The following is a 115,343-nucleotide window of genomic DNA, read 5'->3' on the forward strand; positions in this document are numbered from 1 at the left end:
ACAAAAATGCAAACATCATACATTGTGAACCACAACTAAAATATTTAAGTGGTTATAGAGCTTATATCGTATAGTTTCCTGTCTTTGCAGGTTCTATATTAACTCAAGATATGTCCGCTAGCCTCCAGTTTATACTTATTAGAGATGTTGATTTTGAAGGAATGCCTGCTGTACAGCAACTTTACGAAGAAGCATTTCCTATAGAAGAGCGGCGGCAGTTCCATAAGCTGCTACAGCTCATTGGCAAGCCTAATATGTTTTTGCATGCTATCGCAGCTCATGATAATATTGTTAGCGTATGTGTGCATTGGCAGCTAAAGGAATTGCTTTACCTCGAGCACCTGGCTATTTCTCCTCAACACCAAGGCAAAGGTTATGGAAGCCAAACAATACAATGGCTACAAAAGCAGACAAAAGAGCGCATCGTGCTAGAGGTTGAGCGGCCTACAGATGCTATAACTCGTAAGCGAATCAAGTTTTATCATAAGTTAGGTTTTACCTTGCACCAGGAATATCCTTACCTACAGCCTCCTTACGAGAAAACGGTGGCTCCTGTACCAATGTACCTCATGGCTCGGCCAGCTGCCACAGATGTAGCAGCATTAGCAAGCATAGCCGAACTTTTAAAACAAGAGGTGTACGAGCCGTTTTATAGTTAATTCAAGAGATAAATAGTTAGCAGATTATTCTTTCTCAGAAGCCATTTCTTTTCAAGTTCCCCCTCAATTTCCTAACTACCCACTCTATAAGCTATCTTGTATAGCCAGTTTTGCAATACTCAAGCTTGCCAGAAAATTACACTTTTTTAGGACATTTCTAAAAAAGCTAGAGCTCTGGCTTTTGACCTGCAGCAACAAAAGCTTATCTTCGGGGTTGAAAGCATGCAATCGCCTAGGTAGGCCATTTTGCATTCATTATAGCTTTTCGCCATGGCCCATTTACATATAAGTCAATCTAGCATTCGGGAAGATTACAACACGCCCCTCTCCCTGTATGAGCTGCATCAGCAGATAAAGGAAGAGCTGGAAATTGCTTTTCCTGAAAGCTACTGGGTAGTGGCTGAAATATCGCAGGTTAATTCAGATAAGCGCAAAGGCCACTGCTACCTCAACTTAGTCGACAAAGGCGAAGACCCAAGGGGCCAGTTACAAGCACAGGCAAGAGCTACTATCTGGAGTGCCCGATTTCAGATGCTGGGTCGTTATTTTCAGGAGAAAACGGGGCAGCAACTAAAAGCTGGGTTAAAGATTCTGTTTCAGGCAAATGTGCGGTTTCATGAGCTCTACGGCATGAGTCTGGACATTGTAAACATTGACCCGAACTATACCATTGGCGACCTGGCAAGGCAACGGCAGGAAACGTTGAAAAGACTAGAAGCCGAGGGCCTGATGACTGCAAACAAAGCCCATGAACTGGCTTTGGTGCCACAGAAATTGGCCGTTATCTCTTCTGCTACGGCTGCAGGTTACCAGGATTTTATACATCAGTTGCATAACAATGTGCACGGCTACAGCTTTTCTACCACTCTTTTCCCTGCCACTGTGCAAGGCAACGAAGCACCTGCATCTGTAAAACGAGCCTTCAACCTTATAGCCAAATACAAAGATCGTTTTGATGCCTGTGTCGTCATTCGTGGAGGAGGTTCCCAGACAGACCTGAGCTGCTTCGACGATTATGCCATTGCCGCCGCCATAGGCCATTCGCCGCTGCCAGTGCTAACAGGTATCGGCCACGAGCGAGACGAGAGCATTGCAGACCTTGTAGCCCATACGCGTTTAAAAACGCCTACAGCTGTCGCTAATTTTTTGGTTGAGCGGTTTAGAGCAGCCGAGGAGCAAGCCAAAGGTCTGATGGACAGCATCAGGATTTTCTCAGCGCAGTTAATGAAGCTGACAGGTGATAGCTTAGAACGCCAGAGCCTACGCCTTTCGCACCTCACCAACGACTACCTGAGAACTGGAAAAGATAAGCTGGAGCAACTCTCCAAAGGTCTGCTCCTGAAGCCAAAGTTTTTCCTGGATAACCAGAAGCAACAGCTAAATACACTGGAGCAATGCGTTAAAGGAGAAACCAAAGATTTGCTGCACCAACGCGAGCGGTACCTAAGCGAATTGGCTGTTTGTGTAGAGGGCAAGAGCCAGCGTTACCTGCACATGAAAGAACATGAGCTGAACAACTTGGTGCATTGCCTGGAAACAGAGGCCAACGATGACCTGAAACGAACGCAGCTTACTTTTGCAAAGTATAGCGAACAGCTAAAGTTTAGCACTCGCCAAAAACTGCAGACAGAGAACCATAAGCAAAACCTGCTGGAGCTGAGCATTAAGGCTAATGACCCAGAAAAGCTACTGCTAAGAGGTTATACCTTAACCTTGATAAACGGCAAAATAATTAAAAGTATCAACGAAGTAAGAGCAGACGATGTAGTTGAAACACGGATGCAAGACGGCACCATACATAGTATAGTTGTAAACAAAGACGCAAATGACAAATAAAGACATAAACAGCATGACTTACCGTGAGGCAACGCAGGAGTTGGAGGAAATACTTCGTGCCATCGAAAATGATACCGTAGATGTAGATGAGCTGACACAGAAAGTGCAGCGTTCCTCGCAGCTCATCAAATTGTGTAAAGACAAGCTCCGTAGCGCTGAGAACGCCATAAACCAAGTGTTTAACGAAGAGAACTGTGAAGAACCTGCTACAAAGGTAACCGAGGCAAAGTCTGGTCCTGAAAACGGAAAGCTTTTCTAAAACTTTGCATTTCTGCAAAAACAACGAGGCCATCCTGCTAAAGGATGGCCTCGTTGTTTTTTATGCTTTTCTAAAATTTATAATGTTGATTTTTGTGGCTTTTTGGTCGTCTTTTTTTCTACTAAGCGCTCCAGCATACGTCTGGTTTCTGCGCAGTTGTCGAGGTGGAATTTGGCAACGGAGTAAGCAGTACCTACTTTCACAGTATAGGCATCGCGTGGCATTGCTTTAAAGATGTCTTCATCTCCCCAATCATCGCCAACAGCCAGTACAAAGTCGTGAGGCAACAGGTTGAGCCAACGTGAAGTTGCTTTTCCTTTATTTACCTCGTTTACTTTCACCTCTACCGCCATCTGGCCATCCAGCACTTGCAGGTTGCTGTCGCTAGCCAAGAAGTTCAGGTGGCTTACCAATTCCCGTGCTCGCAGTTCACCAAGGCCTGTCTCCACTCTACGGTAGTGCCAAACCAGCGAATAGTCTTTTTCTTCTATAAATGAACTTGGCGTACGATCTACATACAGGTCTAGAATCGGACGTACATCGCGTTTCCAATCATCAATCAAACTCAGGAGTGTCTGCCAACCCGTATTACGCTGCTTCACCCACACACCATGCTCTGCAATAAGGTCGATGTTCAGGTGGCCCAGCCAGGCTTGCATAATATCCTTATCGCGGCTACTCATAACCACCACCCTGTTTTTAGGGTTGCTGCTAAGGTCATCCAGCAGTTGTAGCAGATCTTCGTCTGGCCTAGACATCATTGGCTTGGTCTGGTAATCTACCAACGCACCGTCATACTCCAGGAAGAATAGCCTTGTGCTTGAATTTGCATAAGAATCGCTCAGTTCCTGGAAGCTAGCCTCATCTAGGTAATTGGTAGCCATAGACATTTGCTTCAGCTTCACATAAGACAGCCTGTCCATAAACAAGCTAACCCAATGGTGAATGTTATAACGCTTCAGCGACTCTTGCATGTTTGAAATATGCTGCTTCTGCTCCTCCTCTGGCATAGTTAGCGCCTGGTAAATAGTATCTACCATCTGGCGCACATCGTTCGGATTTATAAGTAAGGCATCAGAAAGCTCTTTAGAAGCACCCGCCATCTCACTTAGTATCAGTACGCCGTTTTGGTCTAGCTTACTGGCTATGTACTCCTTACATACTAAGTTCATACCATCGCGCATAGGAGTAACCAAAGCCACATCAGCCATTCTATAGAAGGCAGAAAGTGTTTCTAGCGGATAAGAGCGATAGAAATATTGTATTGGGTTCCAGTTGATGTGACTATACCTACCGTTTATACGGCCAACCAATTCATCAACTTCTTCTTTCAATTCTTTGTATTTCTCTACCGCATCTCTCGATGGCACCACGAGCATCACCAGTGTTACTTTTTCATGAAACTCAGGATGCTGCTCCAGGAATAACTCAAATGCTAGTAGTCGCTGCGGTATACCTTTCGAATAATCCAGGCGGTCTATAGAAAGGATAATCTTTTGTGCATTAAGATTCTTTCGGAATATTTCTTCTCTTTTCAGTACCTCTGTAGAGGCAGCTGTAGAAGCATATTTTTCATAGTCTATTCCCATCGGGAAAGAGTCTACAAGCAGCGAACGGTTACCTGTGTTTATCCAGCCGTGCATACCGCCGTAGCCAATCAACCTGTTCACCGAGCTCAGAAAGTGGCGCATATCATCGTAGGTATGGAAACCGATCAGGTCGGAGCCCAACATGCCTTCCAAAATTTCTTTACGCCACGGCAGTAGTCGGAATACTTCGTAAGACGGGAAAGGAATATGCTGGAAGAAGCCGATGGTAACATCTGGCAACTGTTCGCGAAGCATAGAGGGCAACAGAAGCAACTGGTAATCGTGCACCCAAATGGTATCACCAGGCGATGCCATTTTCATTACCTCTTCGCAATATTTCTGGTTTACCTCAACATACGTCTCCCATAGTTTCTGCTCGTAAATAGCATACTGACTAAAGTAGTGAAAAGTAGGCCAAAGTGTTTCGTTGCTAAACCCTTCGTAAAACTCCTTTATTTCAGTTTCAGTCAGAAAAACAGGGTACATGTTCTCACCTTCCAGATCGGAAACGATTTGCTGCTGCTTTTCTTTCTGCTCAATAACCATACCTGGCCAACCTATCCAAAGATTGTCTTTTTGCTTATAGATCGACCCCAAGCCTGTTGCCAAGCCCCCTTCACTTGTCTGATAGTTCAGTTTCCCATCTTTCTCCTGGAGCTTTACAGGAAGTCTATTCGATACAATAATCAGTTTAGCCATGTATTTGCTATTTGTTCTTTTTATAGCCAGCAATAGCTCTCATTTTTAAAGCTACTGCTTTCAAGAGTCAGTTTATATTTATTTTAGACGTTTAGCAGGTTAAAAACCCAACTTATCTATAGTTTATACGGATAATGTGTAGCATTCGTTCTATATATATAGTTTACCAACTATAAAACAGTAATTTTCAAGCTTCTAATTTCCTGGGACGGCAACCATCTGGTTAAAACCTATAACCCGTTTAAGAAGTATTTCTGCTGATAGACCTTAATTTACACCCTTTTTCCCGCTAAAACAAATTATTCACATTGCATGGAAAGATTAAATGCGCTCTTCAATAACCTTGACTATTTAGCCATTGGCACATTGATTATATCTTTGGCGGCAGTAATTGGCTGGCTGGTAAAGCTTATTATTTTTAAGTTACTCAACCTATACAACAGGCATTCCAACCCTCACTTTCTGAAGTCTGTTGTAAAGCATCTGAACGGCCCTTTCACCGCCTTTCTGCCAATGCTCTTCGCTACCATTTCATTGCAACTCACTCCCTTTACTGAGCACCAATTAGAATCCTTTAGAAGAATTTTTGAACTGGTAAATATTGCAGTTTTCGGCTGGATACTCATCAAGATTATCTATGTAGCCCAGGACATGGTGCAGCAAAAATTCGAAATTACGAAAGAAGACAACTTTCGGGAAAGGAAGGTAATCACACAGCTTTCCTTTATCAGAAAGTTGGCTATCACCATCATTACTTTTGTTACTGTCGCACTTATTCTGTTAACATTTGAGCCTGTCCGTAAACTGGGAACAGGTCTGCTTACCTCAGCAGGTATTGCAGGTATAGTGGTGGGTTTAGCCGCCCAGCAGTCCATAGCAAACTTACTGGCAGGTTTGCAACTCGCCTTTACCCAGCCCCTGCGCATAGACGATGTATTGGTAGTGGAAGGTGAGTGGGGACGTGTTGAAGAAGTAACATTGACGTATGTAGTCTTGCGCATCTGGGACAACCGTCGCCTGATTTTGCCCCTGAAATATTTTATAGAGAAGCCCTTTCAGAACTGGACCAGAACAGCCGCTGATTTGCTAGGCACCGTGTTTCTTTACACCGATTATACTGTACCCATAGAGGAACTCCGTAAAGAACTAGACAGAATACTGGCTGGCACAAAGCTCTGGGATGGCCGTGTCTCTCTTATTCAAGTTACAGATTCTCTAGAGCAAACCTTGCAGCTAAGAATTCTGCTAAGCGCTCAAAACTCCGCCATCGCTTTTGATCTGCGCTGCCTTGTGCGGGAAAAGATGATCACCTTTATTCAGCAAAACTATCCATCAGCTTTGCCTAGAACCAGAACAGAATTAGTGGGAGAAAGCTTTTCAAAGTTCATGAAATAGTTTAAACTTACCTCCTGCCTTTCGCCTGCTTTAAACTGGGGCGCAAGCAAAGGCAGGCACAGGTATCCAAACAACTATAACTATTTACATCTAACCATTAAGTGTGCTTCAGCATACTTTCGGAACAACCTCACTATGAACATTTTTGAAGACATAGATCCTAGCATTGTGGAGTGGGTAATTATACCTGCTCTTATTTTTATGGCCCGTATCATAGATGTAACGCTGGGCACGCTGCGCATTGTGTTTATTTCTAAGGGAGATAAAATGTTAGCACCTTTACTAGGCTTTGTTGAAGTGCTGATTTGGTTGATAGCTATTACGCAGGTAATGCAAAACCTGAACAATGTCGCATCTTACCTAGCTTGGGCGGGTGGCTTTGCAACGGGTAACTTTCTAGGTTTGCGCATAGAACAGAAACTGGCACTGGGGCAGGTGGTAGTGCGAGTTATAACTGCTGAGCCCGCCGACGGGCTTATCGAAAGGCTGATCAGTAAAGGTTACCGCCTCACTTGCCTCGATGCACACGGCACGCGCGGCAAAGTACATTTGCTGTTCATGATTGTGAAGCGGAAAAAGCTGCAAAAAGTACTCGATATTATCCGTGGTTTCAACCCACAGGCTTTTTATACAATAGAGGATGTTCGTTCTGTTTCAGAAGTAGATTTACCCCAGGAAGAAAGCCAGCGCAAAACATCTTTCCGAAAGTTCTTTCCGCTAAAAAAAGGAAAATAAGCTTTGCCTTTTTAAGATTGGATAGGCAGTTCAATACGCCCTTTCGTAACGGTACGGTATTACGAACTGTCCTTTCTGCTTTCTCCTGAACCTAATATCCTGTTATAGTAGTATTATAACAATAAAATATTGCCTTTGAAATCAGGGCAAAAGCCGTTAGCCTTAAACAGACCTTCTCATGAAAGCTACTGCCACCTTACCAAAACAAGTGCTGAAAGCATTCGAGTCGGTGCCAGACTTATACCTCATCCTTTCACCAGACCTTGTTATATTCACTGCCTCAGATGCTTACCTGCAGGCTACCCGTACCGAACGCAACACGATAGAGGGAAAATACATCTTCGACGTTTTTCCAGAGAACCCAGCCGCCAAGGAAGCAAATGCTGTCAATAACCTTAAAGCTTCCTTTCAACAAGTGCTCTCCTCAAAAAAACCTCACCGCATGGCTGTGCAGCAATATGATTTGCAGTTGACAGACGATAAGTTTGAAACCAGGTATTGGGAGCCAACTAATACCCCAGTGCTGGATAAAAAGGGAGAAGTCCATTATATCATACACAAGGTAGAAGACTGCACCGAACGGGAAGTAAACAAGCAGCGGGTGGAGGTTTTAGAGCAGGAAGTACACAAAAAGCAATTGCAGGAAAGAGAAGAGTTTCTGAAAAGCGCAGAAATTATTGGCCACACTGGTAGCTACGAAGGCGACTTTACTACCATGCAATTCCTCTTCTCCGAGAACATGTATCGTTTACTTGGTCGCGAACCTTATTCGTTTACTCCTACCATAGATTATATAGATTCGATTTCTGTTCCAGAGGATGCGCTAGAGATACATAAGATTTTAGATGAAGCCGTCAAAAACAAAGCCTCTTACAAGTACTTCCGCAGGGTATACTGGCCAAACGGAGAAATACACCACATCGTTAGCCGAGGCAAAGTCATTTATGATGAGCAAGGCAAACCAAGTAAACTGTACGGCACAGCACATGATATAACAGAGGCTATCAATTTCCAGAACGAACTAAAAGCTGGCAAAGAGCTGCTGCAATCGGTTTTCGAAACATCGTTTAGCGGCATTGTGGTGGTAAACAGCATCCGCAACAAAGCAAATGAAATAATTGATTTTGAATACAGGCTATCAAATAGAATAGCCTCAGAATTGCTAAAACCCGAGCTTATAGGTAAAAGAGCCAGCGAAGTTTTACCTGGTCTGAAAGCAGAAGGCTTCTTCAGCACTTTTAGGAATGTTGTTGATACTGGGCAGCCAGTTGATTTTGAAAATTACTACAATGCTGATGGTTATAAGAACTGGTTTCGCATTACTGCTCAGAAGTTAGAAGACGGGCTTTTAATCAGTTTTGAAGACATCTCAGAGCGTAAACTCACCGAACAAAATCTTAAGGAAGAGCAGCGTCGTCTGAAAGATGCACAGGCCCTGGGGCGTATTGGCTACTTCGAAAGAAAGATTTCCGATGACACATTCTTTTGGTCTGATGAATTGTTTCGGATACATGGCCTGGAACCGCAGAGTGAGGAAATTACATTGGAGCGTGTACTCTCTTTTATGCATCCACACGACCGCCCCGAAATGGAAAACGCGATTATGAACCTCCGTAATACAGGCGATCCATTAGACAAAACCCTTAGGATTGTAAGAGCAGATGGTGACATCAGGTATGTACATAGAAGAGTTCAGATTTTAGAAGATAAAAATGGCCAACCCTATAAACACTATGGCACAGTACAGGATATTACAGAGCAGAAAAAGGCAGAGGAAAAAATTGCCAAGCGGGAGGCCCAGTACCGTACACTAGTAAATAATACGCCCGACAGCATTTCGCGCTGGAATAAAAACATGAAACTGATTTTCGCCAACGCAGCATTTGAAAGTAAATCTGGGCTCCTTAACGAGTACCTATTCGGAAAGGATATAAACGGAATGGTCCAGCAAAACACAATTGCCCTGCCCTGGATAAAAAGCCTTCGTAAAGTTTTTGATACAGGAAAAGCTGTAGAGCATCATAATTCTTTCCCTACCCCTCATGGCAAATCTCATTTTCACTCCAGATTGGTACCAGAGAAAAACGCTGCTGGCGAAGTAGAGACTGTACTAGCCATTGCCCGCGACATAACAGAACTCAAAAATGTAGAGCAGGAAGTTATTCGGGTAAAAGAGGAGCTGGCACAAAAGGCCACCGATAAATACCTCTCCCTCTTCAACTCTATGGAGCAAGCTTTTGGTATTGCGGAGCTTATCTTTGACAAACAAGACAACCCAACAGACTTCCGTTGGCTGGAATTAAACCCGCAGTTTTTAAATCTTACAGTGTTTTCGCAAACAGAAATATTAAGTGGCAAAACAGTACGCCAGGTTGCGCCAAATACCGAAGAGGTATGGTTTAAGCGTTATGGAGAAGTAGCCAAAACAGGTAAAGCTATTCATTTCGAGGCACACTCGCCTTCGCTGGGAAAATGGTTTGAGGTGAATGCTTTCCGAACAGGCAACCCAGCGGACCGACAAGTGGCAGTGCTGTTTAGTGATGTAACGGCACGTAAGCAGAATGAGCAAGCCTTAAGAGATGCGCAGGAAAGCTTAACTATAGCGGTTGAAGCGGCAGCTATGGGAACCTGGAACTTGGATATAATACAAGATCTTTCAGGACACAGAAACCTGCGCCACGACCAAATATTTGGATATAGTATACCACAAAAAGATTGGAGTTTAAAAGTAGCCCGACGCCATATTGTAGAAGAGGACCAGGAAATTTTCGACGCAGCTATTTCCCGCGCAATGGAAACAGGAGAACTAAGTTTTGAAGTGCGCACCCGCTGGACTGACGGAAGCGTTCATTGGGTAGCTGCCAAAGGCCGCATCTACTTCGACGAAAATGGAAAGCCTGTTTGCGGCGCAGGCGTTAACTTCGACATTACCGAACGAAAACTTATAGAAAAACAGCTTCAACAGTTCAATGTAAAGCTAGAGCAGCAAGTAGAGGAGCGCACCCTTGCGTTGAAGGAGAGTAAAGAGCTGCTTCAATCTATTGTGGAGGTCTCTTTGTCTGGCATCAGCGTTTTTCAAGCCGTCCGAAATGCTGAAGGAAAAATTGAGGATTTTGTGTGGGTACTTGTAAACGAGAAAGCCCTACAGTTCAGCAACGGTAGAGCTTTACTCGGAAAGCTCTACACAGAAACATTTCCTGGCATCAAAAAAAACGGTATTTTCGAAAAGTGTGTGAAGACAGTGGAAGAAAACATTCCGCAGGATTTTGAAATATTTTATACACACGAAGGCTACAACCGCTGGTTTCGCTTTATAACTGTAAAGTTAAAAGATGGCCTGGTTCTGAACTTAGAAGATATTACCGAGCGCAAGAACTCGCAGCAAGAGCTACTGAAACAGCACAAAGTGCTAACTCAATCGGAGGAGGTGGCCCGCATGGGCAGCTGGGAGTACGACAGAACGCACGATACCATGCATTGGTCTGATGGCATGTACCGCCTGTTTCATTTAACTGCTGGTAGTACCATCAGCATGGAATTTTACTTAACATCTGCAGTTGACGAAGACCGCCCTATAGCTGAAAAAGTGATTAGCCTGATGCGTGAGCACAACCAACCATTTGAGGAAACTTTACGCATAAAACAAAAGAGCAAAATCATCACGCTAAAGATAAAAGGCATACCATTACATAATGAGCAAAACCAAGTAGAGAAAATGCTTGGTGTTGACCTGGATATATCAGAGATCAAACGGCTGGAGCAGGAGAACCTGCAAATTCGCCTCAACCAACAAAAAGCACTTTTACTTGCTATACTAGAAGCTCAGGAAGCCGAAAGAAAACGTATTTCAGAATCGTTACACAATGGTGTAGGTCAGATACTCTATGCCACCAAGCTTAACCTAGAGCAGATGGCGCAACAGGTAAAATCGCAGCAATACAAAGCCACAGCAGAATTACTAAACAGAGCGATAGACGAAACAAGGTGGGTATCTCATGAGCTAGTGCCTATGTTGCTGAATGACTTTGGGCTAGAAAAAGCGCTGGAAGATTTGTGCGAGAAGTACGAAAATAGCTCCCTCTTTCTGAACTGTAAGTCTGATGGGCTGCAAGAGCGGCTCGAACCCCATATAGAAATAGCCATTTTTAGGATAGCCCAAGAGTTAGTAAATAACATTGTAAAACATGCCAAAGCCTCAGCCGCATCACTTCAACTCAGCCAGCAAAACGAGCAGATAACCTTACAGGTCAGGGACAATGGCAAAGGCTTTAACTACGAAGATGGAAAAACAAAGGGCTTGGGGCTGCGATCCATTAAGGACCGTGTGAAGCTCCTGAATGGCTCGTTCTCCATCACTAAACCCAAAACGGGCAAAGGCACCCTTGTTACCGTTCAGATTCCGTTACAACCTTAGAAAATTCATTTATCTACTGCTCTACAGAAATTGAAGCGGTAAAAAGCCAAAGCAAATACACTCCTCATAGTTCATGTTTAGAAAGCTACTGTACACCGACGATGCCCGTACCACCATCCTCATCCGCCTAATGGTAGGTGCTGTTTTCCTTTCAGAAGGCATTCAAAAGTTCCTGTTCTCCGCTACCCGTGGCGCAGGGCGCTTTGAAAAAATTGGATTACCAAGCCCTGAGCTTCTTGGCTACTTTGTTGGGTCATTTGAAGCAGTGTGTGGTGCTCTGGTTCTGATAGGGCTGTTTACACGATTAGCTTCTCTCCCACTCCTGGTCATTATGCTGGTAGCCATAGGCACAACAAAACTGGATGTATTAGCAAACGATGGTTTCTGGGAAATGCTGCACGGCAGCCGTACTGATTGGTCTATGCTGCTCGGAAGTACTTTTCTGCTGCTAAAAGGCGGCGGTAAATGGTCTGCTGATCGGGCACTTATTCAAGTATAAAAACAAAGGCGCCTCTGCTATTCACAGAGGCGCCTTTGTTTTTAAATCTTATTTGTTCTTAAGAAGCTGTAGGCTCAAACTTGAAGTACATGACAGCTAATGGTGGAATTTTCAGTTCTAGCGAATTTTCTTTACCGTGCGATGGCGATGAAATTGTTTGGATGGTAGCGTGATGAACGAAATCGCTTCCGCCGTAACGGCTATCATCACTGTTAAATATTTCGCGCCACGCTCCTGCTGCAGGCACACCCAAATGATAATTAGAATGCACCGCTGGCGTAAAGTTACAAACCACCAAAATCAAATCGTCTGGCGAGCTGCCTTTGCGCACGAAGCTGATAATACTATTGTGCGCATCTTGGTAGTCAATCCATTCAAAACCTCTATCATCAAAAGCATAGGTATAAAAACTCGGCTCCTGACGATATACGTGGTTAAGCTCGCTTACCAGTTGTCTGATGCCCACATGAGGGGCATACTCCAGTAAGTGCCACTCTAGGCTACTATCGTGGTTCCACTCTGTGGTCTGCCCTATCTCACCGCCCATAAACAGCAATTTGTGGCCTGGGTGAGCATACATGTAAGCGTATAGCGTACGCAGGTTCGCAAAGCGCTGCCAATCGTCTCCTGGCATTTTACGAAGCAAGGCTCCTTTGCCATGTACCACCTCGTCATGCGAAAGCGGCAACATAAAGCGCTCAGAGAAGGCGTACATCATACTGAACGTGATCTCGCCCTGATGGTATCTTCTGTAGATAGAGTCTTTAGAGAAGTAGTCGAGGGTATCGTGCATCCAACCCATCATCCACTTCATGTTAAAGCCTAAACCTCCCTGGTCAACTGGGCCTGTTACTCCTGGCCAGGCAGTAGATTCCTCGGCTATAGTTGTTACATCAGGGAATTTCTCATGCACCGCCGAATTAAAGTCCTTCAGCAAAGAAATAGCTTCTAAGTTCTCACGCCCGCCATACTCATTCGGAATCCACTCATCGTGTTTACGAGAGTAGTCCAGGTACAGCATAGAGGCCACCGCATCTACACGCAAGCCGTCTACATGGTACTTATCAAGCCAGAACAAGGCATTGCTGATCAGGAAAGATCTTACCTCGTTACGTCCATAGTTAAAGATATAGCTGTTCCAATCGGGGTGGAAACCTTTACGTGGGTCAGCGTGCTCAAACAAGTGCGTGCCATCGAAATAAGCTAAGCCATGTTCGTCAGACGGGAAGTGAGACGGAACCCAGTCCATGATAACGCCTATACCTTCGGCATGCAGGGTGTCTATCAAATACATCAGGTCTTCAGGAGAGCCAAACTGGCTCGTAGCCGCAAAGTATCCTGTAATCTGATATCCCCAGGAACCACCGAATGGATGGTGCGCTAAAGGCATAAACTCCACATGGGTATAGCCCATTTCTTTCATATAAGCAGGAAGTTGCTCGGCCATCTCACGGTACGTAAGCGAACGGTTGTCTTCCTCTGGCTTTCTGCGCCAAGAGCCGAAGTGCATCTCATACACCGTATAAGGCTGCGGTTCTAAGTTATTCTCACGGCGGCTTTCCAGCCAGTTATTATCTTTCCAGCTATAGTCTAAGTCTGTTACAATAGAGGCTGTTTGCGGCGGCACTTCACGTGCAAAAGCAAACGGATCGCTTTTCTCTACCTGGTAAAGGTGGTAGCGCGACTTGATCTGGTATTTGTAGAGCATGCCTGCCCCAACATCGGGCACAAAACCCTCCCAAACGCCAGAACCGTCGGAACGAGCCTGCAATGGGTGGCTCTCACGGTTCCACCAGTTAAAATCGCCCATTACAGCTACCTGCTCGGCATTAGGAGCCCATACCGCAAAGTAAGTACCTTTGCGGCCATTGTGCTCCATTACATGCGAGCCTAGCTTATCATATAGTGTGTAATGGCGGCCTTCTCTGAAAAGATAAATATCAAATTCAGTGAATCGGCTGACATCGTGGTAAATATTTTTTTGTTCTTCTGTTTGCTGTTGATCCGCAGAAGTTTGGTTTTCGTTTGTTTGCATAGTTTGTTCGGGCTGTTGTTCTTCAGTTGATTTCTTAGTACTACGCCCTTTCACCTTCGGCACTACCAGTTCCTGCACCACATCAGATGTAGCAACAGGTATAGGTACCCCTGCTTCATCTGCTGCAGCACCAGCTTTTTTGGCACTGCCTTTTTTAGCCGTTTTGGGAGCAGCACTGGCATCGGCAGCAGAAGCTTCACTTCCTTTTGCTTTCGTTTTGCCAGCTGCTGCTTTTGATACCTTCTCAGTTACAGGCGCACCCATTTCCGCTACTGCAGACTCTGTTTTCTTTGGTCTGCCTTTTTTTGGCGTTGCCGTAGCCTCGTGCTCAGGTGTTGCACCTTTAGAAGCTGTGGTTTTCTTTGCGCCAGTTGTAGCTTTTGCCTGGTCTGTGGTTTCGGTTGCTGTGCCTTCTTTTCTCTTAGCCATTACTATACTTCCTCATGATGTATTTAATGCCTCTGATCGGAATCTGTACCCAATCCGGACGGTTGTTCAATTCGTATCCTAATTCGTATATCGCTTTTTCCAGCAGGAAGGTTTGCATAAGTACCTCAAAGTCTTCTTCATTGCTCGGCACAATGCCTGTTCCCTTCGTTTTACCGAGGTAAGAATGCATAAAGAACCCGCTGGCGTAGTGGTACCAATGCTCAGCTAACTGCTCCAGGTATTCGGCATCTTCTTTACGCAGGCCTTCTTGTTGGAAAAGGGCATTATAAGCCGCATAATGGAAAGAGCGAATCATACCTGCCACATCGCGCAATGCAGAACGCTTCAGACGACGCTCACTGAATGAACGCGCTGGCTCGCCTTCAAAGTCGATAATGTAGAAGTCACGACCGGTAAACAGCACCTGCCCTAAATGGTAGTCGCCGTGGTTCCTGATCTTCATGGTATCAATCTTATGGGCGAAAATCATTTTTAGTCGCTCCAGCACCTGCTCCCGCATGTTCAGCACTTCCTCTGCCTCCGCTCTTACGTGCTCTGGCAAGTTTGGCAAGTGCTTGCGCAAACTATCGAAGTTACTGCGCACAAGCGATGTTAGCGATGAGAAGAGCGAACGCTGGTAGTGTAGCGAGAAGTCTTCTGGTACAAAATCTTTTTCCTCCGTAACAGACCCTAAGGCTAAGTGCATTTCGGCGGTTCTTCGGCCAAGCAGTTCTACACGCTCTATATAAGCACCACCAAACTGCATCTGCACTTCATCAGGCACCTCTGTAAATGCCAGCGGCTTAGACAAGGATCCTACAGGTGTTTTCAGCTTTCTGCGCTCGTCCTGCGTTTGCAGGCGCTCATAGAATCGCTTCAGCGAATCTTCCATATAGTTCCAGGCGTCGCCTTGGTTTGGCACCAGTTCTTGTAGCATAGCTAGCACCATTGGCTGCTTACCAGGCTCATGCTGTTCTATGGCACCCAAAAACTTAGGAACATTTTCAAAACCAAGCTGCTCTGTCAGCATCTGCACCACTTCTACATCAGGATTTATGATTCTGTCTAGCTTGCGGTAGACTTTCATAAACAGGTTATTGTTGTAGATAATGGAGGTGTTGCTCTGTTCAGCTTTCAGTATTTTAGATGATGGCGTACTTTCAGCACTCTTCATTTCAGAGGTTAACTGGCGAACACTGTTGCCCACAAGTTCTGCACCCTCTTGTTTTACTCTTCTACGCTTGGCCATCAGTTGCAGCAGCATCTGCCTGAAGTCTTCGCTGTAGAGGGCATCGTATAGCACCCCGTCCTTTCCGCCTACAGTAACACGCGCAATAATGGCATGTGGCTGCGTATCACGAAGCTCCTCCTCTTGTTCGCCTGTAGCAAAAGCAACAGGTAATTGGTAAAGCTCTGGCAAACCTTCGTTGTAGCTTACTTCTATAAACAGCCACGAAGCATCCTGCTTACCAGCAGATACTGGTATGTTACTCACCAGCTGCATGCGCTGTATCGTGCGGGCTTTTCCGCCGAACCAGCGTTTCTTCAATATGTACGGAGGCAATATTCTAGACTCCAGCGCCTTGATTGTTTTGGCCTCGAAAACAGTTTTCAAGGAAGCTAACTGCAACTCAGGTCTTGTATGTTCCTGATCTTGCTCCTCTACCTCTTCCTGCTTCTGCAGTTCCATCCAATAGTAGCCGTGGCTACCCATCGTAAACACATATTCACCTTCTTTTATAGTAGGGAATTTGTTCTTGCTGAAAACTTCTACTGGAACTCTGCCTTTAAACTCTTGCAGGTCCAGTTCTACCGCCTCTGGAAAGCGTGACAGGTTCGCAATTACTAAAATAGTTTCTCCTTCGTACTCGCGCACAAAAGCTAACACTTTTGAGTTGGCTGGAGACAAGAACCTGATGCTACCACGGCCAAAGGCCTTGTAGCGCTTACGCATATTAATCACGCGGCGCATCCACCACAACAAAGAGTTGCTGTTATGGTTCTGCGTATCTACGTTCACTGACTCATACTTGTACTCTGGGTCAATAATAATTGGCAGGTACAGTTTCTGAGGGTTGGCAGTAGAGAAGCCTGCGTTGCGGTCGTCGTTCCACTGCATTGGCGTACGCACACCGTCGCGGTCACCAAGGTAGTAGTTATCGCCCATGCCTATCTCATCGCCATAGTATACCACAGGTGTACCACGCATCGAGAAGAGCAGCACATTCAAGAGTTCAATCTTATTGCGATCGTTGTTCAGCAGTGGTGCCAGACGGTGGCGTATACCCAAGTTGATGCGGGCCATTGGGTCTTTGGTATACACTTTATACATGTAGTCACGCTCCTCGTCGGTCACCATCTCAAGCGTCAGCTCATCGTGGTTACGCAGGAACATGGCCCACTGGCACGTTTCAGGTATGTCTGGCGTCTGGTCAAAAATATCGATGATCGGGTAACGGTCTTCCATCTTCACCGACATAAACAGGCGCGGCATAATTGGAAAGTGGTAGTTCATATGGCACTCATCACCCTTACCAAAATAGGCAGCGGAGTCTTCTGGCCACATGTTCGCTTCTGCTAACAGCAACTTACCTTCATATTTGCTATCTACATGGGCACGTAGTTTTTTAAGGAACTCGTGCGTCTCAGGCAGGTTTTCGCAGTTGGTGTTTTCACGCTCAAACAAATATGGCACTGCATCCAAACGGAAACCATCCACGCCAAGGTCGAACCAATAATCCAGCACCTTAAACACTTCCTTCTGTACTTCAGGATTGTCGTAGTTCAGGTCTGGCTGGTGCGAGAAAAAGCGGTGCCAAAAATACTGCTGCGCCACTGGGTCCCAGCTCCAGTTAGAAGGTTCAGTATCTGTAAAAATGATACGAACATCTTTAAATTTATTCGGATCGTCGCTCCACACATAAAAGTCTCTGTATTTAGAGCCTTTTTTTGCTTTGCGTGCCCGCTGAAACCACGGGTGCTGATCGGAAGTGTGGTTGATTACCAGCTCCGTAATTACTTTCAGGCCACGTCGATGCGCTTCTTTTACGAAAAGCTTAAAGTCCTGCATATTACCGTAAGACGGGTTAATGCTGAAATAATCGGCGATATCGTAGCCATCGTCTTTTAGCGGAGAAGGATAAAAGGGTAACAGCCAGATAGCCGTTACGCCTAAATCTTCCAAGTAATCCAGCTTCTGCATCAGGCCTTTAAAATCGCCTATGCCGTCACCGTTCCCGTCTTTGAAGGCTTTGATGTGCAGCTCGTAAATAATGGCATCCTTGTACCAGTGGATGTTGTCGTCTAACAGGATTTTGTCCTCGGCCATATGTGTTATAGTGTTTTTCTATTAACCTGAATTATTGATTAGGTGTCCAGGTATCGTCCAGATTATTATGGCCCATACCTTTATTTGCTTCTTCTATGCGCAAAACATGGACAGGCATTTCGTGTGGGCGCAACTCAACGTAGTTCCACTCGTCTGTCCAGGTAAATTTATGTTCTGTAATCAGGTCGTGCATCAGGTACTGTCCCTGCAGCGGCATTCCCAGTTCTTTCAGCGGCACCCTTACCCAACCTGCCTGAGAGTTGTATGGGTCCAAGTTAACTACCACCACAATTTTATTCTGGCGGCTGCTGTCCCACTTCGCATAGCAAACAAAAGCCTTGTTATCTACATCGCCAAAAGCAACGTTCCAGGTGGTTTGCAGTGCTGCATTCACTTTCCTGATCTTATTTATCTTTGTGATAACTTCCCTGATCTTGGTGAGCCTACCCCAGTCCCAGTGCTTGATCTCATATTTCTCAGAGTCCCAGTATTCTTCTTTGCCTTCTACAGGCGTGTTTATCCCGAACTCATATACTGGTCCGTACAGACCATAATTGGAAGAAAGCGTTGCCGCCATTACCACACGTGTAATATGAGCTGCTTCACCACCGTGCTGTAAAGTTAGAGGTAAAATATCGGGAGTATTCGGCCAGAAATTCGGTCTGAAGTATTCGCGCATGTCGGTTTTTGTCAGCTCCTCCATGTACTCCCGCAGTTCCTCGGCTGTGTTGCGCCAAGTATAGTAAGTATAAGATTGCGTGAAACCGACTTTAGCCAAGCGCTCCATCACGCGCGGACGAGTGAAGGCCTCGGCTAAGAAAATTACCTGCGGATGGTCTCTGTGCACCTCAGCTATTACCCACTCCCAGAAAGGAAAAGCTTTTGTGTGCGGGTTATCGACACGGAAAATATTTACGCCTTGCTCAATCCAATGTATCAGGATACTCTTCAGCTCCTGCCACAGGTTTTGCCAATCTTCTGTTTCAAAGTTCACAGGCAATACGTCCTGGTATTTTTTCGGTGGGTTTTCGGCATATTGTACGGTGCCATCTGGTCGCCACTTAAACCACTGCGGGTGCTCCTTTACATAAGGGTGGTCCTGCGAACACTGAATGGCAAAGTCTAGCGCGATCTCAATACCATGCTCCTGTGCCTTTTGCACAAAATGCCTGAAATCCTCTAAAGTACCTAGTTCAGGCAGTATGCTTTTATGGCCACCTTCCGCAGCACCAATTGCCCAAGGAGAACCAGGTTCGCCTTCTTGTGCGGTCGGGTTGTTGTTTTTACCTTTTCTGAATGCACGCCCGATCGGGTGGATAGGTGGTAAGTAAATAGTATCGAAGCCCATGCCCGCAATACGCGGCAGCAAGCGTTCGCAATCTTTAAACGTACCGTGCTTGTTTGGCTCCTGCGAGGCAGAACGCGGAAAGAACTCATACCAGGTACTGAATAAAGCTTTTTGCCGCTCCACGTCTATTTGGAGCACCTTATTGTAAGTACTGATGTGCTTTCGATCAGCAACCTCATACATCAAGTCAGTTGCTTCGGTGCCTAAAGCCAGTTCCACGGCAAAGGCAGGAGAGCTATTGTGGCGAAGCTCGTGTGCCCAGGCATGAAGTTTATTTCTTTTCTCCTCGTCGGTTCTGGTAGCAGCCTCTTCCATGTACTGAGCTCCGATTTGCAGCTCTACACGTATATCCTGGTTTGCCTCAAACTTCTTTTTTATACCTTTTTGCCAGGTATAAAAATGGTCTACCCAGCCTTGCAGTTTATACTCAAAGCGGCCCATGCTGTCGGGAGCAAAAGTGGCTTGCCAACGGTCGTTTCCAAGAAACTCCATCGGCACTTCCTGCCAGTTTTCGCTATCTACATGGTGGTAAAGTAGCACAGCTTTTACTTCATCGTGTCCATCGCTAAACACATCAGCTGTAACAGTTACTTCCTCACCCACCACACGTTTGATGGGATATTGGCCGCAGTTCAACTGCGGCTTAACGTTTTCTATTACTACTCGTTGGGTTCCTTCCAATGCTTCCATGGGCTATTGTTATACCTGATACTTTTCCTTACAATAATAGTAACTACTAAGTATTTAAATAATATGTTATGATGTATATAGTATTTTCACGATATTAAAGTACGATTAGGAACGAATTATTCAAACAATGTGGGGATTCCTTTTTAATTAAAAAACAATCATAGAAAAAATAATAACCAAAATGGTTTGAAGCCAGTTAATATCTGCTGTGAGATTTTAACACAGCTATGGGAATAATGAGAGAAATTGGAGCTAGTTTTTCGAAAGAGAAAGGCACTGTATTTACAGTATGGGCTCCTGAAGCAGAACGTGCACAAGTTATAATAGAGAAACCAGAAGGCCGTACGGTACCGTTACAACGCGAGGCCTTTGGCTACTGGGTAGGTGCCTCCGACGAGGTAAAACCAGGAGACAGGTATTTTTTTAAGCTGGACAATAAAGATCCACGCCCTGACCCTGCCTCACTTTCACAGCCAGACGGTGTTCACAAAGCCTCTGAAGTGATAGACCACTCTACCTTTGATTGGACAGATAATAACTGGAAAGGAATTCCGCTAGAGCAGTACATTATATACGAGCTGCACGTGGGTACTTTTTCAGATGAAGGTACTTTTGAAGGCGTTATAAATAAACTTCCTGAGCTGCAGGATTTAGGTGTTACCGCCATAGAAATCATGCCTGTGGCACAGTTCCCAGGCAGCCGAAACTGGGGCTACGATGGCGTATATCCGTTTGCCGCGCAAAATAGTTACGGAGGAGCAGAAGGCTTAAAAAAACTGGTTAATGCTTGCCACGAAGCAGGTATAGCTGTGGTGCTGGATGTGGTGTACAACCACATGGGCCCCGAAGGAAACTACCTGAACGAGTATGGTCCTTACTTTACAGATAAGTATCATACGCCGTGGGGAAGTGCCCTCAATTTTGATGATGCCCATTCAGACCACATCCGAAATTTCTTTCTGCAGAATGCCCTCATGTGGCTACGCGATTTCCATATAGATGCTTTGCGTCTGGATGCAGTGCATGCTATTTATGACACGGGTGCGAAGCATTTTCTGCAGGAACTGAAAGAGCAGACATCGCTGCTGGGTGAGCAATTAGGCAAGGATTTTATTCTTATAGCGGAGAGTGACCAGAGCGATGTGCGCATGCTGAACCCACAAGAAAAAGGCGGTTATGGCCTCGATGCGCAATGGTTCGACGATTACCACCACGCTATCCACACGTTGGTGACCGGTGAAGTGGAAGGTTACTTTGAAGATTACGGTAAGCCTGAACAGCTACAGAAAGCGCTTGAGCACAGTTTTGTGTACAACGGACTTTATTCGGAGCACAGAAAGAAAACCGTAGGTACCGATGCCACTGATGTTCCTGCCAAACAGTTTGTTGTTTGCTCACAAAACCACGACCAAGTTGGAAACCGCATGCTTGGCGATCGCTTAACGCAGTTGGTTTCGTTTGAGATGCAGAAAACCGTGGCAGGTATGATTCTGCTGTCGCCTTACGTGCCAATGCTGTTTATGGGAGAAGAGTACGGAGAGGATAACCCTTTCCTTTACTTTGTAAGCCACACCGACAAAAATCTGGTGGAGGCTGTTCGCAAAGGCCGCAAAGAAGAATTTAAGTATTTCGCCACAAAAGGAGAAGAATTCCCTGATCCGCAAAGCGAAGACACGTTCAATAAGTCTAAATTATCGCGCAGTTATGAACAGAATGAAAAGCACAGACAGCTACGTGATTTTTATAAAGAACTGATCCGCATCAGGAAAAAGGAACCTGCCATGGCCAAGCCTGATAAGCCCCACATGTTTGCGCAAATGGATGCAGAAAACATGGTGCTGCACATGGTACATTTTGGTCAGGAGCCAAGCCTGTACTGCTTGTTCAACCTAAGCAAAGAAACACAAACTGTTACATTAAACAGCACACACGGGAAAAACTTGAAACTGTTGTTAAACTCAGCAGACGCAACCTGGGGAGGTGGCGCTTCCAAAGCTTACTCATCTATACAAGAAACTGTACCTCTCCTACCAGAGTCAATGCTTGTGCTACAAAAAGAAACCTAAATAACATATGCAACGCTACGTCTGCGTACACGGTCACTTTTACCAGCCACCGCGCGAAAACCCATGGCTGAGTGAAGTAGAATTACAAGAATCAGCATACCCTTACCACGACTGGAATGAACGCATTTCAGATGAGTGTTATGCAAAAAATTCTGCTTCACGAATCCTGGATGAATCGGGTGCCATAGTTGACATTATGAACAACTATGCACACATGAGCTTTAACTTTGGCCCTACGCTGCTGGAGTGGATGGAGAAGAAAGACCCAGGTACTTACCGTGCCATTTTGGAGGCCGACAAAGAAAGTCAGCGCCGTTTCAGTGGCCACGGATCGGCGATTGCGCAGGTGTACAACCACATGATAATGCCCCTAGCCAATGAGCGCGACAAGCATACGCAGGTAATTTGGGGAAAGGCTGATTTCCAAAGAAGGTTCGGGCGCGACCCTGAAGGTATGTGGCTTGGCGAAACAGCAGCCGACACGCCTACTTTAGAAGTATTGGCTGCACATGATATCAAGTTTACCATCCTCTCGCCTTACCAGGCAAAGCGTTACCGAAAAATCGGAGAAGAAAAATGGGAAGACGGTACGGGTGCCAAAATAGATCCGCGTCGCCCTTACCTCTGCAAACTGCCATCGGGCAAAAGCATCGTGCTTTTTTTCTATGACGGCCCAGTGTCGCAGGGAATTGCTTTTGAAGGTTTGCTGCACTATGGCGACAAGTTTGCCAAACGCCTGATGAGCACTCTAGACTCTAACGGCGAGGGTGCACAACTGATGCATATTGCCACCGATGGCGAAACCTATGGGCATCACCACCGCTTCGGCGAGATGGCTTTTTCGTTTGCACTCCAATACATTGAGAAGGACCCGACTGTGCAACTAACAGTGTACGGAGAGTTTCTGGAAAAGCACCCGCCCGAATATGAGGTAGAAATAGCAGAACGAACCTCCTGGAGCTGTGCCCATGGCGTGGAGCGTTGGCGCAGCGACTGCGGCTGCAACACTGGCGGCAACCCTAACTGGAACCAGGCATGGAGAGGGCCATTGCGTGCTGCATTCGACTGGCTGCGCGACCAATTGGAGCCACTGTATGAAACAGAAATGAAAAAATTCGGAGCAAACCCTTGGAAAGCGAGAGATGAATACATCGATGTTATCCGTGACCGCTCCGAAGAAAATGTGTTAGCGTTTATTCGCAGGCATTCCGACCGCAGGCTTACCAAAGAGCAGATGAATATTTTTCTGAAGCTCTTGGAAATGCAGTATCATGCCATGCTCATGTACACCAGCTGCGGCTGGTTCTTTGATGAGGTGACTGGCATTGAGAGTATGCAGGATATTCTGTATGCGGCCCGTGCCGTTCAGATAGCAAATAACATTAGTGGGCAGGACTACGAAACACCTTTCACTGAGCTATTGTCTATAGCACAAAGTAACATCAAAGAAGAACGAGATGCTGCTTATGCTTATTTCACCTACGTAAAGCCAAACATTATTGACCTGCTACGGGTGGGGGCGCATTATGCGGTTTCATCTTTATTCGCTGAACACACCCCTACCAGGCAACTGTACAGCTACAAAGCAACCTCCGAATACCACGAAAAACTGACAGCAGGCAGGCAAAAGCTGGCCATAGGCCGTGCCCGAATTCGTTCCAAAATTACCTGGTCCGAAATTCATATTACGTATGGTGTGCTGCACCTCGGCGACCACCAGCTTTTCGGTGGCGTACGTGAGTTCAGCAGCAACGATGCTTTCGATACGCTTTTTGATGAGCTGAAAAAAGCTTTCGACAGAGGCAATGTAAGCGAGGTAATCATGCTGCTCGACAAGCACTTTGAGTCGCACAGTTACTCGTTCTGGCACTTGTTTAAAGACGATCAGAAAAAGATATTAGACGAGGTGCTGGGCAATGCCATGCATTCTATCGAAAACGATTTTCAGCAGGTGTACGACAACAACTATCCCTTGGTAGCCGCTATGCGTACACTTGGCAAGAAACTGCCTAAGCCACTCCAGGTTACGGTAGAGTATGTGGTGTTTTCAAGGCTACTGCAAGAGCTGGAATTGCCAAATCCTCATCTGGATATTATCAAAAGATTGTTTGTGGAGGCGGAGCGCATGAGCCTGAAGCTGGACCTGGACGTACTGAATTTCGCGGCTTCAGGGCGTGCAGAAAAACTGATGCAACACCTTCAGCAGCAACCAGACAATATTGATCTGATGAACCTGATCATTGATTTACTAACAACTTTACAACAATCGCCACTAAAGCCTGACTATTGGCAGGCACAAAACATTGCTTTTCGTATGAGGCTAACTACTTATCCTTACTATAAAAATAGTGAAGACAAAGAGTTGATGTCCTCTGCATGGGTAAGGCAGTTTAACAAGCTATGTAACATTCTGAATTTAAAATTTTAACATATGGTCTATATTCCATCGGCCACCTATAGGCTACAAATTTCGCCTAAGTTTAAGCTGAAAGAAGTTAAAAAACTGATCCCCTACCTACACGAACTGGGTATCAGCACAATCTACTCGGCACCGTTTTTCTCTGCCACTCCTGGTAGCGAACATGGTTATGATGTCATAAATCCGCTGGAGATAAACCCTGACACGGGTACCTTGGAAGAGTTAAGGGAAATCGCGGAAGAGCTGAAAAAGTACAACATGGGTTGGCTACAGGACATCGTTCCGAACCACATGGCCTATCATCCAAAAAACCAATGGCTGATGGAAGTGCTGGAACTAGGCCCTGCCTCCAATTTCTATAACTTCTTCGATATCAATTTCGATCATCCAGATTTCAAAGGTAAACTGATGATTCCGTTCTTGGGCGAACCACTTGAAAAAGTAGTGGAGCAAGGGCAAGTGGAAATTAAGTTTTCTGGTGAAGGATTGCAGGCAGCGTATTTCGAAAACGTTTACCCGCTAAACATTGCCAGTTATACCTACTTACTGGAGCAGGCAGCAGAGAAGCTAGAGAACGAGGATGCGAAAAAGGTACTACAGGAACAGCTGCAGCAGTTGCAAATGCTGGAAAATGAAAAGAGCATTAGCACGCAAGGCTGGAGACAAACAAAACAGCAGTTTTTCAGCCTGGTAGAGCAACAGAAGGAACTTAGGCAGGCCATAGAGCAACAGGTTAAGCAACTGAACGAAGATAAGCAGGCTTTGCTGCAGTTGCTTGACAGGCAGTACTTCCAGCTCGCCTTCTGGAAAGAGACGCTGGAGCATATCAACTTCCGCCGTTTCTTTACAGTTAACGATCTAATCTGTTTGCAGATGGAGCGCAAGGAAGTGTTTGATCAATATCACCAGTTTATAAAGCAGCTTTGCGAAGAAAACCTGGTGCAGGGCTTGCGGGTTGACCACGTAGATGGCCTTTACGACCCCGACACATATCTAGAACGCCTCCGTGCTATGGCTGGCGAAGAACAGTACCTGGTAGTAGAGAAGATTTTGGAGGGCGAAGAGGAAATGCCTCAGTACTGGCCGATACAGGGCAACAGCGGCTACGATTTTCTGGCCTGGGTAAGCAACCTATTTACAGCTGGCGATGGCGAAAAAAAGCTAAACCAGGTGTACAAGCGCCTTGTACCTGATGCGAGTATAAACTATGAAAACCTGGTATTCGATAAAAAGCAGTTTATACTGCACAAGCGTATGGCAGGTGAGCTGCAAAACTTACTTCGCCTGCTACAGGAAAGCGAGCTGATTCCGCAGGACAACGAGCTGGATAAATGGCGCAGGGCTTTAAGTGTACTGCTGTCGTCCTTCCCTGTTTACCGAATCTACGGTCACTCTTTCCCGCTGCCTCCCGAAGCCATGGAAGTGATAGAGCAAGCCTTTACTGAAGCCAGAAAACGAGGACCTGAGGTAACGGAGCAACTTGATCATCTGCGTACTATCTTCGAAGCTGGCGAACAGGATTCAGAAGAGCAGAAAAAGAACAAATTATACTTTGTATTGCGTAGCCAGCAGTTTACAGGACCGTTGGCGGCAAAAGGCGTGGAAGACACGACTTTTTATAATTACAACCGTCTCATTTCACTTAATGAGGTGGGCAACAGTCCAGAGATCTTCCATTTAGGAGCTAATGATTTTCATGGCCGCATGCAATACAGGCTACGGTCTTTCCCACATTCTATAAACGCTACGGCCACCCACGACACCAAGCGTGGCGAAGATGCCACCACTCGCCTGAGTGTGCTAAGCGAAGTGACGGAAGATTGGGAAGAGCACGTGAAGCAGTGGTTTAGCATTTTGCAGAATTATGCCGATGCAGACGAACCTTCAAAAAACGATTTATACTTTGTGTTCCAGACGCTGATAGGCGTTATGCCAATGAATGGTGAAATTGACCATACCTTGGTAGAGCGTGTGCAGGAATATCTTGTAAAGGCTCTGCGTGAGGCAAAGGTACACACCAACTGGAACAAACCGAATGAGCAGTACGAACAGGAAGTATGTTACCTGGTGCAGCGCCTGCTGGAGAAAGAGCAGAGTTTTATAAAATCTTTCCTGCCTTTCTTCCAGAAAGTGGCACACTATGGCTGGCTATACTCACTTTGCCAGACCCTGCTAAAAGTTACCTGCCCTGGAGTACCCGATATGTATCAAGGCACTGAGCTATGGGACCTGAGCCTGGTTGACCCAGACAACCGCCGCCCCGTAGACTACGAGCAACGCCAGCAGTACCTGACAGAGCTTAAAGAGCAGGAGCAGCAGAATGCCGCAGAACTACATAAAAAACTGGTGCAAAACCCAGATAGTGGCCGCGTAAAATTCTATACGCTTTGCATGGCCCTGAATGCGCGTAAGCAATTGCAAGACCTTTTCAACCACGGAGATTACCAGCCTTTAACCGTAACAGGAAAACATAAAGCAAATATTATGGCTTTTGCCCGTCAGCATGAAGGGCAGTGGTGCCTGGTAGTTGTACCCCGCCTAATAGTGCGTTTGGTACCTGAGCAAGGATTACCGCTGGGCGAAGAGGTTTGGGAAGATACAGCTATCGCTTTACCAGAAAATGCGCCAACAGATTGGCAACAGGTATATGGAGGCACCACGCTTTCGGCAGATAATTCACTGCCTGTTTCCAAAGTTTTAGAAACATTTCCTGTAGCACTTTTAACAGCCAAAACAGCATGATTATAGACCGAAGAAGCAGCGGTATTTTACTGCACATTACCTCCCTCCCTTCTCCTTTCGGTATAGGAGATTTGGGGCCAGAAGCATATCGTTTTGCAGATTTGTTACAAAAGGCAGGTCAGCACTATTGGCAGATTTTGCCCTTGAATCCGACAGAATCTGGAAGCGGCAACTCACCTTATAGTAGCCACTCTGCTTTTGCAGGAAACCCTCTGCTTATAAGCCCTGAACTTCTGGTTGAGGACGGGCTATTGGAGGAAGATGATCTGCAAACAAGTCAGACTTTTAAAGAAGATAAAGTAGATTACAAAGAGGCAACAGCTTATAAGCGCACAATCTGGCAAAAAGCTTTCGATAACTTTAAAAAGGGTAAACATCCTGTATTAGAAAGAGATTTCGAAACTTTTAAAGAACAGCACAAAGCCTGGATAACAGACTATACCTACTATGTTACCTTTAAAAGAAGGTTTGACAATAAGAGCTGGGTAGAGTGGCCAGAAAAAATAAAAAACAGAGACACAGAAGCACTGCAGGAACTGGCGAAAGAACTAGAAGAGGAAATGGAGCAGGAGGCGTTTCTACAGTTCCTGTTTTACCACCAATGGGATAAACTAAAAGTATATTGTGCAGCCCGTGAAATACACTTTATTGGCGATATGCCTTTTTATGTAAGCCACGACAGCGCCGATGTTTGGTCTAACCCAAGTGACTTTAAACTGGACGAAGAGGGTATGCCTACCGCTGTGTCTGGTGTTCCACCAGATTTTTTCAGTGAAACTGGCCAGCTTTGGGGTACACCTGTTTTCAATTGGGAATCGTTGGAAAAGGAGAATTATGAATGGTGGGTGCGACGCATATCGCACAACCTTATTCTCTTTGGTCTGCTCCGCCTCGACCACTTTAGAGCATTCTCTGCTTATTGGGAAGTGCAAGCTGGCGAAGAAACCGCCATGAACGGTACATGGGAAAAGTCTCCTGGTGCCGCTATTTTGAGCATTGTTCAGGAGAAGTTTCCGCACATGCCAATTATAGCCGAAGACTTGGGCGAAATAGACCAGCCCGTGCGCGACCTGATCAAGCAGTTCGACTTGCCAGGCATGCGCCTGCTTATCTTTGCCTTCGGAGATGACCTGGCCTTCGACAGTTCTTTCCTGCCGCATAACCACATCCAGAACAGCATTGTATACACAGGCACCCACGACAACAGCACTGTGCGCGCCTGGTATGACAAAGATGCGGCAGAAGAAGACAAAGAACGACTCACCAGGTACACTGGTCACGAGTTAACCGCTGAAAATGCTCACACCATTATGGCGCGCTTAGCGTATATGTCGGTTTCACAACTGGCTATACTGCCTATTCAGGATGTGTTAGGTTTAGGAGCCGAGGCCATTATGAACAAACCGTCTACAGCGGAGCATAACTGGGAGTGGCGCCTGAAGCCAGGATTGTTCGGGGAAAAGGAAGCACAGGAATTGAAAGATTTTGTGCAGTTATACGGGCGCTAAGTTCTTACGATATTTATTGTGGCACTGGCGCGGGAAAAATTCCCGCGCCAGTGTTTTTTTAGCTATACCTATTCTTTAGCAAGCTCATTAGCAGTTGCTTTTATTTCTTCATTTTGTTCTTTTACTAGCTCTGCCATTGCACTGGCATGGTCGAGGTAATCAGAAGTATAAACATCGTTGGCAGCATGTACAAACAACACCGTACCACCCTCCACGGTGTCTATCACATCCTCGTAATCATCCATGGGTAAAGCTGGGCAGCCTAAGCTTCTCCCCAATCGTCCTGTCTGTTCAATTATACTTTCATTCGCGTATTCTGCTCCGTGTATCACAATGCATCGGTCCATCGCGTTGGAGTTGAAGCCCTCATCAACACCATCCAACTTTAAAGACAAACCATGTTTACCATGGTAAGTGTCTTGCGTTACGTAAAAGCCAATGCTGCTCATAAAAGACTCTTTGTCGTTCGAGAAGTTCTCGGCAAACTCTACTCCTGAATTTCTCCCGTGCGACACGTATGTGTTGTGCAGCACCTCCTGTCCTTCTACATCTATTACCCATAGCCTCTTCTCCGTAGACGATTTAGTAAAATCTACAATCGTGATGTAGGGCTTCTCCCCAAGCTTTCCTTCTTTTCTTAAGTTGTAGTACCCTGTCAGTGCCTTGTTAAAAATTTCGTACTGTAATCCTTCCTCCCGCAAATCCATCTGCTGGTATACATTACAAGCAATCGTATCAAACTCCATTACCTTGGTATCAGCCGTACTAGTCTTCAGCTTCTTTGTGCTTATTTTAGTTTTTATGTTGGCAGCTGATAAGTTGGTTGAAGTTGCCACAGGCGAAAGAATCAGAGGAGCAAAAAGAGGCAAGAGTTTTCGTTTCATTCTCTTTTTGCGGTTAGTATCATTCTTTGGCTTTGTCATCTTGTTTTCCTCCTAACTTTGTATAAGCTCTTTTTTACGATTTACATCACTAGCTGTTTTGTAAAATCCTTTAAATCAATATCAATTAGAAATTACTGATACTTTAAGGCATCATTTTTGGATAAGATTGTGTTTAGATTACAAGACATACTTTATTACTGCATGCATCCATTCAGACTTAAACAGCTTACTGTTCTCAGTTATATTTTAATCATTATTTTACTAGCAGGTTGTGGCGCAAAAAAAACACTTAGAGGAGTTTTTAAACAGCAAACACCTTATGAGCGCTACGCTTCTTCGCTTAAAGACGCTAACCTGCATGAGACAGCGTTAGGTAGCAGCTGGCTACAAGCTGGTGAAAAAGCCTTACAAGATTCACTTCACATCAACCTGCCTTTTAAAGAGGTAGGTTATTTTGCCGCCGACAAACCCAAAGCCCATAGCTATAGGTTTACAGGCAAACAAGGTTTAAAGATTGTAGTGAACCTGGAGACGAAGCCAGAAGATGCAGCCCGTGTTTACATGGACTTGTATGAGGTTACTGCTGGTGCAACATCTTCGCTGAACTACCTTACCTACGCCGATACCGTCTCCTCTAGTATTGAATTTGAGGTAGAAGAAAATCAGACCTACCTGCTGCGTATTCAACCTGAATTGCTCCGTAGCTTACAGTATACCCTAACTATCAAAACACAGCCTACACTCGCATTTCCAGTGCCTAGCAAAAAGAACCGCGGCATAGACAGCTTTTGGGGCGACCCTCGTGATGGCGGTAGCAGAAACCACGAAGGTGTGGACATCTTTGCACCTAGAGGAGCACCTGCCATTGCAGCCGTAGATGGTATTGTGACGCGTGTGGGCACAAACCGTTTGGGAGGAAACGTGGTGTGGCTTTCAGATGCAAAACGAAGGCAAAACTTGTACTACGCTCACCTCGATAAACAACTGGTAACTGCAGGGCAGCGGGTACAGGTTGGCGACACGATTGGGTTAATAGGTAACACAGGTAACGCTAGGCATACTAAGCCACACCTGCACTTTGGCATTTATCGCTCTGGGCACGGTGCCACAAATCCTGCTCCTTATATTTCCATGCCTCGGCAAACACCTCCTGCCATTACTGCAGACCTTAGCAGGTTAGGTGGCTGGGTTCGAATTACACCAAAAATGGCTAATGTAAGGTTGGTACCATCTACTAAAAGCAATGTATACATGAGCCTGCCGCAGCACACGCCTTTGCTAGTACTAGGCGGTACTAGCAGTTGGTACCGCGTTCAATTACCCGATGGCACCGAAAGCTACGTAGCAACCAGTATCGTAGAAAGTATAGCCAAACCGATCCGTCAGCAAAAACTCTCCGCAGGTACTGATTTGTTGGCTGATGCAGTACCGTTGGCTGCTCCGCAGGATAGTTTAACCGCTGGCTCCAATGTAGCAGTGTTAGCAATCTACAACAACTATAGCCTGGTACGCAGCCATAACGGCAGCACAGGCTGGATCAGCAGCATATAAATTAAGCCTCTATCGACTGAAGGAGCTAGTAATTTTACCTATCGTACAGGTTTTATACTTATATTTACTTTATCATACATAAAAGTAAAAGACCAGTCTATTGAAGTTAGCTGCCATTGATATTGGTTCTAACGCCGTAAGATGCCAGATCTCCAGCGTCCTGAACCAGAACGGAAATGTCATTTTTAAACGTGTTGAGTATGTACGCTATGCTATCCGCTTCGGTGAGGATGTGTTTAGCAACGGTTACATCAGCGAACATAAGATTCAGAAATTCATAAAGTTGCTGCAAGCTTTCCAGCTCTTGATTGATGTGCACGACGTGGACGATTACATGATTTGCGCCACTTCCGCCATGCGTACTTCTACAAACGCCGCTGAGGTGCTGCAGCGTATACGCGATGCCATTGGCATGGAAATAGATGTAATTGATGGGGTAACCGAAGCTAATCTCATAAATAAAGTTATCCTCAACTTCCTGGACGATCGCAACTACCTGCACATAGATGTAGGCGGCGGCAGCACAGAATTTAACATTTATGTAAACCGTGAAAAGGTTGCTTCTGAATCTTTTGAGCAGGGCTCTATACGGCACATGCACGGTCATGATTCGGAAGAGTTATGGAACAACATGCAACGCTGGATTACAGAAAACGCGCGTAAGCACCACCTTACCAGGGCCGTGGGCACAGGCGGCAACATGAATAAGATTTTTGAAATCGCTGGCAAGACAGGTGGAAAACCAATCACCCGAAAGCAGATTGAAGAAGTGGTAGCTCGCATTGCTTCTATGACCATGGAGCAACGCCTAACAGATCTCATGCTGAACCCAGACCGCGCTGATGTTATACTACCAGCCTCTGAAATTTACCTTTCAGCTATGAAATGGGCCAAACTGGAAACCATGCTGGTACCAGCCGTAGGCTTAAAAGACGGTATGCTCCATGCGCTCTATGAGCGTTATCATCCAGAGCGTTTCGTAATAGATAAAATCAGTTGATTTTGGTTATTTGTTGATCGTTACTCTTTGATCGCGGAGTGATAATATAAACCACAGTATCTGTTTTATTTGAAACAAAAAAGCGGGGCAGCCACTTACTAATGGCTGCCCCGCTTTTTTGTTGTGCCTGTTTTAGCTTACACCAATTCTGCCGCTGGCACTGTGGTATAAGCTCTGCTATAGAAAACTTTATGAATATCTACAGCTTCTTCGTTAGCAGCCAATCGTTTCTTAGCATAGGTACCGTCTTCACGCATAATGTAGGAATTCTGGTTATCGAGCAGGTTATAGTACAGCATGTTTATGACCTCCTGCTTCAGCTCCTCATTTACAATCAGGAACAAGGCTTCTATTCTGCGGTCGAAGCTACGAACCATTATATCGGCACTGCCACCGTATACTTTAGGCTCACCGTTGTTATGGAAGTAATACAAACGGGCATGCTCCAGGTACTCGCCCACAATAGATTTTACAGTAATATTCTCGCTCAATTCTTCGCGGCCTGGCCTTAAGCAGCAGATGCCGCGCACGATTAGTTTTATCGGTACACCAGCTTTCGATGCTTTGTAAAACTCATCAATAACTTCCCTGTCTTCCAAAGAATTCAGCTTTATCACGATACCGCTTTTCAGGCCTTTCTTTGCATTCTTGGCTTCGTTGCGAATCAGCTCTATCAGCTGCTGCCGCATGGTATGGGGTGACGTGAGCAGGTATTTATACTCGTTGGGTCTCGAATGCCCCGTAATAACATTAAAGAACTCCGACACATCGTGTGCATAGACTTCGTTGGTGGTAAGCAAGCTTACGTCGGTATACAGGCGGGCTGTAGCTTCGTTGTAGTTGCCGCTACCAACATGCACATAACGTGTTACCTTCTCCCCTTCCTTCCGGATAATCATCAGCATTTTAGTATGGGTTTTATACTTGCTGATACCGTAAATCACGAAGCAGCCTGCTTTCTCCAGGCGCTCGCCCTCACGCAGGTTTCGCTCCTCGTCAAAACGCGCTTTAACCTCGAAAAGCACCGATACGTGCTTTCCATTTTCGGCAGCCTTTAAAAGTGCCGCCGTAACGCGCGATTGATCGGCGAGGCGATAGATGGTTTGCTTGATGCCCAGTACGTAAGGGTCTTCGGCTGCGCGCTCTAATAAGTTTACCACGGGCTCCATGCTGTTGTACGGGTGGTGCAACAGCACGTCATGCTCCTTCAGGTAATCAAAAAGGTCTACATTATCGCCAGGCATACTCAGCGGCAACACAGAGGCTGGCTGTTTAAAGCCTTTATCTTTGAACTGGCGGTGCCTGATAATCTGCCACAATCCCCGCAGGTCTATCAGGCTGTTGATGGTAAAAACATTGGCATTATCTATCGTCCAGCGCTCTTTCAGAATCTTCATCATAAACTGCGACGGATTGCGCTCCACCTCCAGCCTTACCACACGTCCTTTTTTACGGGTGCGCAGCTTAGACTTAATTTCCTGCACAAAATCTGCCTCCAGGTCATCAGATTCTTCCAGTGTAAAATCGCCGTTACGGGTAATTCTGAAAAGATCCGCCGACACTATTTCTACGTTTCGGAAAAGCTTCTTTATTTTTCCTCTGATTATTTCCTCAATAGGCACAAAAACTATTTTGTCTTTGCGGTTGATCTCATAGAAACGCGCCAGGTTCTGCGGAATCTGTACGAATGTAACTCTGTCCTGCCGTTTCTGGTTGTCGTCTGTAGTACGGGTAACTACTCCAAAGGTAAGCAGCTGGTTCATGAGCAGCGGAAAACCATGGTAGTTGTCATACACCATCGGCGTCAGCAGCGGGTAAATTGTATTCTTAAAGTAGTTATCTACTTTTTTCTGCTCTATTTCTGTAAGCTCACTTACCCGCATAATATCGAAGCCATGCTTCTCGAAAAGCGGTTTCAACTCGCTGTTGTACGTGAGGTACTGGTCGTTTACGAAACGGTGTGAATAGTCAAGTAGCTTCTTACGGAAAGGCAATTCCCGTAGGCCAGAATAATCTGTGCGCTCCTTTCCATAGTCAAGGTAATTGTACAAGCTACCTACCCTGATCATGAAAAACTCATCCAGGTTAGAAGAGGTTATAGCCAAAAACTTGAGCCTATCGAATAGGCTTTTATTTGTATCGCGGGCCTGGTCGAGCACGCGGTAATTAAAACGCAGCCAGCTAAGGTCGCGGCTAATATATTTACTCTTCTTTATCTGGTCAGAAGCTTTGTTAACAAGCATGTTTTGATCCGTTTTCGATATGGGCTACACATTCCAGCCGCTGCTTTAAGCTAGCTGTTGTGCAAAAAGGTGTAACTAAATGCCTAAACGCTAATATAATTTTTATAATCCAAATTGTGTAATTTTAGCCTATAGGATTTTTAGAGGTACAGTTTAAAAGATGCTCTATGGCTGCACGGATGTCGTTTATTGAACTTTCTGCTATAGGCTAAATTGGCTTGTTATACAGAAATTTAGCGGTAACTCTTTTTAATCTGTTTCCAGACTTTTAAACATAATGTAGGTATCAACTAGGCCAAGCGCTTTGTGCCTAAACCCTTTTGGTGTTACTCCGATTATTTCAAACCCGTATTTCTGCCAAAGCTTTACAGCATTTGTGTTTGTACTTATAACGATGTTGAACTGAATACCTATATATCCTTTGTCCTTTGCAAATTTCAACGAATGTTCACACAAAAGCTTACCTACTCCTCTTCCCTGAAAATTTGGACTAACCATATAACTACAGTTAGCAATGTGGTTACCTAGGTCAATTTGATTTGGCTTCATGATATAAGTACCTAAAATTTGGCCCATTTCGTCTACAGCAACAAACGTATCCATGTACTCTGCAAACCAATGCTTGTGCAATGCCTCTTTCGGTGTGTTAGGGTCGAACACATAAGTATCGCCTGTTTGAATGACACTTAAGAATATGTCCCAAACTTTTTCATAGTCTAGTTTTTCGTCCGCTTTTCTAACTGTCATATACTATCTGCACTTTTTTTATAACGTGTTCGTCTATACCCCATGCTTTGGCTACGCCTTGCACAAGGTATAGACGAGCACGTCGGCTAAAGTATTTTTATTTTTAAGTATTGATAATCATTGTTGAGTCCACCGTTCTCGTCCCAGAATGCCTGAGCGTGCAGCACTTTAACAACAAGTGTAGAAGAATCTAACCAAAAAATTTCCTGTGGCTCTAATGCTACCATCCATTTACTGAAACTAGCGTCCAATACTTTTCTGACTTTCTGGTCGCTCTCAACTTTATACAGCTGGAAATCGGAGCTATAGCTATAAGGATTCGTGTAAATAGAAACTACATATTTCCCATCTGGTGAAAAATAAGGATAGTCATTGAAGCTGATAATTTCCTTACCATTATCTGCACTGTATAGCATGTGCTCTCCTTCTTCATAGTATCCAATGGCTAAAAGATAAGCATTCAACAGACCAACATGTCCCACATAGTTGAAGATCTTCATGCTCTCTTCGGCATTGGGAGAGCTTACATATTCTTTTTTACCGTTAGCTATGGTTACTACAAGCACAGAATCTTTGCTTGACACTAAAGCATTTTGCTGGATAATAAATTTATCGTCTTTACTTCTTGCTTTCTCAAATTCCTCTTTGCCAATTAGACTAATCTCTACTTTCCCCTTCACCTGAGCCTGTTCAAGAGTTTTGTATAAATCCATGGCCCTAAGCTTTATCTGAGTGAGTTGGCCAACGTTTGCCTTTGGTACATATACAACTTCCCAACCCGATGAGGCGACTTGCTGACCATTTCTTACAAAGCTTCTGCCAATCCGCTCCTTGATCTGATACCAGTTTTCTTCTTCTCCGATAACATCTATTTTATACCCGTACTCTATTGTGTCAAGTACAGTAGATTCCTTATCTGGTTTTTCATAAATGTAACTCCCGCTTGATTTTGTTATGAATAGCTTCTTGATGGTAGGGATTTCATAAACAACGACTGTTTTCGCTACAGCAGCCTTCTCTGAAGAGTTAACTTCTTCTGTTCTCTTTTCAGTTTTACCTGAAGTTTCAGAATTTGAGCAGCTTAATGCAATGAATGCAGAAAACAGAAAGATCAATTGTCTCTTCACTTAATATTGTAGCCAACTGTCTCGTGCAGCCTATCAACGAGGCATAGCCGAGTATAAAGGCTGAAGTTTGTTGGCGGTTGTTATTTTAATAACTTCTTGAGATTGCTAATCCTACATTCTCGAATTCAACTCTCTGTAAATCTTCAGTTTCAACAAGGTCTTTGATGTACTTCATTTTCTCTTCTACAAACCTGTCTCCTATTTTAAATGGACTAATCGCATACCTGAATTGAGCATAATTCTTGCCTAAGAATAGATATTCGGAGTTTACTAGTAGAGTTTTAAATCTGCTATAATATTTCTCATTAAGAGTTATTAGAGTTTTATCGTCAATATCCTTATAGGCAATTGTAAATACTAATGAGAAATTAGATTCAAAGAAAGGGTCATCTGAATCAATGTGAATAACAAGATTAATTCCCCCATATTGCCCGATAAAGGCATAGGCTGAAGCAATAGTTGTAAGCTCAAAACCAAGTTCTTCTAGTACCTTGAAACCTCTAGAAGTTAGCAACTTCTTAGCTCTTTTCTTTCTATACTTCTCTGACTGTAAGTATACAAATGCAGAAATGACAAGTATTGCTACTGTGCAGAAAAATACCAGTATAAAAAATCTATCCAATTTTTTTTATTAATTATAATTTCCGCCAACTTTCAGCTAAACGTAAACATACTGTTATCTGCACTATATATAACATCTACCACTGCCGTCTAGACAATTAAATTACTTGTATCAAGATATACACTTCCATAGAAATATACTACATCTAGATTGCTATAAAACAAAACAGCGGCTGCACTTCTTAAAGTACAGCCGCTGCTTAAGGTTATATTATTTATCAAATTACACGTCTACACGTGCATACTTGGCGTTACGTTCAATAAAGTCCCTGCGAGGACCTACCTCGTCGCCCATCAGCATAGAGAACAAGTGATCAGCTTCAGCAGCTGACTCTATAGATACTTGCTTTAAGCTGCGTGTTTGAGGGTCCATGGTTGTGTTCCAAAGCTGCTCTGGGTTCATTTCTCCCAAACCTTTGTAACGCTGCACGCCTACACTTTCCTCTCTGCCTTTGCCTAGCTCAGCAATCGCCTCTAAACGGTCTTGCTCGCTCCAGCAATAACGTTCTTCTTTGCCTTTCTTAACAAGGTATAGCGGAGGAAGGGCAATATAGATATAGCCGTTCTCGATCAAGTCGCGCATATAGCGGAAGAAGAAAGTCAGGATGAGTGTACGGATATGCGAACCGTCCACGTCAGCATCCGTCATAATGATGATGCGATGATAACGAAGCTTCACCATATTCAGTGCTTTTTCGTCTTCAGGCGTACCAAAACTCACACCCAAGGCCGTGATCATGTTCTTGATCTCTTCGTTCTCGTAGATACGGTGCTCCTGCGCTTTCTCTACGTTTAAGATCTTACCGCGAAGGGGCAGAATAGCCTGGAACTTACGGTTACGGCCCTGCTTGGCAGATCCACCAGCTGAGTCACCTTCCACCAGGTAAATCTCGCAGTTTTCAGGGTTGCTGTCAGAGCAGTCGGCTAATTTACCTGGCAAGCTGGTGCCTGATAGTACGTTCTTGCGCTGCACCATCTCACGGGCCTTACGTGCCGCGAAACGTGCTTGTGCCGCCAGTATAACCTTGTTTACAATGGTACGGGCCTCTCTCGGATTTTCCTCCAGGTACTGCGTCAGCATTTCGCCTACAGCTGTATCCACTGCACCAGAAACCTCCGAGTTGCCTAGCTTCGTCTTTGTCTGGCCTTCGAACTGCGGCTCCTGTACTTTTACCGAGATTACGGCAGTTAAACCTTCACGGAAGTCATCGCCTGCAATATCAATCTTCACCTTATCAAGCATACCCGATTTGTCGGCATAAGCCTTCAAGGTACGGGTAAGGGCACGGCGGAAACCAGCTACGTGCGTACCGCCTTCTATGGTATTGATATTGTTTACATAAGAGTAGATATTCTCGGTATAGGACGTGTTATACTGCAAGGCAATCTCCACTGGCACACCATTCTTCTCGCTCTCTACGTGTATCGGTTCTGGAATCAGGTTTTCACGCGTTTCATCCAGGTAAGTCACAAACTCTTTCAGGCCGCCTTCCGAAAGGAATGAATCCTGAAAAACTGGCTCTCCTGCCTCATTCAGCTCACGTAGGTCCTGTAGGTTAATGCGTATACCTTTGTTCAGAAAAGCCAGTTCGCGCATGCGGCTGGCAATGGTATCGTATTTATATTCTGTTGTTGTGAAGATGGAGCCATCAGGCTTGAAGTGTACGGTAGTACCCGTTTTGTCGGTAGTACCTACCTCACGTACTGGGTACTGCGGTATGCCTATGTTATAATGCTGTTCAAATACTTTTCCTTCACGATGCACCGTTACGTGCAAATCAGTGGAAAGGGCATTTACGCAGGATACACCTACTCCGTGCAAACCACCCGAAACTTTATAGGTGTCTTTATCAAACTTACCGCCAGCGTGTAACACTGTCATTACAATCTCCAGCGCCGACTTGTTTTCTTTTCTGTTTATACCTGTTGGTATACCACGGCCGTTGTCAGATACCGTGATAGAGTTATCTGGGTTTATGGTAACCGATATCTCATCGCAATGGCCAGCCAGGGCTTCGTCTATGGAGTTATCTACCACCTCCCACACCAGGTGGTGAAGACCTTTGATGCCAATATCCCCAATGTACATGGCAGGACGCTTGCGTACGGCTTCCAATCCTTCCAGTACCTGTATACTATCAGCTGAATAACTATCTACAAATTGTGGACTTAATTTATTTGTTTCTTCTACTTCACTCATGTGTTTCAAACGGTAGATTAATAGTAGGTAAAATTACCACTTTTATTTCGTTTATGCTATACTTTTAGATGTAGTTGCTGTGCTACAGCTATATGCCTTAAAGCACCATAGCACAACCACCTGATTATTAACAATTTTACCTTCTAATTAGTGCCTCTAGCTGCACTATTATCCATAAGAAAAGGCACAAGGTTACCCACGCTGGCAGGTAACCTTGTGGCGGTTAAAACAGGAAGTTTAATGGGTATGATGAAGGAACAAGAAATGTAGCATTAAGTATTATAATATTTGGCTTTTGCTACAGATTCTGCCTTCGCATTTACAGCTAAAAGTTTGCTACAAGTTTAACTACAGAAGCTTAGCCTTCACCTTCAGCCTTGCTATCATACGGCGGTTGTACTCATAATACTCTGGCCCCATCTGCACGCTCAGGTCCAGCTCTTCTATTCTTACCACTTGGTAATCACGACCTTCTCCAACCATAGCTTTAAGCTTTGTTTTAGCATTTTCCATTGCCTGCTGCATCATTTGCTGCTGTATCTCCACTTTCTGGTTCGATTCCATAAACGTGCCCATCACGTTCACATTAAAAGGCAAGTTTCGCCTCAGCAGGTCCTGGCTTATTTGGTTATACAGGCTGCTGTCAGACACCGTCAGCATGTACGTTACATTGGTTTGAAACATGTCATTATCCACCTTCTTCCCCATCTGTTCAGGCATGTAGTTTACATCCTATGTTTTCGCTTGTTTTGGCCATTGTCGGCACAAGGCGCTTCAGCGAATCAGCCCAAACCACAAATTTGTCACGCATTGCTAAAGGACCATTGTAAGATAGGTTTAGTCGGTAGCCAGCCTCTGGCATTTGCTGCTCATATTCCCCAATAACTTCCACGTAGTTTTCTTCGGAATCGGTAGAGGTACAGCTGCAAAGGGTGCTTAGGCTCATGATGAAAGCCAGCGCACCAAAATACATTTTTTTCATAGTTTATAGATGTTTTATATATAGCAATTCCTTAACGATAATTGTGCCAGAATTTAGCTGCTTTTTCTACTAATTCAGCTTTAACATATCTATAATTGTTGCCTACAGTTAACCTATAAAACTGCCCCTTTCATTTGAATAATTTTGTAGTCAGGGTGAAACCCCGCAGTTCTATAACATCATCATCTTCAAAATATTAACACATAATTTATCTTGTTTTCGCATAACCCTCACTCCTGCCTCGCGTTAATTATAGGTGAATTGTTTAATGAAATAAAGGAGGTAAACATGTCAATGAACTTCGAGAATTATGTAAAGGACTCAAAAACATGGTTACACCAACTATGTGATTTCCTTGGTATTGAAGATGAACAAAAAGCAGGACGAATATTCAGAGCTGTTCTGCATGCAATAAGAGACCGAATTCCAGCTGGTGAGGCCATTCATTTTGGTGCTCAGCTACCCATTATCTGGAAAGGGATTTATTTTGATGGTTTTACGATACACGAACCCGTGCCTATCCGCCACGAAGAAGACTGGCTGGAGTTTATTCGCTCTAAAGACACAGTGGATGCAGTAGATTTCCCAACGCTAGAGCATGCGCACTACGCCTTTATGGACGTGATGCGATTCTTGCGTGAAAAGGTGTCTGAGGGACAATACCTACAGGTAGAGCAGGCGCTGCATACAGAGATTCCTGTTCCTGCCTAAAAACAAACAGCTTACAAGCATTAAGGCCTGGCAATTGTCAGGCCTTCTTTTTTTGTATCGTTTTAGTAGCGTTCTTTAGCGTGTAAAAGCTTGGTAGAGAAACAACAGAATTGCTTCAGAATGAAGAGTTACCTTTCTCGATTCAGCAAAGGCGACAACGAATGAAGATTTTACTTATTGAAGACGAGCAGGCCCTAAGCAGTTCTATCTTAACTTACCTGCATCACGAAGGCTACAACTGCGAAGCCGCAGCCAGTTATAGAGAAGCCAGACTGAAGGCTTCCGATTATACCTATGCCTGCGTAATTGTAGACCTAACCTTGCCAGACGGAAACGGTCTGGAAATCGTGCGCCTACTAAAAGAGAACAACCCCGAAACTGGTATCATTATCATTTCCGCTAAAAATGCCTTAGATGATAAAGTTACGGGACTAGACCTGGGAGCAGATGATTATATGACCAAGCCTTTTCATTTATCGGAGCTGAATGCACGGCTAAGGTCACTGATCAGGAGAAGAAATTTTAACGGGCAGAAAACCATTCGGGCTGGCAAACTAGAAGTGTTCCCAGAGCAGGCCGCAGTACAAGTAGAGGAAACCACGCTTACCCTCACAAAAAAAGAGTATGACCTCCTGCTATTCTTTATTTCCAACCAGAAAAGGGTGCTCACCAAAGATTCCATCGCCGAACATTTGTGGGGCGACCATGTAGAGGGGTTAGACTCGCTGGATTTTGTGTACACGCACATCAAAAACCTTCGCCGCAAAATAGTAGAGGCTGGTGGCGAAGATTACATCCAAACAGTGTATGGGTTAGGCTATAAGTTTAGCTGCTCATGAGAATACTCACTAAAACCAGCCTTTACTATCTGTTAGTGTCGCTACTGGTGTTCCTGATTGGAGGAGTCAGTTTCTATAAAATAATGCAGATAGAAATTTACGATGAGGTAGATGACCAACTGTATACCGACCAAGTAAACATTCTTGGATACATACGGCAGCACAATAAACTGCCAAGCGTAACCTCTGGTATTTCGGAAGCCATTATTGTACGGGAAGCCGACGAGGTACACAAAGGAATAGAAGAACTCTCCGACACCTTGATCTTCAGCACATACGACGATGAGTTTGTCCCCTTCCGCCGCCTTACCTTCACGGCCTACCAAAATGGTAAGCCTTACGAGTATACTATTCTGAAATCGTTGATCGATTTTTCTGATCTATTTGAAAGCACCATGCTGGCTATGGGCTGGATATTTTTGCTGCTGCTGGTTGGAATGGGTGTGGTAAATTATGCGATAAACAAGTACAGCTGGCGGCCGTTTTACGATACGCTAACTAAGGTAAAGAGCTATGGTTTATCGCAGCACAAGCCTCTACACCTGAACTCTTCCAGCACGACCGAATTTCAGGAGTTGAACCAGGTGCTACAAGCCATGACAGCTAAAATACATCATGATTATCTTAACCTAAAAGAGTTTACAGAAAACGCCTCACACGAGATTCAGACACCGCTCGCCATACTCAACAGCAAAATAGAACTGTTTATGCAGTCCGAAAACCTGACACAGCAGCAGGCAAAGCTACTAGAGGAAATGTACAGCTCTGTAAGCAGGCTGTCTCGGTTAAACAAATCACTCATCCTGCTTACCCGCATCGAAAACCGTGAGTATAAAGTTCAGGAGCCAATCCCGCTTCACCTTGTAATACAGGAGCAATTAGAGCAGCTACAGGAAATGGCGAGCATGCACCAACTAATTGTTTTACCACCTCAACTAGAACCAACATTTATTCTTATGAACCAAGGCCTCGCCGAAATGCTGGTATCTAACCTGCTTACAAACGCCATCAGGCACAACCACGAAGGTGGAACGATACAAGTTTCGCTGTCTCCGCAAGAGCTTTGCGTCGAAAACACAGGTGAAGCGTTAGAAGTAGCACCAGAACTATTGTTTGCACGCTTTATGAGCGTTAAAGATTCTTCTGGGTCTTTGGGTATAGGCTTGGCGCTTGTAAAGAAAGTGTGCGAAATATACGCCATGACGCCATCTTATGCCTATGCCAATGGCAAGCACAGCCTCTGCATCAGGTTTCAGCAAAAGGCTGCGCTTGCTTAAGCCTAAGGCAACGGAATAACCAGCGCCAGCCCACCAGCTCCTTGGCTGTAGAAAGGTAGTACACCTACATTTTTTCTGGTGATATGATACTGCCGTAGCTTCTGCTTGAACAACGGGTAAGCATAATATACAACCTCTGCAGATAAGATACCGATACCCGCTCCCGCTAACACATCCGAGAGCCAATGTCTATCGTTCAGGATACGTATGGCACCTGTGGCTGTAGCAAAGGAATACCCCATAACACTGTACCAAATGCCTCTTTTGCCATACTCCTTATGGAAAAATGTAGCGTAGGCAAAAGCTGTACTTGTGTGCCCCGAAGGAAAAGCATCGGCAGTACCGTCGCCTGGCCTCTTAATGCGGGTGAGGCCTTTGAGGTTGTTTGTTAGCGTTCGGTTTAAATAATAGGTCATTCCTAACAAAATTGCCTGCTCAGTATAATGATGTTCCCCTTCCACTCCTGCTAGGTTTAACCCTACCGTTGCTATTAGCGGGAAACTCCCAGCATGGTCGTCCACACCTGTAGCAAAGCCTTCGAAGCGGTTCTGCACTGCACTCCTCAGCCCCCTGCTTCCTTCGAACAACCCCTCGTCATCCATATGCACAATTCCCAAACCTATCAGCACGCTTGGTGCTATAGACTTTTTTACCAAAGGATGGAGGTTATGCTTAATTTCACCAGAAAGTGTAGAAGTATCAGGTTGCTGCAGGGCCAGAAGCAAGTTAGGCTGGGCTAACGAATCTGCTCCAACTTGTTGGGCATGCAAAGATAAATGGCTTGCGAAGAGAATCAGCAGCAAGACTGGAAGTAGTTTTTTCATCATTCGAGTAAGTTTTAACTGCCCTAACTTACCCTCTGATTCTGAAGAAATTCTGAAGCCTAATTACCTGTTCAATGTATTCTGTACTTAAGATTTTTTTAACCTATATGCAAAATGGCTCAAGCTTTACACCATCGTCTTCAGAAGAAAAAGAGGCGCATTTTTATAAAACGATTTTGCTTCTAAATTGTAAATGAATACACTGTTCTTTTACCAGCTACACCTACAAAAAATCTTGTAAAGTATAGCCTGTTGCTTGGTTAAACCAATCGTGGATTAGGCGAAATGAAATAGACACAGGTGGTGGCAACCGTAGCGTACCGGCCTGTAAACCTGCGACTATTTCGTCTCGGGTAAACCAACGGGCATCTTCCAGTTCTGTGTAATCTACCTTAAGCTCACGGGTTTTAGCAGTTGCCGTAAACCCAACCATGATAGAAGCAGGAAAAGGCCACGGCTGCGAAGAATGATAGGTAACGCTTTCCAGTTCAACACCAGTTTCTTCTTTTGCCTCCCTTTCTACGGCACCCTCCAAAGTCTCGCCAGGCTCTAAAAAGCCAGCTATAGTAGCATGTTGCCCCTGCGGCCACGAGGCATGTCGCCCTAGCAAACAGGCATCTCCTTCTGAAATAATAACAATAATAGCTGTATCGGTACGCGGGAAATGGTGCAGATTGCAAGTAGAGTTCGGGCATATACGCACATGGCCTGCCTGCTCAGAAAGCGTTGGAGTACCGCAGTTGGCACAGAATCCGTGCCGATGGTTCCAGTGCACCATGGCACGGGCATAACCCAACATCGTACTTTGCGGACGAGGTAAAGCTGCGGCAATCGTTCTCAATTCGACCAACGTGCCATATTTAGGCAACCTTTCTTCTAACAATGCCTGTTGGCCCTCAAAACCTAGGGCAAAATAAGCAGTCTCCTCTTCCACGCCTAACAGCACTTGTACTGTTGCCTGCTCAGCCAACTCCTTTACATCGTCCTGCGTCAGCAATGCTGCCTTGTTTTGGTTAACCAGTACCTTGTTGTCATTTACTATTACAAACCTGGATGTCTCCCGCTCTCGAAGTTCCAGCATCAGATCAACATTCTTTCTGTGTTCAGCGAAGCGATCCAGGGTACTGTCGGCAAAGTAGTTATTCATGCGTATGCTTTTTTTAAATCACCTCTTTTTACGAGCAAAAAGCATATTGGCTGTTGCCGAAGCTGTTTTTCCTCTCCTATTCAGAAAATCAACTACAAAAGAGCTTTGAATATGGTATAGGAAGAAGTGAGGATTATGATTACGCCAACCAACCGCATCAGGGTTTTTGGTTGAATTCTTTTCGACATTAAAGCGCCAAACGGAGCCGCTATCACACCACCTGCAATTAAACCTAAAACTACTTGCCAACTATCTACTCCAACTATAAACAAAAACACGCCTGTGCTGAAGAAGGTAACAAAGAACTCTGCCGTGTTCACGGTGCCTATCGTTTCCTTAGGAGTTTTGCCCTGCATAATCAGGTTACTGGTAACAATCGGCCCCCAGCCACCTCCGCCTATGGCATCGCAGAAGCCACCTACAACTCCCAAAAGCGACACCCGTTTTGCCTCTTGTTTACTCTGTATCGCCTTAAAGCTTTTTACCAGCAGCACAACACCTATCAACATTAGATAAGCCGAAATGTAAGGTTTCAATACGCCACCATCGAAGACTGCAGAAACAAGGTAAGCTCCCACCACGGCACCCAATACACCTGGTATTGCCAACTTCAAGAAAAGCCTCATGTTTACGTTCTTCAGGAACAGGTGCGACAAACCAGATACACCTGTTGTAAACACCTCCGCCGTGTGCACACTGGCCGAAGCAATGGCAGGCGGTACACCGAAGTTCAGCAAAAAGGTGGTGCAACTAACACCATAAGCCATTCCGAGCGCTCCGTCTATTAATTGCGCCAGAAAGCCCGCCAACATAAAGATGAAAAAATCGCTGCTTAGCGAGAGCTGAAAGCTTTCTTCTGGGAAGACAAAGACCTTAAGCAGCAGGAACAACACCAAACTTACTTTAAGGCCAATAATCAGACCGCCGATGTGTTTAAGAGAGAGTTTAGAGGTCATGCTTACTTAGTTTTAGTTTATGAAATATGCTGAGTCGGTATATATTCCTGTTGTAAAAATCTGTTCCGTTGGGGCGCTGCTGGTACCATTTCATATAGCCTAACTCCATGGCCAGGCGTGGCGATGTACTCCAGCGGAGCCCGCCGTATATCCTGTTCTGGTCAAACACATTCTGCTGCACCTGTTTGCCGAAATTTAGCATCACCTCATCAAAGGCTATCGCTTTTAGCTCTTTTTCGCCACCTTTCCAGAGACTTACCTCCAACTGCAGCCTATAGCGGGCACGAAAGTTGAAGCGGTATCCTGGCTCTAGTTCATCTCCCGTACTTTTGCGGATAAAACGTTCTTCAAGCTGGTAGCGGTGGTTAAGTTTAAGCTTCCCTAAGTCCTGTTTCAGGGTTAGATCCTGCTGAGGCCTTAGCTCAGGAACTACCAGGTCGCTTGCCGAATTTGGATCCTGCGGGTGCTGCAAAGCATATGTTATACCTGCCCCTATCTCCACGCCTTTGCTCAGACTGTACCTAACATTTGACCGTGTTACCAGGTGATGTTCCTTAAAAGGTGACAAGAACATGCGATTATCCACCTCCGAGTGCACCGCCCACTTCTCGTTTATAGTTAGCTGGTTATTATACCGTACCCACTGTAGGTTCTGGTGCGTCACGTTTCGGGGTGACTGGGCTAGTACCCCAAATGGCAGCAGTCCGAAAAGCAGCAGCAAGTATCGGTTTAACATAGATTATCTCTTTGACAATGCAATACTATATAATTCCTACCAATTTAGTATACTTTAAAGAAAAATTAATTTCCAGCCTCAGGAATTTCGTTAAATCAATCTAAAGAAGTAAGACATTATGAAGTTCACTGGTGGTGCAGCCTCCATGGGTAAAGGCTTTTAGAAGGAAGGTCTAAATTCCGAAGAACTATTGCTCTTCGTCGTTTGAGTTGATAAGGGTATTCAGGTTTTCCAGATTACTTAAATAGGTGGTATCTAAAATCTCGGCTGTAGCGTCACGTACCTTTTTCATCACTATCCTAATCTCGCAACTTGCTTCATCCAGGCATTCGTCGCACTTACGGTAGTACAGGTGGCTTACACAAGGTATAGGTGCCAGCGGTCCATCAATCATACGGATAATATTTCCCACCGAAACCTCCGACGGCTCTTTGGCGAGCGCATATCCGCCATTCTTCCCTCTCACGCTGTGCAGCACCCCATTCGTTTTCAGGTCCACCAATATCGCCTCCAGAAACTTTCTGGGAATACGTTCGCTTTCAGAAATTTCGGAAATAACAGCAAGACCCTTGTGCTGGTTTTTAGTGAGGTAAAGAAGCGCCTTTAAAGCGTATTTTGCTTTTTTTGAAAGCATGCAGTTGATTATAGGATGGATTTAAACTTAAAGTTACGCATTTATAGACGTATATTAAAGTTGCGGGTGTGAAATTGGAGATATTTGGATTTGTAAGGAATCTTAGCACCTTGTATAGCTAGCTCTGCAAAGCATGTTTTACATGCTATTTTCCTATGAAGGGAAAAAAACCTCTTTACATGGCTGTAAAGAGGTTTTTTGTTTACTTACCGTGATCCCATTTGGATTCGAACCAAAGACCTACTGCTTAGAAGGCAGTTGCTCTATCCAGCTGAGCTATGAGACCAGCGTTTGTGGGGAAGCGCTAAACTTCCTTTAAACAAAAAATTTCGGAATTGCTTCCGAAATTTTTTAGTCGGGGTGGCAGGATTCGAACCTACGACCTCCACATCCCAAATGTGGCGCGATACCGGGCTACGCTACACCCCGAACTATGCTTTCAACTCCGGTAGCACTTAGTGTGCTGTTATTATTGTTGAACGCGGTGCAAAAGTAAGTGAAGTTTTTTAAATGTCAAATTATTTTAACTTTTTTTCTTCACTAGCGGAGAGGGGGGGATTCGAACCCCCGGTACCCTTACGAGTACGGCAGTTTAGCAAACTGCTGGTTTCAGCCACTCACCCACCTCTCCGTGGCCCTTCCTGCTGAAGAGATTGCAAACATACAACAATGAATTTTAGTGCGCAATAGCACTCCCTAAAATTTAAGCTCTGAAAACGGAAATAAAACCACTACCATCACACAACTAATTGATAATATTATGCTTGCAAGCGTAAATTATTTTGAAAAATTTTTGAACAAATTTCCTGTACAATAACAAAGCATGAAGCACAGTTCAATTTTATAGAAAAATGTGACTATGACTGCGAATGAACAACGGAAAGTAAATACCGCTGCCTTTAGTATATTTGCACTACTAAACTTAGTGTGCACTAGCATACGCGCTAATTTTCTGCTTATACATGACCTGGTATCAAACCCTAACCTTACTCGAAATTTTATTCGGAGCCTTATTTATAGGGCTCTACATCGGGTACTTGATCAGGGTAAGACGGATAGCATCTTTTTTTAAGCAACGGCCGCATGTTATCTGGGTTAAGTTTGTAATCAGACATCTGTATGTAGCATTATTAATCATCTCTATTCTTGGTCCCTCCTTCGGAGCCATGAAAAAGGAAATCAAAACCATCGGAAAAGACCTTTATATAGCAGTAGATTTATCAAAGTCTATGGATGCAACAGATGTACAGCCTTCCAGACTCGAAAAGGCTAAACATGAAATGCTCCGACTTGTAGACCGCTTTAACTCCGACAGAATAGGACTGATTGTTTTTTCATCTGAGGCCTTTGTGCAGGCTCCTTTGACCTATGACCAAAATGCCTTAACGCTTTATACACAAACACTACGAACAAACCTGTTACCCGAAGGAGGAACCAATTTTAATCCTGTGCTAGAGCTTGTGCATGATAAATTTGCTCAAGACAAAATCATTAGTAACCCTGAGCAACAGAAGGCCAAGATATTAGTTATCATAAGTGATGGAGAAAACCACGGCGAAGACACCGAGGCGCTGATAGAACGTCTGCGTGAGCAGAACATAAGAGTCTTTACGCTAGGAGTTGGCACCAGCGAGGGTAGCCGAATACCAATAGGAAATAGGTTTAAGCGCGATGCAGAAGGAAAAACAGTGATAACACAATTACACCCAGATTTTTTGATAGAACTGGCTGAGCAAACTGACGGGCAGTACTATGAGATTAACGATCGGGTAAGTGAGGTGAGCAGATTGATTAGTGCCATCAACAATATTGAAGGCGAACTTAGGGAAAGTAAAACGATAGATGTGACAGCCAACAAATACATTTACCCGTTGGCTCTGGCGCTGCTGCTTATAGTGCTGGACGCACTTATCACAGTTAAAGTAGTTAGAATATGAAGACTTGGCTACTTGCTTTTTTCCTTGTCAGCTTTTTAGGAGGAGGTTTGCAAACTATAGCGCGTTTAAACAGCTATGCCCGCCAGGCATCAGAAGCTTATAAAAACCAAGATTATATTAGCGCGATAACCTCCTACGAATACCTTCTTAACCAACTGGAGGTAGATGATGACCAGATACGCTTAAACCTGGCCCACTCCTACTATAAAGCAGGTCTGTTGCAAAAGGCAAAAAATCAGTATCTACAACTTATAGAGCATCCATCTGCGCATATAAAAGCAGTGGTGATGCTACAACTGGGGATTATAGCCAGCACTCAAAAAAAACAGAAAGAGGCGCTGTCGAACTTCAAGCAAGCCTTAATTGCTGATCCTACAAATGAAGCAGCAAGGTATAATTATGAACTTCTGAAGAAGTACTTGGACCTGCACCCTGAAGAACTTCAACAAGAGGAACAAAGAGAAGTACCTGCACCTGAATTACCTAATAACAGTACGCAAGTCCCCTCTCCTGCAGATGAGAATTTAGAGCCAGAGTTCAAGAGAAACCCCGACAATAATGGAAGTCAGGAAGATGAAGTTGAGGTACCAGACCAGGAAGACGCTAAGGATGGCACACTACAAGGCAACACTAAATCAGGTGGAGCCAACGGAGCAAATAAAGAGGACGAGCAAGGAAATAGCGAAAATGAGAAATCGGCAGGAAACGAAGCAGGAGAATCGGAGGGAATGAAACCAGATGATAGCCTTGGTAAAGAGACGAATGCCCAAAGTTCGGCTGAAAATGCATCTAGCACAGACAAACGTGCTCAAACAAGAAATACACGGCTGCAGCAGATGAATCTAAGTCCAGAAAAAGCGCAGATGCTGCTAGATGCCATGCGCGATGCCGAAAGACAGTATATACAGCAACTACCTAAAAAAGCATCTAAAAAAGCCGATCGAACTAAACCAGATTGGTAAACTTGGTCTTCCCAAAGCTTATTGGTTGCTGCTAAAAAACTAAGGTAGCCCTCTACAAAGTAGCACCCTTTCGAACTACCTTTTAGTTGGGATAATAGCGATACCTGCGCAGTTTCACAAGCGGTTTGTACCGCTGTACTCTCCAAAACGCGGTGTAGGCTTTATTTTTTGCTTTTACCATAACAAATACATGTTTTGGAAGTATACCTCTGTGGTACAAAATAAAACTTCAGAAGAAGCAGCCTTTTATAGCTGCTTCTTCTTTTTTTTACTAGCCCTACAAAGTCAATGGGAATTAATTAAAAAAGCATTGGTAACATGACGCAGGAAGAACATTTCAGAAGGCTGGAGAGCATGTATAAAGCAGCTCCTATACAAGATATCTACAATGGTACTACTTTAGAGGTAAGCGAGGAAGAAGCAATAATCACACTTCCAATTAGCCCCAGTTTTTTTCATGCGGCTCAAGCAGTGCATGGCTCTGTATACTTTAGGCTGATGGATGATGCTGCCTACTTTGCTGTGGCCTCACTTGTTCGGGATGTTTTTATCGTAACAACCACTTTTACCACGCACTTAGTAAGGCCAGTAACTGGCGGCTCGCTGAAGGCCGTTGGTAAGGTACGTACCAAAGGAAAAACCATTTTCACGGCAGAAGCCACAGTCTATAACGAAAAAGGAAAAGAAGTAGCTTTCGGTACTGGTCAGTTTACCAAAACAAACCAAAAGCTTGAAACCTTGGAGGGCTACAAGCAATAGATTTGATTTTGCCATTTTGCACTTGCGAGGGCTATGGCAAGATTTAATGTATCAGCCTTATTTAGCCCCCCTAATCACTAGCCTTGCCCCTATTTTGAATAACATATATTGTACTTGCCAAAGCTTCATTTCTCCTTCCTAACGACCGTTTGTATTTGTATGTCGTAACTGGTAATTTCACAGTAAAACATTCTAACTGTTTATATCATGCAAATAAAAGAAGTATACATAGTTTCTGCCGTTCGCACACCTATCGGTAGCTTTGGAGGCGCCTTAGCAAGCCTTTCTGCTACTGAGCTTGGCGCCGCTGCCATTAAAGGCGCTCTGGAAAAAGCGGGTGTAGATAAGGAGCTCGTGCAGGAGGTAATCATGGGCAACGTGCTGTCGGCAAATCTAGGCCAGGCGCCGGCACGTCAGGCAGCTATCAAGGCTGGGTTAGGCTACAACGTTGAATGCACAACTGTCAATAAAGTATGTGCGTCAGGCACAAAGGCTATCATGTTTGCGGCTCAGGCAATTATGCTAGGCCATAAAGATATAATTGTAGCGGGTGGCATGGAAAGCATGTCTAACGTGCCTTTTTATCTTGAAAAAGCTCGCTTTGGTGCCAAACTTGGCCATGGCCAAATGACGGACGGTTTACTTAAAGACGGGCTTTGGGACGTGTACAACGATTTCCATATGGGTAATGCAGCCGAAAACACAGCCCGTGAAATGAAGATTACACGGGAGATGCAGGATGAGTATGCCATCAGTTCCTACAGAAAAGTGGCTGAGGCAGCCGAAGCAGGTCATTTAAAAGATGAAATAGTTCCTGTAGAAATTCCTCAGCGCGGTAAAGACCCCATTGTTGTGTCAGAAGATGAAGAATACAAAAAAGTAAACTTTGATAAGATACCTGGCCTCCGCCCTGTTTTTGATAAGGCAGGAAGCGTAACGGCTGCCAATGCTTCTACTTTAAATGATGGCGCAGCAGCGGTGCTTTTAATGAGCAAAGAAAAAGCGGAAGAGTTGGGTGTACAACCAATTGCTAAAATCCGAGGTTTTGCCGACGCAGAGCAAGATCCGATCTGGTTCACGACCACTCCTTCGCTGGCTATACCAAAGGCCCTGAAAAACGCTGGTGTTGACGCCTCCGAGGTAGACTATTATGAAATTAATGAAGCCTTCTCTGTCGTATCTATCGCAAACAATCAGAAGCTTGGCTTGGAAGGTGGCAACGTGAATGTGTATGGTGGAGCCGTTTCGCTGGGCCACCCACTCGGAGCCTCTGGTGCCCGCATTTTAGTTACGCTCTGTAATGTTATGAACAAAAAAGGAGGCAAAATAGGTGTAACAGGCATCTGCAATGGCGGCGGCGGAGCTTCCTCCATTGTCATTGAGAAGCTGTAGTATTCCTCCGTTATATAATAAACAGAAAAGGCCTTACGTCATCACACGTAAGGCCTTTTCTGTTTAGAAAGCTACAAAATGGAACTATGTTTTTTAAAAGATTTTAAAATTGCTAACACTTTCGTAACATCAACATAATCAACAGGTAATCTTTGTTTTGCAATTTTAAGCATGGAAGAACTAATAATAATCTATTGTAGTTTGATAGGACTGATTGTCCTGTTGATGCTTGGCATGTTGTTATATGCTGATGATCAAACCGACACCGAAAAAACAGCTTTAACGTTGTCAGACAAATGTATGGTAGCAGGCTGTACACTAATAGGCGCCATGATTCTGCACCTTAGCCTGCTTATACTACCGTCTAAAAAGAATGATGCCATCTTTTTAGTTGAGTTGGCTAGCTTTGCTTTTGTGGTAGCATTTTTGATAGTTTATTTTTGCTGGGTCATCTTTTTCAACAAAAAAGGAGGCACAGGCACTAATGCTGGTAAGCCTACAAAAGTGAAAGCGACTGAGGAAACATCTGAAGTGTGGCAGTTCTAAAAAGTAACTGCTGATACAATTTCCCAGGTAATAAAAGGTTAGGCAATTAGTGTATAAATTTAATTTCTAACCTTTAGACAATATCAAACGGCAGAAACGTTTATTTTTTGCTGTTTACTTAAGTATGAAAAGATATTTTTCATTGTTATTGATTTTGGCTCTGGCGCAGACAGTTGCGTTCGCACAATCTAAAGTCGTTACCTTTCACGAAGGAGCACCCTCTTCAGTTAAGGAAGTTTACTACATTACACCCGACTCTGCTATAGTGGGGTACTACAACCGCTATTATGCTACAGGCGAGCGGGAGGCTTTTGCTAAGTTTGTAGAAGGGAAAAAAGACAGCATTTTTACGGAGTTCTTCCAAAATGGGAATCCTAAAATGCAGGTAACATACGTAATGGATGTAAAGCAGGGGCCATTTAAAGCTTACCTGCCAGATGGCACCTTACTACAGGAAGGCAGCTTTGAAAATGATAAACAAAGCAATGTGCTCCGCATATTTTACCCTGACGGAAAGATAAAAAAAGAGTCCGCCTTTCAAAACGGCTTTCCAGAGGGGGTTGCAAAAGAGTACTATCCTTCAGGTAAAATCAAATCCGAAATTTCTTACTCAGGCAGTAAGCAAAATGGCATCGCTAAAACCTACTTCTCGAACGGGAATCTAGAGTCTGAAGCCAATTTCCGCAACGGCATACAGGAAGGGCCTTATAAAACCTATTACGATAATGGCCAACTGGAATCTGAAGTGGTGTATGTTGCGGGCCAAAAGAACGGGAACTTCAAATTATACTTTAGAAATGGCCAACTTAGCACCGAAGCAGGCTTAGCGGCAGGTAAGTTACACGGAGTTTCTAAATCCTTTTATGAAAACGGAAAGCCTCTTAGCCTGATTACGTACAAAAACGGATCGATAAGCGGAACAGGAAAGTATTTCTATGAAGATGGAAGCGTTAAGGAAGAAATTACCAGCAGCGGCGTAAGTCGCAAAGTGAAACGGTATACTCCTGGTGGTTACCTGGAAGCTGAAGAGGAATACAAAAACAACAAAAAGCACGGCAACTGGAAAAAATATTATAGCGGACCAGAGAAGAAGCTAAAGGAAACTGAAACCTATCTGAACAATTACCTGGAGGGCGAAAGAATCCTATACCATGAGAACGGACAGGTAAAGGAAAAATACACCTACAAACAAGGAATGGCGGTCGGCCGTGCTTATACCTATCACCCCTCTGGCAAAGTTCTGTCCGAAACTATCTATCGGAATGGCTTAAGGGCTGGCGTCTACAAACAATACTTTGAAGACGGAAAAATAGAAGTATTGGGCTATTACAATAACAATAAAGAAGAAGGTGGCTGGAAATACCACTCAAAAGAAGGTACGGTACTACGGACTGTTGTGTACCGTAATGGCATTGCGCAAGAGCAGAAAACCTCTAAAAACTAAAGTTTTCTTTCTTCTATAAACTCCATGCCTTAGAAACAAGTCAAGGTAGCTCATAAAACAAAGCTCTGTTCCTTTTGGGGGCAGAGTTTTGTTTTACACCCCGACAGGCGGAGGAAACATGCTATACGAATACCACTTTAAAGCCTAAGATATTTATTATAAGCGCCATCTTAATTCATAAAGATGTTCTTCTTTATGAAGGCCCTCCTCATACGTCTTTATGTTCTGCCCGTAAGAAGTGCACAAGAGCACTAAGAGCTATTTGCTAAGGAACCAAGCATGCACTTTAAGCAGAAGTTTTCCTTTTTAGTAGAAGATAGTGCTCAGCTCTTAATCTCTCCAGCTCCAAAGCATTTCAAACAAAAGAACGCTATGCCCGCTGCTTCTCAACAAAATACCCACAGAAGCTTGTTTAACAGACAAATAAACATCTCCGATACACAAACTGCTATATTTGCTACCTTAGCTGTAACTATTGCCTTACTTCTAGCACAACAATTTGCCTTCGGACCAACAACTGGGTTTCTTGTGGTTTCTATGCTGAGTGTTACTGGCATCAACACCAGAGAAGCTTTCAAAGCAAGACTCGCAACCGTTGCCAAAGTAATCCTGATCCTGATTACAACTTGCGTACTAGCTATACTTACCAAACACAACATCTTCACGACATTACTGGGTGCTGTGCTACTAGCGTTTAGCTTCGGCTATTGGCGAAAGCTGTTCCCTAACAACTGGCCTGATATTAACATTCCTGCTTCAGTCGTATTCTTCATGGCCTTGTCCATTCCACAAGACATGGAAATTGTTAAAACCACTGTGTTGGGTTGCACACTTGGCTTCACCATCCAGTTGCTGCTATGCATCTTATTTAGCTTCAAGAAGAGTGATGCGAAGGGTAAAACGGACCAGACAGTTGCAGCTGCCGAGCCAAAACAAAACTATCGCTTTGGCCTAGACAAAGACCTGTTCATATATAGTTCGCAGTTAAGTTTACTCTTGGTCATTGGGTTACTGGTGTACAGAGTAAGTGGCTACCCCTATGGTTACTGGCTTCCGTTCACTGTCATCATTATTTTACAAACAAGCTTTAAACAAACCAAAAAGCGCATCGGAGACAGAATAGTGGGCACTCTGATAGGTTGTGTGCTAGGCAGCGTCATTCTATTCCTGCACTTTAACGACACCACTAATCTGATCATCATAGCACTTAACGCCTTCTTCTTTCAGATGCTTGTAAGACAGCATTATGCCCTGGCTGTCATATTTATTACCATGTTTATTCTACTACTGCTGGGTAGCCACTCAAGCGATCCTGGAGAGATTGTTTTAGAAAGGCTTATTTCTACCATTGCAGCAGGAGCTTTGGTATACATTAGCTCGTTCGTCTTTCTGAGGAAAAGAGATAACGCATAAGTCATAAAGCAAGCAACAAGCTCTTGCAACAGAACAAATCCTGACATAGCGTAGTCTGCCAAAATCCAGTCACTATGCAGTAGCACCCCATCTAGATTATCTCTACTTTTCCCAAAAAAATCACCTTGAGTTCAACCGTGTCTTCACACGGTGATGAGGCTGGCTTTTGCCTTTTAAAATTACCTAAGAGTATAGTTTCAAAAATGAAGTCAGCTTTCCAACAAATTAACAAAACGATTTTTCCACAGGAATTGCTCAATAGCTTAATAAGTTAGCTATTTATCCACGAAACCTACCCATACCTTTGATTTTTATTTCCTAAATCTTCAAATTACCTTCGTAACCCAAAAACGCTTACCATGATGCAAAACGGACTGAACACAGACATTCGAAACGATTGGAGTCTGGATGAGATAAAGGAAATTTATTACAAGCCAGTACTAGAATTAATAGTAGAGGCTGCCAACGTGCACAAGCAGTACCAGGCAACTGGCGAGGTGCAGGTTTGTACTTTGTTATCGGTTAAAACAGGTGGTTGCACCGAAGACTGTGCTTATTGTCCGCAGGCTGCACGATACCACACCGATGTACAGGTACATAAGCTGCTAAGCCAGGAACAGGTGCTATCAGCAGCCCAACGTGCGAAAGACGGTGGCTCTACCCGTTTTTGTATGGGTGCAGCCTGGAGAGAGGTTCGCGACAACCGCGACTTCGACAAAGTGCTGGACATGGTGAAAGGCGTAAACGACATGGGGCTGGAAGTTTGCTGCACCTTGGGTATGGTAAACGAATACCAGGCAGAAAAGCTGAAAGAGGCTGGTTTGTATGCCTACAACCATAACTTGGATACCTCAGAAGAGAACTACTCCAACATTATCACCACGCGTACCTACGACGATCGTTTAGACACGATAGATAATGTGCGCAAGGCAGGAATTTCTGTTTGCTCGGGTGGCATTATAGGTTTAGGTGAGACAGATGAAGACCGTATAGGTATGCTTCATACGCTCTCCACGCTAGTGCAGCACCCAGAATCTGTGCCTGTAAACGCACTAGTGCCTGTAAAAGGCACGCCACTCGAAAACCAGCCACGCGTGTCGGTTTGGGAGATGGTGCGCATGATTGCCACAGCCCGCATCCTGATGCCAAAAACAATGGTCCGTTTATCGGCAGGACGTGAGCAAATGAATGTAACGGAGCAGGCACTATGCTTTTTGGCTGGCGCGAACTCAATCTTCACAGGAGAGAAACTTCTGACAACACCTAATCCAGATTTCGATGCTGATAAAGCGATGTTCGACCTGCTGGGATTAACACCTAGAAAATCTTTTAAGGAAGAAAGCCAACCTGTGGTTGGGTAGATTTTAGAAACTAGATTTTAGACATTAGACTTTTTGTTCAGGACATTGTTTCTTTCCTCTTTAGAATCTAACTTCTAATGTCTAGCATCTTAAATAAAAAACTACAGCAGAAGCTGGAGGAACGGGCTGCGCAGGGCAACTTGCGCCATCTGAAAACCACTTCTGGCCTTGTTGACTTTTGTTCGAATGACTACCTCGGCCTCGCCCGCTCCAACAAACTGCGGGCACTTATACAGCAGGAAGAGGTAAACTATACACAATTACCGTTGGGGGCTACAGGCTCCCGCCTACTATCGGGCAACCATAGGCTTTTTGAAGAACTTGAAACGCAGATAGCTGCTTATCACAAAGCAGAAGCTGCGTTACTCTTCAACTCTGGCTACACGGCCAACCTGGGGTTACTTTCTGCACTGCCGCAACGTGGCGACACCGTGTTTTACGACGAGGCTAGCCATGCCTCTATGAAAGACGGACTGCGACTAAGCTTTGCTAAAAGCTATGCTTTCAGACATAACGATGTGGCAGACCTGAAGCAAAAACTGAAGCTCGCTACAGGACAAGTATACGTGCTAGTGGAGTCGGTTTACTCGATGGATGGTGATAAAGCGCCATTGCTAGAGTTGGCTGATGTATGCGAAGCGCATCAAGCTGCCCTGATAGTAGATGAGGCACATGCCGTAGGGCTTTATGGCGAGAGCGGAGAAGGAATGACGGTAGCCTTAGGGCTGGAGAACAAGGTATTTGCACAGGTAATTACCTACGGTAAAGCCATGGGTAGTCACGGAGCGGCTGTAGTAGGCTCCAAAATATTGCGCGACTTTCTTATAAACTACAGTCGGGCTTTTATTTATACTACTGGCTTGCCGACGCATGCCTTGGTAAGTTTAAAGTGCGCTTATCGTTTGCTGCCAGACCTATCGCGTGAGCGAAAGTATGTGCAGCAACTGGCAAATAAACTATACCAGGAACTAAACAAGTTGAGCGACATTTGCTGCACGCCGGCAGACAGCGTAATTCTTTCTGTCTTTTTGCCAGAAGCTGCGCAACTTAAACCATTAGCGGAAACGCTGCAAAAACAAGGATTAGATGTACGTGCTGTGCTGAGCCCTACTGTGCCGAAAGGCAAAGAAAGACTCCGCCTGATTGTGCATGCTTATAATACTGAAAATGAAATTGAGAGCCTCGTGAAGGCCATAGCCAAAGGTACATGAAACAATATTTTGTAACAGGGATTGGAACGGACGTTGGCAAAACAGTTGCCGCTGCCATACTAACCGAAGCCCTGCAGGCCGACTACTGGAAACCTGTGCAGGCAGGCGGCCTGGATTTCACCGACACAGACACTGTTAAAAGTCTGGTATCAAACGAGCAGTCTACTTTTTTCCCGGAAGCTTACCGCCTCAAAATGGCAGCATCGCCACACAAAGCCGCGGCAGCAGAAGGAATAGAAATTGACGTGCATGGTATCGAAATTCCTCAGACAAAAAACAACCTTATTGTAGAGGGTGCAGGTGGACTTATGGTTCCCCTGAACAAACGCTACCTGGTGCTGGACCTGGTGCAACGACTGGGGCTGGAAGTAGTACTGATCTCCAGGAACTACCTCGGTAGCATAAACCACACACTGCTGACAGCGGAGGTGCTGCGTTACCGTAAAATACCCGTAGCAGGTATCATCTTCAACGGCGAGGAAAATGCTTCTACCGAAGATTTTATCATCAAGTATACTGGCCTGCATCGCCTGCCTTCTATTCGCCAGGAAGCCGATTTCTGCAAAGAAACGGTAGCAGCATACGCAAAGCAGTTTGAAGGCTATCTTTAGACTTTAGATGCTAGACATTAGATTTTAGACACTCTTTTAAAGATTACAATTCACCAAGCGCGACAGAATTAAGTGCTTATACTGTTCATAAATCTGGTGCTGCATCTAAGCATAAAATCTATTTTCTAACATCTACTATCTAACACCTTAAAATGAACTTATCCGAACGCGATCATAACGTCATCTGGCATCCTTACACGCAAATGAAAACTGCGGCGCTTCCAATACCCATAGTTCGGGGCGAGGGGGCGCTTTTGTTTTCTGAAGAAGGTAAAACGTTTATAGATGCAGTTGCCTCTTGGTGGGTTAACTTGCATGGACATGCACACCCTTATATTGCACAGAAGGTAGCAGAGCAACTCCAGACACTGGAGCACGTTATTTTCGCTGGGTTCACGCATCCTGCCGCCGTTACTTTTGCAGAGCGGTTGCTACAAATATTACCACAAGGCCAGAGTCGCATCTTTTACTCTGATAATGGCTCCACAGCTGTGGAAGTTGCCTTAAAAATGGCTATCCAGTACTGGTTAAATATGGGTACGCCGAAGAAGAAGATTATCGCCTTCCGCGATAGCTACCATGGCGATACCTTTGGTGCCATGGCAGTGAGCAGCCGAAGTACTTTTACAGCCCCTTTCTGGTCATATCTGTTCGATGTTGCTTTTATTGATTTGCCGACAGCAGGTACAGAAGCAAAAACGATAGTCCAACTGGAGGAATTTGCTTTGCAGGGAGATGTGGCCGCGTTTATTTACGAGCCGTTGGTTTTAGGCACAGCGGGCATGGTGATGTATACACCTGATGTACTGGACCAACTGCTGGAGATTTGCCAAAAGCATGAAATTTTAACGATTGCCGACGAGGTGATGACAGGTTTCGGCCGCACTGGTCGCACGTTTGCCTCCGATTACCTCCAGCGCAAACCAGACATGGTAACCATGTCCAAAGGTTTAACGGGCGGCACAATGGCTTTAGGAGTAACCTCCTGCTCTGACAGAATCTATAAGGCATTCTTACACGACGACAAAAACAAAACTTTTTTCCACGGCCATAGTTATACAGCCAACCCAGTAGCCTGTGCCGCAGGACTGGCCAGCATGGATTTACTTTTGCAGGAAGAAACAAAGGAAAACATACAACGCATTTGCAACAGGCATGCTGCCTTTGCCGAACAAATGCGCAAGCTACCAAAGGTGCAGGAAGTGCGCCAACAAGGTACCATCGTGGCTGTAGAGTTCGACGCTGGTGGAACCTCCTACTTCAATAACCTCCGTGACACTCTATACAACTACGCGCTGGAGCAGGGAGTTTTGCTTCGCCCACTAGGCAACATCATCTATATCATACCACCGTATTGTATTACAGATGAACAGCTAGAGAGTGTATACCAGACAATTATTGGGATGCAAGCCATTGTAGCAAGCCCAGGTACTTAGCAGTATTTGTTGCACTTGTTAATTCTCCTTTCAGAAGGGCAGTTCCATATTGGTGTCTCGCTTTATTATGATAGCTTTCAAAAAACACCTTAGTAGTCGGCTAAGATAAAATATACCTAATTGTCATTTCGAACAGAGTGAGAAATCTGCCACATTATGTATAAAAGATTCAGATTTCTCACCTTGTTCGAAATGGCAGAGAAAATAAGAAAGACCATATCTCCAACAGCAGCCACATCACCGCACTCAAACATTCTGAAGTATTCTTCACTCTTGACACCTAATTCTTAACACTCTTCCCTACCTTTGTTGTGCATTGGACACAGAAAAAGCACATATTGTAATAAGAGGCGCAGGCGCTATTTCTCCCCTCGGACATGATGCAGTGTCCACGGCAGCATGTTACAGGGCAGCTAAGCCTGGCTTTGTAACTATCCAGCATCAAAACACCCCTACTCCTGTTGCCAAATTACCAGAAGCTGCAGAGCAAAAGCTACAGGAACTTCTAGAGGCAAACCCCAACTATAAACAGTTAGACAGGTCAGTATTGATGGCTATTTATGCTGCTCGGCAGGCAACTGAACAGGCAGGATGGCTGCAAGAGGAGGAGGAAACACTGCAGCATGGCTTGGCGGTTAACATAGGCTCTTCGCGTGGTGCCTCTGGTTTGTTTGAGCATCATTACGATGCTTTCCTACAACAGGCACTTTCTTCTGGTGCCTCCCCTACTACTACTTTGGGCAACCTTTCTAGTTGGGTGGCACATGCCGTTAATGCAGGAGGCGCTCAGATAAGTCATTCCATTACCTGCAGTACTGCTTTAATGGCCATAGCAAATGCCGCCGCCTGGCTAAAAGCTGGCATGGCGCAACGTTTTCTGGCAGGCGGCACCGAGGCTCCGCTTACTGATTTCACCATTGCCCAAATGAAAGCCATTGGGATTTACTCTAAACTCCACGATAGTTTATACCCCTGTCAGCCTTATACTTTAAACAAGCAAAATACTTTTGTTTTAGGCGAAGGCGCAGCTGTGTTTGCCTTGGAACAAGTAAATGCTTCACGCTTAAAAAAAGGAGATTATATAGTTGAGGCTATAGGCTTTGGCTTTGAAAAAATTCAAAGTAAGACAGGGATATCATCAGAAGGCCTGAACTTTCAGCAGTCTATGCAGCATGCCTTGCAACAGTTGCCCAAAGCTGCTACTATAGATTTGATTATCACCCACACGCCAGGCACTCGCGCTGGCGACAGCGCTGAATTAGCCGCTATTGAGAAGGTGTTTGGTGCCAAAGTGCCTTTTCTTACAAATAATAAGTGGCTCATAGGCCATACCTTGGGTGCATCAGGTGCTCTTAGCTTAGCGTATGCACTTCACATATTTCAGCAACAGCGCGTTTCCTCCATCCCCTATTCCATTGCTGTGTCACAACAAGAACCAGCATCTGTTAAATCTGTTAAAAGAATTCTTATTAATGCTGCTGGTTTCGGTGGCAATGCGGCATCCCTTGTTCTAACATTAATATAAAGTTTCTCATATATTTGTATAAACAAATATATTTGGCTTTGTTTTTGCTAACCTCACCTCTTTCCTAAAAAAGGAAAAAAGTATTCCTAAATCAAGAAAATTCTCTCTTCTAACGCTTGTGTGCCAATACAGGTGCAAATGTTATATATAATCTTACACCCTTTGTTTTAACTATATAGCTAAACTTTAATACTTATAGACTTTACAAATTCTTTGTTAGCGAAGGCTGGTACGAAATTCACAATATAAAGATGCAAAACTACCAATAATGTTTCTCTGAGTAGGACTATCCTACTATAGAGCAACTCATTTTGGAAGAAGTACCAACGAACCTATCAAAGCCTTTTTATGACAACAAGTGTACGCACCGCACTCAGTAGATTAGCTTTCACCATTGTTTTCTTGTTATTTCTTGCTTCTATAGCGCAAGCACAAACTCCAGGCTTGATTTATAAGCCCGCTACAAACGGAGGAAACGCTGTACTTGACCCTAACAAGGACGGATATGTTTCTAATACTACCGCTGGATTTAGTGGTACAAATGATGAGGGTAAAGATTTCAGTGAAATCCCATACAAGGCTTTCCCTTCTATGATCAATGAACCTTTGGCCGACTTGAGAACTGGAGCGAGCGGCGGTCACACAGATTTAGCCACGTCATCTTATACAGGCACTACAGGCTCTCCTTTGGCTGCTCACTTCGATGGTACCAACATGCTTTTCAGGGTTAGGTTAGGAGGTCAGTCTTCAGCATCTAAAGGTTATACTGTTTTGATTGATTCTGACGGTAAATTTAGTGGAACAGGTATAAATCCAGGCTTTGAGTATGAGGTATTGTTGGCCACTAATTTCGATGTAAGAGTTATTAAGCATGACTACAATGCAACTACAAACGTTGACACCGAAACAATACTTTTCAGTGGTTCTGCCAGTCAGTACTCACAAAAAGCAATAGCTGCAACAACTGGAGGCGGTGACCCTGATTACTTCTACGACTTTTATGTACCAATGTCTGCCTTTAACGGAGGCATTACTGCTACTATGCCTTTAAGAATGTCTGGTATTACTGTTACAAGTGCCAAAAGCGGCATCAGCGGTGTAGCTTCAGATGTAGGCGACGCGAAGGATGACGACTATGGAAATGACAAAACCAACATCTGGAAAGATATTATAAATACTTTTCCTCCTACAACGCCGAAGCAAATCGAAAATGGAAATTTTGGTTCAACTACTACCATGGCTCCGACTGTATTTGGGCCTATATTTACAAGCGCAGAAACTATTATAGGTGCATCCGTTGAAGCTCCTGGCTCAACTATAAATCTTTATCAAAATGATATAGAAATTGGCCAAACTAAAGTAAACACTGATGGTTCGTGGATGTTTTCTGTTGCCTCTTCTATACTAGTTACCAACGGCATTATTAAAGCAACTGTAAATCCTACAAACAAGCCTCTTTCGCCTTATTCTGCAGAAGTCATTGTAAGAACATTGCAGAGTATGTGTAAAACCACCCCTCCAAAGATAACAGGAACTGACGGATCAAAAGGGCTAATTGTAGAAGTTACCACTACTGTAGTAGGAACCATAAACGTTTTTATGCTAGGTAACAATGGCACCTTTACTCCTGTTTCAATACCAAATAACAATAATGTTATACAAACAAGGGAAATAACAAGCTCTGGTGTTGTAACCAAAACGGTTGCATTTGGAAACGGAGCTGGCTCGCTTACAGACGGAAAATATCACGTAACATTCACCCCAAACGAGGCTTGCGAGTCTGAAGTATCTAATGAACTTTGTTTCGTAGCTAAAAATGGTAATCATGGTGATCCTTTTACCATTGCAGATCCTCCTACTATTTTAACATCAACACTTACTCCAGCCTCTACGAGTATTAGCGGCACGTCTGTTAATGCCAACGCCACCATATTTATATATAAGAATGGAGCACAAATTGCCACAGTTACTGCAGCTTCTACAGCGAACACAAATGGTACCTATGACTGGAGCTACAACAAATTAACAAGTGTCTCGGCTGGAGATATTGTTTATGCTAAGTCTAAGATTAGCACCACTACATGTGACGGAACTTTAATTTCAGGCCGGTCAAACACCATAACTGTCTCTTCATCTACAACAGACACAGCTGCCATAAGTGCAGCACCTAGCATAACAGGTTCTTACTGTATACCTAGTGGTACTATAACAACAGTAACAGGAACTTCATGGGAGGCCCCTGGTACCGACATTCAAGTTTACTCTAATGGCACTGCAGTTGACTCCGTTGTGAAAGTGAATGCTTATGGAGTATGGAAGGTAACAAACTTATCTATTCCCATTGGTGCCACCATTTCAGCAAGAGCAACAGCCTACACCAAAACTCAAAGCCCTGCCTCAACAGGTGTAACTGTTACAACACAGCAAAGCAGTAGTGGTCTTGCTATAACAGGCGATATTATTGAAAACAGCACTAGCCTTACTGGAAGTGCGCCAGCAGGGGCAACTATAGTAAAGCTTTATATTGCTGGTTCTTCTGTTTATTCTGCTCCAGTAGATGGAGGTGTTTGGCACATCGAGAACATTTCGCCGTTTGAGCTTTTTGCAGGTGCTTCTGTCTATGTTACAGCCACCTCTGATTCACAATGTGAGAGCAACCCATCTACAGCTAAAATAGTTCAGTGTAAATCTTTACAAACCAGCAACATTACAACCACTTTATCCGAAGTGAAGTATTGCCCAGGTACTCCTGCCACAGTAAAGCTTTCTACTACAGAAGCAGGAATTGTTTATAACTTATATGTAAACTCTCAACCTTCTGGCACCTCAGTACTAGGCACAGGAGGCGCTATCAGTTTACAATCAGCTCCGTTGTATGCAAATACTACATTATCTGTAAAAGCTATCAAAGTTGGGGCACCAGAAACTTGTAACGGTTTTTTTGGAACCCTTACTGCTCAAGTCTATGCACCTCTACCAAAAGCCTACACGTTGTCTGCATCCATAACTCAGTCGAACTGCCCAAATACAGAAACTATTATTTCGCTAACTGGTGCAGAATATGGCTACTCTTACCAGTTAATCGACTTTGAAACTAAAGCAGCCATCGGAGATCCTGTGTCACCTGAAAATGGAGATGATATCATCAGCTTTGATCCTGTTCCAGTACCTAAAACAACAACTTATAGTGTCCTTATCCAACGCGTGGGTGAACCCTGTTCCATAGAAAACACTGATAAGGTTGACGAGAGCAACCAAACTACAGTTACTGTTACGATAAATGGTCCTGATATAACACAGCCAGTAACAGTCAGTAGTTATAAAATATGCCCTGGCAGTTCGCTAACGGTAAGTGTGCCTACGCAAAGCAACTATACTTATACAGTTTTCTACACAGCACCTGATACTCAAACCAGAACACAATTTGGCAATCCTGTTACAGGAAACGGCTCTACCGAAACTGTTAATGCTAACATGCCTTTTGTAAATGGTAACTATACTTTTTCTGTAGAAGTTAATGATAATGCAAACTGTACAGCAGCTTTTACAACTATGCCTGTTGTAGAGGTGACTAATGGCTTAACCACTATTAGTGCAGGTGCAGCAAAAACTGTATGTGGCGACACTACTACTTTACAAGGTAGCGATCCAGCTCCTGGCACTGGCCTGTGGACTGTTGTTAGCAAACCAGCTGGTGCAGCAGATCCAACTATAACAGGTGCGAACACAGCTAACCCTTCAGTTTCAGGTCTTGTATCTGGCGACTATACATTCCAGTGGACAGTTACTGCAACTTGCGGCGGTAACAATACAACAGCATCCAGCACAGTTAATATAACAGTGAACTGTAAAGCTGAATATGTGGTAGCTGCTCCTAAAAACTTCAATGAATATGTTAATAAGGAGCCATTAGCCACAGTTACTGACCGTGATGGTGGTGTTGTTTCTGCACTACTCGTTAGTGGCACTCTTCCAACTGGCGCAGCAATAGACCCTGCAACTGGAAACATCATCGTATCGAATGCTACTGCTGTACGACCAGGTAACTATTACTTTACGATGCGTACTACTGATGCGTTTGGCAAAACCACCGATTCTCCTTTGGCAATACAGATATATGACCCTACAAGCATACCAACGCCGCTTCCTGTTGAAATCATGTACTTCACAGGTGTCGCAAACAATGGTCAGGTGTTGTTGCAGTGGGCTACGGCTTCTGAGAAAGACAATGATAAATTTGTTATAGAGCGCAGCCAGGACGGCAAAAGCTACAGTGCAATAGGAACAGTATCAGGTAACGGCACTACTAACCAAGTGCAGAAATACAGCTTTACCGATATGTCTCCGCTACATGGTACCGCCTACTATCGCCTAAAGCAAGTTGATTTTGACGGCAAGTCTGCATACAGCAAGGTTGTAGGTGTGGATTCGAAGGTAAATGTTGCAAAAGCGCAGTTGCAAGCTTATCCTAACCCGTTCACATCAGGCCTGAACATAGCGCTTACCTCTGGCTTAACAGGTGAAGCCAAAGTAACCCTCTACAACTTACAAGGCCAGGAAGTTTACAGCAGCAAAGTAGACATTGCAGCTGGTGTTACTACTGCAGAACTCCCATTACAAAACCTTAGTGGCGGTGTTTATGTCCTGAAGGTTGTGACTAGCAGCTTTGAAGCTACTACAAAAGTGGTGAAGGTTCAGTAACCACCAACTCTACTTCAAGAGACACCTAGTACGAGTATCTTATTTGTTCAAAAAAGGAGCGGGAGGGCCAAATGGTCCTCCCGCTCCTTTTTTGTTTCTACCCCTGTTTTCATTTCATAACAACTTCATCCTGTAGCACTTCAACACGAAGCACAACTTAGCAGCAACTAAAACATCAAATAATACAAAGTATGAGTAGTATCAAAAATGTAATTTAAAGTTTAAACAGGCATTATCGTATTCGAATCAAAAATTTTAAAAACAGTAATAAATCGATTACAAGCATATAAACCTAACAGTTAATAAGTACTACCTTAGCAAAAAAAATTGCACTAAAAGCTTTAAAAGCACTTTAAACAAGGTTTGTTTATATATTAAATTAATCCAACACAATAATAGATAGGTAAAACAAAACAGCTACTCAGGATATATATAAGTACTACCTTAGCAAAAAAAATTGCACTAAAAGCTTTAAAAGCACTTTAAACAAGGTTTGTTTATAGATTAAATTAATCCAACACAATAATAGATAGGTAAAACAAAACAGCTACTCAGGATATATTTTACTATTCGTATTATTTCTCCTATTTAGTAATGCAACAGAAATCCTTGCTCAAACGCCTGGACTTATTTATAGTCCTGCAACAAGCGGCGGTCAGGCAGTACTAGACCCTAATGGTGATGGTTATGTATCTGTGCCCCGCACACCTGCAGGGTTCGCTAGTACAAGAGATGAAGGGCCAAGATTTAGTGAAATACCCTATCGGCCTTTTCCTGCCTTGACTAACGAAGTACTCGGAGATTTAACAACTGGCTCCAGCGGTGGACATACAGACCTTGCACCACCTGACTATACAGGCGCAACAGGCTCCCCTATCGCTGCCTATTATAATGGTACACATGTTATGTTTCGTGTCAGGTTGGGAGGCGCTTCAACAGCCTCTAAAGGCTATAGTGTTCTAATCGACACTAATAATGACTTTTACGATCCATCCAGAGGCCAAACACCATCTTCCACTAAAAATCCTGGTTTTGAGTTTGAGGTGGTTTTTGCATCAAACTTTGACGTATCTATTTACGACCACCGAACTGTGGTTAACGGTGGCCCTAAGATTTGGTCTGGTTCTGTAAACCAGTTCTCACAGCGTGCTGTGGCTGCATCTACAGCGAGTAATAACCCTGACTATTTCTATGATTTTTACGTTCCCTTGTCTGCGTTTCCAGGTATCACGGCTGACACGCCTCTGCGTATGTCAGGCATAACTATAACCAGCGCACAAAGCGGATTAACAGGTACTGTTTCAGATGTTGGCGGTGTCAATTTTCTTGCTTATGGTCAAGATCCATACAAAGCTTGGATTGATGTAATCAATAGTTTCCCAGCTACCACACTTAACCAGCTTCAAAGTGGAGAGTTCAGAAAAATTATAGCACGTGCACCTACCGTAACAGGGCCAGTTACTACAGGGAGCACCACAATTACAGGTACTTCTGTTGAAGCAGCAGGCTCTACCATTACAGTATTGCGCAATGGTTCATCTATCGGCACCACAACTGTTAGCGCCACTGGCAGTTGGTCGTTGACAATCGCTGGCAACTTATTAGCAACAGGCGAGCAAATTACAGCTACTGTTACGCCCACTAATAAGATTATATCTACAGCTTCTTCGGCAGTAACAGTTACAGCTCCTGCAGTTTGTATATCTACCTCTTCACCTACTATAACTGGTCGATCAACAGGTAACCCAAGGTACCTAACAGGCAGTACCCCTTATATAGGAAGACAAAGAATCACTATTTATAATGTTACTGTAGAAGCCAGTGGTATATATACATATGTTCAATCTGGCTCCTATGTTTTTACAACAACAACCGCAAATACAGCATTACCAACCAGCTTATGCGCAGCTGGCACAACAACTAGCTCCACTTGTATGACATCTACAACTGGCACAGTTGACATTACCAGAAGTGGGACTTATGTAATTACAACAACTCCAGTAAATACGAGTGACGTTGCTATAGGATGTGAATCGTTAAGATCAAATCAATTGTGTTACAATGCTAATGGTAACTCAGCGGTAACAAATAGTAATACAGTTACTGTTACAAATGCCATCGGCAGCACAGGTATAACCTACCAAACACTATCTGAATTACCCGCTGGTTTAACTTCTATTAGCGGCATTTTATCATCCTATACTGCGGGTATGAGTGTAATTTTGTTTAGAAATGGCACCCAAACAACTTATAGGGTAAGCCCAACTTCCACCAATTGGACAATCAACACTACGGGTCTATCACTTGCAGTTGGGGATATATTAAATTTTAGGGTTGAAGAAACCTTATCCTGCGGAGCTTCACTCTCAGCACTCTCTAACCTTGCTACTATAAGAGCAACAACTCCAGCCCCTGTTATTAATGCTATAGCACAATGTGGCTTTGTTAAAACAATAACTGGTACTTCGCCAGAGCCAGGCAGTGTTATAACTATTTTTACCAATGGCACTAGCACAGGTCTTACAGGCATAGTTGCCAGCACCGGTGTATGGTCGGTAGATGTATCTACCCTGAATAATGGAAACGGCATTGCTGCTGGTGTGCCTATTACAGCCAGAGCAAAAACTGCAGGTAAAGCAACTAGTGTTTTTTCTAATTTTGTAAGTTCCTCTGCGGCGACAGCTATACCGAGCGGTTCCACCTTTACTATTAACCCCATTCAAGAGCCGTTGGCAGAAGAGCAGCTTTTCACAATCCGTGGCACAGGCCCCGCCAGTACATCTACCACTACATACCAGGTTAATGTAACCATTGCAGGCACTCCTTTCCCACCTGTTACCACTACGTCAACTGGAACATGGGAACTAAGCGGCATAGCGGCATCAGAAGTATATACAGGCGCTACGATAAGTGCCACCTTTAGCAGCAACACTAGTAGTTGTCCGAGTGCACCAATTACAACAATTGTACAGTGCCGCCCTCCAAGCAGCAACTTCACTACCTCTATTAACGGAAGCAATTCTATTTGCTATAACAATACTGTATCGGTAATACTATCTGGTTCAGAGAAAGGTGTTGCTTATAGGTTGATAAACAATGGCACTCCAACAGGTGCCTCTGTTCTAGGCACTGGAGGGCCCATTACCTTAGCTTCAGGAGTATTAAGCACTAGTACCTCAACCTTATCTGTAAGAGCTGTCGATGTTGGGAGCGAATGCTCCACGACTGGCATAGGCGGTAACTTATCAGTTACGGTAGCTCCTGCACCAACACAACCAACCGCTTTAGTTGCTAGTACGCCATCAGGATGCTCACAGGTGATTACGAATATTACACTTGAGGGACCTACAGCAGGATACACATACCAATTGATTAATTTCGATACAAAAGCTGCCATTGGCTCACCAGTAACAGCCGCAACATCAACTGCTCCAGCCAGTATTACGTTAGGCACCAGTATTCCACTTTATTCTACCACCACGCTGGGAGTTCGCATTACACCATCTGGAGGCTGTACTTCTGAAAGTAACCGAACAGTTACTATAACAGTAGCAGAAGGACCATCTTTAAGACAGGCCGTAACGATAGACAAACCCACTCCATGCACTGGTGATCAGGTAACTATAAGAGTAGCCACGGAATACAATAATGGTTATACTTATACCATTCGCGATAATAACGGAACAGCTGTAGGCACTAGTTTTACGGGTACAGGTACAGTTGTTTCCAGAACAACAACCTATACTGGTGGTATTACAAGTGCCAGATCTTTCTATGTTGAAGTGACGGGAGGATGCGCTACAAATGCCAGACTAAACACTACTGTATCCGCCACTCTTTCCTCTACCCCTGTACAGGCTAATGCAGGCACAGCTCGCGAAGTATGTGGCACAGTTACACTAGATGCCAACGCACCATCCCCAGGAAGCGGCTATTGGACTAAAACAGACGGACCTGCTGGAGGTACTATTACGGACCCTACAAACCCAAGAAGCACTGTAACTGGTTTACCTTCGGGCGAACATACATTTACCTGGACCATCACTACCGAATGTGGACAGTCAACGCCTGTTACTTCCAGCAGCACAGTAAAGATTACTGTTAACTGTGCTGCTGAGTACATTGTAAATCCTCCTAAATATGCCTCCGAGTATAGAGATGGGGATAGATTAGCTACTGCCACAGATTCTGATGGAGGTATTACGAATGCAGTGATTTTTAGCGGCACCTTACCTTCCTGGGCTCAACTCCAGCCAAATGGAAATATCACCGTCAGAACAGGCGGTAAGCCTGTGGCTGGTACTTATACCTTTACAGTAAGAACGACAGATGCCCAAAACAGAACCACTGGCTCACCTGTTACACTAGTTATTTATGGAGATGCTCCTACTGTACAACCTCTACCTGTAGAATTGGTTTACTTTACTGCCACCGTCAACAAAGGAGTGGTTAAGCTACAGTGGTTAACTGCATCTGAAGAAAACAACGATCGGTTTGAGGTAGAAAGAAGTACAGATGGAAAAATCTTTGAGAGCATAGGCACAGTGAAAGGTGCTGGCAACAGCAACAGAGAGATGAAGTATGTTTTCACAGACAGCCAACCACTTGCCTCTACCGCTTATTATAGGCTGAAGCAGGTTGATTCCGATGACAAGTACGAATACAGTAAGGTAATTTCAGTTAATGGAAGAGGTGATGCGCTGCAAGATCAGCTACAGGTTTACCCTAACCCATTTCAGGGAGAGTTGAACGTCGCCATGACTACAGCTGAAACCTCAGATGCTGTTGTTCAGATAATAGACCTTCAGGGAAGAGTAGTTCTTCAAGAGCCTGTACAACTACAAAGTGGCCTGAATGAGTTTTCTTTAAAATTGGCATCGATCAGGGCAGGCGTATACGTCCTCAAAATTACGGGCGGAAACACAAACGCTACTGTTAAGGTTGTTAGAACACAATAGCCTCTTGTTTTACCAAATCATAAAAAAAATGCCAGCCATGTGCTGGCATTTTTTTTATGATGCAGGAATATGATGAACTTGTTTAAGGAGATGGTTTGTTTTTATTACTTTTGCACTATACTTAAACCTCATTTTATTAAATAAATGAAGATATTAAAATTCGGTGGCACCTCTGTTGGGTCGGCCGAGCGTATGAAGGCGGTATCTGATTTAATTCAGAGCGAAGAGCCTAAAATTGTAGTGCTGTCTGCTATGTCGGGCACTACAAATGCATTGGTACAAATTTCTGAAGCACTGTACCAGAATAAGAACAAGGAAGCAAATGCGCTGATTGATGCGCTACACGATAAATATAAACAGGTTGTAGAAGAGCTCTACAAAACTGACGAGAAAAAGAAACAGGCAAGAGAACTGATTGACCAGCACTTTGAATCAATTCGTGCTTATACTCTAGACTTGTTTACGATACATGAAGAACGCGCTGTGCTAGCACAGGGAGAGCTTTTGTCTACTGCCCTTTTCCAGTTTTTCCTGGAAGAGCAGCAAATTCCTTCTGTGCTGTTGCCTGCCCTTAACTTCATGAAGATAGATGAGAACGAGGAACCAGATGCCGAGTATATTGCCCAGCATATCAGAAAAGAGCTGGACAAGTATGCAGGCACCAATCTGTTTATCACCCAGGGCTACATTTGCCGCAATACTTTCGGCGAGATCGATAACCTGAAGCGCGGTGGTTCAGACTATTCAGCCTCACTTATAGGAGCTGCCGTAGATGCCACTGAAATACAGATATGGACCGACATTGACGGCATGCACAACAACGATCCTCGTATTGTAAAAGACACGTATCCTATTGCAGAACTGTCTTTTGACGAGGCCGCTGAGCTTGCCTACTTTGGTGCCAAAATTCTGCACCCAAGCAGTGTGTTGCCTGCCAAACATAAAAACATACCTGTAAAGCTGCTCAACACCATGCAGCCTGACGCAAAAGGCACCACTATTTCATCTGAAACAGAGGGTGGAGCCATGAAAGCCGTTGCTGCCAAAGATGGTATTACTGCCGTGAAAATAAAATCTGGCAGAATGTTACTGGCTTATGGTTTCCTGCGCAGTGTTTTCGAAGTGTTCGAAAGGTATAAAACACCTATCGACATGATCACTACCTCTGAGGTTGCCGTGTCTTTAACCATCGACAACCCTAAGTTCCTGAACGAAATTGTTTCGGAGTTAATGGAGTTTGGGCAGGTTGAGGTAGACGAGAACCAGACAATTATTTGCGTGGTTGGCGATTCTATTGCCGATAAGAGCGGCACAAGTGCTAAAATCTTCCAGTCACTATCAGATATTCCGCTACGCATGATATCGTATGGCGGAAGTAAAAACAACATCAGCTTGCTTATAGATACCCAAGACAAGGTAAAAGCGCTGACCCTCTTAAATGAAGGGATATTTGAAAGGAATTCACCCAATGCTTAAAGAAAATATAACAGAGCTACAGCAGCACCCGACACCCTTTTACCTATACAACCTGGACCTGCTCCGCCAAACGCTGCAGAAAGCACAACAGGAAGCCAGCAAGTATGATTTCCATGTGCACTATGCGTTAAAGGCGAACGCCAACAGCCCTGTGCTGGATGAGGTACGTGCCGTAGGTTTTGGGGCAGACTGCGTAAGTGGCAACGAAGTAAAAGCTGCCATCGAGAATGGTTTTGCTCCTGAAGATGTTGTGTTTGCAGGCGTAGGAAAATCTGATGAAGAGATAAATTATGCGCTTGACCAAGACATTTTCTGCTTTAACTGCGAATCCAGCCACGAGTTGGAGATACTGAACGAACTGGCTGCAAATAAAAACAAAGTAGCTCAGATCGCGCTTCGCATCAATCCTAATGTTAATGCCAATACCCACAAGTATATTACCACGGGTTTGGAAGAAAACAAGTTCGGCATTAATGCATGGGAACTGGAAAGCGTTTTGTCGCTCCTGCAAAAGCTGGAGAACATAAAGCTTATTGGAATTCACTTTCACATCGGTTCTCAGATTCAGGATTTGTCTGTTTTCAAGAACCTGTGTACCCGCGTAAATGAGTTTCAGGAGTGGTTCCTGTCTCATAACATCGAGCTGGAGCATATTAATGTAGGTGGTGGCCTTGGGGTAGATTATTATCATCCAGAGCAGCAACCGATTCCTGATTTTGAAGCTTATTTTAGCCTTTTCAATCAGTTTCTGGAATTGCGCCCAGGACAGCAGGTACACTTTGAACTTGGCCGTGCGCTTGTAGCCCAGTGTGGTACGCTTGTATCAAAGGTGCTTTACATTAAGAAAGGCGTCAACACCAATTTTGCCATCTTAGATGCAGGCATGACGGAACTGATCAGGCCAGCTCTTTACCAGTCTTACCACAAGATTGAGAACTTGACCAGCAGTGCTGAAGAAGTGCGTTACGATGTGGTAGGCCCTATCTGTGAATCGAGTGACTGTTTTGGTAAAGCTGTGATGCTACCAGAAACCAATCGTGGCGACCTAATTGCCATCAGAACGGCTGGAGCTTACGGAGAGGTAATGGCTTCGCAGTACAACCTACGCAAAAAAGCAGAAGCTATTTATTTGTAGCCAATTGCATATTCAAAAAAAGAAGGCCTCACTGTACAGTGAGGCCTTCTTTTTTACTAGGAGTATAGTATATAATTTACATAGGAAGAACAAAGTCTGGTTCTGCATGCGCTATTCCTTTTCTGGCACTTAAGAAACTTGCCATTTCTAAAGCGTTCTTATTTGCTCCCTTATTAACCTTTACCAGGTAAGTATTATTTCCTAAAGCATCTACTATTTCTGCTTTTGCTGTGTTTAGGAACTCTTCCAACGCTGCCTGTCCAAAGCCTTCTTCAAGCGTAACCAGTAACTCGTTACTTAAGCCAACCTCTTTCGACAAACTATTGGCTCCAGCTATAAAATAAGGAGCACTGTATTGTATGGCAGGATCTTCTTCCAACACAGACAGTATATACTCTACTTGGTTACAGTTAAAGCCTTCTTTTAGCTGCAGCGTATGCAAGGTAGCCGAATTTGTTTGCACAGAATGCGACAGTCCCTTTAGGAAATTGTAGTCCTTCACAATCTCACTACGTTGTTCCTCTGATACGTTTTTATCAAACTCAACCAGAATTTGGTTCAGGTTTAACATTCCGAGCTTTTTGCCTGATTTCCCAAAGTCATAGTTGTTACAGGCACATAACGAATCAGGAGCTATCTGCAGCCTGTTCAGCAGGTTCCCATCAAAGCGCACATTTCTAATTGGCCTAGCAGAATCTAACTGGCAGGACGTAAAAGCTACAGAAAGTATAAAGCCGATTATGTATATAGTAGACGTTCTTTTCATTACTGTTCGAGTATAATCACCAACAAATACTATTTATACGGCATGATGAAGCTCGCAGCTACAGATTTTAATTATATTTTTAAAATAAAATACACTTTCACATTTTATGGCTTAATTACCAATATATTACAGTGTAAAAATATAATTATACAATATAATCTAGTTTAAACTCCAGTTCACCTCATTAACACAGTTCGTACAATATAATATTTACTATATATATTTATATAAATAAATATATAATACAATACTTTAACAACTCCTAACATCCAAAAATAATCATAATAACAATCATCCCAAGTTATAAAATAAGTCTAAACAACCTTAACACATGTACTTCATAAGATATCAATGAAGGTTTATAGCTTAGTAAAACTGAATCAGGCTTAGGTTGACAGTAGTAGCCAAAGCTTTAAGAAGGAAGTGACGTTTGAATTTGTCTTCAAAAAGGTTCTTGTTGATAAAGGAGCTCTACCAGTAACCACATTTTATATTCCTCAAAACAAGTTACTCAACAGAACGACACTATTTAAACTTGTAGGTTTTTGATGACACGAGTTAATCCAAGAAGGTAGCTTCTATTGCTATTGCCCCACCTACTCTTCAAATCCTCCTTCAGCTCTTTGCTAAAAGCAAAAAAGAGACTTAGATCATTTCTAAGTCTCTTTTTTCAGTAACGGCTATATGATGTAGACCACCTGTTAAGCAATATGCTTCCGATGATCAATCACAGGCTCTTCACCAATTCCATATAAAGATCACGACAACCTATCAACCTGCTTGTTTTTCAAAATCAAATGCTTCGACAGCCTTTGAGTCTTGCTTGTAGAAGGAATCTATTATGTTACTCAGTTGGCCCGTTTCGAGCAAGAAGCCATCGTGTCCGCTGTTAGATTTTACTATAGCTATGGAGGAATCTTGCACATGTGCATGCATAAAACGTTGTTCCTCCACAGGAAACAGAATATCTGTATCTACACCTATAAACAAAGCTTTTGCCTTCACTCTTTTAAGAGCAGCCTCTATGCCACCACGATCTCTGCCAACATTATGAGAATCCATGGCTTTAGAAAGCACCCAGTAGGTATAAGCATTAAACCGTTTCGCTAGTTTCTCTCCCTGGTATACTTGATAAGAAGCTGCTCTGAAATTATCCGTAATACTGTTGCCTGGCTCCTGCTGCGATAACTCATAACAATTGTAGTGACGGTAAGAAAGCATGGCAATGGCTCTAGCTGTTTTCAGCCCCTCCTGCCCTGCCGTATCTGTATCCGTTGCCCAGGTTGGGTCTACACGAATGGCCATACGCTGGCTCTCATTAAAAGCAATGCCCCAGGCAGAGTGCCTTGCATTGGAGGCCACATGAATCAGCCGCTCAAATACCTTTGGCTTAAGAATTGCCCACTCCAGCGCATGTTGCCCTCCCAATGAACCACCCAGCAATGTATGTACCTTCTCAAAGCCAAGCTCCTGGCGCAGCAGTTCAAATGCTGCTACAATATCGCGGTTCGTAAGTTGCGGGAAAGAATGATAATAGGGTTGCTGTGTTTCTGGGTTAACAGAAAGTGGCCCAGTAGAGCCATAGCAACCACCCAAGCTATTCGCGCAAATCACAAACCATTCGGCAGGGTCATAAACCTTGCCCTCCCCAAACAAACCATCCCACCAATCGGCAAAGTCTGAATTGCCTGTAAGGGCATGGCACACCCACACTACATTGCTGCGGTCTTCGTTCAGGCGACCATAGGTTGTATAGGCCAGCTGAAACTCAGGCAATGTTTCACCAGACTCTAGTGTAAACTGATTTGGATAATGGTATGTATGGGTAAATGACATTTGCTTCTTTTTATTCTTTGAAATTTAATTCGCTGGTTAAAGCTTGGCAAAAGCTTGCTCTAAATCAGCTTTTATATCTTCTATATGTTCTATACCTGCTGAAAGCCTTAGTTGCGCCGGATCAACACCTGCGGCAACTTGAGCTTCTTCTGGTAACTGCTGGTGCGTGGTAGAGGCAGGATGTATAATAAGAGATTTCGCGTCGCCCACGTTGGCTAGATGGCTGATCAACTCCAGGCTGTTCACAAACTTCTCTGCTGTTGCTCTATCTCCTTTTAGTTTAAACGAAAGTACACCGCCAAAGCCGCGCTTCAGGTACTTCTTAGCTAACTCATGATATTTGCTCGACTCTAGGCCAGGGTAATTTACACTTTCTACCTGCTCATGCTGCTCCAGCCACTTTGCAAGTTCCAAAGCATTTTGCACGGTTCTGTCTACTCGCAAAGAGAGCGTCTCCAGCCCCTGCAGCAACAGAAAAGAGTTGAAGGGACTGATGGCAGGACCAAAATCCCTCAAGCCTTCTACTCGGGCACGAATGGCAAAAGCGATGTTACCGAATGGACCGTCAGCACCGAAAACATCCCAGAAAACAAGACCGTGATACCCCTCTGATGGCTCTGAGAACTGCGGAAACTTACCATTGCCCCAGTTAAAGTTACCACCGTCTACAATAACGCCGCCTATGCTGTTGCCATGGCCACCAATCCACTTTGTAGCAGACTCTACCACCACATTCGCACCGTGCTCCAGCGGGCGAAACAGATAACCGCCAGCTCCAAAGGTATTATCTACAACCAAAGGTATATCGTATTTCTTTGCCAGCGCAGACACTGCTTCAAAATCAGGTATGTTAAAACGCGGGTTTCCGATAGTCTCTACATAAATGGCTTTCGTTTTCTCATCAATCAGCTTTTCATAACTCACCACCTCGTCGTTCTCTGCAAAACGCGCCTCAATCCCTATTCTTTTAAAAAAAACCTTAAACTGGTTATACGTACCGCCATACAGGTTGCTTGTAGACACAAAATTATCACCTGCCTCCAGAATATTGGTAAGCGCCAAAAACTGCGCCGCCTGCCCAGAACCAACCGCTACAGCTGCCACACCACCTTCCAAAGCCGCCACACGCTTTTCAAAAACATCGGTGGTAGGGTTCATGATGCGGGTATAGATGTTACCAAACTCCTTCAGCGCAAAAAGATTCGCACCATGCTCAGCATTTTTAAACACATAAGAAGTCGTCTGATAAATAGGTACCGCACGAGAACCTGTTGTTGGATCTACCTCCTGGCCAGCATGTAGCTGCAGTGTTTCGAAGCGTTGTGTATTTGCCATAGTTGTGTATACGTTATATGTTTAAGATTTGGATTTTAGAGTTCCGAAACGGATAAGATAAGAGGATAAGCTACAGGACGTAACCTGTTGCCTTAGCGGCCTAGCATGTAATTGTAAAGCGCTTGGCTATTTAACAAATACGATTGCTGAAGTTGCTCCTGCGCGGCATGTAACGACACATTCGCATGAGGCCAATACCAGAAAAGATGGCAAGGAAAAATTCAGGCAGGTAGGCTGCCGTCGAGAATGTAAGAAAGTGTGGTGTTTGCTTGATCCCTTTTTTCATTGTCGTATCAATTTATATTCTTCTGGCACTTTACCAGAATCAGGAATTAGCACCTTTACCAGTTTGGGTTAGGTTGCTAGAGCTTCACAGAGCCTGTCTCTCCACTCTTCTTTATAAATCAATTTCCCAAGGGATAATTGACTTGACGATGCAATAATAGAAAAATATTACTCAATTTCCAAATAAACACTGCTGCTTTAGCATTTTAAAAGCTTCAAATGCTCATTAATTATGTTTCTACTAATCTTCTAACGGTTTAACTGATTCTGAACACATAATGTTTTAACAGGTGCGAAATCTATATAACCTCTCCCCCTACAACTTTAAAGCAAGCATAGTAGAACACAAATTTAAAACTGCCCCTGTCGTAGTGGCATACAACTTTAGGATATTGCCTTAAATAAGAAGGAACATTCCTATACGCCCTTGAGCGATATAATGAACTGCCCTTAACATTCTATTTTATGTGCAAACTATAGGGCTAATAGTATAAAACCTTATATATAGCTAGAAGTATACACAAATGTTTTTAAAAGCTCTGAGCAGCTACTAATGGATGCTAACGCCTTATTTTAACTATGAATGATTTGTTTCTTGTCCACTAAAATATAACTACCTTTGCTTGCCTATAAAACACTAAAATTAATGGAGGCCATAAAAGAAACCAATTTCTCCTTCGCCAATCAGACTGGCTTTTATAGAGGCAAAGTACGTGATGTTTATTTTTTTGAAGACAAGATCGCTGTAGTTGCCACTGACCGTATATCCGCTTTTGATGTAGTACTGCCACGCGCCATACCCTACAAAGGGCAGGTGCTAAACCAGATCGCCAGCCTGTTTTTAAAGGCCACCTCCGACATTGTGCCAAACTGGGTGCTTGCCACGCCAGACCCTAACCTAACTGTAGGTTACCGTTGCGAGCCCTTTAAAGTAGAAATGGTGATAAGAGGTTACCTGGCTGGCCATGCATGGCGCGAGTATAAGGCAGGCAAACGCACCCTTTGCGGCGTTAGTTTACCAGAGGGCCTGCGCGAGAACGACAAGCTTCCAGGGCCAATAATTACGCCAACTACCAAAGCTGACGAAGGGCATGACGAAGATATTTCTAAAGAGCAAATTTTAGCGAAAGGCCTTGTTTCTGAGGAAGATTATGCTAAATTGGAGCAATATACGCACGCCTTATTTGCACGCGGCACAGAGTTGGCGCAGCAACAGGGCCTTATTCTGGTAGATACGAAGTATGAATTTGGCAAGTACAATGGCCAGGTTTATCTTATTGATGAAATCCATACACCAGACTCTTCCCGCTATTTTTACAAAGAAGGCTATGCCGAACGCCAGCAGCAGGGAGAGACTCAAAAGCAATTGTCCAAAGAATTTGTAAGGCAATGGCTCATCGAGAACGGATTTCAGGGTAAAGAAGGCCAAACAGTACCTGAAATGACAGACGATATAGTGAACAAGATATCTGAACGCTATATAGAGCTTTTTGAGGTAGTGACGGGCCAGAAATTACACAAAATGAACTACAATGCAGCACTAGATCGTATAGAAAATAGTGTTAAAGAAAACATTTTTAGCACCAAAAATTAGAAATATTAAAGCAGATTTTGGTACATTCGCATATAAATCCTTACAGGTAGATCTATGAAGTACACGATTGATAAGAAAGAAAACTATACAATTATCACGATTGATGAAAAGAAACTGGACACTTCAATAGCTCCAGATTTGAAGTCAGAGTTCGTGAAGTTGAATGCCGAAGGGATCACCAACTTGATTCTAGATTTAGCAGAAGTTAAATATACAGATTCTTCGGGCCTTAGCTCAATTTTGATAGCTAACAGACTTTGCAATTCTACAAACGGTCTTTTAATCCTGACTGGTTTACAGGACCACGTGATGAAATTGATCACTATATCAAAACTTGAGTCTGTTCTGAATATTCTTCCTACAGTTGAAGAAGCGATTGACCGTGTTTTTTTGCACGAGATTGAGCAGGACCTGACAAACAAAGAAGACTAACACACATAGCCGGTAGTGGATTTCGAACTCAGGATATTGGGTAGTTCGTCGGCCACGCCCTCGGCAAACAGACACCACACCGCACAGGTACTTACCATTGGTAACCAGTACCACTTGATAGACTGTGGTGAAGGAACACAAATGCAGCTGATGCTTTACAAAATAAAGCATCAGCGCATTTCTAACATCTACATCAGCCACCTGCACGGCGACCACTATTTCGGTTTAGCAGGCTTGCTTTCCTCCATGCACCTACAGGGCAGACACTTGCCCCTCCAGCTTTTCGGTCCTCCTGGGCTTTCTGAAATTCTCAGTTTACAGTTTAAGTATTCTGGCACAAATCTGTGCTACAAGCTGATCTTTCATGAATTGGATACCACTGGCTATCAGCAGGTTTTTGAAGACCAACAGATAACAGTGCATACCATTCCAATGGAGCACCGTGTGCCCTGCTGCGGATTTCTTTTTCGGGAGAAGCCTAAACCACGCCCTCTCATAAAAGAAAAATTACCTGACTTTCTGACCCCTCCGCAATTAGTGGCCCTTAAGTGGGGAGAAGACATCAAAGATGAAAAAGGTAACGTTGTTGTTCAGAATAAGGATGTAACGATGGAACCGAAGCGCAGCCGAAGCTATGCCTACTGCTCAGATAGTCGCTTTAAGCCAAGCTTGGCGCCCTACCTACAAGAGGTAGACTTGCTATATCACGAAGCTACCTTTACAGACGAACACCAGGAACGTGCCGATTTCACTTTCCATAGCACTGCCCGCCAAGCTGCTGAACTAGCCATAGCCGCACAGGTAAAACAGCTTATTATCGGGCATTTTTCCGTGAGGTACAAAGACCTTACTCCCCTACTCGATGAGGCGCAGCAGCTTTTCCCACAAACTAACCTAGCCGTAGAAGGCAGCATTTTCAATATTCCTGAATAATTTTTTATTTAAAATCTTAGCGCTCGCGTTGGGTTTGGAAGTATAAAAGCCAGATAGGTGTAGGTACTTGGTTTTATCTTCAGCTTCCGTTAAACTTGCTACCTCAATACGTTAACTGATGAACCCAACTCCTTCTAGCCAAGAGAAAAAGCGCACCTTTTTATTTCTGGTGCTAAGCGGCATTTTTATTTCCAATGCTTTATTAGCCGAACTTGTAGGTGTCAAGATATTTTCGGGAGAGGCTGTGTTTGGCTTGCCTGGGGCTCAAATTCCTTTGGGTGGTTCTAAGCTAGACTTCAATTTAACGGCAGGAGTTATTATTTGGCCAGTCGTTTTTATCACAACAGATATCATAAATGAGTATTTCGGCAAAGAGGGAGTTAAAAAGATTAGCGTTTTAACCGTCCTACTAATCCTTTATGCTTTTCTTGTTATTACCGTTACAACAGGCTTGCCTCCCGCACAATTTTGGATAGATGTAAATAGTACTGATCAACAGGGAAATTCTTTTAATATCGATTATGCTTTCAACGCAGTTTATCGTCAGGGACTGGGTATTATCATAGGTTCAGTTATCGCATTTCTGGTTGCCCAATTTTTAGATGCCACTGTTTTCCACTGGCTCCGCAAGTATACAGGAAGCAAGAAAATATGGCTTCGAGCTACTGGCTCTACGCTTGTATCACAATTGGTAGACAGTTTCGTAGTCTTGTTTGTAGCATTTTTTCTGTTCGGTAACTGGACAATGGAGCAGGTACTGTCGGTATCGTTGATGAACTACATGTATAAGTTTGCTGTCGCTATCCTGCTCACTCCCCTGCTATATGTAGCTCATTATTTAATTGATGCTTATTTAGGGGAGAAAAATGCGGAGCAGTTAGTGCAGGAAGCTGCCACTGAAAGCAAAGCTGAGTAAATCCTAATAGCTGATACCTGCTTCAAAAACTGAGTTTGCCATATTCTAAAGTGTGTACCCCAAGGTCATTATTTAAATACATTTCGTACCTTTGCAGCCCTACAAAAAGCTATGGCTGCACATTTAGCACACATACAGATTTTCATTACAGGTTACGAACTCCACGACCTGTAGCGCCTCCATCCGCTCTATCGGATGAGCGATGCTTACAGATTTTTCAATTCTCTTTTCTTTCAAATTCTCATAACAGAACAATCATGTTCAGAGGTATAGTATTGGTTTTTCTCGGAGCTTGTAGCTTTGGGGTATTATCTACGTTTGTGAAGCTGGCCTACAAAGAAGGTTTTTCTTTAGGTGAAGTTACGGGTTCGCAGGTGTTTTTTGGCTTTGTTATACTTTGGCTAATTGTGTTGCTACGCCACTTGATGAGCAAAAAGCGTTACGCTTCAACTTTAAAAGAAAAGCTACAGCTAGCGGCCATGGGCACCAGTACTGGCTTAGTCAGTATCTTCTACTACAAATGCGTACAGCTCATACCCGCTTCTATCTCCATACTGCTGCTCATGCAGTTCACCTGGATGAGCCTTTTGTTAGAGTCTGTCATGAAACGTCGATTGCCGAAACTATCGCAGGTGGGTACGGTGGCGCTGGTGCTGTTAGGTACCTGTTTGGCTGGCAGGCTATTTTCAGGTGAGGTTTCCAATTTCAATGTAACAGGTATTGTTTTCGGGTTGCTGGCAGCTTTCTCCTATACTATTTTCTTAACCATCAACGGATCTGCAGGTAACCATATGCACCCAACAACAAAAAGTGCCCTTATATTGACAGGTGCCTGTGTGCTTATTTTAGCTGTTTTCCCACCAGCCTTTCTGGTTAATGGAGCACTTACAAGTGGCCTGTTAAAATGGGGTTTGGTACTAGCTCTTTTCGGGACCGTAATTCCTCCGCTCTTTTATGCGTATGGCACTCCGAAAGCTGGTTTAGGAATAAGTGCTATACTTAGTGCAGCCGAACTTCCGGTGGCTGTGCTTATGTCGAGTATTGTGCTTCAGGAAGAAGTACTTGCAATACAATGGCTTGGAGTGGCTGTTATACTGGTTGCTATTATTTTGTCTAATGTTGGTGCTCTCAGAAAAAGAAACTCCAACAAAACAGTAGTTCCTGAAGCTACGCAATAGAAACAAAATTTTACGTTCATTTCCTGCAACACTTTCAATCTCAGTTTATACTGCCACTGATCGGCTGATATCGGCAGCCATTTTAAAACAGGTGTTTCCATAGAGAGGCTTTTTAGCTAAATTGCGACCTCAACAAAGCATACCTTACCTATGGCACGTTTTCTTACTGGCATCCAAAGTACGGGTCGACCGCATTTAGGCAACCTTTTAGGTGCTATTATTCCTGCAATAGAACTCTCCCGAACTTCTGAGCAAGAGTCTCTATTTTTTATAGCTGATATGCACTCGCTCACCACCATACGAGATGCGGAAGTGCTACGCCATAACACCTATTCTGTAGCGGCTGCCTGGCTTGCCTTTGGCTTCGACACAGATAAGCATGTTTTCTACCGTCAGTCTGATGTGCCAATGGTAACGGAACTTAACTGGTACTTAAACTGCTTTGCTCCTTTTCCGATGCTGGCCAATGCACATTCCTTTAAAGATAAATCTTCCAGAAGAGGTCTTGCTGACGTGAATGCTGGTCTGTTTACTTACCCCGTGCTAATGGCTGCTGACATTTTAATGTATGATGCCAACATAGTGCCTGTAGGCAAAGACCAAGTACAGCACCTGGAAATTACCCGCGACATTGCAAGCTCCTTTAACCACCAATACGGTGAAACCTTTGTGCTACCAGAAGCCAAAATAGACGAGGCAGTCATGACGGTTCCTGGTGTAAATGGCGAGAAAATGAGCAAGTCGTACGGCAACATCATTGATATTTTTGATGCTGATAAGCCCCTGCGAAAATCTATAATGGGTATCGTTACGGACAGCACTGCTTTAGAGGAACCCAAAGACCCTGACAGCGACACCACCTTTAAGCTTTACAGCTTGTTAGCTTCACCTGAGGAAATAGCTACTATGCGCCAAAATTATATAGCAGGTGGCTACGGTTATGGCCATGCAAAACAGGCGCTGTATGAATTGATTATTAAGAAGTATGCAAAGGAGCGTGAGTTGTTCAACTACTACATGAACAACTTAGCTGAGGTAGACAGAAAGCTGCATGAAGGAGCCGAAAAAGCAAAAGCGATTGCCTTGCCTGTTCTACAACGCGTGCGACAGAAGCTAGGGTACTAGGTACTTTATTTTTACTCTTTGGGTCCTTTCCAGGTGAACAGAGTTTAGATTACCCCAAGTCTTTTCTAAAGTTAAAATGAAGAAAGTCTAAACCGTTGAAAATAAAAGTGCAGCACATAAGCTGTAAATTTTACTAGCTTTTATTTATTTTACTCAGAACAACCAAAACCTATAAATAAAAAGGGGCGGCACCTGTTTCAGGTGCCGCCCCTTTTTATTTATAGGTTTTGCTACTTGGCAACAGTAATTTCCGTCTTACGCTGTCCGCTCCCCTTCTCCTCTGCCACCACATTCTCAAGTGTAACTTCAAAGCCTTTGCCAGAGAAATAGTTGTCGATATACCATTTCACAAATACGGCTCTTTTGCGGCTCACACGCTGCTTGGCCTCAGCCGTACCGAAAGCATCTGAGTAACCCTTCACACTGATTTTGGCACCTTTAGGCTGACTGGCCAGCAGCTTGTTCAGCTGCCTTAGGTCTGTCTCCTCCGTAAATACCCTGTTGAAGCCGTAGCTGAGCACTAGGTCTGCCGCCGCGGCCTTCACTGGCGTTGGCTCAACTGGGGCAGGTGCCTGCACCGCCACTGGTGCTGGGGTAGGATTTGGAGCTGGAGCCGCAACCACCGCAGGCACTGATTCCGCAACGCTGGCGTAGGCCGTGTAAGTGGCCTGGGCCGTAGCGGTCGGCTGAGAAACAGATAGCCAGGTCTCTTTCTCCCCGTCCCTCCTGTAGTAGGCGTTGAAAGCTTTATCCTGGTTCACATTGGATGTGAGCATAACAGGCTCTCCTGCCGCAGCTTTGGAGGCATCCAACGGCACACCATATACATAAGCCTCTGTATCCCGCTGCCTTGAGAAGAAAAGGGAGTCAGCCGTGGCGAACGGCGCGAACTCTGCCTCACGCGTATTCACCGCCTTGCCCATGTTCTTTGGCTTGCTCCACTTGCCGTTCTCCCACCTGCTCTGGTAGATGTCGTCGCGGCCTCGGGTCCTGCCCAGCTCAGCCGAGATGAACAGCCTACTTTTATCCTCTGAGAGGAACAGGCCCAGGTTGTAGGAGTTGTTGCGCATTTTCGGAAGCCTACGCTCCTCCACCTTCTCGAAGGCGCCGTTCTTCTGGGTGAAGACGGCGATCCGCTCGTCCTTCCTCGACACCTTCTGGTACACGTAAAGCTCGCTCCCCGACTCGTTCCTGCCGATCACCGCATTGATGACACCCGCGTTTAGGGCAGCGTCCTTGGTGGCCGTGCCCGAAGCGCCCCTGCGCTCGGTGTAGAGGTACTGCCCCTGCTCTTCTTTCTGTGTGTAGATCACCAGGTCCCCGCCGAACACGACCAGGTCGGTCACCTGCTCCTTCGTCTCCTTCACAGCGGTCTGGGCCTGCGCCAGTGCTGCCGTGGAGAGAAGGAAAGCCACTGTATAAACTATTCTTTTCATTTTATCTTAAGGTTACCACATGGTTACTTGTCTGCTGTACTTCGGGTGCTTGGCAGGGATCAGATTATAAGTGATCGAGATCTCATTGGTGCCCCTGCTGATGTAAGTGGCATCGCCTGACGGTACCTCGTACACATAGCCGATCTTCAGCTGGTCCAGCCTCACGCCCGCCGTTACGCTGTAGGCCAGGTCCTTACGGTAACCGCCGCCTGCCCAGAAGTTGTTCTGGTAAACAGCCTTCACCTGCCCCTCCATACTCTCTTTCACCGCCGCGTCGGAGCGGTACATGGCGTTGGCCACCAGTCCGAACTGGTCCGACAGCGCCGTGCGGTAACCCGCCTGCACCACGTGCTGGCGCTGGAACATACCCTCCACGAAATCGTCGCCACTAGCCACTATACCGTCCTGTGTAATGTCCTGTATGGCGTAGCCCAGGTAGTAGTTCTCCGAAGTCAGCATCAGCCCCAGATTCACGTCCAGCTTACCCATGCGGTTGCTCCTGCCCAGGAAGTCCTGGTACTCCGCATCGTTCTCCTGGTCCACTGTCAGCTTGTTGCCGTCCAGGCGCATGGCCGTGTAGGCAAGCGCGCCGCCCCAGCGAAGACTAAGACTCTTTGACAGTCTGATGCGCGAGCCATAGCTTAGCTGTACCTGGCTCTCGTTGAAAGGCCCGAACACGTCGTGCAGCACCGCGATGCCGAAAGCGTGCTTGGCCCCAGCATGCCTGTCGTACCTGTCCTGCCGCTCCGTCCTCAGTACATCGCTGCTGCGCCAGTCCGCCATGTCCGCCAGGTCAAGCTCGGCGGAGGCGAAAATGGTGTTGGGCGCCCCCTCGAAGCCTGTCCACTGGTTGCGGTAAAAAGATTTGGCCATAGAGCCCTCGTAACCCGTGAGGGCGGGGTTAAAGTACTGCTGGAACAGCGAGAAATTGGCCACATGTTTTCTGCTCTGGGCCTTTACGCCCAGAACAGAAACTGCTAAAACTGCTAATATGATTAACTTTTTCATTCTGATTATCTGTTAAGAATTGTCACAACACCCTTCTTCACCAGGTTGATGTCCTTCACCTGGATGAAGTAGAAGAAGGCTCCCTTCAACACCTTGCCGTCTCTTCCTACGCCGTTCCACCCGAACTCAGGGTCGGTGGTGTGGAACAGCCTTACGCCAGAGCGGTCAAACACCTCGATCTCCACGTTGTTGTAGAACCTCAGCTCAGGCACAGTCCATGTATCGTTCGTGCCGTCGCCGTTAGGCGAGAATGCGTTCACAATCTTGAGTTGGTCTACCGCTTTGTCGTAGTTGCCCTTGCTCAGGCTGAACACTTTCTCAATTGAGTTCTGGTAAGGATCTGTTGTTCTTACCCTGATCGAGAAGCTCGTCTTACCAGAAAGACCTCTATTAGACTTGAGGTACAATTTGTCACCGTCAATCTCAAACAGGCTGTTGTCTGCACTTCCCTCGCCCGTCACTAAAGCATAAGTGTGCTGGGTGTCGTCGGCATCCGTAGTGGTAAGCGTACCGATCGCCTCAGGCTGCCTCGTCAAATCGTCCAGCGCAGCAATGCTAGGGCTGAAGGTCGTTTTGCTAAGGGCAATAGCTGAAGGTACTTTGTTTGGCTCTACCTCTACTTGAATCTTGGCTTCCACATTGTTTAGGTTCGTAGTGCCAGGGCTTAGGGTAAGGTCACCAATCAATTCGTAGGTGCTAGCCTGCATTCCGTTGTAGTTACCCTGATGCCAGGTCACTGCAATAAGCTCCTTGTTATTATCAGAATATGTTACCTCTACCGTTGTTGGCAACGGCACCTGGGCAAATTCAGTTCTGATAGGAACTTTAACCACTGCCAGTGTGGTGAAGGCTGTGATGTTTCGGGTAAACTTGGCTACCGTTGCCGTGGCATCTGCACCTAGGTTACCAGCGGCATCGGTTTGTTGGAAGGCCACCGTCAGCTGCCCGTCTTCCAAACCAGTCAGGTCAAGGCCTGCCAAGTCGAACCCTTCTGCACTTGCCGTGCCAGATCCTGTTACGGCAGTACCGCCTGTAGCACTGGTGATAGTATAAGCATAGGATACACCCACTTCGGCACCTGTAACACGCAACGTGGCATTGTCCTGGTTATCGAAGTCAATCATGCTTTGCACGAAGGAAACCGCGTATCCTGCCGGCGCGACGCTATCAAAGCTGCGAATAAGTTGGGAGGATGCCTCGTTGCCATTCATGGCGGCATCCTCGGCCATGTCAGCTGCCACACTAACCATTACCGTACCCTGAGCAGTCGGGGTAATGAGAGCCGTGTAAACAGAAGGGCTGGTTTGGCTGAAAGCAGAAGCCTGACCGTTAGCCACCGTGATATCCTCCTGAATGAAGTTGTTCACGTTTTCAGAGAAGGTAAAAGTCACTGTGAACGGTGCATTCACTTCCTGAGCAGCTGGCGTAGTTAGTGCCACGGTTGGCTTAGTAGCATCATACACTCTGGTGAACACATTAGAGGCTGTATTGCCGTTCTGGGCCACATCATGCGCTACATTAGCTGGCACGCTTACCTTCACTTCGCCGTCAGCAATTGAAACTATGATTACTGTGAAAACTTTGTTATCTAATGAAAGTAAACCTGTAGCGGTACCATTCTCCACAGAGATACCTGCTTCCTCTAAGCCAATAACTGGTTCAGAGAAAGTGAGGGTAACGGAGTAGGAACCGTTCAGCGGGTCTGGAGCTTCTGAGCTTATAGCCACTGAAGGCACAACTGCATCTACCAAAATCTGACCTGTGTTGCCGATATTGGTCAGGGTCAAGGAAACATTGTTACCAGCAGCATCACGAATGGTGCCCCCATTCAGGGTGATGGCATTTGCTAAGGCTACTCCGTTGGCGTCGAGTTCACCAGCCTGTACGGTATAGCGGAAGAGCAAATCAGTAGTACCAGAGCCGCTCACATATTCCACGTCCCTATCTGTAGAACCGACCGTTAAAGTAAGGGCTGGAGTACCCGTTACCGCTACTTCTTCAGAGAAGGTCACGATGAAGTCCAGGTTCTGCCCCGCTTTGTATGAACCGTTAGCAGGAACAGCCACTTGAGCCACTATCGGTGCCACGCCGTCGATTAAGACGCCTGTCAGCGGTGCCACTCCGTTCAGTAACAGGGTAGCATTGTTGCCCGCTAAGTCTTGGATGCTGCCATTAGTAACCAAGGTAATAAAGTTACCCAACGCTACACCGTCCATGTCTAAGTCACCAGCTTGCACCGTATAGGCAAAGGTAAGTGCTGACGTAGCAGAACCACTTTCATAACGTATAGCTCCAGCCCTGTCACTCATTGAAAGTGTCAGATAGGACTCTCCTGTTACTATTACTTTTTCTGAGAAGTTCACCACAAAGCTCAGCTTGTCTCCGATTTTATACACCTTGTCCTGTGGAGCATTAACTGTTACTATAGTTGGCACCACTCCATCTACTAATACGGCAGCGCCTTCAGGTGTGAAAGCAAGATCAGCCTCATTCCCTACTGCATCTTTAATGGTAGTAGTATGTAGGGCGATTGTACCCAAAGCCACACCATCTGTATCCATGTCACCTGATTGCACAGTATACCTATAGGTAACACTATTAGCAGTTTTAGACTGGAATGCAGCCTCTCTGCTGTTTTCACCTACCAAAAGGGTCAGCTTTGAATCTTCTGAGCTTATAGTTACATTTTCGCTGAAGGTAAATTTAAAGTCCAGCTGTTCTCCCAGCTTGTATGTTCTTTCAGTTGGCAGAATTACCTGCGCTATAACAGGTTCTGTAACGTCATAAACAGTTTTGAAAGTCGTTGATGCTACGTTTCCGTTTCCTGCGGCATCATGAGTTACATCTGCTACTACTTCTACTGTTACTTCTCCGTCAGTGGATGGTGTAACTAGGGCTGTGTATTTAGAACTGCTTTCAGTCTTGAAATTAGAGGCCGTACCGTTCGTTACAGTTACATCCTCTACTTCAAAACCTACAACAGCTTCAGAGAAAGTAAAGCTTATCTCAAAAGCAGCTTTTACCAAACCAGATGCATCGGAGGCCAATGCTACGGTTGGTTTGGTTGCATCATAAAGTTTACTTATTTCGTTCGAGGCTAAGTTACCGTTTTGTGCAGCGTCATAAGCTTTGTTTTCAGTTAACCTTACCTTCACAAGGCCTTCTGCTACAGGCGTGATCAAAGCTGTAAAGACAGCATTGCTTAGCTTCTTAAAGTCTGATGCTACACCATTTTCAACAGAGATATCCTCTACTGTAAAACCAGTTACATTTTCTTTAAATGTAAAGGTTGTTTCAAATGCTGCATTAATCGAATTGGCTACAGAGCTTGCCACCACTACTGTTGGGTTAACAGCATCTATTAATATCCCAACGGTAGTTGGAATCACATCTAAACTCAGTCGGGCATTGTTTCCAACTGCATCTTTTAAGGTAACACCAGCTGGTAAGCTGATGGTGTTAGCTACGGTAATGCCGTTGTTGTCTATAAATCCGTTTGCTACAACTATTCTAAACTTCAAGATATTTGTTCCTGTTCCGCCAACGTAAGAGGCAAACTGTTTTGTATCGCCAATATTAAGTTCAAGCATCGGGGTGCCTGTTACAGCAACTGTTTCATTGAAAGTAATGAGGAAGTCCAGGTTCTGGCCAGCTTTGTAAATTCCATTGGCAGGCACTGCCACAGAGTTAACGACTGGGCCTGTAGCATCGTAAGTAATCTGGAAAAGGTTAGATGCCGTGTTAGGGTTTCCTGCCTTATCTGTCACTGCTCCTGCTTTCACCTCTAGGCTAACTTCACCGTCTGCTGTCGGGGTAACATTGGCAGTGTAAGTTATGTAATCTGCAGTTTGCAGGTTAGTAACAGTAGCATTCACCGCTGTAATATTTCCCAGTATGAAGGCTTCTATTTCTTCGCTAAAGGTAACGGTAACTGAGAAGCCTTGATTCACTGGGGAAGACTGGCTAGAGGTTATAGCTACTGTTGGTACCACTTCATCTAAATCATTCACTAAAATGGTGAATGCTTTCTCGTATGTACCCCCTTTACCGTCATCTGTTCTTACGCGAATGTTATAGCTGTTCTTTATCTCGTAATCTAGGAGGGTCTTCGTTTTCAGCTGGTTCCCCGCAATTTCAAATGCTGCGTTGTCCGCAGAACCCTCGCCTGTTACTAAAGTATAGGTATGGGTATCAGCTGCGTCAGGGTCGGTGGTGGAGAATGCGCCTACTACTGTTCCTACTGATACATTCTCGTTAATAGAAGTAGCAGATAGGGCTATAGCAGTGGGGGCGGCGTTATCTGGAGTGTACCAAACTGTAAAAGATTTAGACACACTATAAGAAGAAGGCGTATTGTCTAAGGACTGATAGTTGGACCAACCATTAACATGATAAACAGCAGCATTCCAGTTCGTATTATAGTAATAAATACGAAATTCAATGCTTCCAGTAACAGGATTTAATTTTGATAAATCTACTGATGTTAAGTAATAACTTCCAGTTACTGAATTTGCAGTAAACTCACCTAAAGATGATGCATAATTGTCTTTATTCCAGCGTAGTTGAGCTTTAACCGTATTACCCCCAACAAATGCCAACCCAGGTACTACAAACCTATCAAATTTAATTGCAGATTTTAAATCATCTAAAATAAAAGAAAGATACGGAGCTGTGTTAATATTTAAAGAAGTGGACGAGTTGTTTACCAACCACACTGTACGAGTATCAGGTGTCGTTGACAATCCTTTGAAATTATGATTAGCCGAACCAATGACAGGTGCTTTTGCATTTGCAGGACTCGGGAAACTTTTATTTGCAGGCGCATACGTATCCCACATTGCTGCAACTTCAGGTTTCTGCGCTTCTACCTTGAAAGCTATAGAAAAAGTCATCAATAGAAAGAAGAACACCTTGACGAATAAACTTCTTACTAGAACTGTACCTGCCTTCACCCCTAATAATTGTTTACCCCCAGCTATTGAATAAGAGTGACAGGATATTAAATAAAGTAAAAGAGCACTCACGTTGAGCCTAGTTCTAACAACAGAGAGAAAATTCTCCACGTTTGAATTCTTCAAGCCAACATGTATAACTATTCTCTTCAAGTGCGACTTGAAAAGGGCATGCCGTGTACTTTCCCTCTTTTGACAAGAGGTAGGTGTAAAGGTTTTCATAAAAGGTTGGTTGGTAAAAGTTTTGAAATACTGTAATAATTAAATTTCAAGCAAATGTATTCTTAAAATTCAATATTGCACTACATTTTAATAAAATATTTTTTTGCTAAATCAGTCTCACATAACTCATTAGCCTGCAACTCATTAAAAACAATGATTAAAGCCATAAAAAGACCTATTCTTATCAAGCAATGACATTTCTCATTATAAATAAGATTGAATTAAATTAATATTCTATTAAAGCAAGAAAACTCAACAAAAGGCTAAATTAGATCTAATTAATATTTATAAAGTACAATAATAAACTATGACTTAATAAAAAAGCCCCTGTAGCTGAATCAGTAGTTACAGGGGCAAAATAATTTTGTATATACTAAAGATTACTATTGGGCCACTTTTCCAGAGCCACTTACCTGTGAGCTAACATTCGGAGTGCCGACGTAGACCACCTGGCCGCTACCCCTGAGGCTAACTGTAAGCGAGTTACTAGCTGCTACCTCTGCCTTACCCGATCCTGAAAGGTTAACCGTAATATCTTCAGCTTGCAGATCGAGGCCGTTATACTTTCCCGAACCTGAAATCGTAAGGGTGCTCAGTAACGAACTACCTCCTAAGACAATCTCACCTGAACCACTTATCCTGCTGATCAGCTTTTCAGCTTCCACCCCCATACTTATTCTACCCGATCCGTTCACCTCCAGATGCAACTCATCGGTTTCGATAGTGTTAGTGGCTACAATGCTGCCAGAGCCATTCATAACAAGCGACTGAACTTCAGGTACTGTAATCAGCACTTCTACTGTCTTGCTTCTTCTGACACAGCTTCTGAAGTCGAGCCACCACTTCCCATCTTCCACATCTGTTGTCAGTTGGTTCAGAATGTTAGGCTCTCCTTTTACCTCCACTTTCTGCGGAGAACCCTAGGTGATCTTTATCTTGAAATCACCGTTGGCTTGCAAGGCATCAAAAGGGTCTAGTTGAAGAACGCGTGTTTCAACCTCTCCCTCCCCTTTTATACAATTAGGATCAGCACAGGAGCCAAGCAAGGTAATTAATAGAAGAAGCACCAGCGACCAACCAGCAGCTTTGAAGGTCTGTAATGTTAATTTCTTTTTCATAGTTTTAGATAATAGATAGTAATAGTATGTAGATACCTAAACCTTAACTATAGCTGCAGCAGCTTCTTTTATATTCTATTAAGAGGAAAAAACACCGCAGAAGCTTGATTGAAGAAAGGAGAGTAACTTCGAAACCCGATGCTGAAGACCAGCACTGCTACATTAAATAATAATGGCAGAAGTACTATTGCGTTAGTTCCAGCTTTCCACTTTCGGCATAACGTAATTTGCCTACGTCTACCAACTGGCGTATAAGCTCTGTTACTGCGTTGGCCTCTTTGGGAGCGAATTGCTGCACCAGCTCCTTGGGTAAAAAGGGCTTAGCCTGTAGCAGTTCCAGCAATTTACCCTGCAGCTGCTCTCCCTCCTGCCCTTGCCGCTCTTTTTTGCGTTGCGCCAAGCAAAAATCACAGATGCGGCAGCTTTTGTCGCTAATCTCCCCAAAATATTCTAGCAGCAGTTGCGTACGGCATCGGTTGGTGGCTTCTACATAGCGGCCCATCTCTTTAGCCTGAAGCGTAGCGCGCTCTCGCAACTGGCGCAGCCTCTTTGTATCCAGTTTCAGACTAGATGCATCTTGCCTTGGCGAAGTAAATATAATTTGCGGCGCATCCGTTTGAGGCTCGTAAAAAAGCACTTGTAGTTTGTGCAGATACTCCAGCTTTCGCCGCACTTCCTGCTCGGGCACCTGTAGCTGCTGTGCCAACTTACGTTCCGACACCTTCACAAAATTGGAGAAAGCTTCACCACCATAAAGCCGCAACACCATGCGGATAAGTAAATCATGTTCGGGGTTAGCCAACTGAAACTCGTAGAGCTTTAGATTATCCAGAACCAATAACAAACGCGAAGGCTGATGGTATCCTTCGTTTAGCTGTACATACCCTTCCTGCTCCAGCCTTTTTATAGCGTGGTGCACTTCCAGCGGCTTCAATTTGTAGTTCTTAGCGAAGTCGGCAATATCAAAATCAAAATTGCTCATGAGGCCGCTACCTACGGCCAATTGGTAGTAATTTGCCAGCGACTGGTATACTCTGCGGATGAGCTCGACTGGAGGGTGCGCCTCTGCCACTTTTTGCAGTAACTCAGTTGCATCGTTTGGCCCGAAAAGCATAACGGCGTAGGCATACTTTTCATCGCGCCCTGCACGACCTGCTTCCTGGTAGTAAGCCTCCAAACTTTCAGGCAAATCGAGGTGCACCACTAGCCTTACATCGGGCTTATCTATACCCATACCGAAGGCATTGGTAGCGACTATTACCCGTACCTTGTCCTGCACCCACGCTTGCTGCACTGTGCTTCTGTCCTGGAACTTCAAGCCTGCGTGGTAAGCAGCTGCCGAAATGCGCCTGCTTTGCAGAAACTTCGCCATCTCAACGGTTTGCCTACGGCTACGGACATACACGATGCTTTGCCCTGGCATGCGCTGTAGTATTTCCAGCAAGCGGTTTGTTTTATCTTCTGTTGCCAGGCAAGAGTAAGAAAGATTGTCGCGGGCAAAGCTCTTTTGACAAACATTTTCCTTCGGAAATTTAAGCTTTTCCTGAATGTCCTGCTTTACTTGCTCAGTCGCGGTAGCCGTAAGCGCGATAACAGGCACTTGTGGCAACTGCTCCCGCAACTCTGATAGCTGCAGGTATGGCGGCCTGAAATCGTATCCCCACTGCGAAATACAATGTGCCTCATCTATAGCCAGCAGCGTTACCTTCATGCGTTTCACCCGCTCCTGAAACAGCTCCGTTAGCAACCGCTCTGGCGACAGGTACAGAAACTTTACGTTGCCGTACACGCAGTTGTCCATGGCTATATCTATTTCACGGCGACTCATACCAGAATAAATAGCAATGGCTGCTATGCCTCGCTTTTTGAGCGCTTCCACCTGGTCCTTCATCAGCGCGATCAGCGGTGTGACGACAATACAAATTCCCTCCAAAGCTAAGGCTGGTACCTGAAAGCAAATAGATTTACCACCGCCTGTTGGCAACAGTGCTAAGGTATCCTGACCAGCCAGCACCGAGCGAATAATATCTTCCTGCAAAGGCCTGAACTGTTCATAACCCCAATAAGATTTCAGTATATGATGGATGTCCTGCAAAGCTGCTATGTTATCGGCTTCAAAATTAAACAATCTGCCGCCATTGCAACAATCTCTTCATATACTTTGCACATAAAAAAGGTCCTCTGCAGCGCTTGCTACAGAGGACCTTTTTTATGTGCAGTTAAAGCGGTTCTTTAGAAGTTAAGAGAGACACCTACGGTTACGTAGCCAAAGGTACCGCGTCCGCCCTCTACATAAGCCCCCACCTGATCGTCAAACATATACTTTGCCCCTAGAATTGGCCCAAATATAAGTTTGATTTCGTTTCCGTAGTCGTATACATTAAAATCATCCCCTGAATACTTTCTGAACTCAAGTCCTGAAATGACAGAACCATAAAGGTCTAACTTCTTCTCATCAATATCAGCATCGAGGTGCTCGTTTATGAGTGAAGAACCATGAAAGGTTACGCGCCCGCCAACAGTTACGTAATTCCAACTATACCTCCAGCCAGAGCCGTTGTAGTTCCAGCTTGCATAGCCCAAATACGGGCCAGCACTAATGTACTCATGAAAACTCTTTTCTACAGATACTGTAACAGGAATAAATCCTCCAGATCGGGAACCAACATAGCCATAGCCATAGCTACCAAGCGAAATGCCAGCATTGAAAATGTAGCCACCTTGTTCGTAGGCTTTTGGTTGCGCATGAGCAGTTTGGAATGCAAACACTGATCCTAGTGCCAGCATCGAAAGCAATATTTTTTTCAAAGTCTTCATAGAGTAGAATATTGTGCTGCAAAATTATATTTATCTACACACCTCTACTAAAGAACATCACTATATTTCTTTTGACACATCTTTTAGCGGGTAAATGGAATGAAATTAGTAGGAGCAAAAATCTACAGCTTCAACGCAATGCTTTTATCTGCTTTTTTAGAACAGGAATCATAAATAAAGGTACGGCTTATACACGCTTTATCTAAAAAACATATTTTATACTTAAGCCAATATTTTAGAGCATGAAGAGAAAACAAAAAAGCCCTGCCTCCAGTTTTGGAGGCAGGGCTTTGCTACTGCTACGTGTAATTAAGCTGCGGCAGACTGACCGTCCTCGCGCTCTTCTATTACTTTCTTTAGCTTTTCGATGGCCTGTGCGGCACGCTCTTCATCAAAACGGTTGATGTTTAGTAACATCTTTGTCTTTTCCTGGCGTGTTACCACAGGGTTGTTTAGCAAACGTATGATTTCTTCTTTCTGCTTAGCAGAGGCATAGCGCACACCTGTAGTTTGTTCTTCAGCTTCTGGCGTTGTATCAGCAGCAGCCTTCATAGTTGCTTTTTTCTCGGTTGGTACTGCTACCTGCTTTCCAGCTTTTGCTGGCTCATTGCCGCTATAGTCCATTTCCTCCGCAGGAGTCGGCTCGTAACCTGCTGCCCTAATAATCCAGGCCAAGATATTACGATATGCTTTGCCAATGGCACGTGTCTGCGCCATAGATGCAATGGCAAACTCCTGGTAGTACTTTTTACCTTGTTCGCGGCTAGAGCAAATTGCAAAACCTGCACCTACTACTTGCTGGCTACGCAAATCCAGAAGATTTACTTTCGCCTGGTATTTAATCTCGTCGTCGGTGCTGATGTTGATTACATGCTCCACTACTGGCAGAATACCTAAACGGGAGCCAGCATACTGCCATCCTTCCACATTAACATACTCTTTGCCTTGTATATTCTGATAAAGTCGGTTTTCCTTAATGAATTTAGCAAGGTCAACCGCCAGATGAAGTGTTTCGTCAGACTTGGCAATATCATAGCTTTCTACTTTCACCTTTCTCTGCTCTTTAGTTTCCTTAACTGGTTGATTCATTTCTATTTAGTTTTTTAGTTATCGTTCATATAGTAAACACAACTGCAAAAAAAATAGTGCAAAAGATGATAAAAAATAGCTATTTTATACCACTGTTATTCAGGCTGTTACAAATTAATTCCTAAATATTTTAGTTTTTTAGCAAAAGCTGCGGGATTTGAGTTAGAAAAGTAGAAAGTTAGAAGGTAAAAAAGTAAAAAGAACGATATTGATGGTAGCTAACCTCTAACTTTTATGGCTGCGAAAATAAGCGATTGTTAGATGTACTCCCCTTAATTGTGTTGCCGTGACATAGAAATTGGCTACGAAGCATTAAGAGGTTGCTAGCTACTTGTTACCGCTGTTGTGCTTGTTGGTTGAAAGATACAACAAGGGCATAGACACACGGATGATTCTTGCTTTCTGTGGTGGAAAATCTATTGTTCAAGCCTGGAAGTTGTACTGCAGGCTTGAACAATCGCTCAAACTTCGCTACTACTATCGTTAGAACGGCATGAGGTTTGAAAACTTTATGAATTCCCGCCCTCACAACTTTATAACCTTTTACTTTTCTATTTTTCTAACTTAAAACGATTTGTCCGTCTTTCATTACCAGTGTTCTGTCGGCCATGGCGGCTAGTTGCTCGTTGTGGGTAACGATCACAAAGGTCTGGTTAAACTCGCTCCGTAGCTTGAAGAAGATATCGTGAAGCTCCTGTGCGTTTTTTGAATCGAGGTTACCGCTTGGCTCATCGGCAAAAATAATTCTGGGAGAGTTAACAAGAGCCCGTGCCACCGCCGTACGCTGCTGCTCTCCTCCCGATAATTCTGATGGCTTGTGGTGCATTCTGTGCGAAAGGCCTAGCATGTCTAGCAATTGCGCCGCACGTTCCTGAACTTCTTTTTCAGTTTTGCCAGCTAGCAGGCCAGGCAAGCAGGCGTTTTCGAGGGCAGAGAACTCTGGCAACAGGTTATGAAACTGGAAAATAAACCCAATATGCCTGTTTCGAAAACGCGCCATCTCACTGGAATTCATCTTCGAAATGTTCTTGTCGTCGAACATTACTTCACCAGTGTCTGCTGTGTCCAGGGTACCCAAAATATGTAACAGTGTACTTTTGCCAGCACCAGATGCCCCAACTATAGAAACCACTTCTCCTGCAGCAATTGACAAATCGATGCCTTTAAGCACCTGAAGTGAACCGTATTTTTTATGAATATTAGATGCCTGTAACAAAGTTTTATAGTTGATTGGACAGCAAGTTCTGTAGCAATTATAGTGCTCAAAGCTACAAAACAAACATCAAACGTTGGTAATGCTTTCTATGTTTTGGCAGAAGTTAGATTCCAAGACTGTTTCAGCCCCTGCTTGTTGCGGCGGCAGCTTCTTGGTCAGTTGGCTTTTCCAGTACGTCTTTTATATATAACTCGTTTACCAGCACCATTACTACCGCTAGTAAAGGAGCCGCCATTAATAAACCCAGTCCTCCTTGCAAAATACCGAAAAGTACCTGCACAAACAGCAACAAGGCAGGCGGCAAGTCAACCGTTTTCTGAAAAATTATCGGGGTAATAACATAGCTCTCTATCAATTGAATTCCACCATACACAAGTATGACATACAGCGCCACCTGCGAACCCTCCGTAAGACCAACCAACACAGCAGGAATTCCCGCTAACCATGGGCCGATGTTTGGAACGAAAGCTAATAAGAACGCGATAAAACCTAGTGCAAGGGCCATTGGCAAACCTATTAAACTGTACCCAATGGCAGTACTAACACCAATAACAGCCATAGCCGACAGCATACCTACCAGCCATAGCTTTAACGTTTTATAGCATTTGTCCAAAACCTCTAACACCCTGTATCGCTTTCTTTTCGGAAACAACTTGGCAAAACCCTCTGTATATAATTTTGGACTTGAGGCAAAAAAAAGTGCCGTGATGATTACTATGGCAAGGTCGGCCAGGAAACTAATGGTGGATGAGAAGACACCGCCCACCTTGGAAGCTATGTCTCCACCTTCTGGAACAGCGGTACTTACATCATCAGGTATCTGATTTATAACTTTTTCTCCCCATTCACGGTCGCTAAGCCATTCCTCAACCTGATTCAGCGATTGCGGTATTGTTTGCTTCATTTCTTGCACCTGCTCGTTAACTGTTGGTGCCAGAAGTATAAAAGCTCCAACTAGTATACCAAAAAAGAACAGCACCGACAACGTTAAGCTGATACCTCGCTTTATGTGCATTTTATTAGTGATCCAATCGGTCATGCCACAGAAAAGGACTGACAGCAGAATACCCGCAAACACTAACAAAAAGAAGTACAGGTTATTGCCTAACAGGTAAAACCCAGCACCTATCAACAGGACGAGAAAAGCTGCCAGCGCCACACGTTTCGAAAAAGTATATATATCCATTGCAACAAATTGGTATGAAAATATTTTCAGATTACTTTATTATTTACTCCTAATCAACAATACACGTTGCCCTAGTAGCCTTTACAGCATTATTACCGTATGATTCAGAAAAAAGAAAAACTATAAGAGCGAAACCAACCTTATCCATAGCAGGAATATTTAAAAAAAGCTTTGCTTGAATTTAAAGGGATAATGGTTTACTTTCGTGCATCCAACAAAACTGAAAGCATGAACATACACGAATATCAGGCTAAAGAAATTCTCAAAGGCTACGGTGTACGCATACAGGAAGGTATCGTGGCTGAAACGCCAGAGCAAGCTGTAGAAGCTGCCCAAAAACTGACTGAACAAACTGGCACAAGCTGGCATGTGATTAAAGCACAAATCCATGCGGGTGGTCGTGGTAAAGGTGGCGGCGTAAAGCTTGCTAAGAACCTTGACCAAGTGAAAGAGATTGCTGATCAGATTCTGGGCATGACCCTGGTAACACACCAGACTGGCCCTGAAGGAAAACTGGTACAGAAAGTACTTATTGCCCAGGACGTATACTACCCAGGCGATTCTGAGCCGAAGGAGTATTACCTGAGTATTCTGTTAGACCGTGCCAAAGGCATGAACGTAATCATGGCCTCTACCGAAGGTGGTATGGACATTGAGGAAGTTGCTGAAAAGTCTCCTGAGAAAATCATCAAAGAGTGGATTGACCCAGCTACAGGTTTGCAAGGTTTCCAGGCGCGTAAAATTGCGTTTGCTTTCGGATTAGAAGGCGAAGCTTTTAAGGAAATGGTGAAATTTGTTACCAACCTGTACAAAGCTTACGTTGATACTGACTCGTCTATGTTTGAAATCAACCCTGTGTTGAAAACTTCAGACAACAAAATATTAGCCGTTGACGCGAAGGTTGACCTTGACGACAACGCCCTATATCGCCACAAAGACCTGGCTGCTCTACGCGATATTTCAGAAGAAGATCCGTTGGAAGTAGAGGCTGGTGAACACAACCTAAACTATGTAAAGCTTGACGGTAACGTTGGCTGTATGGTAAATGGTGCAGGTTTGGCGATGGCTACCATGGACATTATCAAGCTTTCTGGAGGTGAGCCCGCTAACTTCCTGGACGTAGGTGGTGGCGCAAACGCTCAAACTGTAGAGGCTGGTTTCCGCATCATCCTAAAAGACCCGAACGTAAAGGCGATCCTGATCAATATCTTCGGTGGTATCGTGCGTTGCGATCGTGTAGCTAACGGTGTAGTGGAGGCTTACAAGAATATCGGTGACATTCGTGTTCCAATCATCGTTCGTCTGCAAGGTACAAACGCTGAAGAAGGTGCTCGCATCATCGACGAGTCTGGCCTGAAAGTTTACTCAGCGGTAGTGCTGAAAGAAGCTGCAGAAAAAGTAAAGCAAGTTTTGGCAGAAGCCTAAAACTACTAGCATATAAACAAGAAAGGCTGCCAAAATTGGCAGCCTTTCTTGTTTATATGCTAGTAGTAAGTTAAAGAGTAAATGATTTAGAAAGTTTGAGATTGTTAACTGAAAAACTTTTTAACCTTCTAACCTTTTAAATTCTAACTTTAGACAACTTCCAGTTCAACTTCGATATTACCTCTGGTACCAACAGAATAAGGGCAAACCTGGTGGGCCTTATCAACTAGCTGCTTAGCTTTTTCCTTATCCAGTTCTTTCAGGTCAACTGATAGTTTTATGCCCAAACCGTAGCCGCCTTCATCTTGCTTTATTAAATCGACATGTGCTGTAACAGTAGAATCTGGATTTAAACGCTCCTTCTCCTGCCCCGCAACTAACATCAAAGCACTCTGGAAGCAAGCCGCATAGCCTGCAGCAAATAACTGCTCTGGGTTTGTTTTTTCACTTTTTTCTTTCATTCCTTCAGGTACGGCCAAAGCCATATCTATTACACCATCCGAAGACTTTACATGGCCTTTACGACCTCCTGTTGCAGTTACTACTGCCGTATACACTTTTTCCATAGCAATTTTTTGTTCTTATAGTTTCACTTATAAGTTTTAACTCCCAAAACATTCAATATGTTTTCAAATGGCTGCTAAATCTCCACCCCCACCCTGTTATTACACTCTTCTTGAACAACAATAATTTCTCAAGCAACTTTGAAGCTTTTACAATTTAAAAGAGCCTCTGGCATCACATCCTGTTTTATGTTCGGCTGCTACTACATACTGCTTAAAAGTATAATGCGTAACAAACCTTCACATCCTTATTCATAGTAAAACATGTCATTTGACAGGTATAGGCTTCATTTGTATAATTTTAAACTCAAGGTTGTCTATACATCAACTAAAATGGTGTTAGATTTGTATATACAATAACTCTTACTCTTTTTATAAAAATCAGCATTAGAAGCTGATTTCCACTTTTACCATACATAATGGATAACACTTTTGGCAGACCAATAATACCAGATAATGAAGATGAGAGGCTGGCGAAATTACGCAGCTTAAATGTGCTAGATACTTATCAGGAGGAAGGTCCCTTCAAGCATATCGTTGCCATTGCTTCACGCATGTTTGATGTACCTATTGCACTCGTAAATTTTGTGGATGCAGACTATGTAATTACGAAGGCAGCTATAGGTATGGGAGAAGAAAGCAGAGTAAGCAGAGGAACCAGCCTTTGTTCGCTTGCCATACTCAGAAACGACACGACTGTTTTCGAAAATGCAACGCAAGACCCTTGCTTGTTGGCAAACCCTTTGGTAGTTGGCGACTTCGGTCTTCGGTTTTATGCAGGCGCACCATTAATTACTTCTGACGGCTATAACATCGGCGCATTGTGTATTGTCGATAAGAAGCCAAGAGACTTTTCTACTTCTGACCAAAAGATGTTAGAAAGCCTTGCTTCTGCCGTGATGGACGAAATAGAGAAAAAGTAACTTGTTTTAGTTATATCTGTGTTATAGCACCACCTGCCGTAAAGGTTTATAGTAAAATATTTCTTAGCTAAAAGGAAAGCTAGCAAAAGGCCTCATTAGATACTTAATCTAATGAGGCCTTTTGCTATTCAGGCTAGGCAACTTTTTTGTTCCTTCCTACTATACACATTAAGGCTTACCTGTTTTGGTATAAAAATTATGATGATACAACACCCTTCTTATTATAGTCAAATATACAAAGCTGGAAAGAAAACAATACAAATCAAAAATCCGAACGGAACTTAATTTAGTTCTATAGAATTGATTATAATAGAGCTTTTTTACTTGTATTTTTATATATATTTAAGACCATATTCTTTATCTTTCGAAACTTAGACAAACTTTAATACAAAACCATTCCATCAATGGATAGCCTTATAAATCCTACAATGTGGGAGAAAATGTCACTAGTTTCTCCTGATATGTTTTGCACCTTCGACCAGAATGGATTCTACAGCCAGGTAAGCGAAGCTAGTAAAAGCATTATAGGCTACAGTAGTGATGAAATGGTAGGACGCCACTATACGGAGTTCTTACACCCAGATTATGTTCCCAGCACAGCTTTCATGGCTCAGGAAACTCTGAATGGATCGCAGTCAAAGAGTTTTGAAAATATCCTGATACATAAGGATGGGCATGAAGTGTCGATTTTATGGTCTGCTGTTTGGTCTGAAGAAGAAAAAGTTGTTTTTTGTGTTGCTCGTGATGTAAGCGACCTTAAAAACACAAGAGTAAAACTGCAGGAAAGTGAACACCGTTACAGGACGTTATTTGAGAACAACCCCGACATCATCTTTATCCAAAATAAAGAAGGTTTTGTTTTAGATGTTAATCAAAGCTTTTGCGATGTCTTTGGCCTAGATAAAGAAGCTGCTTTAAACAAACCTACCACCTCATTTTTGCCTCCAGAAGCGGTACCTATTTGCTTATACAACTTTAAGGAGTCACTGCTAGGTAATAAGTTGAGGTTCAATATGGACCTTATATCGAATCTTAATGAGCGTAGAACTTATGATGTGGTTAAATTTCCTGTTTATTCCAAGGGTGAGATAATCTACATCAAAACTATCATGAAAGATATTACAGAGGTAATTCGCTCTTTCGAAACGATACAGCAACAAGCTGATAAACTTAACACAATTTTTGAGAGCATTACCGACGGCTTACTTATACTAGATAGAAATTGGAACATCAACTATATAAACTCTGAAGCTGAAAAGCTGCTTTTTATAGACAGGAAACATCATCTTGGGAAAAATGTATGGGAAGTATTTCCTGAACAAGCAGGTGGAGTCTTTCACAAGCAGTATGTTCAAGCCCTTGAGACAGGAACTGCAGTGCACTTTCAGTCTTACCTAGGTGAACTGGACTTGTGGCTTCGGGTTAAAGCCTTTCCATCAAAAGATGGATTATCTGTTTATTTTGATGATATAACAGAGCTAATAAAATCCAGGGATGAGCTCGAAAAGTTGTCGCTGGTAGCAAACAAGACAAACAATTGTGTGCTGATTGCAGACAAAGATTGGAACATAGAGTGGGTAAACAATGGGTTTACCAGGCTCATGGACCATACTCTCGAAGAAGCCATCGGCAAACAACCTACAGATCTTTTTAAAAAGGGCAGCGATAATAACAAGCCTTTTGATAATTTGGAACCGCAACTTCTAAAGGGTGCATCAGTCTCCTTTGAAGAGCTTAATGTCAAGAAAAACGGTGAAGAAGTGTGGGTTAGCGTAGACATAAGCCCAATATTCGATCAAGACGGGAACTTGCAACGTTTTATTGAGGTACACACCGACATCACGGCACTTAAAAACTCTGAACTTGAACTTTCTAAACTGGCAAATGACTTATACAGGCAGAACAGCGATTTACAGCAGTTCACTTACATTGTCTCCCACAACCTTCGATCTCCTGTTGCCAATGCATTAGGACTAACTTATCTTCTAACTAAGGTAGACAAGAACACAGACCTATTCGACAAGTCTGTGGCAAACCTTAACCTGAGCGTTAAGCAGCTCGACACCGTGCTGAAGGATATGAACTCCATTTTAGCCATCCGCGACAGTAATGGGAATTTGGAAACAGAACAGGTAAATATAAATGACGTCATTCAACAGGTGGCATCATCGCTACAGGAACCTCTTCAGGGCTGTGGCGGCAAGCTTATGAGTAGTGTTGCGGAAGGGCTACATGTTAAGTCTAACAAAGCATACCTGTACAGCATTTTTTTTAATTTGATGTCGAACGCAATTAAGTACAGATCAGAGGAACGCCCGCTTGTCATCAGTATTAAATGCTTTGGTAACTCAGAAAAAGGCACCATTATTTCCTTCACCGATAACGGTTCTGGATTTGATATGAAGCTTGCTAAAGGCCAAATTTTTAAGCTATACAAGCGGTTCCATACCAAAAGAAACGGCAGAGGCATAGGACTTTTTCTAGTTAAGACCCATTTAGAAGCAATGGGTGGCCATGTAGAAGTCAGCAGCCGTGTTGGCCAAGGAACAAAATTCCTGCTGTATTTACCAAATAGTTAGCAAATGCATATAATTTTCTTCAGATGAAATGAATTATAACGGCCTGTTACCGATCAAGAATCTTTGACTTTTGGATGTTCTACATCAGCACAGCATTAAAGTAAAACCGCTTTATAAAAGCATAAAAGAACATGCAGGATATACCAGAGCAGGCATACGCTCCAAGTAACGAAAAAGAGAGACTGGAAAAGCTATACGGCTATAACATTATTGATGACTACCACAAAACTGGTGCTTTTCAGCACGTGGTAGGTATGGCGGCACAAATCTTCAATGTGCCTGTAGCTTTTGTAAATTTTGTAGATGAAAAGAAGGTTATAGCGGAATCAAGTGTAGGTATGGATGGTGTAAGTGAATTTGACCGAGACACCACTATCTGCTCGCAAGCTGTTTTAAAAGCTGAGGTTACCGTTTTTGAAGATGCGAAAACAGAGCCATGCTTGGCTACAAATCTTTTTGTTCACGGCAGTTTGGGATTACAGTTTTATGCCGCTGCTCCACTAAAAACACCAGACGGCTACAACATAGGAGTAGTTGCCATTGTAGATAAGAAGCCTAGAACTTTTTCTAAAGCCGACGAGCATATATTAGAAGGATTAGCAACTGTGGTTATGGATGAGCTTGAGGAACGTAAGTCAGCCGCAGCCGCAATGGGTTAAGCTTAAAACAGTATACCATAGCTGTTGGCATTATCAAGAAAGCCGAAAATAACGTAATATTTATTGCGGTTAATGTTTCGTTTTGTGCGCATACTTTCTATTTTTGCAAGCAGTATCAGCACTCGTAGTTCAACTGGATAGAATATCGGATTTCGGCTCCGAGGGTTAGGGGTTCGAATCCTCTCGAGTGCACATTTAATCAAACATTAACGCTGGCTATCTATTTGATGGTCAGCGTTTTGCTTGTACACCAGAGCCATTTAATCAAACAAATGCTGAAAATGTTTGATTAAATGGCTCTGGTGTTTGATTAAAGTTTGATGGCAAATAATTCGAATTGTTATATCTGAAATTCAGTTGAATCTCCCTTTTAAAGCCCTTCCAGTCTACATTTACTATATCAGACAGCCTCTTTTCTAATAAATCTTTTTATTATCTTTCCTTAATATATTCTTGAAGGTATCACTCAGGTTATTTAACCACACTAGTAGATGTGTGTAAACTCTACTGAAAACTTGAGTAGACGTATGTAAGCGATAGCAGCCATTGTGACGTATCTTCCATTTAACACCTACCTCTAACTAATCTTAGCTTTCATTCCTACCATAAGCCTCGTAACAAGCATCGATGCACCAGTAGAAGTCTACTTCGACTTGTCCAGAATTATAGACTTACATTTTATCTAAACTGAACATACTTGTGAGCGTGCTATTGCAGGAGTTATCTCAGGGTTGATAGGTCTCGGTGAATCCGTAACATGGAGAGCATTTCTTGCTGCCAATGGCTTCCGTGAGTCTGGTACGCAGCAGGTAGTAGTTTAATACATTCAGTATTAATTAAGTATTTAAGTGTTAATCTGTTGAAGTTTCAGTATTTACAAATATCCGCAAAACCTGCTGATTTCGTAAAATTGTACATGGATAACTTATATGACTATATCAGACAAGTAGATGTTCGCAAATTGGGTGCTGGTGAGGTTAGCCAGTGCCTGCTATATCTGGACTATTTTTCCAAGAAACAACCTGAGATGGCTACAGAAACCGCCTACACCAGAGAGAATCTGAACAAAAGGGTGCAGGAACTAAGGCAGACACAGAAGCACGCTGTTGTTTGGCACACAAAATAATGTACCAATTATCACACAGTTTATTTCAGTTATTAAAGTATACCATGAAGGATGTTCCTTCGCCCTCCTTGCTTTCAACTTCAATCCTACCGCCCATGGATTCCACCATTCCTTTGACGATGAACAGACCAACGCCAGTACCCTCAACATCGGTATGTAGCCTGGTGTAGCGGTTAAAGATGTCCTGTTGTTTGTCTTCCGCAATCCCCAAGCCGTTGTCGCTCACTTTTAGCATAATTTGTTCCTCAGCAATCTCTGTAGAAATGGTAATCACAGGTTCGCTATCTGGCTTTCTGTACTTGATGGCGTTCGAGAGCAGATTGTAGATGATGCTTCTGATGTTCTTTCGGGAAAAGTTGATTTCTGTTACCCCGATTTGGGTACTGATTTTTGCGTTGGACTCCGCTATCTTATCCCTTAGCGCAAGCTTGGCGTCCTCTATTACGTTTTCGAAGTTTACACGCTCTGGCTCTTTCGCAAATTCCATATCGTAGTTGACATCAGCGAGGTCTTCCACCGTTCTGCGCAGGTTACCCACCGACTCGCTCAGCATGTCGATGATTAGCTTATTATCCTCTTCACTCTCTGGTATCGTTTTTAGAATCCTGATTAAGCCCTCCATGTTGGAAATCGGACCTTTTATGTCATGGGAGATGGAGTGGATTATGTTTTCGTAGTCTCTGCTCAGCTTCTCGTACCCCTTTAGGATTTGGATGCGGTCATTGATGTCGATGAAGGTGATGATAACACCGTTTGTCCTATTCTCTTTCCTGATGATGTAGGGCAGTATATTCATCTGATACCACACTTTATCGGTTGTCTGGATTTCCTTCTCCAAATCCTTGCTGCTCTCAATCACCTCGGTGATGTTCTCGATGATGGTCGGGAAGCGGATGTTGTTGGACACCTCGTCTATGTGCCTGCCCACATCATCGGCTGAAAGCTTGAAGTGCTTCATGGCAGCAGGTGTGAACTTGCGCAGAATCATATTTGCATCCACAAACAACTGCGGTATTATCGTGTTATTGAAATAGTTTTCGAGTTCATCGTTTAACTCTATTAGCTTTTTGAATTTACCTTTGTTGTCTGATGAAGCTTTTATCATCTATAGTTGCTTTTTGAAAACCAGATTGCTCAAGCTGTGGCAATACGCAATACCTAAGTATTTTGACTTGCAGTTTTACGCCCGCTCTCTTGACCACGTCAGATGGTTAATAATTATTTAGGTGCTGTGTGGATTGTTGACAAGGCACAGAGAGAGTTCACCGCATCATACAAAAAAATGCTTAAAAGCCTTGCTTCTGCCGTGATGGATGATATTGAGAAATCTTAAATATTTACATTAAAACACTGGATGTTATTCGTCAATTGAGAGCAGCCAAGCTTCAGCTTCTTCAGTATCTTCAAAAATCCTTACCTCTAAGTCCTTGTCAATCCGCTGTATTAGGCTTTCGATAGTTAGGGTAACGTAAATACTTTTAGGAATGACCTGCGCCAGATAACGCAAGCCTGCGGCTTTTATTTGGGGCGTCCACGTGGTCTCTACCCAATCAAGTGCCGTATTCCAAGAGCCGACCACATTCCTGTTGCAATTGAGCAGCTTCGAGTAAGGCTGCTCCTTAATCATATCAAGCATCTTGTAGCCACCCCCTTTCACAGTCTCCTCCGACTGCACACCGAACCACTGAGCATATAAGATAGAGACATCGTTGATTCTTGTGGCTGTGAAAAAAACATCGCCATACACCTTCTTCAACCTTACCTGCTGCTGCTCCATCATTATAAAAATTTAGTAAGCATTACGCTTCTGAATAAATATTGTTGATTGTTTTATTTAGTCAGAGAGTGCTGCCGCAGCCAAGCCTCGGCACTCATTCTATCCGTGAACACCCTAACCTCAAATGCTTTGTTGTTTGCGTGAAAGTTAGAAGCTGTTGACTCTGCAAAAGATTCGGGTGATGTAATAAGGGCAAAGTTCCTAATACCAGCAGAGGCTGCCTGTGATGCCCATTCGTTTACAACCCAATCAAGAGAATGGTCCCAGCTTCCGAGAACCTCCCTCGTATCGTTGAGTAGGCAGCTAAACCCTGACTCCCTTACAGCATTCATATATGCCAAAGCACCTGCTTTGATATTGTCGTGTGTTAAGTAACCTACCTAATTTGTGTGTATCCACTTGTTTTCAATGTCTATGGATATGGTGATAAACTTTTTCCCAAAAACACTTTTAAGTTCTTGCATTATGCACAGAAGTAAACATTATCAATAAATACAAAACTAAGGAGTTAGTTCAAGCTAAGGTAACTTAATTTACTTTGTAGTACTATAAATGCATATAGATGGAGTTTAAATCTTCGAAGCAGGTATTTAGATTGCTTATCTTTTCTACATTCCTCTTTCACCTTTTCTCCAGTCATAAGATTACCTTTGACAGGTGCCGCTATCAATAAAGAGCTTTCATTTCTTAGACCAAACAATTTTAAACAGCCCAACTACAAGCTAATACAAAAATTTGGTGAGAAACTTAAAAATCTAATTCTTACAACAGAAATAGAAAGATATTTAGAAAAACGAAATGGGCAAGTTTTTGTAATTTCTGACTTACCTATTGAGTGGTTATCTATCAATGAAGTACCATTGTGTTTCACACATGATGTTTGCAGAATGCCGGAAGCAAACTATGGTAGTTTGTATAGTGCATATAGTAACAATCGGCTTGATGGATATGATATACCTAATGATATACTTAGCAAGACATTAGTCATATTAGGTGCATCAGAAAAAGAAGGAAAGGACGAGGGATTTAAAAAAGCGTTTCCACTGATTGAAGATTTGTCAAGTAAAAAGAGTTTTCAGACGAGACGCTGCCTAAGTATAGATGATGTAGCACAGGCAGTAAATGAACTAAAGCCTGAGCTATTAATATTTGACTGTCATGGTGGATTCGATGAGAAAACATCAACAAGCTTTTTAGTTATAAATGGTGAAAGACTAACAGGTGATGACATAGTTAAACACAATATCACTGCACCTTTGGTATTCCTTTCAGCTTGCAACACATCGCCTAACTATGGCTATTTATATACAATTGGTGAAGATTTTCTATATGCTGGCGCGTTTTCAGTAACAACAACTTTCACTCCTATTTCAATAGGAACAGGTTTTGGCAACTACACGAGGCTTATTAATGAACTTGAACACGCAATTAAGTTTGGCACCTATAAAAACTGGTTAGAGTTCGTAGCTTATGTCACAAGAACCTCTATTTTATATGAGGCTTATGTTGCTATTTTGCTAAAGAAAAATTTAGACGACCTAAAACAGCATCAAAATGATTCTATTTTAGCAGAGATTGACCGCAGAGTTATAATGTTCAAAGATGTTTCATATAGAAGACAAATTTTTCAGGAGTTCAAACAAGGCATAAGAATACCTGGTACAAAAAAACCAATAAAGTTAGAGGATTTGAACGGAGATTTTTTGAGCTATAGCCATCTCGGCAGAGCAGATTTGATATTATTCAAAAGTTGGATAGAGAATCAAAAGTCTAATGGTGATTAGTTATTAGTCTACCTCCTGCTTTTCCAGTATTTAACTATCAGCAAAAGCCTAAGGAACAGGCCTAACTACCTCTCCCTTTCGCAAACCACGCTTTTGGTACCAAAGAGAAAAGAGAGCGATTGTCAGGAGCAATTCTGACAGATCGCCCCAATAGTACATCAGTTTCGCTGCTTCCCGTATTTCGATGCTGCTGTAAGGAGAATTAAGTGGATAGAGATATGCGTACATAAACTTGCTTAAAAAGGCATGCGCAGCTATGCTAACAAACAACACCAGCACACGCAGAAGAATGCTTGGACGCTTCGGTACTGGGTCTAATCCTACCATGGACCAAACGAATAAATAACCGGCTAACAAAAAGTGTAGGTGTATAGCATAGTGTAGGTACGGATTTGTGAGGCTCCTGAGGTACAGCGGCGTCAGATACAAAAGATACATCCCACCAATATTCAAAATGAAAGCTGTTATAGGATGGCTCACTAGGTAAAACATCCTGCTCCTCAATATAGCTGTGACATTACGTGCCAGTTTGGTAGGCAAAGCTTTTAATGCTAGCGTTATGGGTGCTCCTAAAACCAGAAACAAAGGAGCGAACATTCCGATCAGCAAGTGCTGTACCATATGCCCCCGCAGGTCTTGGTGTGCCCATTGCATAAGCTTTGGTAACATGGCTACTCCCAACAAACAGATGCCGCACATGAAACTAACCGTGTGCCAGCCGTTCCAAGTACCTTTCTGTTTTCTAGTGTGTGTAAAGGCATACACGTAAGCCAGCGCGACACCTCCAATGACCAACAGAGGTATCCATTCTGAGATTGAGCTGCCAGGAAGACTGTGCTGAGAATGATGTTGCATGGAGTAACCGTTAAAGTCTAGTTTAAAAGGCGACTTCCTTACTTTCCATATTCTTGGCCCGCCTCAACAGGTAGAAGCCGATGAGCAGTAAAATAAGTCCTCCTAAATTCCAGGCGATGTCGTAAGGCAGCAGATTATTTACATAACGGATCTGATGCAGGCGCAACACCTTATGGTCTATAAAGCCATCAAAAAGTTGAAAGCCGCCTAACGCCAGGAAAAAACCTGCCCATGCTCTTGCCTTCACTAAAGTGCGACTTCGCTTTAAATCCAACAGCATAAAAAAACCAGCCACAATAGAAATCAGTTCTGCCGCATGCAATAACCCATCGCTCAGCAGGCCAATCTCTGTAGTAGAGCCATCGTAGAAATGATGCCACGAAAGAACCTGATGAAAAATTATCTCATCTACGCCAGCCATTACGCCAACACCAACCAGCGCAGCAGCCCACATAGATCGTTTTGGGTCTGCAGATTCTCTTTCGTAGTTCATGCTTTAGAATTATGAGTTAGATTTATAGCAACTTAAGTATAGCCACAGTTACGTATTATCTAGTTTATACGCCCTTACTCAGCATTATGAGTTTTAATTTAACCTTTCTCAAACATCCACTTACGGTTGCCCACTTCCACCTGCAGAACCATAAATTTGGCCAGTGGCATAACTGGCATCGCTAGCCGCTAGCTGCACAAAAATGGAAGCGAGTTCTGCTGGTTGTCCTGGTCTACCGATAGGTGTGTCTCCTCCAAAGCTTACCAGCTTATCCTGAGGAACTCCTCCGCTTACCTCCAACGGTGTCCAGATCGGCCCTGGCGCTACACCATTTACCCGAATACCTTTTGGGCCGAGCTGCTTAGCCAGCGACTTAACAAAATTCATGGTAGCGGCCTGCGTTTGCGCATAGTCATACAAATCCGCTGACGGATTATACGCTTGCACAGATGTAGTTCCGATAATAGAAGAACCAGGCTTTAAGTGTGGCAGTGAAGCTTTAATTATCCAGAAAGGTGCATAGATGTTTGTTTTCATCGTCCAGTCAAATTCATCGGTTGTAATGTCGAGAATTGACTCATTTGTTCGCTGCCGAGCTGCATTACTAACCAGTATATCCAGACCACCAAGCCCTCGCACGGCTTCTGCCACCAGTTTTTTACAGAAAGCTTCTTCGCGTATATCTCCTGGTATTGCTACGGCCTTACGACCTGCTTTTTTTATCAAGTCAACTACCTCACGTGCATCTGGTTCCTCAACAGGCAAATAGTTTATGGCTACATCCGCACCTTCACGTGCATAAGCAATAGCAGTTGCCCGCCCAAGGCCCGAATCACCTCCAGTAATCAATGCTTTGCGTCCCATTAAACGGCCAGATCCTTTATAACTGGTTTCACCATGGTCTGGGCGCGGCTCCATTTTACTGGTAAGTCCTGGCCATGGCTGCAACTGACTTTTAAATGGAGGTCTTGGGTATTTTGTGGTTGGATCTGTTAATTCCTTTGTACCAGCATAGCCTGCTTGCTGTGCTCCTGGTGCTGCAAAAGCAGGTGATACCACTACTGAAGCTAAACTCGCTCCTAACCCGCCAATAACTCGGCGTCTGCTAACTTTGTTTTCATCTTTCATAGACATTCGATGTGCGTTGTATAAGTTAATAGGGTATTTAAAGCGTCTGTAACTTTCTAGGTGTTATTCTTAGATTTTGCTTCTGCTGTACGACGTACAAAAACATATAAATCAGTAGTCTTACTAAGCTTTTAACTATAGCATAAATTGCAGGAGCCATCTCATTTAAGCTTGAAGAAGTATAGCACAGATGTTTCGATGATTGCGCGTACACCTTTAAATAAAGATGAACCGCCCTCGATAGCTAATGCTGGTAGGCTTCTCAGCAGTACTAAATGATATCGGATAAGGTTAAGTTTGCGATTTTATTTCTAGCTTAGGTTTGACATCTTTTAGTTTAAGATTTACAGGAGTTTGGGTTTAGCCCTAGCTTTACGCTTGCACATAAAATTAAAGCCAAACAAATATTTATACCCGATGTAAAACTCAGAGTTTCTTTTTCTTTAATAATTAACTCTGAGTTCATTGGTCAGAGCAACATAGGCTATGCCTTTGAGCCCTATCATAAGTGCACTTTACGCTCAGGTGCCAATATACTGCACAGGAGATTTATCTTTGATACTTTAGCTTTTGGGAAGTACCTTTGCTATGTGAAGGTTTTAACTGTCATATTAGCAATTTTAGTCGTTGCACTCTCGGTTTCGCCCTGCTGCCTGACCGAAAACTGCTCTGATGATGAGGTTAAAACCGAGGGAACAGACAATCATGCTAAAGATGTTGATGTTTGCTCTCCTTTTTATAGTTGCTCTGCTTGTATAGGTTTCACCGTCTCTAGCCACTCTTTCGAGCCAGTGACAGTAGCCCTGCTTCTTGACAACTATAATTTGGCAGATTATCAGCAGCGCTTCTTTTCGCAGTTTCACCATGCCATCTGGCAGCCACCTAAAGTAGGCTAGTGCCCTAGCCTTGACGTTGTCACATTAAATTAAATACGATGTGTTTCATCGTACTTAACAGCTTTTTCAATCGCTTATCTAAATGAAAAAATATTCTTTTATACTGCTCCTGTTCCTGAGCAGCACGATAGCCTATAGCCAAAATATTCTGACAGCTGTCATCAAAGATAGCGAAACAAAAGCACCTTTGATTGGTGCAACAGCCTCTCTTGCAGGAACCACTATAGGAGCAAGCGCCAATGCCAGTGGTGAGCTTCAGTTAACAGGCATACCCAATGGTACACAGGTAATCAGGTACAGCTACCTCGGGTATGAAGACAGGTTAGATACACTCACTTTTCCACTTGCTCAAACTACTCCCCTAGTGGTTTTACTACAGGCAGGTGGCGAAGAATTGGAAGAGGTAGTCATCTCCACAACACGCAGCAGCCGAACCATTGAAAACATTCCGACACGTGTGGAAGCCATTACACTAGAAGAACTGGGTGAGAAAGGCAACATGAAGCCAGGCGACATCAGAATGCTACTAAGCGAAAGCACAGGCATCCAAACGCAGCAGACTTCTGCTACCAGTGCCAATGCAAACATTCGTATTCAAGGTTTAGACGGCCGCTACACGCAAATCCTGCAGGATGGCTTTCCGCTTTACTCAGGCTTCTCGAGCGGGCTCAGCATCATGCAAATTCCGCCGCTTAACCTATACCAGGTGGAGGTAATTAAAGGCAGCTCGTCCACGCTTTATGGTGGCGGAGCCATAGCAGGGCTTGTGAACCTGATCACCAAAAAACCTACAGACGAAGGCGAACTGAGCTTTATGGCAAACCTTACCAGCGCCAATGGCCTTGACTTGAGCAGTTTCTATGGCAAAAAATTCGGCAAGTTTGGGATAACGGTTTTTGCGGCCAGAAATGCTAACCAAGCCTACGACCCTGCCGATATAGGTTTCTCGGCTATACCTGAGTTTGAGCGCTATACCTTGAATCCACGCTTATACTATTGCCCCAGCGAGCGCACGCAACTGTATTTTGGAGTAAACGCAACACAGGAAGAGCGATTAGGCGGCGACATGCGCTACATAGACGAGCATGAGAGCGGTTATTATTTCGAACAAAATAACACAGACCGCTTCTCTACGCAGTTTAACCTAGAGCACAGGTTCTCTGACAATGCTATACTCTCTGTAAAAAACAGCCTGAGCTTTTTTAACAGGGATATTGCTGTTCCCGACTATGATTTTCAGGGTAAGCAAGCGTCCAGTTTTAGTGAAGTGGCCTACAGCCTAAACAGCAGTAGATCTGATTGGGTAGTTGGGGCGAATCTTTGGACAGATAAATTTTCGGAGCAAAATGCTACTACTGTGGGAGCAAGAGACTATAACAATACCATTGTTGGTGCTTTTGCTCAAAACACCTTCACTCCTATCGATTGGTTTGTCCTAGAAACAGGTCTTCGCACAGACTATGTAACTCCTGCGCCTGCAAATAAATCTAAAGGTTTATTTGTACTGCCCCGTGTTTCGGCCCTTTTTAAAATAACAGACCGTCTGTCTTCACGCCTAGGTGGCGGCATGGGCTACAAAACACCTACCATCTTTACCCAGGAAGCCGAAAATGTTACGTTCCGCAATATCCTGCCTCTTAACACCAGCCAGACGGCAGCAGAAACATCCATCGGTGGTAATGCCGACATTAACTT

General features: G+C 44.0%; 82 protein-coding genes, 4 tRNA genes, 1 pseudogene and 1 riboswitch (1 of these 88 running past the window's edge). Of the genes and pseudogenes, 47 read left to right on the forward strand and 40 right to left on the reverse strand.

Features of this window, described 5'->3' with window-relative positions; genetic code table 11:
• Positions 1 to 110 precede the first annotated feature (110 nt).
• The 3 genes from LN893_RS05385 (at position 111) to xseB (ending at position 2,754) form a co-directional block, all read left to right on the forward strand.
• Positions 111 to 659, forward strand: coding sequence for a GNAT family N-acetyltransferase (locus LN893_RS05385; protein ID WP_229968779.1), 549 nt, complete (start codon positions 111 to 113; stop codon positions 657 to 659).
• Between the two features lie 270 nt (positions 660 to 929).
• A complete protein-coding gene (gene xseA / locus LN893_RS05390; RefSeq protein WP_229968780.1) occupies positions 930 to 2,495 on the forward strand; it encodes an exodeoxyribonuclease VII large subunit in 1,566 nt (521 codons plus the stop codon).
• Positions 2,485 to 2,754: an exodeoxyribonuclease VII small subunit gene (gene xseB / locus LN893_RS05395; protein WP_229968781.1), complete on the forward strand. Its 270-nt coding sequence runs from the start codon at positions 2,485 to 2,487 to the stop codon at positions 2,752 to 2,754. Before xseA ends, xseB begins: the two co-directional genes overlap by 11 nt.
• A gap of 77 nt (positions 2,755 to 2,831) precedes the next feature.
• Here xseB and LN893_RS05400 read toward each other — a convergent pair whose 3' ends face one another.
• The gene (locus LN893_RS05400; protein ID WP_229968782.1) at positions 2,832 to 5,042 is read right to left on the reverse strand and encodes a bifunctional alpha,alpha-trehalose-phosphate synthase (UDP-forming)/trehalose-phosphatase; all 2,211 of its coding nucleotides are present in this window, start codon (positions 5,040 to 5,042) and stop codon (positions 2,832 to 2,834) included.
• A gap of 312 nt (positions 5,043 to 5,354) precedes the next feature.
• Here LN893_RS05400 and LN893_RS05405 point away from each other — a divergent pair, with 312 nt between their 5' ends.
• The 4 genes from LN893_RS05405 (at position 5,355) to LN893_RS05420 (ending at position 12,085) form a co-directional block, all read left to right on the forward strand.
• Positions 5,355 to 6,437: a mechanosensitive ion channel family protein gene (locus tag LN893_RS05405; protein ID WP_229968783.1), complete on the forward strand. Its 1,083-nt coding sequence runs from the start codon at positions 5,355 to 5,357 to the stop codon at positions 6,435 to 6,437.
• A 135-nt stretch (positions 6,438 to 6,572) separates the two neighbouring features.
• Positions 6,573 to 7,172, forward strand: coding sequence for a DUF2179 domain-containing protein (locus LN893_RS05410; RefSeq protein ID WP_229968784.1), 600 nt, complete (start codon positions 6,573 to 6,575; stop codon positions 7,170 to 7,172).
• 178 nt (positions 7,173 to 7,350) lie between these two features.
• Positions 7,351 to 11,586, forward strand: coding sequence for a PAS domain-containing protein (locus LN893_RS05415; RefSeq protein WP_229968785.1), 4,236 nt, complete (start codon positions 7,351 to 7,353; stop codon positions 11,584 to 11,586).
• Positions 11,587 to 11,659: 73 nt separating this feature from the next.
• Positions 11,660 to 12,085: a DoxX family protein gene (locus tag LN893_RS05420; protein WP_229968786.1), complete on the forward strand. Its 426-nt coding sequence runs from the start codon at positions 11,660 to 11,662 to the stop codon at positions 12,083 to 12,085.
• Between the two features lie 58 nt (positions 12,086 to 12,143).
• On the opposite strand, the gene glgB is transcribed toward LN893_RS05420, so the two are convergent.
• From glgB to LN893_RS05435, 3 genes are read right to left on the reverse strand one after another with little or no spacing between them, the layout of a single operon-like run.
• Positions 12,144 to 14,549, reverse strand: coding sequence for a 1,4-alpha-glucan branching protein GlgB (gene glgB, locus LN893_RS05425; RefSeq protein WP_229968787.1), 2,406 nt, complete (start codon positions 14,547 to 14,549; stop codon positions 12,144 to 12,146).
• Positions 14,542 to 17,877: a maltose alpha-D-glucosyltransferase gene (gene treS, locus LN893_RS05430; RefSeq protein ID WP_229968788.1), complete on the reverse strand. Its 3,336-nt coding sequence runs from the start codon at positions 17,875 to 17,877 to the stop codon at positions 14,542 to 14,544. The genes glgB and treS overlap by 8 nt, the downstream gene beginning before the upstream one ends.
• 31 nt (positions 17,878 to 17,908) lie before the next feature.
• Entirely contained in the window at positions 17,909 to 19,915 is a 2,007-nt protein-coding gene (locus LN893_RS05435; protein ID WP_229968789.1) for an alpha-1,4-glucan--maltose-1-phosphate maltosyltransferase, read from the reverse strand.
• 227 nt (positions 19,916 to 20,142) lie between these two features.
• On the opposite strand from LN893_RS05435, the gene treZ reads away from it, so the two are divergent.
• Genes treZ through malQ form a run of 4 tightly spaced genes read left to right on the forward strand, consistent with a single transcriptional unit; the run spans position 20,143 to position 28,650 of the window.
• Positions 20,143 to 21,981: a malto-oligosyltrehalose trehalohydrolase gene (gene treZ / locus LN893_RS05440; protein ID WP_229968790.1), complete on the forward strand. Its 1,839-nt coding sequence runs from the start codon at positions 20,143 to 20,145 to the stop codon at positions 21,979 to 21,981.
• Positions 21,982 to 21,988: 7 nt separating this feature from the next.
• Complete coding sequence (locus LN893_RS05445) at positions 21,989 to 24,409, forward strand: DUF3536 domain-containing protein (RefSeq protein WP_229968791.1); 2,421 nt, start codon at positions 21,989 to 21,991, stop codon at positions 24,407 to 24,409.
• Between the two features lie 3 nt (positions 24,410 to 24,412).
• On the forward strand, positions 24,413 to 27,142 hold the full coding sequence (gene treY / locus LN893_RS05450) for a malto-oligosyltrehalose synthase (protein WP_229968792.1): 2,730 nt from the start codon (positions 24,413 to 24,415) through the stop codon (positions 27,140 to 27,142).
• Positions 27,139 to 28,650, forward strand: coding sequence for a 4-alpha-glucanotransferase (gene malQ / locus LN893_RS05455; protein ID WP_229968793.1), 1,512 nt, complete (start codon positions 27,139 to 27,141; stop codon positions 28,648 to 28,650). The genes treY and malQ overlap by 4 nt, the downstream gene beginning before the upstream one ends.
• 68 nt (positions 28,651 to 28,718) lie before the next feature.
• Here the strand turns inward: malQ and LN893_RS05460 are convergent, their stop codons facing one another.
• Entirely contained in the window at positions 28,719 to 29,534 is an 816-nt protein-coding gene (locus LN893_RS05460; RefSeq protein WP_229968794.1) for a murein L,D-transpeptidase catalytic domain family protein, read from the reverse strand.
• Between the two features lie 201 nt (positions 29,535 to 29,735).
• Between LN893_RS05460 and LN893_RS05465 the strand changes: the two genes are divergently transcribed.
• Complete coding sequence (locus LN893_RS05465; RefSeq protein ID WP_229968795.1) at positions 29,736 to 31,085, forward strand: peptidoglycan DD-metalloendopeptidase family protein; 1,350 nt, start codon at positions 29,736 to 29,738, stop codon at positions 31,083 to 31,085.
• Positions 31,086 to 31,185: 100 nt separating this feature from the next.
• Positions 31,186 to 32,085 carry a Ppx/GppA phosphatase family protein gene (locus tag LN893_RS05470; RefSeq protein WP_229968796.1) on the forward strand — a complete coding sequence of 300 codons (900 nt, stop codon included), beginning with the start codon at positions 31,186 to 31,188 and terminating at the stop codon, positions 32,083 to 32,085.
• Positions 32,086 to 32,222: 137 nt separating this feature from the next.
• On the opposite strand, the gene ppk1 is transcribed toward LN893_RS05470, so the two are convergent.
• The 7 genes from ppk1 to LN893_RS05505 all read right to left on the reverse strand — a co-directional run bounded on the left by ppk1 (position 32,223) and on the right by LN893_RS05505 (position 40,005).
• Complete coding sequence (gene ppk1 / locus LN893_RS05475) at positions 32,223 to 34,328, reverse strand: polyphosphate kinase 1 (RefSeq protein ID WP_229968797.1); 2,106 nt, start codon at positions 34,326 to 34,328, stop codon at positions 32,223 to 32,225.
• A gap of 249 nt (positions 34,329 to 34,577) precedes the next feature.
• A complete protein-coding gene (locus LN893_RS05480; RefSeq protein ID WP_229968798.1) occupies positions 34,578 to 35,075 on the reverse strand; it encodes a GNAT family N-acetyltransferase in 498 nt (165 codons plus the stop codon).
• An 86-nt stretch (positions 35,076 to 35,161) separates the two neighbouring features.
• Complete coding sequence (locus LN893_RS05485) at positions 35,162 to 36,202, reverse strand: SH3 domain-containing protein (RefSeq protein WP_229968799.1); 1,041 nt, start codon at positions 36,200 to 36,202, stop codon at positions 35,162 to 35,164.
• An 85-nt stretch (positions 36,203 to 36,287) separates the two neighbouring features.
• Complete coding sequence (locus LN893_RS05490; protein WP_229968800.1) at positions 36,288 to 36,824, reverse strand: hypothetical protein; 537 nt, start codon at positions 36,822 to 36,824, stop codon at positions 36,288 to 36,290.
• 222 nt (positions 36,825 to 37,046) lie between these two features.
• Entirely contained in the window at positions 37,047 to 39,023 is a 1,977-nt protein-coding gene (gene gyrB, locus LN893_RS05495; RefSeq protein WP_229968801.1) for a DNA topoisomerase (ATP-hydrolyzing) subunit B, read from the reverse strand.
• Positions 39,024 to 39,371: 348 nt separating this feature from the next.
• The gene (locus LN893_RS05500) at positions 39,372 to 39,743 is read right to left on the reverse strand and encodes a hypothetical protein (RefSeq protein ID WP_229968802.1); all 372 of its coding nucleotides are present in this window, start codon (positions 39,741 to 39,743) and stop codon (positions 39,372 to 39,374) included.
• Positions 39,736 to 40,005 (reverse strand): hypothetical protein, encoded by a 270-nt coding sequence (locus LN893_RS05505; RefSeq protein ID WP_229968803.1) that lies wholly within the window; start codon positions 40,003 to 40,005, stop codon positions 39,736 to 39,738. The genes LN893_RS05500 and LN893_RS05505 overlap by 8 nt, the downstream gene beginning before the upstream one ends.
• A gap of 288 nt (positions 40,006 to 40,293) precedes the next feature.
• Between LN893_RS05505 and LN893_RS05510 the strand changes: the two genes are divergently transcribed.
• The 3 genes from LN893_RS05510 (at position 40,294) to LN893_RS05520 (ending at position 42,832) form a co-directional block, all read left to right on the forward strand.
• The gene (locus LN893_RS05510) at positions 40,294 to 40,716 is read left to right on the forward strand and encodes a DUF2267 domain-containing protein (RefSeq protein WP_229968804.1); all 423 of its coding nucleotides are present in this window, start codon (positions 40,294 to 40,296) and stop codon (positions 40,714 to 40,716) included.
• Positions 40,717 to 40,877: 161 nt separating this feature from the next.
• Entirely contained in the window at positions 40,878 to 41,555 is a 678-nt protein-coding gene (locus LN893_RS05515; protein ID WP_229968805.1) for a response regulator transcription factor, read from the forward strand.
• Positions 41,552 to 42,832 carry a sensor histidine kinase gene (locus tag LN893_RS05520; protein WP_229968806.1) on the forward strand — a complete coding sequence of 427 codons (1,281 nt, stop codon included), beginning with the start codon at positions 41,552 to 41,554 and terminating at the stop codon, positions 42,830 to 42,832. Before LN893_RS05515 ends, LN893_RS05520 begins: the two co-directional genes overlap by 4 nt.
• A gap of 2 nt (positions 42,833 to 42,834) precedes the next feature.
• Here the strand turns inward: LN893_RS05520 and LN893_RS05525 are convergent, their stop codons facing one another.
• The 8 genes from LN893_RS05525 to LN893_RS05560 all read right to left on the reverse strand — a co-directional run bounded on the left by LN893_RS05525 (position 42,835) and on the right by LN893_RS05560 (position 47,760).
• Positions 42,835 to 43,659, reverse strand: coding sequence for a phosphatase PAP2 family protein (locus tag LN893_RS05525; RefSeq protein ID WP_229968807.1), 825 nt, complete (start codon positions 43,657 to 43,659; stop codon positions 42,835 to 42,837).
• A 220-nt stretch (positions 43,660 to 43,879) separates the two neighbouring features.
• A complete protein-coding gene (gene nudC / locus LN893_RS05530; protein ID WP_229968808.1) occupies positions 43,880 to 44,803 on the reverse strand; it encodes an NAD(+) diphosphatase in 924 nt (307 codons plus the stop codon).
• A gap of 92 nt (positions 44,804 to 44,895) precedes the next feature.
• On the reverse strand, positions 44,896 to 45,759 hold the full coding sequence (locus LN893_RS05535) for a sulfite exporter TauE/SafE family protein (protein ID WP_229968809.1): 864 nt from the start codon (positions 45,757 to 45,759) through the stop codon (positions 44,896 to 44,898).
• Positions 45,749 to 46,495 carry a DUF2490 domain-containing protein gene (locus tag LN893_RS05540; protein WP_229968810.1) on the reverse strand — a complete coding sequence of 249 codons (747 nt, stop codon included), beginning with the start codon at positions 46,493 to 46,495 and terminating at the stop codon, positions 45,749 to 45,751. Before LN893_RS05540 ends, LN893_RS05535 begins: the two co-directional genes overlap by 11 nt.
• Positions 46,496 to 46,682: 187 nt before the next feature.
• Positions 46,683 to 47,129: an RrF2 family transcriptional regulator gene (locus LN893_RS05545; protein WP_229968811.1), complete on the reverse strand. Its 447-nt coding sequence runs from the start codon at positions 47,127 to 47,129 to the stop codon at positions 46,683 to 46,685.
• A gap of 212 nt (positions 47,130 to 47,341) precedes the next feature.
• Positions 47,342 to 47,415 (reverse strand) — tRNA-Arg (locus LN893_RS05550).
• A gap of 69 nt (positions 47,416 to 47,484) precedes the next feature.
• Positions 47,485 to 47,558 (reverse strand) — tRNA-Pro (locus tag LN893_RS05555).
• Between the two features lie 115 nt (positions 47,559 to 47,673).
• Positions 47,674 to 47,760, reverse strand: a tRNA-Ser gene (locus LN893_RS05560).
• A gap of 331 nt (positions 47,761 to 48,091) precedes the next feature.
• Between LN893_RS05560 and LN893_RS05565 the strand changes: the two genes are divergently transcribed.
• The 16 genes from LN893_RS05565 (at position 48,092) to lysA (ending at position 73,996) form a co-directional block, all read left to right on the forward strand.
• On the forward strand, positions 48,092 to 49,066 hold the full coding sequence (locus LN893_RS05565; RefSeq protein WP_229968812.1) for a vWA domain-containing protein: 975 nt from the start codon (positions 48,092 to 48,094) through the stop codon (positions 49,064 to 49,066).
• Positions 49,063 to 50,028, forward strand: a complete 966-nt coding sequence (locus LN893_RS05570; RefSeq protein ID WP_229968813.1) for a tetratricopeptide repeat protein — start codon at positions 49,063 to 49,065, stop codon at positions 50,026 to 50,028. Before LN893_RS05565 ends, LN893_RS05570 begins: the two co-directional genes overlap by 4 nt.
• A gap of 318 nt (positions 50,029 to 50,346) precedes the next feature.
• The gene (locus tag LN893_RS05575; protein WP_229968814.1) at positions 50,347 to 50,787 is read left to right on the forward strand and encodes a PaaI family thioesterase; all 441 of its coding nucleotides are present in this window, start codon (positions 50,347 to 50,349) and stop codon (positions 50,785 to 50,787) included.
• A gap of 207 nt (positions 50,788 to 50,994) precedes the next feature.
• Positions 50,995 to 52,179, forward strand: a complete 1,185-nt coding sequence (locus tag LN893_RS05580; protein ID WP_255709897.1) for an acetyl-CoA C-acyltransferase — start codon at positions 50,995 to 50,997, stop codon at positions 52,177 to 52,179.
• 171 nt (positions 52,180 to 52,350) lie between these two features.
• Entirely contained in the window at positions 52,351 to 52,725 is a 375-nt protein-coding gene (locus tag LN893_RS05585) for a hypothetical protein (RefSeq protein ID WP_229968815.1), read from the forward strand.
• A 124-nt stretch (positions 52,726 to 52,849) separates the two neighbouring features.
• Positions 52,850 to 54,169 (forward strand): toxin-antitoxin system YwqK family antitoxin, encoded by a 1,320-nt coding sequence (locus LN893_RS05590; RefSeq protein ID WP_229968816.1) that lies wholly within the window; start codon positions 52,850 to 52,852, stop codon positions 54,167 to 54,169.
• 372 nt (positions 54,170 to 54,541) lie between these two features.
• Positions 54,542 to 55,582 carry an FUSC family protein gene (locus LN893_RS05595; protein ID WP_229968817.1) on the forward strand — a complete coding sequence of 347 codons (1,041 nt, stop codon included), beginning with the start codon at positions 54,542 to 54,544 and terminating at the stop codon, positions 55,580 to 55,582.
• A gap of 359 nt (positions 55,583 to 55,941) precedes the next feature.
• The gene (gene bioB, locus LN893_RS05600) at positions 55,942 to 56,943 is read left to right on the forward strand and encodes a biotin synthase BioB (protein WP_229968818.1); all 1,002 of its coding nucleotides are present in this window, start codon (positions 55,942 to 55,944) and stop codon (positions 56,941 to 56,943) included.
• Between the two features lie 77 nt (positions 56,944 to 57,020).
• Complete coding sequence (locus LN893_RS05605) at positions 57,021 to 58,154, forward strand: aminotransferase class I/II-fold pyridoxal phosphate-dependent enzyme (RefSeq protein ID WP_229968819.1); 1,134 nt, start codon at positions 57,021 to 57,023, stop codon at positions 58,152 to 58,154.
• A complete protein-coding gene (bioD, locus tag LN893_RS05610; RefSeq protein ID WP_229968820.1) occupies positions 58,151 to 58,765 on the forward strand; it encodes a dethiobiotin synthase in 615 nt (204 codons plus the stop codon). Before LN893_RS05605 ends, bioD begins: the two co-directional genes overlap by 4 nt.
• A 152-nt stretch (positions 58,766 to 58,917) precedes the next feature.
• Positions 58,918 to 60,201, forward strand: a complete 1,284-nt coding sequence (gene bioA / locus LN893_RS05615; protein ID WP_229968821.1) for an adenosylmethionine--8-amino-7-oxononanoate transaminase — start codon at positions 58,918 to 58,920, stop codon at positions 60,199 to 60,201.
• Positions 60,202 to 60,517: 316 nt separating this feature from the next.
• A complete protein-coding gene (locus LN893_RS05620) occupies positions 60,518 to 61,726 on the forward strand; it encodes a beta-ketoacyl synthase N-terminal-like domain-containing protein (protein ID WP_229968822.1) in 1,209 nt (402 codons plus the stop codon).
• Positions 61,727 to 62,074: 348 nt separating this feature from the next.
• Entirely contained in the window at positions 62,075 to 66,427 is a 4,353-nt protein-coding gene (locus LN893_RS05625; protein ID WP_229968823.1) for a T9SS type A sorting domain-containing protein, read from the forward strand.
• A gap of 779 nt (positions 66,428 to 67,206) precedes the next feature.
• Complete coding sequence (locus LN893_RS05630; RefSeq protein WP_229968824.1) at positions 67,207 to 71,385, forward strand: T9SS type A sorting domain-containing protein; 4,179 nt, start codon at positions 67,207 to 67,209, stop codon at positions 71,383 to 71,385.
• Between the two features lie 144 nt (positions 71,386 to 71,529).
• Positions 71,530 to 72,861, forward strand: a complete 1,332-nt coding sequence (locus LN893_RS05635) for an aspartate kinase (RefSeq protein WP_229968825.1) — start codon at positions 71,530 to 71,532, stop codon at positions 72,859 to 72,861.
• On the forward strand, positions 72,824 to 73,996 hold the full coding sequence (gene lysA / locus LN893_RS05640) for a diaminopimelate decarboxylase (RefSeq protein ID WP_229968826.1): 1,173 nt from the start codon (positions 72,824 to 72,826) through the stop codon (positions 73,994 to 73,996). Before LN893_RS05635 ends, lysA begins: the two co-directional genes overlap by 38 nt.
• A 76-nt stretch (positions 73,997 to 74,072) precedes the next feature.
• Here lysA and LN893_RS05645 read toward each other — a convergent pair whose 3' ends face one another.
• The 3 genes from LN893_RS05645 to LN893_RS05655 all read right to left on the reverse strand — a co-directional run bounded on the left by LN893_RS05645 (position 74,073) and on the right by LN893_RS05655 (position 77,933).
• Positions 74,073 to 74,762, reverse strand: coding sequence for a S8 family serine peptidase (locus tag LN893_RS05645; protein WP_229968827.1), 690 nt, complete (start codon positions 74,760 to 74,762; stop codon positions 74,073 to 74,075).
• Between the two features lie 771 nt (positions 74,763 to 75,533).
• Positions 75,534 to 76,598, reverse strand: a complete 1,065-nt coding sequence (gene metX / locus LN893_RS05650) for a homoserine O-acetyltransferase MetX (RefSeq protein ID WP_229968828.1) — start codon at positions 76,596 to 76,598, stop codon at positions 75,534 to 75,536.
• A gap of 36 nt (positions 76,599 to 76,634) precedes the next feature.
• Complete coding sequence (locus LN893_RS05655; RefSeq protein ID WP_229968829.1) at positions 76,635 to 77,933, reverse strand: O-acetylhomoserine aminocarboxypropyltransferase/cysteine synthase family protein; 1,299 nt, start codon at positions 77,931 to 77,933, stop codon at positions 76,635 to 76,637.
• A 295-nt stretch (positions 77,934 to 78,228) separates the two neighbouring features.
• Positions 78,229 to 78,339: riboswitch (SAM riboswitch) on the reverse strand.
• Positions 78,340 to 78,864: 525 nt separating this feature from the next.
• On the opposite strand from LN893_RS05655, the gene LN893_RS05660 reads away from it, so the two are divergent.
• From LN893_RS05660 to trpS, 6 genes are all read left to right on the forward strand, one after another.
• Entirely contained in the window at positions 78,865 to 79,812 is a 948-nt protein-coding gene (locus LN893_RS05660; protein ID WP_229968830.1) for a phosphoribosylaminoimidazolesuccinocarboxamide synthase, read from the forward strand.
• Between the two features lie 54 nt (positions 79,813 to 79,866).
• On the forward strand, positions 79,867 to 80,244 hold the full coding sequence (locus tag LN893_RS05665) for an STAS domain-containing protein (RefSeq protein WP_229968831.1): 378 nt from the start codon (positions 79,867 to 79,869) through the stop codon (positions 80,242 to 80,244).
• A 15-nt stretch (positions 80,245 to 80,259) separates the two neighbouring features.
• Positions 80,260 to 81,177: a ribonuclease Z gene (locus tag LN893_RS05670; protein ID WP_229968832.1), complete on the forward strand. Its 918-nt coding sequence runs from the start codon at positions 80,260 to 80,262 to the stop codon at positions 81,175 to 81,177.
• 118 nt (positions 81,178 to 81,295) lie between these two features.
• Positions 81,296 to 82,093 (forward strand): queuosine precursor transporter, encoded by a 798-nt coding sequence (locus tag LN893_RS05675; protein ID WP_229968833.1) that lies wholly within the window; start codon positions 81,296 to 81,298, stop codon positions 82,091 to 82,093.
• A gap of 257 nt (positions 82,094 to 82,350) precedes the next feature.
• A complete protein-coding gene (locus LN893_RS05680) occupies positions 82,351 to 83,271 on the forward strand; it encodes an EamA family transporter (RefSeq protein WP_229968834.1) in 921 nt (306 codons plus the stop codon).
• A 150-nt stretch (positions 83,272 to 83,421) separates the two neighbouring features.
• Positions 83,422 to 84,396 (forward strand): tryptophan--tRNA ligase, encoded by a 975-nt coding sequence (trpS, locus tag LN893_RS05685; protein WP_229968835.1) that lies wholly within the window; start codon positions 83,422 to 83,424, stop codon positions 84,394 to 84,396.
• A gap of 230 nt (positions 84,397 to 84,626) precedes the next feature.
• Here the strand turns inward: trpS and LN893_RS05690 are convergent, their stop codons facing one another.
• The 10 genes and pseudogenes from LN893_RS05690 to LN893_RS05735 form a co-directional block, all read right to left on the reverse strand.
• The gene (locus tag LN893_RS05690) at positions 84,627 to 85,709 is read right to left on the reverse strand and encodes an OmpA family protein (RefSeq protein ID WP_229968836.1); all 1,083 of its coding nucleotides are present in this window, start codon (positions 85,707 to 85,709) and stop codon (positions 84,627 to 84,629) included.
• Positions 85,710 to 85,844: 135 nt separating this feature from the next.
• Positions 85,845 to 86,840 carry a PorP/SprF family type IX secretion system membrane protein gene (locus tag LN893_RS05695; protein WP_229968837.1) on the reverse strand — a complete coding sequence of 332 codons (996 nt, stop codon included), beginning with the start codon at positions 86,838 to 86,840 and terminating at the stop codon, positions 85,845 to 85,847.
• 5 nt (positions 86,841 to 86,845) lie between these two features.
• Complete coding sequence (locus LN893_RS05700; protein WP_229968838.1) at positions 86,846 to 91,732, reverse strand: Ig-like domain-containing protein; 4,887 nt, start codon at positions 91,730 to 91,732, stop codon at positions 86,846 to 86,848.
• A 665-nt stretch (positions 91,733 to 92,397) separates the two neighbouring features.
• Positions 92,398 to 92,922, reverse strand: a pseudogene (locus LN893_RS05705) (head GIN domain-containing protein); the annotation flags it as partial.
• A gap of 12 nt (positions 92,923 to 92,934) precedes the next feature.
• Entirely contained in the window at positions 92,935 to 93,132 is a 198-nt protein-coding gene (locus LN893_RS05710; RefSeq protein ID WP_229968840.1) for a hypothetical protein, read from the reverse strand.
• A gap of 184 nt (positions 93,133 to 93,316) precedes the next feature.
• Positions 93,317 to 95,260 (reverse strand): RecQ family ATP-dependent DNA helicase, encoded by a 1,944-nt coding sequence (locus LN893_RS05715; protein WP_369427656.1) that lies wholly within the window; start codon positions 95,258 to 95,260, stop codon positions 93,317 to 93,319.
• A 104-nt stretch (positions 95,261 to 95,364) separates the two neighbouring features.
• Positions 95,365 to 95,949, reverse strand: a complete 585-nt coding sequence (locus LN893_RS05720; RefSeq protein ID WP_229968841.1) for a hypothetical protein — start codon at positions 95,947 to 95,949, stop codon at positions 95,365 to 95,367.
• 309 nt (positions 95,950 to 96,258) lie between these two features.
• Entirely contained in the window at positions 96,259 to 97,038 is a 780-nt protein-coding gene (locus LN893_RS05725; protein ID WP_229968842.1) for a hypothetical protein, read from the reverse strand.
• Between the two features lie 559 nt (positions 97,039 to 97,597).
• The gene (locus tag LN893_RS05730) at positions 97,598 to 98,254 is read right to left on the reverse strand and encodes an ABC transporter ATP-binding protein (protein WP_229968843.1); all 657 of its coding nucleotides are present in this window, start codon (positions 98,252 to 98,254) and stop codon (positions 97,598 to 97,600) included.
• A 121-nt stretch (positions 98,255 to 98,375) separates the two neighbouring features.
• Positions 98,376 to 99,440 carry an AI-2E family transporter gene (locus LN893_RS05735; protein WP_229968844.1) on the reverse strand — a complete coding sequence of 355 codons (1,065 nt, stop codon included), beginning with the start codon at positions 99,438 to 99,440 and terminating at the stop codon, positions 98,376 to 98,378.
• Between the two features lie 228 nt (positions 99,441 to 99,668).
• Here LN893_RS05735 and sucC point away from each other — a divergent pair, with 228 nt between their 5' ends.
• A complete protein-coding gene (sucC, locus tag LN893_RS05740) occupies positions 99,669 to 100,865 on the forward strand; it encodes an ADP-forming succinate--CoA ligase subunit beta (protein ID WP_229968845.1) in 1,197 nt (398 codons plus the stop codon).
• A 149-nt stretch (positions 100,866 to 101,014) separates the two neighbouring features.
• Here sucC and LN893_RS05745 read toward each other — a convergent pair whose 3' ends face one another.
• Positions 101,015 to 101,431, reverse strand: a complete 417-nt coding sequence (locus tag LN893_RS05745) for an organic hydroperoxide resistance protein (protein WP_229968846.1) — start codon at positions 101,429 to 101,431, stop codon at positions 101,015 to 101,017.
• A gap of 416 nt (positions 101,432 to 101,847) precedes the next feature.
• Between LN893_RS05745 and LN893_RS05750 the strand changes: the two genes are divergently transcribed.
• The 5 genes from LN893_RS05750 (at position 101,848) to LN893_RS05770 (ending at position 106,715) form a co-directional block, all read left to right on the forward strand.
• Complete coding sequence (locus tag LN893_RS05750; RefSeq protein ID WP_229968847.1) at positions 101,848 to 102,351, forward strand: GAF domain-containing protein; 504 nt, start codon at positions 101,848 to 101,850, stop codon at positions 102,349 to 102,351.
• A 404-nt stretch (positions 102,352 to 102,755) separates the two neighbouring features.
• Positions 102,756 to 104,930 (forward strand): PAS domain-containing sensor histidine kinase, encoded by a 2,175-nt coding sequence (locus LN893_RS05755; RefSeq protein ID WP_229968848.1) that lies wholly within the window; start codon positions 102,756 to 102,758, stop codon positions 104,928 to 104,930.
• 131 nt (positions 104,931 to 105,061) lie between these two features.
• The gene (locus LN893_RS05760; protein ID WP_229968849.1) at positions 105,062 to 105,589 is read left to right on the forward strand and encodes a GAF domain-containing protein; all 528 of its coding nucleotides are present in this window, start codon (positions 105,062 to 105,064) and stop codon (positions 105,587 to 105,589) included.
• A 118-nt stretch (positions 105,590 to 105,707) separates the two neighbouring features.
• Positions 105,708 to 105,781: transfer RNA gene (locus LN893_RS05765), tRNA-Arg, on the forward strand.
• A gap of 724 nt (positions 105,782 to 106,505) precedes the next feature.
• Positions 106,506 to 106,715, forward strand: coding sequence for a hypothetical protein (locus tag LN893_RS05770; protein ID WP_229963126.1), 210 nt, complete (start codon positions 106,506 to 106,508; stop codon positions 106,713 to 106,715).
• Positions 106,716 to 106,740: 25 nt separating this feature from the next.
• On the opposite strand, the gene LN893_RS05775 is transcribed toward LN893_RS05770, so the two are convergent.
• From LN893_RS05775 to LN893_RS05785, 3 genes are all read right to left on the reverse strand, one after another.
• The gene (locus tag LN893_RS05775; RefSeq protein ID WP_229968850.1) at positions 106,741 to 107,820 is read right to left on the reverse strand and encodes a sensor histidine kinase; all 1,080 of its coding nucleotides are present in this window, start codon (positions 107,818 to 107,820) and stop codon (positions 106,741 to 106,743) included.
• Positions 107,821 to 108,072: 252 nt separating this feature from the next.
• Complete coding sequence (locus LN893_RS05780) at positions 108,073 to 108,495, reverse strand: hypothetical protein (RefSeq protein WP_229968851.1); 423 nt, start codon at positions 108,493 to 108,495, stop codon at positions 108,073 to 108,075.
• Between the two features lie 50 nt (positions 108,496 to 108,545).
• A complete protein-coding gene (locus tag LN893_RS05785; protein ID WP_229968852.1) occupies positions 108,546 to 108,833 on the reverse strand; it encodes a hypothetical protein in 288 nt (95 codons plus the stop codon).
• Between the two features lie 309 nt (positions 108,834 to 109,142).
• Here LN893_RS05785 and LN893_RS05790 point away from each other — a divergent pair, with 309 nt between their 5' ends.
• A complete protein-coding gene (locus LN893_RS05790) occupies positions 109,143 to 110,276 on the forward strand; it encodes a CHAT domain-containing protein (protein WP_229968853.1) in 1,134 nt (377 codons plus the stop codon).
• 48 nt (positions 110,277 to 110,324) lie between these two features.
• On the opposite strand, the gene LN893_RS05795 is transcribed toward LN893_RS05790, so the two are convergent.
• The 3 genes from LN893_RS05795 to LN893_RS05805 form a co-directional block, all read right to left on the reverse strand.
• Entirely contained in the window at positions 110,325 to 111,131 is an 807-nt protein-coding gene (locus tag LN893_RS05795; protein WP_229968854.1) for a cytochrome c oxidase assembly protein, read from the reverse strand.
• 22 nt (positions 111,132 to 111,153) lie between these two features.
• Positions 111,154 to 111,624 carry a DUF2243 domain-containing protein gene (locus LN893_RS05800; RefSeq protein ID WP_229968855.1) on the reverse strand — a complete coding sequence of 157 codons (471 nt, stop codon included), beginning with the start codon at positions 111,622 to 111,624 and terminating at the stop codon, positions 111,154 to 111,156.
• A 120-nt stretch (positions 111,625 to 111,744) separates the two neighbouring features.
• A complete protein-coding gene (locus LN893_RS05805; protein WP_439651177.1) occupies positions 111,745 to 112,758 on the reverse strand; it encodes an SDR family oxidoreductase in 1,014 nt (337 codons plus the stop codon).
• A 584-nt stretch (positions 112,759 to 113,342) separates the two neighbouring features.
• Here LN893_RS05805 and LN893_RS05810 point away from each other — a divergent pair.
• Complete coding sequence (locus LN893_RS05810; RefSeq protein WP_229968856.1) at positions 113,343 to 113,648, forward strand: DUF6660 family protein; 306 nt, start codon at positions 113,343 to 113,345, stop codon at positions 113,646 to 113,648.
• Positions 113,649 to 113,730: 82 nt separating this feature from the next.
• Positions 113,731 to 115,343, forward strand: the 5' portion of a protein-coding gene (locus LN893_RS05815; RefSeq protein ID WP_229968857.1) for a TonB-dependent receptor. It continues 574 nt past the right edge of the window; the window shows 1,613 of its 2,187 coding nt (coding positions 1-1,613); the start codon lies at positions 113,731 to 113,733; its stop codon lies off the right edge, out of view.

Origin of the sequence: Pontibacter harenae (genome assembly GCF_020907245.1) — a bacterium.
Taxonomy (GTDB): Bacteria; Bacteroidota; Bacteroidia; order Cytophagales; family Hymenobacteraceae; genus Pontibacter; species Pontibacter harenae.

Excerpts from the sequence above, each read along its gene's own strand:
- LN893_RS05385 (WP_229968779.1), top strand. The coding sequence starts at position 111 with ATGTCCGCTAGCCTCCAGTTTATACTTATTAGAGATGTTGATTTTGAA.
- xseA (WP_229968780.1), top strand. The coding sequence starts at position 930 with ATGGCCCATTTACATATAAGTCAATCTAGCATTCGGGAAGATTACAAC.
- xseB (WP_229968781.1), top strand. The coding sequence starts at position 2,485 with ATGACAAATAAAGACATAAACAGCATGACTTACCGTGAGGCAACGCAG.
- LN893_RS05400 (WP_229968782.1), bottom strand. The coding sequence starts at position 5,042 with ATGGCTAAACTGATTATTGTATCGAATAGACTTCCTGTAAAGCTCCAG.
- LN893_RS05405 (WP_229968783.1), top strand. The coding sequence starts at position 5,355 with ATGGAAAGATTAAATGCGCTCTTCAATAACCTTGACTATTTAGCCATT.
- LN893_RS05410 (WP_229968784.1), top strand. The coding sequence starts at position 6,573 with ATGAACATTTTTGAAGACATAGATCCTAGCATTGTGGAGTGGGTAATT.
- LN893_RS05415 (WP_229968785.1), top strand. The coding sequence starts at position 7,351 with ATGAAAGCTACTGCCACCTTACCAAAACAAGTGCTGAAAGCATTCGAG.
- LN893_RS05420 (WP_229968786.1), top strand. The coding sequence starts at position 11,660 with ATGTTTAGAAAGCTACTGTACACCGACGATGCCCGTACCACCATCCTC.
- glgB (WP_229968787.1), bottom strand. The coding sequence starts at position 14,549 with ATGGCTAAGAGAAAAGAAGGCACAGCAACCGAAACCACAGACCAGGCA.
- treS (WP_229968788.1), bottom strand. The coding sequence starts at position 17,877 with ATGGCCGAGGACAAAATCCTGTTAGACGACAACATCCACTGGTACAAG.
- LN893_RS05435 (WP_229968789.1), bottom strand. The coding sequence starts at position 19,915 with ATGGAAGCATTGGAAGGAACCCAACGAGTAGTAATAGAAAACGTTAAG.
- treZ (WP_229968790.1), top strand. The coding sequence starts at position 20,143 with ATGGGAATAATGAGAGAAATTGGAGCTAGTTTTTCGAAAGAGAAAGGC.
- LN893_RS05445 (WP_229968791.1), top strand. The coding sequence starts at position 21,989 with ATGCAACGCTACGTCTGCGTACACGGTCACTTTTACCAGCCACCGCGC.
- treY (WP_229968792.1), top strand. The coding sequence starts at position 24,413 with ATGGTCTATATTCCATCGGCCACCTATAGGCTACAAATTTCGCCTAAG.
- malQ (WP_229968793.1), top strand. The coding sequence starts at position 27,139 with ATGATTATAGACCGAAGAAGCAGCGGTATTTTACTGCACATTACCTCC.
- LN893_RS05460 (WP_229968794.1), bottom strand. The coding sequence starts at position 29,534 with ATGAAACGAAAACTCTTGCCTCTTTTTGCTCCTCTGATTCTTTCGCCT.
- LN893_RS05465 (WP_229968795.1), top strand. The coding sequence starts at position 29,736 with ATGCATCCATTCAGACTTAAACAGCTTACTGTTCTCAGTTATATTTTA.
- ppk1 (WP_229968797.1), bottom strand. The coding sequence starts at position 34,328 with ATGCTTGTTAACAAAGCTTCTGACCAGATAAAGAAGAGTAAATATATT.
- LN893_RS05480 (WP_229968798.1), bottom strand. The coding sequence starts at position 35,075 with ATGACAGTTAGAAAAGCGGACGAAAAACTAGACTATGAAAAAGTTTGG.
- gyrB (WP_229968801.1), bottom strand. The coding sequence starts at position 39,023 with ATGAGTGAAGTAGAAGAAACAAATAAATTAAGTCCACAATTTGTAGAT.
- LN893_RS05500 (WP_229968802.1), bottom strand. The coding sequence starts at position 39,743 with ATGCCTGAACAGATGGGGAAGAAGGTGGATAATGACATGTTTCAAACC.
- LN893_RS05505 (WP_229968803.1), bottom strand. The coding sequence starts at position 40,005 with ATGAAAAAAATGTATTTTGGTGCGCTGGCTTTCATCATGAGCCTAAGC.
- LN893_RS05510 (WP_229968804.1), top strand. The coding sequence starts at position 40,294 with ATGTCAATGAACTTCGAGAATTATGTAAAGGACTCAAAAACATGGTTA.
- LN893_RS05515 (WP_229968805.1), top strand. The coding sequence starts at position 40,878 with ATGAAGATTTTACTTATTGAAGACGAGCAGGCCCTAAGCAGTTCTATC.
- LN893_RS05520 (WP_229968806.1), top strand. The coding sequence starts at position 41,552 with ATGAGAATACTCACTAAAACCAGCCTTTACTATCTGTTAGTGTCGCTA.
- LN893_RS05525 (WP_229968807.1), bottom strand. The coding sequence starts at position 43,659 with ATGATGAAAAAACTACTTCCAGTCTTGCTGCTGATTCTCTTCGCAAGC.
- nudC (WP_229968808.1), bottom strand. The coding sequence starts at position 44,803 with ATGAATAACTACTTTGCCGACAGTACCCTGGATCGCTTCGCTGAACAC.
- LN893_RS05535 (WP_229968809.1), bottom strand. The coding sequence starts at position 45,759 with ATGACCTCTAAACTCTCTCTTAAACACATCGGCGGTCTGATTATTGGC.
- LN893_RS05540 (WP_229968810.1), bottom strand. The coding sequence starts at position 46,495 with ATGTTAAACCGATACTTGCTGCTGCTTTTCGGACTGCTGCCATTTGGG.
- LN893_RS05545 (WP_229968811.1), bottom strand. The coding sequence starts at position 47,129 with ATGCTTTCAAAAAAAGCAAAATACGCTTTAAAGGCGCTTCTTTACCTC.
- LN893_RS05565 (WP_229968812.1), top strand. The coding sequence starts at position 48,092 with ATGACCTGGTATCAAACCCTAACCTTACTCGAAATTTTATTCGGAGCC.
- LN893_RS05570 (WP_229968813.1), top strand. The coding sequence starts at position 49,063 with ATGAAGACTTGGCTACTTGCTTTTTTCCTTGTCAGCTTTTTAGGAGGA.
- LN893_RS05575 (WP_229968814.1), top strand. The coding sequence starts at position 50,347 with ATGACGCAGGAAGAACATTTCAGAAGGCTGGAGAGCATGTATAAAGCA.
- LN893_RS05580 (WP_255709897.1), top strand. The coding sequence starts at position 50,995 with ATGCAAATAAAAGAAGTATACATAGTTTCTGCCGTTCGCACACCTATC.
- LN893_RS05585 (WP_229968815.1), top strand. The coding sequence starts at position 52,351 with ATGGAAGAACTAATAATAATCTATTGTAGTTTGATAGGACTGATTGTC.
- LN893_RS05590 (WP_229968816.1), top strand. The coding sequence starts at position 52,850 with ATGAAAAGATATTTTTCATTGTTATTGATTTTGGCTCTGGCGCAGACA.
- LN893_RS05595 (WP_229968817.1), top strand. The coding sequence starts at position 54,542 with ATGCCCGCTGCTTCTCAACAAAATACCCACAGAAGCTTGTTTAACAGA.
- bioB (WP_229968818.1), top strand. The coding sequence starts at position 55,942 with ATGATGCAAAACGGACTGAACACAGACATTCGAAACGATTGGAGTCTG.
- LN893_RS05605 (WP_229968819.1), top strand. The coding sequence starts at position 57,021 with ATGTCTAGCATCTTAAATAAAAAACTACAGCAGAAGCTGGAGGAACGG.
- bioD (WP_229968820.1), top strand. The coding sequence starts at position 58,151 with ATGAAACAATATTTTGTAACAGGGATTGGAACGGACGTTGGCAAAACA.
- bioA (WP_229968821.1), top strand. The coding sequence starts at position 58,918 with ATGAACTTATCCGAACGCGATCATAACGTCATCTGGCATCCTTACACG.
- LN893_RS05625 (WP_229968823.1), top strand. The coding sequence starts at position 62,075 with ATGACAACAAGTGTACGCACCGCACTCAGTAGATTAGCTTTCACCATT.
- LN893_RS05635 (WP_229968825.1), top strand. The coding sequence starts at position 71,530 with ATGAAGATATTAAAATTCGGTGGCACCTCTGTTGGGTCGGCCGAGCGT.
- lysA (WP_229968826.1), top strand. The coding sequence starts at position 72,824 with ATGAAGGGATATTTGAAAGGAATTCACCCAATGCTTAAAGAAAATATA.
- LN893_RS05645 (WP_229968827.1), bottom strand. The coding sequence starts at position 74,762 with ATGAAAAGAACGTCTACTATATACATAATCGGCTTTATACTTTCTGTA.
- metX (WP_229968828.1), bottom strand. The coding sequence starts at position 76,598 with ATGTCATTTACCCATACATACCATTATCCAAATCAGTTTACACTAGAG.
- LN893_RS05655 (WP_229968829.1), bottom strand. The coding sequence starts at position 77,933 with ATGGCAAATACACAACGCTTCGAAACACTGCAGCTACATGCTGGCCAG.
- LN893_RS05660 (WP_229968830.1), top strand. The coding sequence starts at position 78,865 with ATGGAGGCCATAAAAGAAACCAATTTCTCCTTCGCCAATCAGACTGGC.
- LN893_RS05665 (WP_229968831.1), top strand. The coding sequence starts at position 79,867 with ATGAAGTACACGATTGATAAGAAAGAAAACTATACAATTATCACGATT.
- LN893_RS05675 (WP_229968833.1), top strand. The coding sequence starts at position 81,296 with ATGAACCCAACTCCTTCTAGCCAAGAGAAAAAGCGCACCTTTTTATTT.
- LN893_RS05680 (WP_229968834.1), top strand. The coding sequence starts at position 82,351 with ATGTTCAGAGGTATAGTATTGGTTTTTCTCGGAGCTTGTAGCTTTGGG.
- trpS (WP_229968835.1), top strand. The coding sequence starts at position 83,422 with ATGGCACGTTTTCTTACTGGCATCCAAAGTACGGGTCGACCGCATTTA.
- LN893_RS05695 (WP_229968837.1), bottom strand. The coding sequence starts at position 86,840 with ATGAAAAAGTTAATCATATTAGCAGTTTTAGCAGTTTCTGTTCTGGGC.
- LN893_RS05700 (WP_229968838.1), bottom strand. The coding sequence starts at position 91,732 with ATGACTTTTTCTATAGCTTTCAAGGTAGAAGCGCAGAAACCTGAAGTT.
- LN893_RS05710 (WP_229968840.1), bottom strand. The coding sequence starts at position 93,132 with ATGAAAAAGAAATTAACATTACAGACCTTCAAAGCTGCTGGTTGGTCG.
- LN893_RS05720 (WP_229968841.1), bottom strand. The coding sequence starts at position 95,949 with ATGAAGACTTTGAAAAAAATATTGCTTTCGATGCTGGCACTAGGATCA.
- LN893_RS05725 (WP_229968842.1), bottom strand. The coding sequence starts at position 97,038 with ATGAATCAACCAGTTAAGGAAACTAAAGAGCAGAGAAAGGTGAAAGTA.
- LN893_RS05735 (WP_229968844.1), bottom strand. The coding sequence starts at position 99,440 with ATGGATATATATACTTTTTCGAAACGTGTGGCGCTGGCAGCTTTTCTC.
- sucC (WP_229968845.1), top strand. The coding sequence starts at position 99,669 with ATGAACATACACGAATATCAGGCTAAAGAAATTCTCAAAGGCTACGGT.
- LN893_RS05745 (WP_229968846.1), bottom strand. The coding sequence starts at position 101,431 with ATGGAAAAAGTGTATACGGCAGTAGTAACTGCAACAGGAGGTCGTAAA.
- LN893_RS05750 (WP_229968847.1), top strand. The coding sequence starts at position 101,848 with ATGGATAACACTTTTGGCAGACCAATAATACCAGATAATGAAGATGAG.
- LN893_RS05755 (WP_229968848.1), top strand. The coding sequence starts at position 102,756 with ATGGATAGCCTTATAAATCCTACAATGTGGGAGAAAATGTCACTAGTT.
- LN893_RS05760 (WP_229968849.1), top strand. The coding sequence starts at position 105,062 with ATGCAGGATATACCAGAGCAGGCATACGCTCCAAGTAACGAAAAAGAG.
- LN893_RS05770 (WP_229963126.1), top strand. The coding sequence starts at position 106,506 with ATGGATAACTTATATGACTATATCAGACAAGTAGATGTTCGCAAATTG.
- LN893_RS05775 (WP_229968850.1), bottom strand. The coding sequence starts at position 107,820 with ATGATAAAAGCTTCATCAGACAACAAAGGTAAATTCAAAAAGCTAATA.
- LN893_RS05780 (WP_229968851.1), bottom strand. The coding sequence starts at position 108,495 with ATGATGGAGCAGCAGCAGGTAAGGTTGAAGAAGGTGTATGGCGATGTT.
- LN893_RS05795 (WP_229968854.1), bottom strand. The coding sequence starts at position 111,131 with ATGCAACATCATTCTCAGCACAGTCTTCCTGGCAGCTCAATCTCAGAA.
- LN893_RS05800 (WP_229968855.1), bottom strand. The coding sequence starts at position 111,624 with ATGAACTACGAAAGAGAATCTGCAGACCCAAAACGATCTATGTGGGCT.
- LN893_RS05805 (WP_439651177.1), bottom strand. The coding sequence starts at position 112,758 with ATGTCTATGAAAGATGAAAACAAAGTTAGCAGACGCCGAGTTATTGGC.